115 protein-coding genes and 6 pseudogenes (2 of these 121 cut by a window edge) are annotated in these 109846 nt (G+C 72.0%); 62 read left to right on the plus strand and 59 right to left on the minus strand.

Translation table 11 applies throughout. The features are described 5' to 3' along the window. A protein-coding gene (locus OG753_RS01910) for a hypothetical protein (protein ID WP_405786830.1) crosses the window boundary here: on the plus strand, nucleotides 1-233 show its 3' portion. 3889 nt of this gene lie to the left of the window's left edge; the window shows 233 of its 4122 coding nt (coding positions 3890-4122); the start codon falls outside the window, past its left edge; its stop codon occupies nucleotides 231-233. Between the two features lie 195 nt (nucleotides 234-428). Here the strand turns inward: OG753_RS01910 and OG753_RS01915 are convergent, their stop codons facing one another. The 3 genes from OG753_RS01915 to OG753_RS01925 form a co-directional block, all read right to left on the minus strand. Next, nucleotides 429-1613: an IS701 family transposase gene (locus tag OG753_RS01915; protein WP_405786832.1), complete on the minus strand. Its 1185-nt coding sequence runs from the start codon at nucleotides 1611-1613 to the stop codon at nucleotides 429-431. Between the two features lie 187 nt (nucleotides 1614-1800). Further along, entirely contained in the window at nucleotides 1801-2076 is a 276-nt protein-coding gene (locus OG753_RS01920) for a hypothetical protein (protein WP_405786834.1), read from the minus strand. A 452-nt stretch (nucleotides 2077-2528) separates the two neighbouring features. Then, the gene (locus tag OG753_RS01925; protein ID WP_405786835.1) at nucleotides 2529-5030 is read right to left on the minus strand and encodes a WD40 repeat domain-containing protein; all 2502 of its coding nucleotides are present in this window, start codon (nucleotides 5028-5030) and stop codon (nucleotides 2529-2531) included. Between the two features lie 146 nt (nucleotides 5031-5176). Between OG753_RS01925 and OG753_RS01930 the strand changes: the two are divergent. The 6 genes and pseudogenes from OG753_RS01930 to OG753_RS01955 all read left to right on the plus strand — a co-directional run. After that, nucleotides 5177-5314, plus strand: a pseudogene (locus OG753_RS01930) (hypothetical protein); the annotation flags it as partial. 229 nt (nucleotides 5315-5543) lie between these two features. Further along, complete coding sequence (locus OG753_RS01935) at nucleotides 5544-5936, plus strand: transposase family protein (protein WP_405786836.1); 393 nt, start codon at nucleotides 5544-5546, stop codon at nucleotides 5934-5936. After that, a complete protein-coding gene (locus OG753_RS01940) occupies nucleotides 5933-6181 on the plus strand; it encodes a transposase (protein ID WP_405792981.1) in 249 nt (82 codons plus the stop codon). Before OG753_RS01935 ends, OG753_RS01940 begins: the two co-directional genes overlap by 4 nt. Nucleotides 6182-6643: 462 nt before the next feature. Next, complete coding sequence (locus OG753_RS01945; protein ID WP_405786837.1) at nucleotides 6644-7189, plus strand: YbhB/YbcL family Raf kinase inhibitor-like protein; 546 nt, start codon at nucleotides 6644-6646, stop codon at nucleotides 7187-7189. A 128-nt stretch (nucleotides 7190-7317) separates the two neighbouring features. Continuing rightward, nucleotides 7318-8211, plus strand: coding sequence for an AraC family transcriptional regulator N-terminal domain-containing protein (locus OG753_RS01950; protein WP_405786838.1), 894 nt, complete (start codon nucleotides 7318-7320; stop codon nucleotides 8209-8211). 224 nt (nucleotides 8212-8435) lie between these two features. Then, the gene (locus tag OG753_RS01955) at nucleotides 8436-9074 is read left to right on the plus strand and encodes a DUF7003 family protein (protein WP_327260326.1); all 639 of its coding nucleotides are present in this window, start codon (nucleotides 8436-8438) and stop codon (nucleotides 9072-9074) included. Nucleotides 9075-9131: 57 nt separating this feature from the next. On the opposite strand, the gene OG753_RS01960 is transcribed toward OG753_RS01955, so the two are convergent. From OG753_RS01960 to OG753_RS01970, 3 genes are all read right to left on the minus strand, one after another. Continuing rightward, nucleotides 9132-10487, minus strand: a complete 1356-nt coding sequence (locus tag OG753_RS01960; RefSeq protein ID WP_405786839.1) for a hypothetical protein — start codon at nucleotides 10485-10487, stop codon at nucleotides 9132-9134. A 155-nt stretch (nucleotides 10488-10642) separates the two neighbouring features. Further along, the gene (locus tag OG753_RS01965; RefSeq protein WP_327260328.1) at nucleotides 10643-11029 is read right to left on the minus strand and encodes a VOC family protein; all 387 of its coding nucleotides are present in this window, start codon (nucleotides 11027-11029) and stop codon (nucleotides 10643-10645) included. A 14-nt stretch (nucleotides 11030-11043) separates the two neighbouring features. After that, nucleotides 11044-12264 carry an FUSC family protein gene (locus tag OG753_RS01970; RefSeq protein ID WP_405786841.1) on the minus strand — a complete coding sequence of 407 codons (1221 nt, stop codon included), beginning with the start codon at nucleotides 12262-12264 and terminating at the stop codon, nucleotides 11044-11046. Between the two features lie 161 nt (nucleotides 12265-12425). Between OG753_RS01970 and OG753_RS01975 the strand changes: the two genes are divergently transcribed. Further along, entirely contained in the window at nucleotides 12426-12611 is a 186-nt protein-coding gene (locus OG753_RS01975; RefSeq protein ID WP_327260330.1) for a hypothetical protein, read from the plus strand. 178 nt (nucleotides 12612-12789) lie between these two features. Here the strand turns inward: OG753_RS01975 and OG753_RS01980 are convergent, their stop codons facing one another. Continuing rightward, nucleotides 12790-13155, minus strand: a complete 366-nt coding sequence (locus tag OG753_RS01980; protein WP_327260331.1) for a hypothetical protein — start codon at nucleotides 13153-13155, stop codon at nucleotides 12790-12792. Nucleotides 13156-13328: 173 nt separating this feature from the next. On the opposite strand from OG753_RS01980, the gene OG753_RS01985 reads away from it, so the two are divergent. The 3 genes from OG753_RS01985 to OG753_RS01995 all read left to right on the plus strand — a co-directional run bounded on the left by OG753_RS01985 (nucleotide 13329) and on the right by OG753_RS01995 (nucleotide 15007). Beyond that, complete coding sequence (locus tag OG753_RS01985) at nucleotides 13329-13688, plus strand: PRC-barrel domain containing protein (RefSeq protein ID WP_327260332.1); 360 nt, start codon at nucleotides 13329-13331, stop codon at nucleotides 13686-13688. Between the two features lie 133 nt (nucleotides 13689-13821). Next, nucleotides 13822-14073, plus strand: coding sequence for a hypothetical protein (locus OG753_RS01990; RefSeq protein ID WP_405786842.1), 252 nt, complete (start codon nucleotides 13822-13824; stop codon nucleotides 14071-14073). 46 nt (nucleotides 14074-14119) lie between these two features. After that, nucleotides 14120-15007 (plus strand): oxygenase MpaB family protein, encoded by an 888-nt coding sequence (locus OG753_RS01995; protein ID WP_405786843.1) that lies wholly within the window; start codon nucleotides 14120-14122, stop codon nucleotides 15005-15007. Between the two features lie 13 nt (nucleotides 15008-15020). Here OG753_RS01995 and OG753_RS02000 read toward each other — a convergent pair whose 3' ends face one another. Continuing rightward, on the minus strand, nucleotides 15021-15329 hold the full coding sequence (locus OG753_RS02000) for a hypothetical protein (RefSeq protein ID WP_327260335.1): 309 nt from the start codon (nucleotides 15327-15329) through the stop codon (nucleotides 15021-15023). A 123-nt stretch (nucleotides 15330-15452) separates the two neighbouring features. Continuing rightward, nucleotides 15453-16292 carry a class I SAM-dependent methyltransferase gene (locus tag OG753_RS02005; protein ID WP_327260336.1) on the minus strand — a complete coding sequence of 280 codons (840 nt, stop codon included), beginning with the start codon at nucleotides 16290-16292 and terminating at the stop codon, nucleotides 15453-15455. A gap of 160 nt (nucleotides 16293-16452) precedes the next feature. Between OG753_RS02005 and OG753_RS02010 the strand changes: the two genes are divergently transcribed. The 8 genes from OG753_RS02010 (at nucleotide 16453) to OG753_RS02045 (ending at nucleotide 23996) form a co-directional block, all read left to right on the plus strand. Continuing rightward, complete coding sequence (locus OG753_RS02010; RefSeq protein ID WP_405792498.1) at nucleotides 16453-17181, plus strand: ArsR/SmtB family transcription factor; 729 nt, start codon at nucleotides 16453-16455, stop codon at nucleotides 17179-17181. A 134-nt stretch (nucleotides 17182-17315) separates the two neighbouring features. Further along, entirely contained in the window at nucleotides 17316-18257 is a 942-nt protein-coding gene (locus OG753_RS02015; RefSeq protein ID WP_327260338.1) for a DMT family transporter, read from the plus strand. Between the two features lie 89 nt (nucleotides 18258-18346). Continuing rightward, entirely contained in the window at nucleotides 18347-19276 is a 930-nt protein-coding gene (locus OG753_RS02020) for a 2-dehydropantoate 2-reductase (protein ID WP_327260339.1), read from the plus strand. A gap of 132 nt (nucleotides 19277-19408) precedes the next feature. Beyond that, nucleotides 19409-19921, plus strand: a complete 513-nt coding sequence (locus tag OG753_RS02025; RefSeq protein WP_327260340.1) for a hypothetical protein — start codon at nucleotides 19409-19411, stop codon at nucleotides 19919-19921. A 90-nt stretch (nucleotides 19922-20011) separates the two neighbouring features. After that, nucleotides 20012-20731: a hypothetical protein gene (locus OG753_RS02030; protein WP_405786845.1), complete on the plus strand. Its 720-nt coding sequence runs from the start codon at nucleotides 20012-20014 to the stop codon at nucleotides 20729-20731. A 23-nt stretch (nucleotides 20732-20754) separates the two neighbouring features. Continuing rightward, nucleotides 20755-21258 (plus strand): hypothetical protein, encoded by a 504-nt coding sequence (locus tag OG753_RS02035; protein ID WP_405786846.1) that lies wholly within the window; start codon nucleotides 20755-20757, stop codon nucleotides 21256-21258. Nucleotides 21259-21422: 164 nt separating this feature from the next. Further along, the gene (locus OG753_RS02040; RefSeq protein ID WP_405786847.1) at nucleotides 21423-22655 is read left to right on the plus strand and encodes an FAD-dependent oxidoreductase; all 1233 of its coding nucleotides are present in this window, start codon (nucleotides 21423-21425) and stop codon (nucleotides 22653-22655) included. A 120-nt stretch (nucleotides 22656-22775) separates the two neighbouring features. Further along, complete coding sequence (locus OG753_RS02045; protein ID WP_405786848.1) at nucleotides 22776-23996, plus strand: cytochrome P450; 1221 nt, start codon at nucleotides 22776-22778, stop codon at nucleotides 23994-23996. Nucleotides 23997-24038: 42 nt separating this feature from the next. On the opposite strand, the gene OG753_RS02050 is transcribed toward OG753_RS02045, so the two are convergent. Beyond that, nucleotides 24039-24719, minus strand: coding sequence for a M15 family metallopeptidase (locus tag OG753_RS02050; protein WP_405786849.1), 681 nt, complete (start codon nucleotides 24717-24719; stop codon nucleotides 24039-24041). After that, complete coding sequence (locus OG753_RS02055) at nucleotides 24716-26050, minus strand: PP2C family protein-serine/threonine phosphatase (RefSeq protein WP_405786850.1); 1335 nt, start codon at nucleotides 26048-26050, stop codon at nucleotides 24716-24718. Before OG753_RS02055 ends, OG753_RS02050 begins: the two co-directional genes overlap by 4 nt. A 62-nt stretch (nucleotides 26051-26112) precedes the next feature. Between OG753_RS02055 and OG753_RS02060 the strand changes: the two are divergent. The 6 genes and pseudogenes from OG753_RS02060 to OG753_RS02085 all read left to right on the plus strand — a co-directional run. After that, a pseudogene (locus OG753_RS02060) lies at nucleotides 26113-26310 on the plus strand (cytidine deaminase); the annotation flags it as partial. Between the two features lie 129 nt (nucleotides 26311-26439). Further along, complete coding sequence (hemC, locus tag OG753_RS02065; protein WP_405786852.1) at nucleotides 26440-27372, plus strand: hydroxymethylbilane synthase; 933 nt, start codon at nucleotides 26440-26442, stop codon at nucleotides 27370-27372. A gap of 316 nt (nucleotides 27373-27688) precedes the next feature. After that, nucleotides 27689-28759 carry a helix-turn-helix domain-containing protein gene (locus OG753_RS02070; RefSeq protein WP_405786853.1) on the plus strand — a complete coding sequence of 357 codons (1071 nt, stop codon included), beginning with the start codon at nucleotides 27689-27691 and terminating at the stop codon, nucleotides 28757-28759. Between the two features lie 195 nt (nucleotides 28760-28954). Further along, nucleotides 28955-29326 (plus strand): DUF805 domain-containing protein, encoded by a 372-nt coding sequence (locus OG753_RS02075; protein WP_327260349.1) that lies wholly within the window; start codon nucleotides 28955-28957, stop codon nucleotides 29324-29326. A gap of 98 nt (nucleotides 29327-29424) precedes the next feature. Continuing rightward, the gene (locus OG753_RS02080; protein ID WP_405786857.1) at nucleotides 29425-29880 is read left to right on the plus strand and encodes a hypothetical protein; all 456 of its coding nucleotides are present in this window, start codon (nucleotides 29425-29427) and stop codon (nucleotides 29878-29880) included. Nucleotides 29881-29943: 63 nt separating this feature from the next. Continuing rightward, entirely contained in the window at nucleotides 29944-30453 is a 510-nt protein-coding gene (locus OG753_RS02085) for a hypothetical protein (RefSeq protein WP_405786858.1), read from the plus strand. On the opposite strand, the gene OG753_RS02090 is transcribed toward OG753_RS02085, so the two are convergent. The 5 genes from OG753_RS02090 to OG753_RS02110 all read right to left on the minus strand — a co-directional run bounded on the left by OG753_RS02090 (nucleotide 30419) and on the right by OG753_RS02110 (nucleotide 33570). Then, nucleotides 30419-30673 carry a hypothetical protein gene (locus OG753_RS02090; RefSeq protein WP_405786860.1) on the minus strand — a complete coding sequence of 85 codons (255 nt, stop codon included), beginning with the start codon at nucleotides 30671-30673 and terminating at the stop codon, nucleotides 30419-30421. The two genes, OG753_RS02085 and OG753_RS02090, sit on opposite strands and share 35 nt — an antisense overlap. Before the next feature lie 37 nt (nucleotides 30674-30710). Then, on the minus strand, nucleotides 30711-31628 hold the full coding sequence (locus OG753_RS02095; RefSeq protein WP_405786862.1) for an SDR family oxidoreductase: 918 nt from the start codon (nucleotides 31626-31628) through the stop codon (nucleotides 30711-30713). After that, the gene (locus OG753_RS02100; RefSeq protein ID WP_405786864.1) at nucleotides 31625-32251 is read right to left on the minus strand and encodes a TetR/AcrR family transcriptional regulator; all 627 of its coding nucleotides are present in this window, start codon (nucleotides 32249-32251) and stop codon (nucleotides 31625-31627) included. Before OG753_RS02100 ends, OG753_RS02095 begins: the two co-directional genes overlap by 4 nt. After that, entirely contained in the window at nucleotides 32215-32709 is a 495-nt protein-coding gene (locus tag OG753_RS02105) for an alpha/beta fold hydrolase (RefSeq protein ID WP_405786865.1), read from the minus strand. Before OG753_RS02105 ends, OG753_RS02100 begins: the two co-directional genes overlap by 37 nt. Nucleotides 32710-32781: 72 nt before the next feature. After that, nucleotides 32782-33570: an SDR family NAD(P)-dependent oxidoreductase gene (locus OG753_RS02110; RefSeq protein WP_405792500.1), complete on the minus strand. Its 789-nt coding sequence runs from the start codon at nucleotides 33568-33570 to the stop codon at nucleotides 32782-32784. 190 nt (nucleotides 33571-33760) lie between these two features. On the opposite strand from OG753_RS02110, the gene OG753_RS02115 reads away from it, so the two are divergent. Both OG753_RS02115 and OG753_RS02120 read left to right on the plus strand, forming a co-directional pair. After that, complete coding sequence (locus OG753_RS02115) at nucleotides 33761-34324, plus strand: hypothetical protein (protein ID WP_327260355.1); 564 nt, start codon at nucleotides 33761-33763, stop codon at nucleotides 34322-34324. A gap of 127 nt (nucleotides 34325-34451) precedes the next feature. Then, nucleotides 34452-34769: a hypothetical protein gene (locus OG753_RS02120; protein ID WP_327260356.1), complete on the plus strand. Its 318-nt coding sequence runs from the start codon at nucleotides 34452-34454 to the stop codon at nucleotides 34767-34769. A 93-nt stretch (nucleotides 34770-34862) separates the two neighbouring features. Here the strand turns inward: OG753_RS02120 and OG753_RS02125 are convergent, their stop codons facing one another. From OG753_RS02125 to OG753_RS02150, 6 genes are all read right to left on the minus strand, one after another. Beyond that, the gene (locus OG753_RS02125) at nucleotides 34863-35231 is read right to left on the minus strand and encodes a hypothetical protein (protein ID WP_405786866.1); all 369 of its coding nucleotides are present in this window, start codon (nucleotides 35229-35231) and stop codon (nucleotides 34863-34865) included. 59 nt (nucleotides 35232-35290) lie between these two features. Continuing rightward, nucleotides 35291-36781 carry a rifampin monooxygenase gene (rox, locus tag OG753_RS02130; RefSeq protein WP_405786867.1) on the minus strand — a complete coding sequence of 497 codons (1491 nt, stop codon included), beginning with the start codon at nucleotides 36779-36781 and terminating at the stop codon, nucleotides 35291-35293. 300 nt (nucleotides 36782-37081) lie between these two features. After that, nucleotides 37082-37852, minus strand: coding sequence for a hypothetical protein (locus OG753_RS02135; RefSeq protein WP_405786868.1), 771 nt, complete (start codon nucleotides 37850-37852; stop codon nucleotides 37082-37084). A gap of 157 nt (nucleotides 37853-38009) precedes the next feature. Further along, nucleotides 38010-39581 (minus strand): S8 family peptidase, encoded by a 1572-nt coding sequence (locus OG753_RS02140; protein ID WP_405786869.1) that lies wholly within the window; start codon nucleotides 39579-39581, stop codon nucleotides 38010-38012. 872 nt (nucleotides 39582-40453) lie between these two features. Then, complete coding sequence (locus tag OG753_RS02145; protein WP_405786870.1) at nucleotides 40454-41173, minus strand: RICIN domain-containing protein; 720 nt, start codon at nucleotides 41171-41173, stop codon at nucleotides 40454-40456. After that, nucleotides 41170-41634: a hypothetical protein gene (locus OG753_RS02150; RefSeq protein ID WP_405786871.1), complete on the minus strand. Its 465-nt coding sequence runs from the start codon at nucleotides 41632-41634 to the stop codon at nucleotides 41170-41172. Before OG753_RS02150 ends, OG753_RS02145 begins: the two co-directional genes overlap by 4 nt. Before the next feature lie 156 nt (nucleotides 41635-41790). Here OG753_RS02150 and OG753_RS02155 point away from each other — a divergent pair, with 156 nt between their 5' ends. Continuing rightward, the gene (locus OG753_RS02155) at nucleotides 41791-42639 is read left to right on the plus strand and encodes an aldo/keto reductase (RefSeq protein ID WP_405786872.1); all 849 of its coding nucleotides are present in this window, start codon (nucleotides 41791-41793) and stop codon (nucleotides 42637-42639) included. Here the strand turns inward: OG753_RS02155 and OG753_RS02160 are convergent. Further along, nucleotides 42636-43163, minus strand: coding sequence for a VOC family protein (locus OG753_RS02160; protein ID WP_405786874.1), 528 nt, complete (start codon nucleotides 43161-43163; stop codon nucleotides 42636-42638). The two genes, OG753_RS02155 and OG753_RS02160, sit on opposite strands and share 4 nt — an antisense overlap. A gap of 236 nt (nucleotides 43164-43399) precedes the next feature. Here OG753_RS02160 and OG753_RS02165 point away from each other — a divergent pair, with 236 nt between their 5' ends. Continuing rightward, a complete protein-coding gene (locus OG753_RS02165; protein WP_327260365.1) occupies nucleotides 43400-44125 on the plus strand; it encodes an intradiol ring-cleavage dioxygenase in 726 nt (241 codons plus the stop codon). Nucleotides 44126-44128: 3 nt separating this feature from the next. On the opposite strand, the gene OG753_RS02170 is transcribed toward OG753_RS02165, so the two are convergent. From OG753_RS02170 to OG753_RS02185, 4 genes are all read right to left on the minus strand, one after another. After that, nucleotides 44129-44683 carry a YbaK/EbsC family protein gene (locus OG753_RS02170; RefSeq protein ID WP_405786876.1) on the minus strand — a complete coding sequence of 185 codons (555 nt, stop codon included), beginning with the start codon at nucleotides 44681-44683 and terminating at the stop codon, nucleotides 44129-44131. Nucleotides 44684-44692: 9 nt separating this feature from the next. Continuing rightward, nucleotides 44693-45214: a putative glycolipid-binding domain-containing protein gene (locus OG753_RS02175; protein WP_405786878.1), complete on the minus strand. Its 522-nt coding sequence runs from the start codon at nucleotides 45212-45214 to the stop codon at nucleotides 44693-44695. 32 nt (nucleotides 45215-45246) lie between these two features. Further along, nucleotides 45247-47670 (minus strand): SpoIIE family protein phosphatase, encoded by a 2424-nt coding sequence (locus tag OG753_RS02180; RefSeq protein WP_405786880.1) that lies wholly within the window; start codon nucleotides 47668-47670, stop codon nucleotides 45247-45249. A 112-nt stretch (nucleotides 47671-47782) separates the two neighbouring features. Next, nucleotides 47783-51811: a HAMP domain-containing protein gene (locus OG753_RS02185; RefSeq protein ID WP_327260367.1), complete on the minus strand. Its 4029-nt coding sequence runs from the start codon at nucleotides 51809-51811 to the stop codon at nucleotides 47783-47785. A gap of 326 nt (nucleotides 51812-52137) precedes the next feature. Between OG753_RS02185 and OG753_RS02190 the strand changes: the two genes are divergently transcribed. Next, a complete protein-coding gene (locus OG753_RS02190; RefSeq protein WP_405792502.1) occupies nucleotides 52138-52575 on the plus strand; it encodes an ATP-binding protein in 438 nt (145 codons plus the stop codon). Here OG753_RS02190 and OG753_RS02195 read toward each other — a convergent pair. Next, nucleotides 52570-52917 (minus strand): STAS domain-containing protein, encoded by a 348-nt coding sequence (locus OG753_RS02195; RefSeq protein ID WP_327260369.1) that lies wholly within the window; start codon nucleotides 52915-52917, stop codon nucleotides 52570-52572. The genes OG753_RS02190 and OG753_RS02195 overlap by 6 nt on opposite strands. A 223-nt stretch (nucleotides 52918-53140) precedes the next feature. Here OG753_RS02195 and OG753_RS02200 point away from each other — a divergent pair, with 223 nt between their 5' ends. The 6 genes from OG753_RS02200 (at nucleotide 53141) to OG753_RS02225 (ending at nucleotide 56973) form a co-directional block, all read left to right on the plus strand. Continuing rightward, nucleotides 53141-54064 carry a SigB/SigF/SigG family RNA polymerase sigma factor gene (locus tag OG753_RS02200; protein WP_327260370.1) on the plus strand — a complete coding sequence of 308 codons (924 nt, stop codon included), beginning with the start codon at nucleotides 53141-53143 and terminating at the stop codon, nucleotides 54062-54064. Nucleotides 54065-54073: 9 nt separating this feature from the next. Beyond that, nucleotides 54074-54532, plus strand: coding sequence for an STAS domain-containing protein (locus tag OG753_RS02205; protein ID WP_327260371.1), 459 nt, complete (start codon nucleotides 54074-54076; stop codon nucleotides 54530-54532). Continuing rightward, the gene (locus OG753_RS02210) at nucleotides 54529-55479 is read left to right on the plus strand and encodes an anti-sigma factor RsbA family regulatory protein (protein ID WP_405786883.1); all 951 of its coding nucleotides are present in this window, start codon (nucleotides 54529-54531) and stop codon (nucleotides 55477-55479) included. Before OG753_RS02205 ends, OG753_RS02210 begins: the two co-directional genes overlap by 4 nt. Nucleotides 55480-55681: 202 nt before the next feature. Continuing rightward, nucleotides 55682-56059 (plus strand): ATP-binding protein, encoded by a 378-nt coding sequence (locus tag OG753_RS02215; RefSeq protein ID WP_327260373.1) that lies wholly within the window; start codon nucleotides 55682-55684, stop codon nucleotides 56057-56059. Between the two features lie 73 nt (nucleotides 56060-56132). Then, on the plus strand, nucleotides 56133-56255 hold the full coding sequence (locus OG753_RS02220) for a hypothetical protein (protein ID WP_327260374.1): 123 nt from the start codon (nucleotides 56133-56135) through the stop codon (nucleotides 56253-56255). Between the two features lie 55 nt (nucleotides 56256-56310). Further along, nucleotides 56311-56973 carry a DUF4230 domain-containing protein gene (locus tag OG753_RS02225; RefSeq protein ID WP_405786885.1) on the plus strand — a complete coding sequence of 221 codons (663 nt, stop codon included), beginning with the start codon at nucleotides 56311-56313 and terminating at the stop codon, nucleotides 56971-56973. A 225-nt stretch (nucleotides 56974-57198) separates the two neighbouring features. Here OG753_RS02225 and OG753_RS02230 read toward each other — a convergent pair whose 3' ends face one another. Further along, nucleotides 57199-57690, minus strand: coding sequence for a flavin reductase family protein (locus OG753_RS02230; RefSeq protein ID WP_327260376.1), 492 nt, complete (start codon nucleotides 57688-57690; stop codon nucleotides 57199-57201). Nucleotides 57691-57890: 200 nt separating this feature from the next. Here OG753_RS02230 and OG753_RS02235 point away from each other — a divergent pair, with 200 nt between their 5' ends. Both OG753_RS02235 and OG753_RS02240 read left to right on the plus strand, forming a co-directional pair. After that, complete coding sequence (locus OG753_RS02235; RefSeq protein ID WP_327260377.1) at nucleotides 57891-58340, plus strand: SRPBCC family protein; 450 nt, start codon at nucleotides 57891-57893, stop codon at nucleotides 58338-58340. A gap of 5 nt (nucleotides 58341-58345) precedes the next feature. Further along, a complete protein-coding gene (locus OG753_RS02240; protein ID WP_327260378.1) occupies nucleotides 58346-59170 on the plus strand; it encodes a DUF1206 domain-containing protein in 825 nt (274 codons plus the stop codon). Between the two features lie 37 nt (nucleotides 59171-59207). Here the strand turns inward: OG753_RS02240 and OG753_RS02245 are convergent, their stop codons facing one another. Continuing rightward, nucleotides 59208-59759 (minus strand): VanZ family protein, encoded by a 552-nt coding sequence (locus tag OG753_RS02245; RefSeq protein WP_327260379.1) that lies wholly within the window; start codon nucleotides 59757-59759, stop codon nucleotides 59208-59210. A gap of 146 nt (nucleotides 59760-59905) precedes the next feature. Here OG753_RS02245 and OG753_RS02250 point away from each other — a divergent pair, with 146 nt between their 5' ends. Further along, entirely contained in the window at nucleotides 59906-60805 is a 900-nt protein-coding gene (locus OG753_RS02250) for a YihY/virulence factor BrkB family protein (protein WP_383190993.1), read from the plus strand. 163 nt (nucleotides 60806-60968) lie between these two features. Then, a complete protein-coding gene (locus tag OG753_RS02255) occupies nucleotides 60969-61454 on the plus strand; it encodes a DUF6328 family protein (protein WP_327260380.1) in 486 nt (161 codons plus the stop codon). Between the two features lie 12 nt (nucleotides 61455-61466). Here the strand turns inward: OG753_RS02255 and OG753_RS02260 are convergent, their stop codons facing one another. From OG753_RS02260 to OG753_RS02285, 6 genes and pseudogenes are all read right to left on the minus strand, one after another. Continuing rightward, nucleotides 61467-62591 (minus strand): glutamate--cysteine ligase, encoded by a 1125-nt coding sequence (locus OG753_RS02260; protein ID WP_405786888.1) that lies wholly within the window; start codon nucleotides 62589-62591, stop codon nucleotides 61467-61469. Nucleotides 62592-62808: 217 nt separating this feature from the next. Continuing rightward, a complete protein-coding gene (locus OG753_RS02265) occupies nucleotides 62809-62982 on the minus strand; it encodes a CsbD family protein (protein ID WP_405786889.1) in 174 nt (57 codons plus the stop codon). Between the two features lie 73 nt (nucleotides 62983-63055). Further along, complete coding sequence (locus tag OG753_RS02270) at nucleotides 63056-63211, minus strand: DUF6131 family protein (protein ID WP_229920453.1); 156 nt, start codon at nucleotides 63209-63211, stop codon at nucleotides 63056-63058. A 170-nt stretch (nucleotides 63212-63381) separates the two neighbouring features. Then, nucleotides 63382-63765, minus strand: a complete 384-nt coding sequence (locus tag OG753_RS02275) for a PRC-barrel domain-containing protein (RefSeq protein ID WP_327260383.1) — start codon at nucleotides 63763-63765, stop codon at nucleotides 63382-63384. 98 nt (nucleotides 63766-63863) lie between these two features. Next, nucleotides 63864-64075, minus strand: a pseudogene (locus OG753_RS02280) (iron-containing redox enzyme family protein); the annotation flags it as partial. Further along, the gene (locus OG753_RS02285; protein ID WP_405786890.1) at nucleotides 64071-64496 is read right to left on the minus strand and encodes a hypothetical protein; all 426 of its coding nucleotides are present in this window, start codon (nucleotides 64494-64496) and stop codon (nucleotides 64071-64073) included. The pseudogene OG753_RS02280 and the gene OG753_RS02285, both read right to left, overlap by 5 nt. Before the next feature lie 186 nt (nucleotides 64497-64682). Between OG753_RS02285 and OG753_RS02290 the strand changes: the two genes are divergently transcribed. Further along, entirely contained in the window at nucleotides 64683-65501 is an 819-nt protein-coding gene (locus OG753_RS02290) for a VOC family protein (protein ID WP_327260385.1), read from the plus strand. 275 nt (nucleotides 65502-65776) lie between these two features. Here OG753_RS02290 and OG753_RS02295 read toward each other — a convergent pair whose 3' ends face one another. After that, on the minus strand, nucleotides 65777-66358 hold the full coding sequence (locus OG753_RS02295; RefSeq protein WP_327260386.1) for a dihydrofolate reductase family protein: 582 nt from the start codon (nucleotides 66356-66358) through the stop codon (nucleotides 65777-65779). A gap of 709 nt (nucleotides 66359-67067) precedes the next feature. On the opposite strand from OG753_RS02295, the gene OG753_RS02300 reads away from it, so the two are divergent. The 3 genes from OG753_RS02300 to OG753_RS02310 all read left to right on the plus strand — a co-directional run bounded on the left by OG753_RS02300 (nucleotide 67068) and on the right by OG753_RS02310 (nucleotide 68836). Further along, nucleotides 67068-67955, plus strand: a complete 888-nt coding sequence (locus OG753_RS02300) for a ricin-type beta-trefoil lectin domain protein (protein ID WP_405786891.1) — start codon at nucleotides 67068-67070, stop codon at nucleotides 67953-67955. Nucleotides 67956-68104: 149 nt separating this feature from the next. Continuing rightward, complete coding sequence (locus OG753_RS02305) at nucleotides 68105-68638, plus strand: hypothetical protein (protein ID WP_327260388.1); 534 nt, start codon at nucleotides 68105-68107, stop codon at nucleotides 68636-68638. Nucleotides 68639-68662: 24 nt separating this feature from the next. Beyond that, nucleotides 68663-68836, plus strand: a complete 174-nt coding sequence (locus tag OG753_RS02310) for a DUF1905 domain-containing protein (protein WP_327266631.1) — start codon at nucleotides 68663-68665, stop codon at nucleotides 68834-68836. Between the two features lie 103 nt (nucleotides 68837-68939). Here OG753_RS02310 and OG753_RS02315 read toward each other — a convergent pair. After that, nucleotides 68940-69410: pseudogene (locus tag OG753_RS02315) on the minus strand (DoxX family protein); the annotation flags it as partial. 173 nt (nucleotides 69411-69583) lie between these two features. Here OG753_RS02315 and OG753_RS02320 point away from each other — a divergent pair. Next, entirely contained in the window at nucleotides 69584-70279 is a 696-nt protein-coding gene (locus OG753_RS02320; protein ID WP_405786892.1) for a hypothetical protein, read from the plus strand. Between the two features lie 193 nt (nucleotides 70280-70472). Here OG753_RS02320 and OG753_RS02325 read toward each other — a convergent pair whose 3' ends face one another. Together OG753_RS02325 and OG753_RS02330 are read right to left on the minus strand one after the other, a co-directional pair. Continuing rightward, nucleotides 70473-71021, minus strand: coding sequence for a hypothetical protein (locus tag OG753_RS02325; RefSeq protein ID WP_327260390.1), 549 nt, complete (start codon nucleotides 71019-71021; stop codon nucleotides 70473-70475). Nucleotides 71022-71445: 424 nt separating this feature from the next. Continuing rightward, nucleotides 71446-71574, minus strand: a pseudogene (locus tag OG753_RS02330) (NADP-dependent oxidoreductase); the annotation flags it as partial. A gap of 26 nt (nucleotides 71575-71600) precedes the next feature. Here OG753_RS02330 and OG753_RS02335 point away from each other — a divergent pair. Both OG753_RS02335 and OG753_RS02340 read left to right on the plus strand, forming a co-directional pair. Beyond that, nucleotides 71601-71867 (plus strand): annotated as a pseudogene (locus tag OG753_RS02335) (zinc-binding dehydrogenase); the annotation flags it as partial. A 52-nt stretch (nucleotides 71868-71919) separates the two neighbouring features. Further along, entirely contained in the window at nucleotides 71920-72159 is a 240-nt protein-coding gene (locus OG753_RS02340) for a hypothetical protein (RefSeq protein ID WP_405786893.1), read from the plus strand. Here the strand turns inward: OG753_RS02340 and OG753_RS02345 are convergent. Then, nucleotides 72147-74237 carry a SpoIIE family protein phosphatase gene (locus OG753_RS02345; protein WP_405792504.1) on the minus strand — a complete coding sequence of 697 codons (2091 nt, stop codon included), beginning with the start codon at nucleotides 74235-74237 and terminating at the stop codon, nucleotides 72147-72149. The genes OG753_RS02340 and OG753_RS02345 overlap by 13 nt on opposite strands. A 303-nt stretch (nucleotides 74238-74540) precedes the next feature. Continuing rightward, nucleotides 74541-74942, minus strand: coding sequence for an MmcQ/YjbR family DNA-binding protein (locus OG753_RS02350; RefSeq protein ID WP_327260393.1), 402 nt, complete (start codon nucleotides 74940-74942; stop codon nucleotides 74541-74543). Nucleotides 74943-75016: 74 nt separating this feature from the next. Here OG753_RS02350 and OG753_RS02355 point away from each other — a divergent pair, with 74 nt between their 5' ends. Both OG753_RS02355 and OG753_RS02360 read left to right on the plus strand, forming a co-directional pair. Next, nucleotides 75017-77152: a DUF4139 domain-containing protein gene (locus OG753_RS02355; RefSeq protein ID WP_405786894.1), complete on the plus strand. Its 2136-nt coding sequence runs from the start codon at nucleotides 75017-75019 to the stop codon at nucleotides 77150-77152. A gap of 7 nt (nucleotides 77153-77159) precedes the next feature. Beyond that, nucleotides 77160-78725, plus strand: coding sequence for a mucoidy inhibitor MuiA family protein (locus OG753_RS02360; protein WP_405786895.1), 1566 nt, complete (start codon nucleotides 77160-77162; stop codon nucleotides 78723-78725). A 153-nt stretch (nucleotides 78726-78878) separates the two neighbouring features. On the opposite strand, the gene OG753_RS02365 is transcribed toward OG753_RS02360, so the two are convergent. Both OG753_RS02365 and OG753_RS02370 read right to left on the minus strand, forming a co-directional pair. Further along, nucleotides 78879-80048, minus strand: a complete 1170-nt coding sequence (locus OG753_RS02365) for a nuclear transport factor 2 family protein (protein WP_405786897.1) — start codon at nucleotides 80046-80048, stop codon at nucleotides 78879-78881. Between the two features lie 90 nt (nucleotides 80049-80138). Beyond that, on the minus strand, nucleotides 80139-80366 hold the full coding sequence (locus tag OG753_RS02370) for a hypothetical protein (RefSeq protein ID WP_327260397.1): 228 nt from the start codon (nucleotides 80364-80366) through the stop codon (nucleotides 80139-80141). Between the two features lie 150 nt (nucleotides 80367-80516). Between OG753_RS02370 and OG753_RS02375 the strand changes: the two genes are divergently transcribed. Further along, on the plus strand, nucleotides 80517-81332 hold the full coding sequence (locus OG753_RS02375; RefSeq protein WP_405786898.1) for a hypothetical protein: 816 nt from the start codon (nucleotides 80517-80519) through the stop codon (nucleotides 81330-81332). Between the two features lie 82 nt (nucleotides 81333-81414). Here OG753_RS02375 and OG753_RS02380 read toward each other — a convergent pair whose 3' ends face one another. After that, nucleotides 81415-82296 carry a GyrI-like domain-containing protein gene (locus tag OG753_RS02380; RefSeq protein ID WP_405786899.1) on the minus strand — a complete coding sequence of 294 codons (882 nt, stop codon included), beginning with the start codon at nucleotides 82294-82296 and terminating at the stop codon, nucleotides 81415-81417. A 230-nt stretch (nucleotides 82297-82526) separates the two neighbouring features. Between OG753_RS02380 and OG753_RS02385 the strand changes: the two genes are divergently transcribed. Further along, complete coding sequence (locus tag OG753_RS02385) at nucleotides 82527-83642, plus strand: serine hydrolase domain-containing protein (RefSeq protein WP_405786900.1); 1116 nt, start codon at nucleotides 82527-82529, stop codon at nucleotides 83640-83642. A gap of 39 nt (nucleotides 83643-83681) precedes the next feature. On the opposite strand, the gene OG753_RS02390 is transcribed toward OG753_RS02385, so the two are convergent. Then, the gene (locus OG753_RS02390) at nucleotides 83682-85430 is read right to left on the minus strand and encodes an AMP-binding protein (RefSeq protein ID WP_405792506.1); all 1749 of its coding nucleotides are present in this window, start codon (nucleotides 85428-85430) and stop codon (nucleotides 83682-83684) included. Between the two features lie 118 nt (nucleotides 85431-85548). Then, entirely contained in the window at nucleotides 85549-86211 is a 663-nt protein-coding gene (locus OG753_RS02395) for a TetR/AcrR family transcriptional regulator (RefSeq protein ID WP_327260402.1), read from the minus strand. Nucleotides 86212-86373: 162 nt separating this feature from the next. Between OG753_RS02395 and OG753_RS02400 the strand changes: the two genes are divergently transcribed. Continuing rightward, nucleotides 86374-87411, plus strand: a complete 1038-nt coding sequence (locus OG753_RS02400; RefSeq protein WP_405786901.1) for a medium chain dehydrogenase/reductase family protein — start codon at nucleotides 86374-86376, stop codon at nucleotides 87409-87411. 17 nt (nucleotides 87412-87428) lie between these two features. Here OG753_RS02400 and OG753_RS02405 read toward each other — a convergent pair whose 3' ends face one another. Then, nucleotides 87429-88982 (minus strand): alpha/beta fold hydrolase, encoded by a 1554-nt coding sequence (locus OG753_RS02405; RefSeq protein ID WP_327260404.1) that lies wholly within the window; start codon nucleotides 88980-88982, stop codon nucleotides 87429-87431. Between the two features lie 289 nt (nucleotides 88983-89271). Between OG753_RS02405 and OG753_RS02410 the strand changes: the two genes are divergently transcribed. After that, complete coding sequence (locus tag OG753_RS02410) at nucleotides 89272-90315, plus strand: PI-PLC domain-containing protein (RefSeq protein ID WP_327260405.1); 1044 nt, start codon at nucleotides 89272-89274, stop codon at nucleotides 90313-90315. Nucleotides 90316-90377: 62 nt separating this feature from the next. Here OG753_RS02410 and OG753_RS02415 read toward each other — a convergent pair whose 3' ends face one another. Next, the gene (locus OG753_RS02415) at nucleotides 90378-90659 is read right to left on the minus strand and encodes a WhiB family transcriptional regulator (RefSeq protein WP_327260406.1); all 282 of its coding nucleotides are present in this window, start codon (nucleotides 90657-90659) and stop codon (nucleotides 90378-90380) included. Nucleotides 90660-90711: 52 nt separating this feature from the next. Beyond that, nucleotides 90712-91800: a mechanosensitive ion channel domain-containing protein gene (locus OG753_RS02420; RefSeq protein WP_327260407.1), complete on the minus strand. Its 1089-nt coding sequence runs from the start codon at nucleotides 91798-91800 to the stop codon at nucleotides 90712-90714. A gap of 125 nt (nucleotides 91801-91925) precedes the next feature. On the opposite strand from OG753_RS02420, the gene OG753_RS02425 reads away from it, so the two are divergent. Beyond that, nucleotides 91926-92420: an ATP-binding protein gene (locus OG753_RS02425; protein WP_327260408.1), complete on the plus strand. Its 495-nt coding sequence runs from the start codon at nucleotides 91926-91928 to the stop codon at nucleotides 92418-92420. Between the two features lie 41 nt (nucleotides 92421-92461). Here OG753_RS02425 and OG753_RS02430 read toward each other — a convergent pair whose 3' ends face one another. Further along, nucleotides 92462-93394: a SigB/SigF/SigG family RNA polymerase sigma factor gene (locus OG753_RS02430; RefSeq protein WP_327260409.1), complete on the minus strand. Its 933-nt coding sequence runs from the start codon at nucleotides 93392-93394 to the stop codon at nucleotides 92462-92464. Between the two features lie 171 nt (nucleotides 93395-93565). On the opposite strand from OG753_RS02430, the gene OG753_RS02435 reads away from it, so the two are divergent. Next, nucleotides 93566-93943: a helix-turn-helix domain-containing protein gene (locus tag OG753_RS02435; protein ID WP_327260410.1), complete on the plus strand. Its 378-nt coding sequence runs from the start codon at nucleotides 93566-93568 to the stop codon at nucleotides 93941-93943. Nucleotides 93944-93967: 24 nt separating this feature from the next. Here the strand turns inward: OG753_RS02435 and OG753_RS02440 are convergent, their stop codons facing one another. The 3 genes from OG753_RS02440 to OG753_RS02450 all read right to left on the minus strand — a co-directional run bounded on the left by OG753_RS02440 (nucleotide 93968) and on the right by OG753_RS02450 (nucleotide 96344). Beyond that, the gene (locus OG753_RS02440) at nucleotides 93968-94429 is read right to left on the minus strand and encodes a hypothetical protein (RefSeq protein WP_327260411.1); all 462 of its coding nucleotides are present in this window, start codon (nucleotides 94427-94429) and stop codon (nucleotides 93968-93970) included. Nucleotides 94430-94538: 109 nt separating this feature from the next. Beyond that, complete coding sequence (locus tag OG753_RS02445) at nucleotides 94539-95300, minus strand: DUF2071 domain-containing protein (protein ID WP_327260412.1); 762 nt, start codon at nucleotides 95298-95300, stop codon at nucleotides 94539-94541. Between the two features lie 111 nt (nucleotides 95301-95411). Continuing rightward, nucleotides 95412-96344: a LysR family transcriptional regulator gene (locus tag OG753_RS02450; RefSeq protein ID WP_327260413.1), complete on the minus strand. Its 933-nt coding sequence runs from the start codon at nucleotides 96342-96344 to the stop codon at nucleotides 95412-95414. Nucleotides 96345-96460: 116 nt separating this feature from the next. On the opposite strand from OG753_RS02450, the gene OG753_RS02455 reads away from it, so the two are divergent. Further along, nucleotides 96461-97273, plus strand: a complete 813-nt coding sequence (locus OG753_RS02455; protein WP_327260414.1) for an inositol monophosphatase family protein — start codon at nucleotides 96461-96463, stop codon at nucleotides 97271-97273. A gap of 59 nt (nucleotides 97274-97332) precedes the next feature. Beyond that, nucleotides 97333-97980 carry an NAD(P)-binding domain-containing protein gene (locus tag OG753_RS02460; RefSeq protein WP_327260415.1) on the plus strand — a complete coding sequence of 216 codons (648 nt, stop codon included), beginning with the start codon at nucleotides 97333-97335 and terminating at the stop codon, nucleotides 97978-97980. Between the two features lie 62 nt (nucleotides 97981-98042). Here OG753_RS02460 and OG753_RS02465 read toward each other — a convergent pair whose 3' ends face one another. Together OG753_RS02465 and OG753_RS02470 are read right to left on the minus strand one after the other, a co-directional pair. Next, entirely contained in the window at nucleotides 98043-98981 is a 939-nt protein-coding gene (locus tag OG753_RS02465) for a glycoside hydrolase family 16 protein (protein ID WP_327260416.1), read from the minus strand. Nucleotides 98982-99425: 444 nt separating this feature from the next. Continuing rightward, a complete protein-coding gene (locus tag OG753_RS02470) occupies nucleotides 99426-99797 on the minus strand; it encodes a hypothetical protein (RefSeq protein ID WP_327260417.1) in 372 nt (123 codons plus the stop codon). Between the two features lie 82 nt (nucleotides 99798-99879). On the opposite strand from OG753_RS02470, the gene OG753_RS02475 reads away from it, so the two are divergent. Next, nucleotides 99880-102036: a glycosyltransferase gene (locus tag OG753_RS02475; protein ID WP_327260418.1), complete on the plus strand. Its 2157-nt coding sequence runs from the start codon at nucleotides 99880-99882 to the stop codon at nucleotides 102034-102036. Next, nucleotides 102033-103298 carry an acyltransferase gene (locus tag OG753_RS02480; protein ID WP_405786905.1) on the plus strand — a complete coding sequence of 422 codons (1266 nt, stop codon included), beginning with the start codon at nucleotides 102033-102035 and terminating at the stop codon, nucleotides 103296-103298. The genes OG753_RS02475 and OG753_RS02480 overlap by 4 nt, the downstream gene beginning before the upstream one ends. Nucleotides 103299-103497: 199 nt before the next feature. Here OG753_RS02480 and OG753_RS02485 read toward each other — a convergent pair whose 3' ends face one another. Next, nucleotides 103498-104724 carry a cation:proton antiporter gene (locus tag OG753_RS02485; RefSeq protein ID WP_327260420.1) on the minus strand — a complete coding sequence of 409 codons (1227 nt, stop codon included), beginning with the start codon at nucleotides 104722-104724 and terminating at the stop codon, nucleotides 103498-103500. Nucleotides 104725-105326: 602 nt separating this feature from the next. After that, entirely contained in the window at nucleotides 105327-105812 is a 486-nt protein-coding gene (locus OG753_RS02490; protein ID WP_327260421.1) for a TrkA C-terminal domain-containing protein, read from the minus strand. Between the two features lie 251 nt (nucleotides 105813-106063). On the opposite strand from OG753_RS02490, the gene OG753_RS02495 reads away from it, so the two are divergent. After that, nucleotides 106064-106459, plus strand: coding sequence for a DUF4118 domain-containing protein (locus OG753_RS02495; RefSeq protein ID WP_327260422.1), 396 nt, complete (start codon nucleotides 106064-106066; stop codon nucleotides 106457-106459). 42 nt (nucleotides 106460-106501) lie between these two features. Here the strand turns inward: OG753_RS02495 and OG753_RS02500 are convergent, their stop codons facing one another. After that, a complete protein-coding gene (locus tag OG753_RS02500) occupies nucleotides 106502-107233 on the minus strand; it encodes a class E sortase (RefSeq protein WP_405786906.1) in 732 nt (243 codons plus the stop codon). Nucleotides 107234-107534: 301 nt separating this feature from the next. Between OG753_RS02500 and OG753_RS02505 the strand changes: the two genes are divergently transcribed. Together OG753_RS02505 and OG753_RS02510 are read left to right on the plus strand one after the other, a co-directional pair. After that, nucleotides 107535-107783: a hypothetical protein gene (locus OG753_RS02505; protein WP_327260424.1), complete on the plus strand. Its 249-nt coding sequence runs from the start codon at nucleotides 107535-107537 to the stop codon at nucleotides 107781-107783. Between the two features lie 50 nt (nucleotides 107784-107833). Next, a protein-coding gene (locus tag OG753_RS02510; protein ID WP_405792508.1) for a heavy metal translocating P-type ATPase crosses the window boundary here: on the plus strand, nucleotides 107834-109846 show its 5' portion. Its footprint extends 228 nt past the window's final position; the window shows 2013 of its 2241 coding nt (coding positions 1-2013); its start codon is at nucleotides 107834-107836; its stop codon lies beyond the right edge, outside the window.

Here is a 109846-nt window from a genome sequence, read left to right on the forward strand (position 1 = left end):
TCCAGCTCCAGCTGCACGCTTTCGACCGCCCGGCCGACCGCACCGTCCGCCGCTGGAACTCCTGGTCCATCGATCATCACCGCGCCGTCCGCAAGGAGCTGACCGCCGCGAAGGCCCCGCGCCCCAAACCTGCCGCCCCGGCAGAAGCCCCCGCTGCGGTCCCGGCACCCGCGCACGAGCGGTTCACCCGAGCCTGGGCGGACAGTGCGGGACGGCCAGCAACGAAGGCGTGATGCTGCTGCACGCCTCACGCAAACACGGATCCTAGTACTGCAACGGTGTTTGCTGTGATGGTTTGTTGGCTTCTGGTGGTGTGTGACCGCGTTGTTTGTAGTGGCTGACACGTGCCTGGAACTGTCGTCGCCGTCGCCAGTGTGACCAGTGCAGGACGTGGTCGATGCTCGGGCGGGGCCGGGTGAGGTAGTGGATCAGGCGTCGGAGTTCGGGAAGGGTGAGGGGTATGAGCTGGGAGGATCCGTTTCTGCTTTCCCGGTGTCGATTTCGCGGGCCCGCAGGACGGTGAGGCAGGCATGGGCGGCGATGGCCAGGGTCATGTGGCGGTGCCAGCCGTCGTAGCGGCGGACCTGGTAGTCGTCCAGGCCGCACTCCTGCTTCGCGCTCTGGAAGCATTCCTCGACCGCCCACCGGGCACCGGCGATACGGATCAGCTCGTCGAGTGTGGTATCGGCCGGGTAGTAGGCGATGTAGTAGGAGATCTCGTCCGGTCGTCGGACGCTGCGGCGGGCGATCACCCAGTGCCGGCGGTCCTCGCGATGCCAGGGACGGACCTCGACCCTGGCCCAGTCGTAGACCCGCGAGCCGTGGGCTCCCTCCCCGCAGGAACGGCGCTTCCACTTCTGCCGGGGCAGCCCCGGGAACAGGTCGTGGACGGGCTGGTCGATGGCCCAGCGGGTGACGACGGTGTCGTGCCGGGTGGTGGCCATGACGTGAAAGACATCGGCCCGCTCCAGCTCCGTGCGCCAGCCTTTGGAGAAGCCGTAGGCGGCATCCGCCGTCACCCACCGGAACGGGATCCGGTCCGCGATCGCCCGGCGGACCATGGCCTTGGCCATCACCACCTTCGTCTCGAAGCCGACCGTGTCAACGATGCCGGCGGCCCGGCACCGATCGCGGTCATCGGTCCATGACGTGGGCAGATAGAGGCGGCGGTCGATCAACGTGCGGCCACGGCCGCCGGCATAGGCGAGGAACACCCCGATCTGGGAGTTCTCCGTCCTCCCGGCGGTTCCGGAGTACTGACGCTGGACGCCGGCCGAGCGGACACCCTTCTTCAGAAACCCCGTGTCGTCCACGATCAGCACCGCTCCCGGGTCGCCGAGATGCTCGACGACGTAGTCCCGCCCATCGTCCAGGACCTGATCCGCGTCCCAGTCGATCCGGTTCAGCAGCCGGTGGATCCGGTCCGGACCCGCATACCCGGCCTCCTCCGCAAGCGTCCAGCCGTTCTTCCGCTCCAAAGGAGCGATCAGCCCCCGCATATAGGCAAGAGCCGACTCCCGCGGCTCCGACCTGGCGAAACGGTGTACGAACCGCTCATGCAGAGCTTTCAGTTCACCAGCCCACAACCGGGCATCCCCATGTTCCCCGCCCACGAACCGACCACCAACCGACCTGCCCAATCGTCACGGCAAACACCGGCAGTATTAGCGCCCGTCTGCACGAACCGCAGCGACGAATGTGATCAAGGAACTCGACTTCGTGCACTAGCCGGCGCCCGAACCCGTCCTCGAACGGCGGGCAGCGTTACCCGAGCGTCTCTCCTCTTCCCCCCGTCATGGGTCACGCCATGTTGGACCATGGACTGTTCGTTGGCGTGGTACTCCTCGGAGGGCAGCTGTTGAAGTGGTACTCCTCGGAGGGCAACGAGTCCCATTCGGTATGCGCGCCATCGCGCGGCACCATGAAGAGCGGACGCGATCGGATGACCTCCCCGACCCGTTGCGCGCGCATGACGATCCCGGGATCATCCGGCGCTGCGTAGCCCTCGGGCATGATGCGAAACTTCACGTCCATCGCCTCGGCATAGGCGATTGCGTCGCTCTCCAGCTCCGCCATGTCCCTCCCGACCAGCGGGAGACCGTCGTATGCAACCTGGGGACCCTGCACAGCGTCGGCAGCGATGCAGAACAGCCCCACAGCCTGGCTCACATAGGCCGTGACGGCAGGCGGAGAAGGAGCGGCCTCGCGACGGTGGACTTCGGCCCTCCAAGTCGGCGAGAAGATCGCGTGGTTCCGTCATACGCCACCCCCACCCGCAAAGCCGCCGGACCCGGCACGGCTTCCGCGGCCTGCGCCAGCATCGGCTCCACCGGCGGCCTGAGCATCACAGGGACCTCCCTCACGGCTTGTCGGCCCCTCTTCCAGGGTCCGCCAGACCAGCCGGAGGCGGCCCTGCAGGACGGCCATCGCATCATCCATCCGAGGGGCGCAGCGGGCCCGTCACAGGCGCCCTGCGGGGCTTATGCGGCACGGTAACGGCATGCGTCACCGTCCACCCCGTCCCTGCCTCAGCAATTGCGGTCAAGTACGACCACGTCGTCGCCCATGCCGATGACGAGACCTTGGCCGACGGCGGTCATGCACTGGGCCCGCGTCGGCAGCGCGACCTTCTCCCGGAGCCGGGCCGGCGCGAGATCCCAGACGTGGACCGTACCGCTGCCGTCCAAGGTGATGGCCTCCGTACGGTCGTCCCGCGTAGTGCAGGCCACCGCGAGAACTCCTGACGGGTGTCCCGCAAGGGTGGACCGCAGAGTGCCGTCCGTCAGATCCCACACTTGTACTGCGCTGTCGTTCCCGCCCACGGTCAGCGCGTGGGGACGGCCCTCCAGGACGGTGTCGGCGAGTGCCCGTATCCAGTGGTGCCCTGTGTGGACGGTGGTGGTGACGCGTCGGCCCTTCTCCGTGAGCCTCCACAGCCGCAGTGCGGCGTCATCGCTGCCCGTGAGGAGGTGGGGGCGGCCGTCGATGGTGATGGGCTCCATGGCCCGCACCGCCGACCGGGTGCGGTCGCTGTGGAGCGGGTGCTCCACGTCCTCGTCCAGATCCCACACGCGTATGGTGCGGTCCTGGTCGGAGGTGACCACGTAGGGACGGCCGTTGACGTCCGCCCACGCCACGGTCTCCACCCGGCGGTCGGGTCCGGGAAGGTCCCGAAGCCCGGTACCTGCGGCAAGGTCCCAGACCCGGGTGACGCCGCAGCAGCCTCCGACCGCAGCGTAGGGGCTGTCGTGGACCGTTGTGCAGGCCAGCGCCTCCACACGGTGCCCGTGGGGCAGGGTGCCTCGTTCCGTCCCATCGGCCAGGTCCCAGACCCGTATTGTGGTGTCGCCTCCGGTAACGACGTGCGGACGGCCGTCGATCTCCACGGCGTCCACGGCCTGCACGGTCCCGGTGTGGCCCTTGTGTCCCGCGGGCAGGGCGGCGTCACCCAGGTCCCATACGCGCGGGGGCGCGGAATGGCCGCCGCTCACAGCGTACGGGCGCCCGTCGATCTCCGTGCTGGCCAGCGCGTCCACATAGCCGTGGTGTCCGGTCAGGACGGCGCGCTCCGTGTCCTCGGTCAGATCCCACACGTGCACCGTGCAGTCACCACCGGCGGTCAACACGTGGGGGCGTCCACCAAGTTCGAAGCAGCTCACGGCAGCTATCCACGAGGTGTGCCCGCCCAGCACCGCGCGCTGCGAGCCGTCGGTCAGGCACCAGACCCGTGCCGCGTGCTCCCCGCCGCCCCCGGTGATGGCGTGGGGGATGCCGTCGATCACCGTGCAGGCCACCGAGTAGACGGCCGACGTGTGACCGGTGAGCACGGCCCGCTCGACGCCGTCCTCCAGGTCCCACAGCCTCACCGTGTTGTCATAGCCCCCGGTCACAGCCACGGGCCGGCCAGCAACCTCGGAGAACGCCACCGCTCGTACTTCCTCGGTGTGGCCGGGCATCCGCGCACGTTCCGACCCGTCGACCAGGTCCCACAGCCGGACCAGGCAGTCCTCTCCCGCAGTGACGGCGTGCGGTCGGCCGTCGATCACCGTGCAGCCCACCGCGTATATCCAGCCCTTGTGACCTCCGAGGGCGAACCGCTCGGCCCCGGTATCCAGATCCCACACCCGCAGGCTGCCGGAGCAGGTTCCTGTGACGACATGGGGACGCCCGTCGATCTCGACGCAGTCCAGTGCGTAGACCCCGTCGTCCTCGGTGATGACAAGGCGTTCGGTTCCGTCGACCAGGTCCCACACGCGGACGTTCCCGTCGTAGCAGCCGGTCACCGCGTGGGGACGCCCGTCGATGATGGTGCACGCGGCGGCGTCCACGCCCAATCCCGTCTTGGTGAAGCGCAGCGCTGGATGAACCATCGTGCCGGTCGCCCACCGCGGCCGCCACGGGCGGCCGCGAGAAAGCTCCAGGGCGAGGCCGGTCTCACCGTGGCGAGCGGCGTCAACGGCGAGGATGTCCCGCCTTTCGGGCAGGCTCACGGTGGCATGGACGTGGACGGATGCTCGGTAAATACTCCGCCGCACCGTCCCCTGGGACGAGCCCGGGATGTTGAGCGCGCGGAGCAGCCCCCGCGGGTCCGCGTGCACCAGGTACTCGGCGTCCTCGAGTATCTCGTCCAGGGCACCGGCCGCGGCGGCGTGGGCGGCGAGATGGTCGACGATGTACGGTGCGGCAGCCAGCCAGTCGCGGTGCCCGCTGTCCCCGTCAAGGGGCACCTCGGCCAGCAACGCGCTCGTGACCGCCCGTTGCGTCTGCCGCTCGCCCGACCGGGCTCCCCGGGCACGCAACCGGTAGGCCGCACCCTCCGGTGTCTGAGTCTCGACCAGGAGTTCGCCCGCCCGGTCCCGGAACACGCTCACGTCCTGAGCCGTCCACGGGTGACCCGACAGGGCACGTGCCAGGACCACCCACAGGGCAAGTGGCAGACCCCTGCCTTCGGCGAACGCCAACGGCAGCAACAGCGCGGCTTCGTCGTCGGAATCCTGCGTCTGCCCGACGGCCCTTGTAGCGTTCGCCATCGCCCCACGCTCCTTGCAGCCCGTTCACGACCCCGTCCCTCCCTATTGCGGGTGGACGGGTCACCAACCTGGCCACGGATGCTACAGACAGCAACTGACATTGATACGGCCGCCCCATCGCCGTCACCTGCAGCGCCGACAGCACGGTGCGGGTCGGGGACCTCGCAACCCGCCGGGCCGTCGGCAAACCTCTCACCGGCCACACTGGCATCGTGTACGCGGTGGCGTGCACCTCACTGGACGGACGACCCGTCGCCGTCACCGGCAGCGCAGACAACACGGTGCGGGTCTGGGACCTCACCACCTGCCGGGCCGTCGCAAAAATCCTCACCGACGACCCACAGAGCATCGCGCTCACCACCACCGGAGATCTCGCCATCGGCTTCCACCACGATCTCGCCGTCTACCACCGCCAACCACGCAACGCCACAACACGCGACCGACCAGCCACCACAAGCCCGACGACGGACCCTCTCATCACACCGGCACGGAAGCACCCGGGCGATCGGCGAGGTGCGGCCCCTGCTCGCAGCCCGCGGCTGCACCATCGCGGCCGGCATCCGGCTCCGCACCCTCGCCGAGGTCATCGACCACCTCGGCGCCAGCGGACAGACCGGGATCATCGACGGCACCGAGATCCGGGTCCGCAGGCCCGCTGCCGGCCGCAAGGACCGGGAGAAGTTCATCTCCGGCAAGAACAAGCAGAACGCGGTCAAGGCCACGGTCCTCACCGACGCCAGCGGCAGACTCCTGTTCTGCAGTCCAGCCCAGCCGGCCAGCTGTGCCGACATCACCCACGCCCGGCAGTTAGGCCTGGTCAAGCACCTGACTGGCGGCCCGGCCGTGGAGATCCTTGCCGACGCCGGCTACCAGGGCCTGGCGCCCAGACCGGCGGCCGCGTCGTGACACCACCACACCGCAAGTTCAAGAAGAACCCGCCGGAGTGGTACGAGGAGATCTACGAGCGCCAGCGCAAGGCGCACTCCTCACGCCGTATCCGAGTCGAGCACGGCATCGCACACCTCAAGAACTGGCGGGCACTTGCTCGCCACCACGGCCGCCGTGACCACATGAGCGACACGATCCAAGCCATCGCCGGACTGCTCTCACACCAGCAGACCGCCACTCGCAGGCTCAATGAGCCACAGTGACCACCGGGCCGACCTGCACTCTTCGACGCGTCACCGCCAACCATGCACGAGCTCGTTAGGGACCTGGGTCAGAGATTCGTTGGCATGAGGCGGCGACTCTGTCGAGGATCTCGTCGGCGGCCTTCGTCCGGGCGAAGGGCCGTGGGCGCTCGTTCCAGTCGGCACGCCAGGCTCGGATGTCGCCCGCGGCCGGAACGAGGGGCCGGTCGCCGCTCGCGGTGACGTTGACGGTGAGGGGGTTGAGCGCCTTGTGTCCTGCGGCCGACGCCCGTGGGCCGCTGCTGCCGGCTCTCGGCGTCGTGCACGTGACGTGGCACCAACGCTGCGTGCCGGGTAAAGGTCGCACGTTCTTGCATGATCCTCCCGGCGGCGTCCGCCTCCCGCCGGATTCGTGCTCCGATGGGACGTGCCCCGGGTCCCCGGGGCAACACCCCTGCACAGACACGAAGAAGGACGAAGAAGTTGAGTGATCAGGTGCTACGGCGTCCGCTGCCGCACGACTTCCACCCGCCGGTGCCCGAGCTGTCGGTGAGCAGCACGGACCTGACCGCCGATGGGCCCCTCCCGGATGCCCATGTGTACGCGAAGGGCAACTCCTCGCCGCAGATCGGCTGGTCGGCCGGGCCGGATGGTACCGGCAGCTACGCGGTCACGTGCTATGACCCGGACGCACCGACCGGCAGCGGGTTCTGGCACTGGACGGTCTTCGACATCCCGGCGGATGTCGCCGAGCTGCCGGCGGGGGCCGGAACCGGAGGCTTCGAAGGATTGCCCGCCGGTGCCGTGCAGGTGCGTAACGACTACGGCAGCAGGGACTTCGGCGGGGCAGCACCTCCGGAAGGGGACGGCCCGCACCGGTACGTGTTCACGGTGTACGCCGTCGACCGGGAGAATCTGGGCCCGGATGAGGACGCGACGCCGGCCCTGGTGGGATTCCACCTGAGGTTCCACGCCATCGCCCGCGGCCGGCTGATAGCCCACTACGAGGAGCAGGGGACCGGGGCGTAGCCGCCCGGCGGCCCGCCCCGCCACTCCCTCCGGTCCGGCGCGCGGGAACTCGCCCGATCTCCGCACGTCCTTGCACGATCCTGCTCCAGGCGGGGGATCGTGCCGGCCCGGCATGGTGAGATGGGGGCATGTCCCTCGACGAGCTCCGCGACCTGCTGGGCCGCCATGCGCGGCCCGATCTGAGCACGGCCATCGACGGCGTCCGGATCTGCCGAGCCGAACCGGGCGCCGAGCCGGAGTACGCGATGTCCGGCGTAGTGCTCGCGGTCATCGCGCAGGGGGCCAAGCGGCTCGCGCTCGGAGACAGGGTGTACGAGTACGGCGTCGGCCAGTACCTGGTCGCGTCGGCCGACCTGCCGGTGGTCGGACGCATCGCCCAAGGACCCGAACTCGGTTTCGGCATGACGCTGGAGCCGGCCGTCATCGCGGAGCTGATGTTGCAGGCAGGGCCGGGCGACCTGCCGCCTTCGACCCGGTCGGTCCGGCCCGGGATCACGATCAGCGACGCACCGGCAGAGTTGATCGACGCGATCGTGCGGCTGCTGCGCCTGCTGGATCGGCCGCGCGACCGCCGGGTGCTGGTCCCCTTGGCCAAGCGCGAGATACTTTGGCTGCTGATGACGGGAGAGCAGGGCGAAGCCGTTCGGCAGCTCGGCCTGGCGGACAGTGGCCTGACCCACATCACCCGAGCCGTGGGCTGGATCCGCGACAACTACGCCGAGGCCTTCCGCGTCGAAGACCTGGCCCGGTCCTTCGGGATGAGCGTCTCCGCGTTCCACCGGAACTTCCAGTCGGTCACGGCGATGAGCCCGATCCAGTTCCAGAAGCAGATCCGCCTGCAGGCGGCACGGCTGCTGCTGGCCCGTCGCCCGAACGACGTGACCGGAGTCGCCTCCAGGGTGGGATACGACAGCCCCTCGCAGTTCAGCCGTGAGTACAAACGGCAGTTCGGCGCGCCGCCGCGCGCGGACGCGGCACGCATGCGGGCCCGTACCCAGCACGCTGCGGTTGTGACGGCCTGACCGCGGGGGCGCGGGTGACGCCTGCCGGTCACGAGACCGGCCGGTGAAGCGTCAGGGCCTGCCCTTCCCGGTCACAGCACCAGTGACCTGAGTCAGAGAACCTCTGGCAGATCGCCGCGCGCCCGGTCTGGGCCGGCCTCCCGACCAGCGGGCCACGGCCGCTTGGATCGAACGCCGTATCCAGCAGAGAACTTCCGGCACGGGTCACTAGGGTGGAGCGCGTGATGACGACCTCATCGATCCTCGGACAGTTCGATCACTGCGCGGACAAGGGAGAGTTCCCCGACCTGGACAACGGCTACTCCTACCCGGTCGATGCGCGGATCCACCTGTTCGCGGACACCACGCGCTGGGCCGTGGTCGCCGAACTGCTGGGCTACAACCCCCGCGCCGGCAACCTCACCGACGTCATGTACCGCTTCGGCAACTGCCTGACGCGCGGCGAGCCGGGGTTCGGGGACTTCCTGGACCGGGTCGACAACATGGATGAGATCGATCCCGACGGGGACGAAGCATTCGCCGGAGGGGTACCCGTGGTCGTACGGGGGACCGCGCTGGCGGTCGGCGCCGGGGCCGGAACCCCTCTGCAGGACGTGTTCCGAATGCTCGCACCGGAACACAGAGGGACGCTGCTGGCCGACGAGGCCGAACTACGGGCTGCCGGTGTCCCGGCCGACCTGCCCGTGCTGCTGCGGCTCGACGAATGGCGCCAGCCCGAGGACCTCTGGGACGTCGCGCCCGGCCGCCACGAAACCTTCCGGCTGATCGCCGACGTTCTCGACTCCGGTGATCCGAGCCGCTACCGGCCGTCGGCCCCGCCGAACACCCACTGGTCCCACTGGCCGGATGCGGGAACCCTGTAGGGGCGGCCTCCCGCCCGGTAGGCGTGCCGCCGGGTGGGCGGGAATTCCTCCGGCGGGTCAGGGCCTGGGCTGCGCGTCGAAGGTGCCGGACCAGATGGGTACGAAGGGCTCCGCCTCGCGCTGCTGAAGAAGTGCCACGGCGTCCTCGACCCGGCCGAGTTCGATGAGGTGGCCCGCCAGGGCGGTGTGATGGTAGGGAGCGTGCTGTTCGAGGATGGCGACGGCCTCCGCGGTCCGGCCGGTCGCCGCGAGCAGGTCGGCGATGAGGCCCGCCGCGTACCCGGGGTCCTCCCCCGAGTACACGCCCGCCTGCTCGATCGCTTCGTCGAGCAGACCGCAGTCGGCCATGAGCCGAAGCCGCGCCCTGAAGACGTCCTCTTCCTCCTCGCCGCCGCGGCGCGCCCTGAGGGCGTCGAGGTGGGCCACGCCTTCGCGGGCGCGCCCGTGTTCGGCGTACTGGGTGCACAGCGCGTGGACGATCCGGTCCTCCGCGCCGCCGGGTGCGTCCGCGAGCGTGCGCAGCACCTCGATCGCTTCGTCGCCCCGGCCGTGCCGGGCCAGGAGCAGGGCCAGTTCGACCGTATCGGGGTGCCCGCCGGCCGGTGGGCCGTCCGGCTGCCGGTACACGGCGAGCGCGCCTTCCAGGTCACCGCGCTCCTCCAGCAGCTCGGCGAGGCGCCGGGCGGCGTTCCCGTGGGCCTCGATCGCCGCGTACGCGCGCAGTTCCCCGGTCCGGCCGTGCCTCGCCAGCAGGTCCGCCAGCCGGTCGCGTCCGCCGGAGGAGCTGACCTGCCGGGTACGCAGCAGGGCGATCGCCTCGTCGAGGCGGCCTTGGCGTTCACGGATCACGGCGAGCAGCCCGATCGCCGTGTCGGGGTCGAGTCCGCGACAGCACCACGGCTCGTCGCACCGGTGCCGGGCCGGGATCCGGGCGGCCAGGAGCGCGGCGACGTCCTCGTCCCGGCCCGTTCCCTCGGCGACCTCGACCAGTGCGGTGGCGAGGGCCGGGTCCTCGATTCCGGCGCTGAGCAGCCCGACCGCCTCGTCCCTGCGTCCGTGCCGGGCCAGGAGTCGCGCGAGGAACTCCAGCTTGAACCCTCCGACCCGTGCGTACGGCCGGGCCAGCGCGATCGCCTCCGCTGCCCGCCCCCAGCTCTCCAGCAGTTCCGCCTGGGCCTGCCCGGCCGGCCACCAGCCGGTGGCGACGTACGGTGCGAGCACCTCCAGCGCCTGAGCCTGCCGTCCCCGGTCACCGAGGAGCCGCGCCCACTCCCGCGCGCAGAACCATTCGCCACGGCGGGCCTGGAACTCCACCTCCTGCTCGTGTCCGAGCTCGAGGAGCCGGGACACCAGGAGTGGAGGAATGCAGCCCGACAACGTCCGGGCCCGGCGGTCGAGATCTGCAGCGTCCATGGCAGTGCACCCTAGCCAGCGCCTCCCGACGCGGCCCACGGCCCCCTGGGAGATCCCCCCTTCCGATCCTCGGGTGGCCCGGATCGCTCCCCCTCGGGGGCGGAGCCGGCGTCACGTCATGGCTGCGACTCCGGCGAAGTCCGGCAGTACACCCCTCAAGGCCGGAAGCGCAGGGGGTGGTCCGGCGGGACCTCCACGACCGCGATCCGTACGCCGTCCGGGTCGGCGATCCACATCTCGATCAGGCCCCAGGGCTCTCGCCGGGGAGGCCGCAGTACCTCGGCGTTGCGGCTGCGCAGCTCCTCGTACGCCGCCTCCGCGTCCGCCACCTGGAGCCACAGCCGCAGGCCCGGCGCGAGCGGGGCCTCGGCGCGCCCCGAGACCTCGAGGAAGCCGCCGCCGAGGAAGTAGACCGTGCCGCGCTCGGGGCCGGTGCCGAACTCGCGGTAGACCTCCAGGCCCAGGGTGTCTCCGTAGAAGGCGCGCGAGCGTTCGGGGTCCGTGGGGCACAGCAGGATCCTGCTGCCCAGTACATGCACCATGTCCCCACCTTCGCTCACGCGCCGTCCCGCGGGGACGATTTCCGCGGCATCCAGCGCCTGTGCCACCCGGCCAGTCGTCCCGTGCGCCGCGTGCGGGCGTGCTGGTCGAGTTCATCGAGGAGGCGTTGCGAGCGTTTGTCCACGCCCAGTTCGTCGAGGACCCGGTCGATCTCGGTGAGCAGCGCGCCGCGCAGCTGCCAGTGCGCGGGGTCCTCGCGGGCGGAGGCCAGCAGCAGGACCGCGAGCCGGTCGCGGTGGGCCCGGGCGACGGCGAGCTCCCCCGTCAGGCGGGCTTCCGCCTCTTCCGCGTTGGCACTGACCTGCGCGGTGATCAGCTGGGCGAAGCTCTCCACGGCGATGGCCGTGTGGCGCAGTACCTGCCGCAGTGCGGCCGCGGTCGCGGGGTCGAAGAGGGGACCGTCGGGGCGGGCCTTCGCCAGGTCGGTCAGGGTCCGGCAGGCGACGCGGAGCACGACCGCGCAGATCTCGAGCGTGTCCAGGCCGGTGCGCAGCACCAGCCGGAAGAGCAGTCCCTCCTTGACCCGCGGATTGAGCCGGAGGCTGTCCTCGGCCTGCCGGAGGGCGGCGTCGACCTGGGCGATGTCGTTGTCGAGGCGGCGTGCCTCGTGCAGCCTGGCCGCGGCCTGTTCGACCCTGGTGGGTCCGGAGGGGTCCTCGCCCAGGTGGTCGAGGAGCCGGCTCATGCGCCCGGCGAGGTCGGTGATCGCGGCGCCGGCGGGTCCGACCCACAGGGGTGGCGCCAGCAGCAGGTTGACCAGCAGCCCGACCACCGCGCCGATGATCGTCTCCAGCACCCGGTCCCAGGCGGTGTCCGTGACCTGGGTGACGCCGAGGACGAGCATGGCGCTGATCGCGACTTCGGGGACGAACTCGTCGACGCGCACCAGGTGGCCCACGACCAGCGAGGCCAGGATCAACAGGCCGAGGCTCCACCAGGTCAGACCCACCAGCGCGCTGAAGCCGATCGCGATCAGTACGCCGACGACGACGGAGTTCACCCGGCGGATGCTGGTGGTCAGCGTGGAGTACAGCGTGACCTGGACGACGAGCAGGGCCGTCAGGGGGGCGGTCAACGGGAGCGGCTCGCTGCTCAGGCGGAGGGCGACGACGTAGCTGATCACGGCCGCCGCTGTGGAGCGCAGGGCCTGGACGGCGACCGGCTCGCGGCGGCGGCGTGCGACACGGGTGGCGAGACTGCTGATCATTTCCGGCATGCGGGGCGCCTTCCCGCTGGTGGGCCGGATGACGCATCGCGTGGCCGCTCTGATCCGGACGCCCCAGGATGGGTCGTGTGAGGAGGGTGGCCGGGCCGTTCGCGGGTAGGCGGAGGGTGTCCGGAATCCCTGTCCATGAGATCTGCGAGGGAGCGGCAGCCATGAGCGGTATGGAGAACAAGCGTCAGAAGCCGGGCAAGGGCCGGGAGGAGCAGGTGCAGGAGCACCCCGGCCCGGACCCCGTGCACCCGGAGGCCAGCAAGCGGGTTTCCGGCAAGAGCCCGGAGGAACTGCGGCAGCTGCAGGAACGGAAGATGACCCGTACGGCCGACGACGACGCGGAGTAGTCGCGCCGGGGCCCGCGGCGCCGGGGCAGATGCGGTAGCCAGCCGCAGGGGCCGAAGCGGCGGCAGAGGCTGCGGTTGAGGCAGGGAGCAGCGGCGAGGTGCCGCGGGTCTGGGGGGGCCTCGCCGATCAGGCCGGATCAGGGAGCCCGCGAGCCCGGCGTGATCGGCAGGACACCCCTCAGGGGCCCTCGTCGTAGGTCCCTGCCTCGATCTCCAGGGCGAGTTCCTGCAGGACTCCGATCGAGGAGATGTCCGTCCGCCCGCTGTCGTGCACCATGGCGAGGCTGGTGAAGGCCAGGCTGAAGCCGGAGACCATCGTGTGCAGGGCGGGGCCGAGCGCCTCCGCGACGAGCGCTGCCACCTGCTGCGGCGTCGCGTCGGCCGGCACCCTGATGGACGGCAGCATTTCGTTCAGCAGCAGAGTGGCCACTCCGGCCGTCGGCTCCGGGATCTCGCCGTCGTCCCCGGCCTCGGCGGCCCGGCGGATGTCCTGGGCGTCGGTGAGGATCCCGATCACTCGCTTGAGTACTTCTGCGCGTTCCATCTGCGGAGCGTAGCTCCGTGCTCGTGAGCCCCGCCGGAGTTCACACCGACAGGCCGCCCGACCCGCCTCACCGCGACCCGAATCGGACGTCGTGAACGTGAACGTGTAGCCGCGGCGCCGCGGGGCAGGCGCGCCCTGACGGACACGAACCGATGAAGGGAGCTGTTTCCCGCATGTCAGAGAGCGCCTGGGCCTACCGCATCACCGTTGGCCGCATCGAGGGTGTGGACCTGTCCGGCTTCAAGGTGGAGGCGGTCGACGGCTCCATCGGCAAGGTCGACAAGCACTCCGACGAGGTCGGATCCGCCTATCTGCTCGTCGACACCGGTCCGTGGATCTTCGGCAAGGAAGTCCTCCTCCCTGCGAGTACCGTCACCGGTATCGATGTGGAGGAGGAACGGATCCACGTCGGGCTGACCAAGGAACAGATCAAGGACGCCCCGGAGTTCGTACGGGACGAGCACCTCCAGGACACCGACTACCGGAATCTGCTGGGCGGCTATTACGGCCTCATCCCGCACGGGTGGCGGTGATCCCCCGGCCGGACATCCCGTCGGTCACCAGAAGGGCGCTGGGCCGTGACTGCGGCCCAGCGCCCTTCTGGTGACCCCACAGCGCATAATCGGTGCACATCCGCGCAGTTTTGGTGCAACCATGGTGTACCACGTGAACAACAGGAAGGCTTTCGCCATGGAACAGCTGCCCCCTCACCCCGACAGCGAGCGGTACTCCGTGACCTTGTGCCCCCCGGCCGTCACCATCGTCTCCGAGCTGACGGCCGCGACCGGCGTCAGCAAGTCCGACGTGATCAACCGAGCGGTGCTCCTGCTCGGGTTCATCGAGCGCGAACGCGCCAAGGGCAACGACCTGATGATCCGCGACACGGAAGGCGCCCTGGAACGCATCCACATCATCTGACCGCCGTCGCACGACCGCGGGCCCTGCCGCGGCACATACTGGGCCCATGGCACGGGCGACGACGGCTGTCGAGCGGATCAGGCGGCGAGCGGGCGAGGCGGTCTTCCTGCGCGTCGCCGGGCCGGACGGGCCCAGGAACAGGGCGCGGATCCACACGACGCCCGGTCCCCGCTGGTTCGCACCGGACCGGCCGGTGCGGCAGGTGCACGGGGACGCATCGATGTTCATCGGCGGGCTGGCCGCCCTGCTGCTCCAGTCCCTGCACCCGGTGGCGATGGCCGCCGTGGCGGCGCACTCGGGTTACCGGGGCGACCCGTGGGGGCGGCTGCACCGGACCAGTACGTTCCTCGCGGTGACCACGTTCGCCACGAGCGCCGACGCCGAGGCGGCCGTGGCCCGGGTACGGGAGGTGCACGCGCGGATCCGGGGCCGGACGCCCGACGGCGTACCGTACCGGGCCGACGATCCGGAGCTGCTGACCTGGGTGCACATCGCCGAGGCGGACTGCTTCCTGCGGGCCCACCAGCGCTACGGCCGGAGCCCGTTGGACGCCGCCGGCTGCGATGCGTACCTGGCCGACACGGCGCGCGTGGCCCGCGCCCTGGGTGCGGACGGGCCGCCGGAGAGCGAACGCGATCTGGCCCTGCTGATGGCGCGGTACCGGCCCGGTCTGCGGGTGACGGCGGCTTCCCGGGACACCGCCCGGTTCCTGCTGACCGATCCCCCGCTGCCGGGAGCCGCCCGGTTGCCGTACGCCCTGCTCGCGGCGGCAGCCGTTGACCTGCTGCCGTCCTGGGCCAAGGCGGCCGTGGCCGCCGATGCTCCGGCGGCCGCCCGGATACCGCCCGTGGCCGCCCGCGCCGGCGGCCACGCGGTGACCCGGGCGATCCGCTGGGCGCTGCCCGAGCGTCCCCCACCGCCGCCGACCGGTTGAGGACGGCGCTCTCTCAGTACTCCTCGTCGGGGTAACCCCACCGGATCTCCGGCTTGGCTCCCGCCGCCACCGCACCGACCGTCACCCCGAAGACCCCCTCGAAGTGCGGCTGCCACAGGTAGAAGCGGGAGATGCCGAGCGGGAAGTCGGATTCCCCGGAGACGAAGTACGAACCGTCGTCGTCCACGGCCACCCCGATGGTGACCTGGTTGGCTATGTCCTCCTCGTACATCAGCTCCTGCAGGGCGCGGACGATCGCCCAGGCCTGCGGCTCGTCGGCGACGCCGGTGACGGTGAAGGCAAGATCGATGTTCACTGACATGCCGGAAGGATAGGCGGGGCCACTGACAGGTCCGCTCGCACCCTCAGAGCTCGGCGTCGGCCGTGAGCAACATGATCCCCCGGGTGGATCCGGGCGTGAAATCCCCCATGTCCGGGGCCGGGGCTACGGGCGGGTGGCGGTCACGAGGTAGTAGTCCAGGATCTGCTGCTCCCAGGCGGCCAGGAAGTTCCGCGGCCAGGTCCCGGGGGCCCAGAGGCGGGCGAGCCAGCGGTCCCAGCCCGGCCAGACCTGCGGGCCGATCGAGACGGTGCGGACGTCGGCGAAACCGGCTTCGGTGAGGGCGTCGGCGAGGCGGGACACGGGCCGGGCGATGTCCAGGCCGCTGGCGAACGAGTCGAGCAGCCCCGCGAGCCGCCTCGCGGGCTCGGGCGCACCGCCGACGGTGAAGAAGCTGGTGACCGCCATCCGCCCGCCGGGGCGCAGGACCCGCGCCGCCTCCCTGGCGAACGCGGACAGGTCCGGGAAGTGCTGGGCCGCCTCGACGCTGTAGAGGCAGTCGAACTCGCCGTCGCCGAGCGGCAGGTCCTCCGCGGCACCGAGTACGAAGCGCAGCCGGTTCGGCTGGGCCTCGAGGAGCGTGGAGTTGGCTTTCCGGGCCCGCTGGAGCTGGTGGGGATGGATGTCCACGCCGGTGATGGCCGTGGGCCCGTACTCCTCCAGTGCGAGGGCGCACCCGAGGCCGAGTCCGCAGCCGATCTCGACCGCCCGGCCGCCCTCGGGGGCCGCGGCATCGAGCACGTGCCGGTAGAGGTCCCGCTCGCTGCGGATCCGGTCGGCCTGGGACAGAGGTTGTTCGAGGTCGACCGCCTTCCAATAACCGAAGTTGATGAAGCCTCCGGCGAATACCGGAACGGCGCTGAGATCGGCCGGCCCGTACGTCTCCCACACCTCGGGCCGTACGACGGGAGCGCTCTGCTCCGTGGGGTCACCCGACGACAACACCCCACCACCTCCTCGTGACGGGGGCGTTCTGCCCCGGAGCCCTCAGTGTGGCCGGTGCACCCGGGCCGCGACAGAGGACCCGCCTGCGCACACGTTTTCAGCTCGCACGGATTGTTCGTTGTTTACCGAAATCATGGGGCATCCTGGACGTATGAACGAGATGCATCCCGGGCCGGCGCCCGCGAGCGGACCGGCCCCCGCGGCCCTCCTGGCCGCCTTTGCCGCCGCCCTGGCCGACGAGACGCGGGCCGCGATCTGCATGACGCTGCTGGAGGGGCGCGCCTGGACGGCGGGCGAGCTGGCCAGGATCACCTCGGTGGCGCCGTCCACGATCAGCGGTCATCTGACCAGGCTGCTCGATGCGGGGATCTGCGTGACCGAGCGGCAGGGCCGCCACAGTTATGTGCGGATCGCCGACGGGGCGACCGCCCGCCTGCTCGACGAACTCGCCTCCTACGCGATTCCGGACCGGGACGCGGCGCACGCCGTGCCCGTGGTCGCCGCACCGGACCCGCTGGCCCGCGCCCGTACCTGCTACGACCACTTCGCAGGGCGGCTCGGCATGGCGGTGACCGATGCGATGGAGCGGCGCGGGCTGCTGCGTACGGAGGACGTGTTCGAACTGACGGAGGCCGGCCGGGCCTGGTGCGACGAGGCCGGCATCAGCCTCGCCGGCGAGGGGCGCAGACGACTGGCGAGTTCCTGCCTGGACTGGACCGAGCGACGCCGCCACCTGGGCGGCCTCGCCGGGGCGCGCCTGTGCGCGCGGGCGAAGGACGAGGGTTGGGTGGTGCGCCCGGTGGGAGGCGGGCGGGCACTGGAGGTGACCGGGTCCGGTGAGCGGGCCTTCGCCGACCTGCTGGGCCTCACGCCGGAGTCGTGGAGCTGAGCCGGAGGGGGCCACGGAAACGGGGGAAGCCGGGCGGCGAGGCCCGGGCGGGGCGCCGTGGAGCGGCCCGGGTTCCCACCCGGAGAACAGTTAATTCGGTCGACACCGAAATGTTCGGGTCGTAGGGTGGGCGTATGACGTTCCGCTCGAGTCCGATCCCGCCCGGCGTCCTCACGGTCGGCGCCGTCACCTTCACGGTGTTCGCCTGGGCCTCCGCCTTCGTCTCCATCCGCAGCGCCGGGGCCGCGTACTCACCCGGCGCCCTGGCCCTCGGCCGGCTGCTGGCCGCCTCGCTGGTGCTCGTCGTCCTGCTCCTGGTACGCCGTCAGGGCCTGCCTCCCCGCGAGGCATGGCGCGGAATCGTGGTCTCCGGTGTGGTGTGGTTCTGTGGCTACACGATCGCGCTGAACTGGGGTGAACGTCTGGTCGACGCGGGCACGGCGTCCCTCCTGGTGAACACCGGGCCCATCCTCATGGCACTGCTCGCGGCTCGCCTGCTCGGCGAGGCACTGCCCCCGCGGCTCCTCGTGGGCATGGCGGTCTCCTTCGCGGGAGCGGTGGTCGTGGGCCTGTCCATGTCCTCGGGCGAGGGCGGCTCCACCTCGGTGCTCGGAGTCGGCCTCTGCCTGATCGCCGCCGTCGCCTACGCGACCGGTGTCATCGCCCAGAAGCCCGCGCTCTCCTACGGCACGCCCTTGCAGATCACCGCCTTCGCCTGCCTGACCGGAACGGTTGCCTGCCTGCCCTTCACGGGCCAACTGCTCGCGGAAATCCCCAAGGCACCGGTGTCCGCAACCCTGAACATGCTCTACCTGGGCGTGGTGCCGACCGCCCTGGCCTTCACCACGTGGACCTACGCACTGGCGCGCATGCCGGCCGGCAGGCTCGGCGCGACCACGTACGCCGTCCCGGCCATCGTCGTGCTGCTGAGCTGGGGCCTCCTGGGCGAGGTACCGGCCTGGCTGACCCTCCTCGGCGGGGTGCTGTGCCTGGCCGGTGTGGCGGTCTCCCGGTACGCACCGCGCTCCCCGCGCACTCCCGCCGAGGACAGCCCCCTCGGTGCGGGCCGAACCTGACCTGACCTGACCGTATCGGCCGCGTCGGGCCGCAACTCCCCGCACGTGTGCTTGCGCACCGGCTCTGCTCCCACGAAAGGCATTCCCTCATGAGGATCCTCACGGTCGGCGCCGGAGCCGTCGGCGGCTTCTTCGGCGCCCGGCTCGCCACAGCGGGCCAGGACGTCTCCTTCCTGGTCCGGCCGGCCCGCGCGAAGGCCCTCGCCGCCCGCGGACTGCGCGTATCGGGCCAGGGCGAGGAACTCCGCCTCACGCCGAAGCTGGTGACGGCCGACGCCGCGGGCGGGCCGTACGACCTGGTCCTGCTCTCCGTGAAGGCGACGGCCCTGCGGGCGGCCCTCGCGGACATCGGATCCGCAGTCGGCCCGGAGACCGCCGTCGTCCCCCTGCTCAACGGGGTCGCCCACATCGACACGCTCGTCTCGCGCCTCGGAACCGGGACGGTACTCGGCGGGGTGGCGAAGGTGGTCACCACCTTGAGCGAGGACGGCGACATCCTGCGGATGGCTCCGCCCGCGGTCATCCTGACCGGCGAGCTCGACGGCCGTCCCTCGGCCCGCGTGGACTCGATCCGTACCGTCCTGGCCGGGGCCGGCATCGCCTCGCCCGCGACCGAGGACATCGTCTCCGCAATGTGGCACAAGTGGGTCTTCATCTCCACGCTGGTCTCGCTGACCTGCCTGATGCGCGGCACGGTCGGAGAGGTGAACGCCGTACCGGGCGGCTCCGCCCTCGCGACGGCCCTGGTCGCCGAAGCCGGGGCGGTGGCGGAGGCCGCCGGTCACCCGCTGACCGACGCCGAGCTCGCCTTCACCAGCTCGACCGTCACCGCCCCCGGCTCCCCGCTCACCCCCTCCCTCTACCGCGATCTCGTCGCCGGAGTGCCGACGGAGGCCGACCACGTACTGACCGACCTCACCGAGCGCGCCCGCGCCCTTGGAGTGGCCACTCCCCTGCTGGACCTCGCCGCCCTGCAGCTGCGCGTCCACGAACACCGCCTCACCGCGCAACGACCCTGAGGATCCCGCCCCCAGCCCCTCCCGCGCTCCGGGGGCCGCCCGTACGCACTCACCCGGATGCCCGGTCCATTGGGCATCCGGGCCGCCCGGCCTTTGACTGGGAGGTCCGGACGTCCGGAACACCGTGGAGGCATGATGGCGGCGGTCGCGTGGATGCGTGGTGCGGCAGGTGTGGTGGTTCTGTCGGCGGTGGCGCTCGGCGCCGCGGGCTGTTCGGACGGCGAGGGCACGCCGTCCGGTGCCGTATCGAGCGCTGCTTCGGCGGTGAAGTCCGCCGGCGAAGCCGTCTCGTCGGCCGCCGCCGAGGCCTCGCGCGCCGCCGAATCGGCAGCGGCCGTCGCCAAGGACAAACTGGCCGGGGTGAAGGACGGGGTCGACGCCAAGGACGAGACGTCCTTGGGCCCGGTGACGACCGACGCCGACGGGTACACGACGGTTCCCGTGACGGTGCAGAACACCGACGACGCGACGAAGTCCTTCGCCGTACAGGTCGAGCTGAAGGACGAGGCCGGCAATCTCATCGACACCGTGGTGGTGACGATCACGAACGTGGCCGGCAAGGGCACGGGGCAGGGGACGGCCCGCAGTACGCACAAGCTGTCCGGCACGGTCACGGCCCGGACCGGCACGGCCCTGCGCTACTGACGCCCACCGGTGCGGCCTCATCCGGACACGGATCAGGACTTCGCCGGAGGCGGCCCGGGGATCCGGTGGCCCACGGGCTAACTTCCTCCCATGCACATGCAACGGGCCGACATTCTCAGCAACATCGCCGCGAGCGGAACCGGCACCGACCCGCAGCGACTCTCCGAACTCGCCGCCGAGCTCGACATACCCGCCGCCGACTTACTCGTCGTCGCGGGCCACCCGGTGCCGGCGGAACTCCTTCCCCCGGACCGCGACCCCCGGGTCATGCGGGAATTCGCCTTCCGCGCGAGTCACTGCAACCACCTACAACTGGCCTCGCTGGAGGCCTTCGTCCGCTCGCTGCCGCGCCACGCGGCCACGGCACCCTTCGTCCAGCCGGTCTCCGGGCCTTACCGCCCCGCCGGGACCGGTTTCGGCTCCGTGCTCAACGGACTGATCCGCAATCGCGGCTTCGGGGTCCGCGAACTGCCCTTCATGGGACTGTCCCGCAGTACGTTGAACATGATCGTGACGGCGCCGTGGGAGCCCGATCGGCATCGGCGGCATCAACTCGTCTGCCTGGCCGGTCCGCTGGCATGGACCCTTCCCGATCTGTTCGCACTCGCCGGTGAGCCGTACTCGGAGGAGTTCCGCCCGGGGACGCTCTGCCGCCACGTCGGGCGGGTGTTCACGGCCGCCGTGCACCTGACCACCTCCCAGCTGATCGAGGCCACCGAGGAGGCGGACCGACTGACCGCGCGTGAGGACTACGGCGTGTTCCAGCTGGTCTCGCAGGGCTTCGTCGCGGAGTGCCCGGACCACCTCTGACGGTGCGGGGTGATACTTCTGCGGTGCTGTTGACGTGGATATCCGAAGTGGCCGACGAGCCCTTGACCCTGAATCCCGCTGACCGGCGAGTGGAGGTGGAGACCAACACCTGGCTGCTGAGCATGGGTTCCGCGGACCAAGGGGTGCTGACCGTGCCCGAGGTGGTGTCCGCCTTCCATCGCACTGCCGCCCGCATTCACCGCCGCATCCGCGAAACGGGCCATTCCGCAGTAGCGACCTTCTATGTGTGGCACGACGAACAGGCCGGGCAGCTCCGGTGCTCCACCGCTTCCCTGCCCCCGGAGGCGTTGCCGTTCGGCGGTCTCTACGTGGCGTGCGACGACCTCGACGCGATCGTCGAGGGGTTCCTGGCCGACGGCGAGCCGGGCTTCACCCCCTGGTCGGCGCTGGAGGAGGTGCAGGAGGTACAGGAGGTGCAGGACGCCGAGGACGCGGCGAACCTCGCGGAGCAGGCCGGGACCGCACCGGAGATCCCCTTGCGCGTCTGGGTCAGCAGCGCCGGCTGACCGGCGCCCGCGGCAGCCTCTTCCGGCCGGCGGCGCCGGCGCGCCCCGGGCCCGCGCCTCCCCGGGGCGCGTCGCCGCCGTTACCGCAGTCGGCGCCGCGGGTGCGGTATACGTCCTCTGGGGCTTACCCGACGCGGGCGAAGGGACTGGTTGCCGTGGTTGCCGTGGAACGGACCACCTGCTGTGTGGTGGGCGGAGGGCCCGCCGGAATGGTGCTGGCCCTGCTGCTGGCCAGGGCCGGGGTGGAGGTGACCGTGCTGGAGAAGCACGGCGACTTCCTGCGTGACTTCCGCGGCGACACCGTGCACCCGTCCACCCTGTCGCTGCTCGACGACATCGGGCTGGCGGACCGGTTCGCCCGGCTGCCGCAGCGACGCGTCACCTCGGTACAGCTGCCCATCGGGCCGGACCGGTCCCTCGTCACGGTCGGGAACATCGCGGCGCTGCACGGCAAGTACAACTACATCGCGATGGTGCCGCAGTGGGACCTGCTGGACCTGCTCGCCGACGAGGCCCGCCGGGAGCCCTCCTTCCACCTGCGGATGAACACCGAGGCGACGTCCTTCCTCGTCGAGCGCGGAAGGGTCGCGGGCGTGCGGTACCGCACGGCGGACGGGGCCGTCGGCGAGCTCAGGGCGTCGCTGACCGTGGCCTGCGACGGGCGTGGATCGCTGTCCAGGGCTCTGCCCGAGCTCGGGCTGGAGGACTTCCCGTGCCCGATGGACGCCTGGTGGTTCCGGATTCCGCGCCACGAGGAGGATCCGAGCGGGCTCGTCGGAGGCATCGGTGACAGGCTCTTCGTCGCGCTCATCGACCGTGGCGACTACTGGCAGTGTGCGGCGCTGATCCCCAAGGGGTCCGACGCCGGGCGCCGCGCCGAAGGCCTGGAGCCGTTCATGGCCCAGTTCACGGACGCCGTCCCGTGGCTGGCCGACCGGGCCCGTGCCGTCACTTCCTGGGACGATGTCAAGCTGCTCGACGTACGGCTGGACCGGCTGCGCCGCTGGCACCGCCCGGGGCTGCTGTGCATCGGCGACGCCGCCCATGCCATGTCACCGGTCTTCGGGATCGGCATCAACCTCGCCGTGCAGGACGCGGTGGCCGCGGCCCGCCACCTGGTGGGACCGCTGCGCGACGGCACCGTGGGGCTCCGGGACGTACGTCGCGTCCAGCGCCGCCGCCTGCCCACGACCGTGGCGACCCAGGGTCTCCAGCGCCTGGCCCACGCCCAGGTCATCGAGCCGCTGCTGTCCGGCCGCGTCGCGTTCGGCGATCCCCAGCGGGCCGAGCGGCTCACCGAGCTGATCACCGAATCGCGATGGCTGAACCGGCTGCCCGCCTACTTCCTCGCCTACGGGGCGCTGCGCGAGCGGCCCCCGGGGGAATCACTCCGCTGACCCCGCCCCGCCGGAGCGGGAAGCACGAAACAGTAGATATGGCCGGAAAGCGACCTCTGTGCAGGGTCGGGCGGATAGCCTCGCTCTCCACAGCGAGGACGACGTGCTTCGGGAGGCATGATGAGTGAGCAGCCCACCCCCCTGCCCTACGCCGACCCCACCTTCGTCGCGGACCCGTTCCCCCTCTACAGGCAGTTGCGCGAGGACGGCCCCGTGCGCCGCGTCGTCGTCGCGGGCGGCCTCGACGCGTGGCTCGTCACCCGCTACGAGGACGGGCTCGCGGCGCTGTCCGACTCCCGGCTGAGCAGCGACGTACGGGACGCCTCGGACGGCCGGCTGCTGCGGCAACTGCCAGAAACGGAGCGCGAGTCGATGCTGAGCAACATGCTCCGCAGCGACCCGCCCGACCACACCCGCCTGCGCCGCCTGGTCTCCAAGGCGTTCACCGCGCGCCGCGTGGCGGGGATGCGTCCGCGGATCCAGGAGCTCACCGACCGGCTGCTGGACGCGGTCGTCCCGGCCGGACGGGCGGACCTGGTGGCGGACTTCGCGCTGCCGCTCCCGGTGACGGTGATCAGCGAGCTCCTCGGGGTTCCGGTGGACGACCGGCACGACTTCCAGCACTGGGCCGACCGGATGCTCCGGCGGGGCGCGGAGGCGCCGGATCCCGCCGTGGTGAGCGAGGCCTGGGAGCACATGCGCGCCTACCTCGCGCGGCTCATCCACGCCAAACGGGCGCAGCCCGGCGACGATCTGCTCAGCGGCCTCATCACCGCCCGGGACGAGGAACAGCGGCTGAGCGAGGACGAGTTGGTCGCCATGGTGTTCCTGTTGCTGGTCGCGGGCTACATCACGACGGTCAACCTGATCGGCGGGGGCATCGCCATGCTGCTCGCCCATCCCGGCCAGCTCGAGCTGCTGCGGTCCGACCCCGGACTGCTGCCGGGGGCGATCGAGGAGTTCCTGCGTTACGACGGCCCGGTCAGCCCCGGCATCGCGCGGTTCGCGCGCGAGGACGTCGAGATCGCGGGCGTGGCCGTGCCGCGCGGTGCGACCGTACTGATCGGGTCGGCCCTCGCCGACCGCGACCCGGAGCGGTTCCCCGACCCCGACAGCCTGGACATCACCCGGCAGGACAACGCGCACCTCGCGTTCGGTCACGGCATCCACTACTGCCTGGGGGCTCCGCTGGCCCGGCTGGAGGGGCAGATCGCCATCGGTACGGCCCTGCGCCGGCTCCCCGGGCTCGCCCTGGACGTGCCGCCGGAGAAGATCCCCTGGCGTCCGGGCGGGCTGCGGGGCCCGGAGAGCCTGCCGGTGACCTTCGCCCCCGGCGGCTGAGGCCGGCGGCTGCTGAGGCCGGCGGCGCCCGCCGAGGGCGGTTCAGCCGCCCTCCGCGGAGAAGTGCTGGTAGTCCGGGGGGGTCCAGCGGCCGCCCCAGTACCAGCCGGCCTCCCGGAAGGCCCGGGTCACCACGCCGTCCGGGGTGATCATGCCCGGGTCGACACGGCTCCGGTCGAGGTGGGTGCGTCCGTTCGGGGGATGGCTGGTGCCCTGTACGTCGACGTACGGGTTCTCGACCGGGTTGATGTCGATGGCGTCGCCCCAGGCGTGCCGGGACAGACGGCTCGGGTCGCCGGTGACAGGCCGGCAGTTGAAGGCGGAGGTGTTGTCGTCGGCCATGGCCGCGGCGTCGCTGCCTCCGTACGCGGCCGTCACGCGCATGCGGCGGATCGGGAAGCGGGCGTCGAAGGCCTTGGTGAAGACGCGCAGCACCGGCGCGACCACGTCCTCGTGGACCACGAGCTCGCCCCGGTGCACCCGGCCGTCGAAGCCCCAGTGGTTCATCCGTATGAGCCTCAGCCGCTCCGGTGGCACGGGACAGCCCGGGCGGTAGGTGGTTCCCAGTTTGTCCCGGGGAACGGTCGTGACGTGCGCCGACAGCGTCTTCACCGCGGGCTGCGGCGCGATCTGGAAGTGCGACCCGGACTTCGCTGCCGTGCACGACAACGCGGCCGCGCACAGGGTGCCGGTCAGGGCGACACAGGCGAGACGATGGCTCACCGTTCCACCGTAGGCAGGCCGGGCCCCGCGGGCATGCCGGGCATGTCCGGGTCCGGCCCGGCGGCGGTTTCCAGGTCCGGTCCGGCGGCGGCTTCCGGGTCCGCGGGCGGGCGGGCGCGGGCTCGGGCGGCGAGTACGGCGACGTCGTCCTCCGCGTGGGAGGCGTCGAGGCCCTCCACCACGGCGTCCACCACCGCGTCGACCCCGGCCCCCACCGGTGGGCGCACGCCCGCCAGCCGGGCCAGCGAGACGTCGATGTCCTCGCCCCGCCGCTCCACCAGTCCGTCGGTGAACATCAGCAGGGTCTCCTGCGGGCCGATCGCGCGGGTGACTGCCTCGTAGCCGCCGACCCCGGTGCCCAGCGGCGGGCCGACCGGGACGTCGACCAGCGTGGCCGAGCCGTCGGCCCCGAACACGGCCGGCGGCAGGTGCCCGGCGCTGGCGAACATCGCGACGCCGCGCGCGGGGTCGACGCGTACGAGCAGGCAGGTCGCCGGTCTGCGGGCCGCGTCGCCCGCGGCCAGGGCGTCGAGCTGGCGCAGCACGCGGTGCGGGGCGAGGTCCGTCGAGGCCACGTCCCGCAGGGTGGAGCGGTACGCGTTCATGTCCACCGCCGCGTCGAGCCCGTGGCCCATCACGTCGCCGACCACGAGCAGGGTGCGGCCGTAGTGGAGGCGGACCGTCTCGAACCAGTCGCCTCCCACCACTGCCCGGGGGCCGGCGGGCAGGTAGCGGCTGGCCACCTCGAGGTTGGGGTGCGGCCGTCCCGGTTCCGCCACGAGCGCCCGCTGGAGGTGCGAGACCGTGTCCTCGGTGGCGGCCAGCCGCCGTGCGTGCCCGAGGTGCACCGCCGCCAGCCGGGCCGCGAAGCGGACGGTCGCCGCCTCGTGGTCGCTGAACTCCGTCCGGGCCCGTACGGCGGTCAGCACGCCGTGGAAGCCGTGGCCCCGGTCCGCGTCCTCACGGTCCCGGTCCGGCACGGGGACCGTGAGGACGTGGACCGGAATGCCGTCGGCGACCGTCGCCCGCGCGGAGAGCCCGTGTCCGCGGTCCGTCGCCCGTAGCGAGGACGTCGCGGCGGTTCCCGCCGCCAGCAGCCCGACGGCTCCCGCTGTCGTGACACGGAGGGAACCGCCGTCCTCCGCCAGGAGGTCCACGGCGACCGCGTCGCAGACGTTCCAGAGCAGGAAACCGGCCAGCTCCTCGCAGGTGGTCACCGCGTCCAGGGTCGTACCGATCTGCTCGGCGGCGTCCTCCATCGCCCGGACGCGCGCCGGCAGCCCCTCGTGCCCGCCGAGGGGCCCGGTGGACTTCCCGTCACGCTGCGGCAAACGGACCTCCTCGCCACGGATCGCCGAAGACCACACCGCCTCATCCAGTCGACCATGAACTCATCCGGGCCGCGACGGCCGGATCGCCACCAGGGTAAGCAGCCGGCGCCTGCCCTTCACAGGTGGGACCCCGGCGCCGGTCTGGTCCGCATCGGCGGCGGCCGCCGGCCTGGCGAGGCCATGGGGCGGACACGATCGTCGCCGTGGGTGACCGCGAGCGGGGAGCGGTCCCGCCGTGCGGACGGTGCCGGCAGCTGCTTCGCCGTGACGGCTGCCGCGACGGCGCGTCTCGAACAACCTGCCGATGCATCAACTTCCTTACCCTTCAAAGGTGATGGCCTCGCGCGCCTGATTCTCACCGTCGGCGCCCGGGGGCGTATCGTGCCCGCATGCCCGCTGATCTGATTCGCATCGTCTCCCGCGATTCGCCGATGGCCCTCGCCCAGGTGGAGCGCGTGCGCGCCGAACTCGCCGCGCTCCACCCGGGGATCGAGACCACCGTCCTGCCGGTGAAGACCACCGGCGACAAGTGGATGGGAGACCTCTCACTGGTCGAGGGCAAGGGCGCCTTCACCAAGGAGGTCGACGCCGCGATCCTCGCCGGGGAGGCCGACCTCGCCGTGCACTGCGTCAAGGACATTCCGGCCGACCGTCCGCTGCCCGCCGGGACCGCCTTCGCCGCCTTTCTCGAGCGCGACGACATCCGCGACGCCCTGATCCACCCGGCCGGGCTCAGCCTCGCAGAGCTCCCGCCCGGCACCCGCATCGGGACCTCGTCGGTGCGCCGGGTCGCCCAACTCGCCGCCGCGTATCCGCACCTGGAGTGCGTGCCGATGCGCGGCAACGCCAACCGGCGTCTGGAGAAGCTCGCCGCCGGCGAGGCGGACGCCCTCCTCCTCGCCGTTGCCGGCCTCCACCGCATCGGCCGCGCGGACGTCATCACACAGGTCCTCCCGGTCGACACGCTCATGCCGCCCATCGGTGCCGGGGTCCTCGCGCTCCAGTGCAGGGAGGACGACACCGCGCTCATCGACACCGTCAGCGCCCTCGGCCACCCCGACACGCACCGCGAGACGCTCGCCGAGCGGATGCTCCTCCATGTCCTCCAAGGCCACTGCAACAGCCCGATCGCGGGGTACGCACGGGCTGAACGCGGAGGGGATCTCTCCCTGCGCGCCTGCGTGTTCTCACCGGACGGCAAGGAGGTCCTGAACGCCCACGAGTGGGCGGGCCGCCTCGACCCGGCCACCCTCGGCACGTCCGTCGCCGTCGCCCTCCTCCGGCAGGGTGCCCGGGAGCTCATCGACAGCATTCCGCACTGACCCCACCCACCCATCCGCGGTCCGCGACCGCGCCGGACTCGCGCCTCGGATCGCGCTGCCCAGACCCCCGTCCGAGGCAGTGCGTTCGGCGCGGTCCGGCGCGACCGCCGGTGCGGTGCGTCCGATGGGCTGGCCGACCCCGCACCGCGAGAACGATCACCACGCTAGGGCCGCGCAAACCGCTTGCCCCGGGGCCGCTCACGCCAGCCGGGGGACCGTGCGCGCCACGGGGGGACCCGGCACGCCGAGTTGGGGACATCCGGCGCCAAAATACATGGATGACCTGGTATTTCGGGCTGGTCTATGCTCAACCCCTGTGATCTCGCAAGCACACCGGGGGACCACGTCCTCCGCCCTCACCCGTCTGAGCGTCAACGCGGCGCAGCGGTTCGGCATACCCGCGCACGGATACGCGCACCTGCTGGGCCTGGCGCCCGAGCACCTGAACGACGATCTGTGCCGGACCCCCGCGGCCACGGGCATCCGCATCGCGGAACTGACGACCGTCCACGCCTCCTGGACCGATCTGTCCGCGCTGCTGACAGACCAGTCGGGCATCGGCGCCCTGGGCGTGTGGGACTACCTGGTCACCTCCGCGCCCACTCCGCTCGAGGGAATCCGGGACGCCGCCGCCCATCTCGCCATCGTCGCCGACCCCGGCACGGACACGATGCGGATCACCGAGGACGGCGAGCAGGTCGTCATCAGCCACGTCAACGAGGCCGATCTCACCTACGAGGCCGCCTGCGCCATCCGTGCCTACGCGCTCGGCCTGTACCAACGGCGCCTGAGCGAAGCCGCGCAGCGCCGCCTCGTTCCCCTCCGCGTCACGCTCGCCGCCAAGGCTCCCCGCCGGCACGACGCCCTGCTCGAGCTCTACGGCACCCGCGCCATCGACTTCGAGGCCCCGGCCACCACCGTCACCTTCCTCGCCTCCGACCTGACCGCGCCGACACCGCACACGCAGCCGGGCCTGTCGGCCGTGCTCCGAAGACATGCCGAGCAGAGCCTCGCCGCCGCCATTCCCCTGCACAACTGGCTGGACCTCTTCCGCACGGCACTGGCCTCCTTGTACGACGAGACCGTTCCGACGCTGGCCGCGGTGGCACGCCGCATGGCCGTCAGCACGAGAACCCTCCAGCGCCGGCTCGACGAGCACGACACCACGTGGAGCACAGAGGTGGAGGGCGCACGACGGGACCACATCACACACCTGCTCCACGGCACCGATCTCAGCATCGACGCGATCGCCACGCGCAGCGGCTACGCCGACGCGCGCGCTCTGCGCAGAGCGGTCCAGCGCTGGTACGGCACCACGCCCGCCGCCCTGCGCAGGACGGGCCGGCTGCCGAACGATCCGCCCGTCCCCGGTGCTCCGCCGAGGTGACTCGGTACGGTCGCACGCTTCCCCCGCTCGCGGCGGGCCCACGGAGCCCGGACCTGCCCGGACCTCTTCGTGTCGACCTGCGTCATCACGGCCGCGGAGGGCTCCGCGCGGCGTTTGACGCGGACATGCAGGACCGTCTACGTTCCGACACCTGGCCGGCTCCGCTCGAGACAAGGCCCCCTCTCCACCGATCCCTTGGGGGAACCCGTGCACTACTACACCGATGTCCTCAAGAAGTACGCGGTCTTCAGTGGCCGGGCCACACGACGTGAATACTGGATGTTCACGCTGATCGACACCGTGTTCCTGATCGCCCTGATCCTCCTGGACTCGTACCTCGGCACCACCGTCCCCGAGTCGGTCTACGCCCTCGCCGTTCTTCTGCCCACCATCGGGGTGTCCGTCCGCCGTCTGCACGACACGGGCCGCTCCGGTTGGTGGATCGTCGTCGCTCTCGTCCCGCTCATAGGGGCCTTCTGGCTCCTGTGGGTCATGACGATCCCCAGCTCCACGGACGAGTCCTATGGCCCCTACCCCGGCACCGCCGACCCGCTGCCGGCGCACTGACGCGGCCGCGACGGCTGCCGCGGGGCTCGGGACATCTGCGCCGGCCGACGGCGCCCGCCCGGTGCCGATACCGATGCCGATGCGGCATCATCTGGATCATGACGCACCCCTCCCTGCCGACCACCGAGTCGGCCGTCGCCGCGATACGAGCCATCGCCGAGGAGTACCGGCTGGCCATGAACGTCACCGACGACATCGGCGCCGACCAGACGTCGCGGCGGACCTCCGCGGCCCTGTTCACCGTCCTCGACCCGGACGGATCGCTGCCCCACGAGGCATTCGTCGAGCTGGGCGGGAGCCCGGCCGTCACCGTGCGGCTCTTCCCCGAGGACGATGCGAACATCACCGTGGACGGGGTGGAGTTCCACGACGTCCCCCGGGACGCCGTCCCCGCCTTCCTCAGGTCCGTACACAGCGGGCTGGCCTTCGTGAAGGGGCGCTTCTTCCCGCCGGGCCACTGGCTCTCGGTCCCCCTGCCCGGCGACGAGACGTACCGCGAACTCATCCCGGGCGTCGCGCTCAGTCCCTGGCTCTCCGGCCGCGTCCGCAGCTAGCGCGTGTCCCGCGGCCCCGGGACCGGTTCCTTCCGTGCGCCGCTCCGTGCCACCCTGCTGGGCATGGATGCTTCCGACACGACCGTCATGGCCCACGAAGTGCACCACCGGTGGCGCGCCCGGGAGGCACCCGACGGGGACTTCATCATGTTCTCCGACGGTTCCCTGTCGGTGATGGACCTGCTACGCCTCTCCCCACCCGATCGCCTCGACGACGTACGGGCCGAGCGATGGCAGTGGAACGAGCTGCTGCGGGCGACCGAGTGGAGTGCCTCCAACTGGGTGGAGGTCGCCACCGTGCTCTGCTCGCACGCTCATGCCGGAAGCCGCGCCCTGGCGGGAGAGTCGGCTGATCACGGAAGCATCGGCTGGGTCGCCCTGACCCGGGACGATGACGAGGGCACCCTGGAATGGATCGCCACCTCCAACTGGTCGAACCCGTTCTCCGAGGTCACCTTGGATGAGACCACCGTGACCGCCGTCAGCACCGCGGGCCGTATCTGGACCTTCCCCCGGAACGCACCTCAACAGGTCAGGATCACCGAGGATCCCGCCCACCCGTGGCGTGGCTGACGCCGGTACCGGCCGGTCTGCCGAGGCGGGACGCGATGCGGAACCGCATCTCGCCCGCAGCCCTGCGGACCTCCTCCGGCAGCGCGTCGTGGTCGAGCAGGCCGAGGAGGACCATCAAGGCCCTGGCCTCGTCCCCGCTGATCAGCTTCAACCGCGGCTCCGTCACACCGTCGAGCAGCACGTCCAGTACGTCCAGCACGTCATCCATTACGTCATCCATGCCGTCATCAACACCCGACGCCCCTGCGGGGTCACTCTCAGAGCGGATCCCCGAGGGGGCCGTAATCCTCCTCGAGGTTCCTGGCCCAGTGCGCGGCGAAGTCCGGCCGGCTGCCGTCGGCGTCCGTGAATCCGTATTCCTTGTGGAGATCCCAGGTGGCCAGCGCCCGGCCCGTCCTGGCGATGACGTCCGGGTCGGCCGCCAGGGCCACGACCGCCCGGCCCAGGTAGGCGGGGGTCTCGGAGTGGGCGAAGTTCGGGTCCTCGGCCGCGCCGTCCCGCCAATTGGCCTCGGTGACGCCGAAGTGCTCCAACAGCGCCTCCGAGCGCAGGAACCCCGGTGTGAGGGAGACGGCCGCGACGCCGTGCGGCTTGAGCTCGGCGGCCTGTGCGACGGCGAGGCGGATGACCGCCGATTTCGCCAGGTCGTAGAAGAACGAACCGCGGTAGCGGGCGGTGTTGCCGTCCGTGACCTCCACGACCAGGCCGCGCTTGCGGGCGACCATCAGCGGCAGCGCGTACCGGCTGGTGATCACGTGGGTTTCCACCGCCTGCCGCAGGAGGCGCAGGCCCTGGTCCAGGTCCTGCTCCCACAGCGGGTGTTCCCAGTCGGTGAGCGGGTCGCCGCCCCAGACGGAGTTGACGAGGACGTCGAGCCGGCCGTCCTGCTCGGCCGAGATCCGCGCCACCAGGGCCCGGACCTCCTCCGGGCGGCTGTGGTCGGTGCGGACCGCGATGCCCAGGCCTCCGGCGGCGGTGATCCTCTCGGCCGTCTCCTCGATGGTCTCGGGGCGGTCGAGGTCGGAGCGCCGGGTTCCGCTGCTGCGGCCGGTCACGTAGACCGTCGCGCCGGCGGCTCCGAGCTCGACGGCGATTCCCCGTCCGCCGCCCCGGGTACCGCCCGCGACGAGCGCCACCGCGCCGGCCAGTTGCCGTGTCCTCTGCGTCTTTGTCATGTCGTCTCCAGGTCGTCCGACGGGTTCGGAGGGAAGGCGGTGGCGTGCGGGGCCAGCACGGCGTCGAGTCCGTGGCGGACGCGCTCGACGAGGGTGCCCCGGCGGTCGAGCGCCCAGACGAGACCCGCGCCCGAGGTGACGGCCTGCACGGTTGCCGTGAGCGTCTCGACGTCCGTCGCGGCCTTGAGCTCTCCGGAGGACACGGCTTCCGCCAACAGCGTCCCGATTGCCCGGTGCTGGGCCCGGTGCACGGCCAGGGCCCGCTCGTGGAGCTCCGGGTCCGTCAGGTCCATGCACAGGAACGCCAGATGGTTGGCGAAGGTCTCCGGCGTGACCATCGGAGCCATCCACTGCGCGATCAGCGCGGTCAGGGCCCCCAGCGCCGCGTCCTGTCCCCCGCGCACCCGGCTCGGTAGCGCGTCCACGTCCCGTACGGACTGATCTGCGAGCGCCAGCATCAGGCCCCGCTTGGAGCCGAACCGCTGCACGAGCGTGCCGGGCACCAGACCGACCTGGCGGGCCACCGCCGCCAGCGTGAGCCCGGAAGGACCCACCTGCCCCATCACCTCGGCCGCCGCGCGCAGGATCACCAGGTCTTCCACCCCGCGGGGACGTCCGGCCACAGCCACTCCTCATTAATAAATGCTTGTTCATTTATTAAAGCAGCCGACCCGTCCCGACGTGAAGCCGGTTCCCGGCCGTACGCGGGGCCCTTACGGGTCAGGCTGCGGGCCTGCGCCTGCTGGGTACGCACCACTGCGATGGTGAGCCCATCGTTCGCCAGGTCGCGACGCGCCTTCTCGGGCAGCCCCTTGCCGAGCGGGGCGTACACGTGGCGGAGCAGCCCGAGGCGCGCGAGCAGCAGGTTGACCGCGATGACCACGCGCTCCGCACGGCGGAACAGCGGACGGAAGAGCAGATCGGCGCCCTCGTCGATGGGGTCCACCAGCACCAGGCCGCGGATCCGGTCCCGGCGCCCGGCCGCGACGAGGCGGACGAGCGGACCGCCCGCACTGTGGCCGACCAGCACGAACGGTCCGGGCCCGAAGCGGTCCAGCAGGTCCTCCAGGTCGTCCGCCATGCGGCGCATCGTCCGGGAGCCGGGATCGGCGGGGCTCAGGCCGAGTCCGGACCCGCCTTGCGCGGCGGGCTACTACGGAAGGATGGAGTCCACGTAGCCCCCGTCCACCCGCAGCGCTCCGCCCGTGGTGGCCGAGGCGTACGGCGACGCCAGATAGACCACCATGTGGGCGATCTCCTCCGGTTCGATCAACCGCTGGATCAGCGACTGGGGACGGTGCGCGCGCATGAATGCCCGCTGCGCCTCGTCCCAGGGCAGGTCCCGGTCGACCAGTTCGTAGACGAAGTCCTCGATCCCGCCGGTGTGCGTCGGTCCGGCGATGACCGAGTTCACGGTCACGCCGGTGCCGGCCGCCTCCTTGGCGAAGCCCCGGGACACCGCGAGCAGGGCGGTCTTGGACATGCCGTAGTGGATCATCTCCGCGGGGATGACCACCGCCGAGTCGCTGGCGATGTTCTGGACGCGGCCCCAGGAACGCTCCACCATGCCGGGGAGGTACTGCCGTGTCGTCCGGACCGCGGTGAGCACGTTCGTCTCGAAGTACCGCCGCCATTCCTCGTCCTCGATCTCCAGCGCCGGTGCGGCTCCGAAGATTCCGAGGTTGTTGACGAGGATGTCGACGTGCGGGACCGCGTCGAAGACCGCCCGCGCCCCTTCGTCCGTCGTGATGTCGCCGGGCGCCGCAATGAACTCACCCCCCGCGGCGCCGAGCGGCCCGAGCGCCGCCTCCACCGATTCCCGGCTTCGGCCGTTGACCGCGACCCGGGCGCCCGCGCCCGCCAGCGCGGCCGCGATGGCCGCGCCGATGCCCTGCGTGGAGCCGGTGACCAGTGCTGTCCTGCCGGAGAGGTCGATCAGCACGCCGATACCTGCCTCGTCTGCCGCCGCGCGGCCCGTCGGGTCCGTTGTCCTGGTCACCGGTTCCCCGTGACAGCGGTTTCCTCACCCGGAACCCAGGATGTGGAACGCGTCGGACGGCCGGCGCACCCGGACGGCGCGCTGCCCGCCCGCCTCCGGGGCGCAGCCATCGGCCGGCCCTACGGTGGACGGCATGGCCCCTGACGAGACGCCCCCGGCCGGGTCCCCCGGCGGCGCCGCCCCCGGACCGGCCGCCGAGCAGGCCTTCGATCGCGATCCTCGGTTCGCCGCAGCGCAGCTGAAGGAGCGTCTGTACGCGACCATCACCATGATCTCGGTGGTGATCGGGCTCGCGGGCTCCGATCACACCAGCGCCGGGGGAGCCGCCGCGACCGTACTGACCACCGCGGTGGGCCTCTGGCTGGCCGCGCTGGTCGCGGACCAGCAGGCCCACCGCGTGGTCCACGGCCGCCTGGCCACCGGCCGCGAGCTGCGCCGCATGCTGTCCGTAAGCAGCCCTCTGCTGCTGTCCGCCGCGGGACCGCTGGCCCTGATCGGTGCGGCGGCGCTGGGAGCGATGGCGGTGGACACGGCTCTCCTGGTGTCGGCCGGGGTGAGCGTCGCCGGGCTGTTCACCTGGGGCTGGTACGGCGGCATCCGTATGGGCGGCGGCACCGGCCTGGCGCTCCTGGCGGGCGCCCTGGACGCGGCCATCGGCACCGCGGTCGCGCTGGTGAAGGCGGCAGCCGGACACTGACCCGATCCTGTGGGTGCCCCCGCCGCCGGCCCTCCCGTACGGCCGACCGGGGCGCGGGGACGCGCGAACCCGGGACGCGCCGTAGCGTGGAAGCATCAGATCACTCCGCGGTGAGGGGCGATGCGCCATGACCTGGGCTTCGTGGACGACGACAGGAGTCTTCGCCGGACGTGGCGGAGTACGCACCGAGGAGGCGGGGGTCCTCAATGGAGACCTGACCGTGCACACCACCTGGTCGGCTCCGGAGGCCCATGTGGCCGTGCAGTACAGCGGCGGCTCGGACTGGTTCACCGTGGCCGGCAGTCCGGTGCGCTGCGAGTCCGAGGAGGGCAGCCGCCTCCTGCACCAGGCCGTGGTGGACGCCGTACGCGCCGGTGGGGCTGCCTCGGTCCCTCACGACCTGCCGGCTGAGGCCCACCGGTTCCCGCGCGCCCCGGCACCCTGACTGATCGCTTCGCCTCGGCGAGCCGGACCGCGTCGGCGTCGGCGTCGGTCGGGGAGCGCGGCCGGCCGGCGGTGTCGTGCACGGGGCGTGGGGTCAGGCGAGCTCGATCGTGACGATGCCGTGCACGACGAAAGCCGCCACGGCGCCCACCAGCAGCGTGAGGCGGGCGGCCGAGAGCCACAGCGCGAAGCGCCTCGAGCGATCGGACCGGGCGCGTGGGTGCAGGGTCGCCGTCACGGCCAGGGACGAGATCAGCAGGAGGGCGGTCGCGAAGATGGCGAGGGCCGTGGGTGACGTGGGCCCCGTGGCGGGACCGTAGTCCTCCGTGAGCCCGGGCAGCAGGAGGCCCGCGGCGCACAGCCCGAAGGACACCACGAGGGTGGCCAGGGAGTCGCAGGCGAGGACGACGGCCCGGCCGACGGACGGCCGGCTGACCGGACGCGGCCTCTGGTTCACCACCATGTGTCTCTCCGGGGAACGTCGGGTGGTGCGGGGTGGCCCTCCACCCCGCACCCCGCACTCTACGAACCGTCAGTGCCGGTCGCCGCGGCGGGTTCAGGCGCTGCAGCGGCTGCGCCTGCGCCTGCGCCTGTGGCGGCACCGAACCACTGGGGCAACCGGCCGAGCAGTTCCTGCTGATCGTCACCGGCCCACGCCACGTGGCCGTCCGGCCGCAGCAGGACCGCGGGCACGTCCAGTTCCTCGCTGACGTCGACGACGTGGTCGACGCGGTCCGCCCAGCCCGCCACCGAAAGCCGGCCCGTCTGGTCGAGCAGCAGACCGCGGCCGCCGCGCATCAACGCGTAGAGGCGTCCCTGCTTCAACGCCACGTCCCGCATCCGGCGGCCGAGCAGTTCGTGGCCCTCACCGAAGTCGTATCGGACCGCGATGGCGGTGATCTTCTCGATCAGGTACCGGTTCACCTCCTCGAAGTCCAGCAGCTCGGACATCAGCCGGCGCAGCGCCCGCGGGCCGGGCTCCGTCGACATCAGCTCCATCTGGGCACGGGTGTTGTCCAGCACGTCGGCGGCCACCGGGTGCCGTTCGGCGTGGTAGCTGTCCAGCAGCCCCTCGGGGGCCCAGCCGCGCACGTGGGCGGCCAGTTTCCAGCCGAGGTTGAACGCGTCCTGAATGCCGAGGTTGAGGCCCTGCCCGCCGGTCGGCGGATGGATGTGCGCCGCGTCACCCGCCAGCAGCACCCGGCCGACCCGGTAGCGCTCGGCCAGGCGGGTTGCATCGCCGAAGCGGGACAGCCTGCGCGGTGAGTGCACGCCGAAGTCGGTGCCGGCGAACTTGCGCAGCTGCTGCTTGAAGTCGTCGAGGGTCGGCGGGACCGTGCGGTCCTCGGCCACGCCCTCGGCGGGCACGACGACGCGGTACACCCCGTCCCCGAGGGAGCCCGCACCGAACCGCTTCTGGGTCCTGCGGACCTCGTCCACCACGGCGGCCAGCGTCTGCGGGTCCGCGGTCAGCTCCATCTCTCCCAGGAGCGTCTCGACCCTGGAGGGCTCGCCGGGGAAGGCGACGCCGAGCAGCTTGCGCACCCTGCTGCGGCCTCCGTCGCAGCCGACGAGGTGGCGCGAGCGCAGCCGCGTACCGTCGGCCAGCTCGACGCTCACCCCGTCCTCGTCCTGGCTCACCCCGACCAGTTCGCAGCCGCGCCTGATCTCGGCGCCGAGCCCGGTGGCGTGCTCGGACAGCAGGCGGTCGGTGATGGTCTGCGGGATGCCGAGGACGTACGAATGGGCCGTGTCCAGCCGGTCGGGCCACGAGGTGCCGAGGCCGGCGAAGAAGCCTCCGACCCGGTACTGCCGGCCGTGTTCCAGGAACCGGTCCAGCAGACCTCGCTGGGCCATCACCTCGATGCTGCGCACGTGCAGGCCGAGCGCACGGACGTGCTGCGTCGGTTCCGCTTCCTTCTCCAGCACGAGGACGTGGACACCGTGCAGGCGCAATTCGCCGGCCAGCATCAAGCCGGTCGGTCCACCGCCGGCAATGATCACGTCAATCATCGGAATCCCCCATTCGGCAGCCTGCGTTGTGCCGGCCGGTCCCGGCAGGTGCCGGCTTGGACGGGAGAGTCTGCAGCACACCGGGGGCCTTGCCGCAAGGCCCCCGGTCCGCTATATCTTGAGAGTGGCAAGGGGTGGTTCACCTCCTTGCCTCTTCTTTTTGTCAGCCAGGAGATCCGCTCGCGTCGGGCACGCTCAGTACGTGCCACTGGCGCACGGAGCGGCTGCTGCGCAGATAGAGGTGCCGGCCCCGGCCGACGGGGCGGGCGTATCGGTGCACGGGATCGCCGTTCGGCCAGCTCAACTCGCCCCGCCCCACGATCGTCGCGCCGTCGTCGGTCTGCCGCAGGAGGTGGAGCGCGCGCCGGTGCGTGTGGGCCGCCCCCGGCTCGCAGCCCCGAGCAGGAGCAGACGGTCGTCCCGTACGGCGAGACCGCACGGGTCGGACACGGGCAGCATCCGGAAGCGGAAGGGCTCGCCGGGCCGTATCTCGACGAGCGACCGTCCGGGCCGGTAGGCGGCCCGCACGACCGAGTCAGTGACGTTCATGGCACTGATCCCGGCAAACAGGTGGTGGGGTTCCGGGGGCCGGAAGTCCCACAGCTGGTTTCCCCTGTCGTTCCATCGGATCAGGCCGCCCGCGCTGACGGGGTCCCCGAAGACGCCTTCGTCGGCGTAGCCGGTCCAGAGGTGGGACCGGCCGTCCGCCAGCAGGTCCAGCAGATGGGAACCGAGGGCGAACCGGCGCCGGGGACGGCCGTCCGGTCCGAAGACCTGGCCGTTGCGTTCGCCCGGTCTGCCGGAGCCGGCCACGACGAACCCGTCCCGGGGAAGGGCGTCGATGCGGGCCGGGGCCCCGGTCACCCCGTGCAGGGGCCGCTCCAGGATCCGGCTCCCGTCGCCGATCACGACGAGAGCCTCGTAGGGCACGCCCAGGAGTTCGGGAACGCGGGCGTCGTGGCAGATCAACCAGAGGGCCCTCCCCCACGCGTCGACCGTGGAGGCCAGGACCTTCCGTTCGTCGTACTGCCGAGGCAACAGTGCGTGGGGACGCAGTGCCGCCTTCGTCAAGAACATCACCTCGCGGGCGAAGGAACAGAGCTCCCCATGGTCACACAGTCCGCCGCGTCACCCCTTGCAGAACGGAGCGGGGGCGACCGCCCTGTGGTCGCCCCCGCCTGTTCATCGCGGCTCAGAAGTCACGCGCGTCCCGCACCGTTCCGGACGGTCAGAACTGCAGCGCCCAGGAGTCGATCTTGCCGGTGTCGATGTTCGCGTTGTCGTTGACCCGGAGCTTCCACACTCCGTTGGCGACCTCGGAGGAGGCGTTCACGGTGAAGCTCTTGATGATGTTGTCCGCGCTGCCGCCGGTACGGTTGTGCAGGGTGTAGACGGTGCCGTCGGGCGCGACCAGGTCGACCTTGAGGTCACCGATGTACGTGTGCTTGATGTCGACCGCGACGCTCAGCGCCGCCGGGGCGTTGCCGGTGACACCGCTGACGGTGACGGGCGACTCGACGGTGGAGTTGTCGTTGATCGCGTAGTCCGCGGCGTTCTCGAAGCGCTTGCCGGGCGGAACGGTCCCGCCGTCACCGACGTTGAGCAGCAGGTTCGGGGATCCTGTGCCGGGGCCGGTCACCACGTTCGGGGTCGCTGCCGCCACCAGGGCGTCGCGGACCTGGGCCGGGGTGCTCGAGGTGTTCTGCGAGAGGTACAGCGCCGCCGCGCCGACCACGTGCGGGGTGGCCATCGAGGTGCCGGAGATGGTGTTGGTGGCGGTGTCGCCGGTGCCCCAGGAGGAGGTGATGGAGGATCCCGGCGCGAAGATGTCCAGCACGGTGCCGTAGTTGGAGTAGCTCGCCTTGGCGTCGGTGTTCGTGGTGGCGCCGACCGTGATGGCCTCGGCCACGCGCGCCGGGGACTTCGTCGAGGCGTTCGTGGATTCGTTGCCCGCGGCGACGCCGTAGGTGATGCCGGAGGCTATGGAGTTGCGGACGGCCGTGTCGAGCGCGGAGTCCGCGCCGCCGCCGAGCGACATGTTGGCGACGGCCGGCTTGACGGCGTTGCGGGTCACCCAGTCGATGCCCGCGACGACCTGGGCGGTCGTGCCGGAGCCGTTGTTGTCGAGGACGCGGACGCCGACGATCTTGGCCTTCTTGGCCACGCCGTAGGCGCCGCCCGCGACGGTGCCGGCGACGTGCGTGCCGTGGCCGTGGCCGTCCTGGGCGGTGTTGTCGTTGTCGATGGCGTCGTAGCCGTAGGAGGCGCGGCTGCCGAAGTCCTGGTGGGTGATGCGGACGCCGGTGTCGATGATGTAGGCGGTGACGCCCTCGCCGGCCTTGTCCGGGTAGGTGTAGCTCTGGTTCAGCGGCAGCGCACGCTGGTCGATGCGGTCCAGGCCCCAGGACGGCGGGTTGGGCTGGGTGGCGTCGACGGTGAAGACACGGTTCTGCACGACCGACTTGACCGCCGGGTCGGCGGCGAGCTTCCTGGCCTGCGCCTCGGAGACCTGTACGGAGTAGCCGTTGAGGGCCGCGCTGTAGGTCTTGTCGATCTTCGCGCCGTACCGCTTCGCGACGGCCTTGCCGCTGTCGGCGGTGGACCGGGCTGCGGAGTCTTCGAGGGTCACGATGTAGCTGCCGGAGATGGTCCCGGCGGCGCCGGCGTTCTCGATCACGCCCTGCGCGCCGCTGTCGGCCGCGGAGGCGGGTAACGCGGCGGCCGCGCCGAGCGCGAGGGCCACGACGGCGGTCGCGCTGATGCCGGCGATCTTCCGGCGGGTGTGACGCATCACGGACATGTGGGGGGTCCTCCTCATAGGTGGTGCACTGCGGGGATGAGGCAGAGCCTGATGGCCATGTTCATGACAACGCGTCCAACAGGCTGCCGCCCCCGAAAGGTTGACCCACCCCCCGCTCACCCACAAGAGGTCAACGGACGCGTAACATCCTTGCCATGCCCCGGCCATGAATCAGCAAAGACGCCCCGCACATGACGCGGGCACGGCCGCGGCGGACCCCCTGGCGCCGGTGTGCCCGCCGCCGCGAGGACGGCTCCTGGGTACGACGGGGTTCACGGCGGCCCGAAGGACCTCGATTTCACGCCGGACCCGACTCGGCACCGCATCCGGCCGCCTGGTCGGACTCCTTGCAGTGCTACGGGTCCGTGCCGCGGCTGCCTGGAACGTTCTCGGCGCCCCCGGCGGAGGGGCATGCTCCAACGGGTCCGCCGGTGCGGCGGGTTCACGCCAAGCCGGACCTCCCGGGCCGGCCCTGTCGTTTCGCGGACCGGTAAGCGCAGTCTCCTGCGCAACCACCCCCGAGGCCGGATCCGGAGCGGCTCGTGGCGGGCGGCACCGCAGCGGGGTGACATCCGTGGAGGCACATCGGGCGCGGGCCGGGCCGAGTTGTGAAATTTTCGTGCACGGGCCGGTCCCCGGCCCGGCGCAGGCTCCTGGGGGTGCTGCGGGCACCCGTCCCCCTAGGTCGTCTCTTTCGGATCTTGCTCCCCCAGCTACCGCTGGGAGGTGCCCCCAGGCCCGCGTCGCCCGGCACCGCACCTCGCCGCGTTGTCGGAGCACCGCAGTACGTCCAGTACAACGGCGCTCCTCCGCCTTGCGATGCACGGCACCGGACGACGCGGGCCCGACCGACAAGATCCGAAAGAGACGACCTAAGGCGCGAGGTGCCACCACTGGTCGTCGTACTGCTCGCCGCAGGAGATCTGTGCCGCCGGGCGGGCCGGCTCGCGGCCCTGCACCACCAGGCACTTGGCGTTGACCGCGTTGCGGAGCACGAAGTACTCGGCCCGCTCGCCCGTCCCCCACATCAGTTCCCAGTGCTGGTTGTCCCCGCGCCGGCCGGTGCACGCGTGCTGGCGGGCGGGCGAGTGGTTCTCGTTGCCCGCCACGGCCAGGCATCGGCCGCTGTCTGCGTTGCGCAGGGTGCGGGTGGTGCCGCCGTCCTCCTGCAGTGCGAGCGTCCAGGTCCGGTCGGCGGCCCCGGTGCACGTGTCCTGCACCGGCACCAGGCCGTCCCCGGGCCCGGGCACCCGTAGGCACAGCCCGCTGCCGCGGTTGACCAGCCGCCCGGTGAGCGCCGACGGATCCGGCCCGGCCGTGCCCGGGGTGGTGCCCGGGGGCGTGGCCGAACTCGTGCCCGGCGTCGTGGCCGTGCTCCCGGCGGGCGGGGCGACCGACTCGGTGCCCCGGTCACCGCCCACCCGGACGGCGATCACGGTCGCCACGCACACCAGCGCGACCGCGCAGGCAGACAGGATGCCGACGCGGTGCTCGTGGACGTTGACCTGCAGGTTTCCGCTGCCGCGCTGCACCCCGGCCGCACCGTGGAAGGCGTCCCCACGGCGGTCGTCATCGGGCCCGGACCCGGTCACGGGCGGGAGTCGAACCGGTTCACCTGGACGTTGCCGTCCCCGGACTGGACCGCCGCCGGACCGAGGAAGACGTTCCGCGCGACTCCCCCGGCGGCCGGGCGCACCGCATCCCCGGCCTCGGCGAGCAGGGCCCGGAGTTCCGCCGCGACCGCGGCCCGTTCGGCCGGTTCCAGCTGCTCCAGCAGGTCCTCGGTACGGGTTCGCCAAGCCGCGCCGTGTCTCGCCCGCTCCTCGCCCCCGTCGCCCACCGGGCCGCCGGGGTCCTGTTCCGTTTCTGCCGCCGACAGTTCGGCCGCGGTCCGGTCCAGTCGCTCCAGCTGGACGGTCTCCTGCTGCCGGTCCCCTCGGCCGAGCAGCCGGGCCAGCCGGTTCCGCAGAGCCAGCCAGGCGTCCGTACCGGCCGCCTGTACGACGCCCGATCCGACCGAAGCCGCCAGCGCGACCATCGCCTCGTCCAGCATGGGTCCCCCTTCGCCCTTCGCCCTCCCCCGGGCGCGGCCTCCACGGTAGCCCCGCCCGCCGCAGCCGCGACAGCCGTACGGGCTGCAGAACCGGCCGATTTGGGGAACGGCTACGGAGACCGGGCCGGGTATCGTCGCGCCGACGAGGGGAATCTGATGACTTCACATACGCCTGCCGTGGCCCGGACCCTTTCCATCGGCGGTGAATACCCGGTGCCCCGGCTCGGGTTCGGTGCCATGCGGCTGCCGACCGGCTCGGGAGCCGAGAGGGACGGCGCGATCGCGGTGGCCCGCCGCGCCGTCGAGCTGGGGGTCGGCCTGATCGACACCGCGCACCTCTACGGATGGGGAGCCAACGAAGAGCTCCTCGCCGAGGCCCTCCACCCCTATCCGGACGACCTGCTGATCACCACCAAGGTCGGGGTCGTCCGGAGCGACGGCCCCGAGGGCTGGGCCTACGACGCCCGGCCGGACAGCCTGCGCGAGCAGGTAGAGCACGGACTGCGCCGGCTCCGTACGGAACGGATCGGCCTGCTCCAACTGCACCGGATCGACCCGAAGGTGCCCGTGGCGGAGCAGGTGGGTACGCTCCGTGAACTCCAGCAGGAGGGCAAGATCGGGCACATCGGGTTGTCCGAGGTCAGCGCCTCAGAGCTCGCCGAGGCCCGGCGGACCGCGGAGATCGCGAGCGTGCAGAACCGGTACAACCTGCTGGACCGGGAGTACGAGCCCGTCCTGGAGGCGTGCGAGGCCGCCGGGATCGCCTTCCTTCCGTGGCGCCCCGTCGCCGCCGCCACGCCCGGCCGGGCCGGGGAACTCGATGCCGTCGCCTCCGAACTCGGTGCCACGACTTCCCAGCTCCTGCTCGCCTGGCTGCTCGCCCGCTCCCCGGTCGTGGTGCCGATTCCCGGTACGGCCTCGCTCGCCCACCTCGAGGAGAACGTCGCCGCGGCGGACCTCCGGTTGAGCCCCGCGCAGCGTCGGAGCCTCGACGGCCTGGCTTAGGGGGTGCCGGGGCGCTGCGGGGTGCTGGCGAATCCCGTTGGCCGGCCGCTGAGTTCGGCGTCGAGGGTCTGCTGGGCCGTGCGCATCGATGCGGCGTACTTGGGCTCCGCCATGCGCCGCCAGGCCTCGTCCGGTGCGACCTCCTCGACCCGGCTCGTCACCCACCAGATGTTGCCGAACGGGTCCCTCACCCGGCCCCCGCGGTCTCCCCACGCGCTGTCGACGGCCTCGGTGACCACCCGGGCCCCATGAGCGACGGCAGCGGCCATGGCGGCGTCCGCGTCGGGCACGTAGACCCGCAGCATGGTGGGCATCACCGGCCAGTCGGGCCGCCGGTCGAAGGCCAGTACGACCGTGTCGCCGACGCGGATCTCGCCGTGGCCGATGCTGCCGTCCTCGACCTCCACCCTGGCGATCTCCTCGCCGTCGAAGGCGGCGGTGATGAAGTCGAGCAGGGCGCCGGTGTCGTCGGTGACGACCCACGGTGCGACGCTCGTGTAGCCCTCGGGGGCAAAGCGGTCCATCGGCTTCGTCCTCTCCTGTCGCTCCTGATGACGTGACGTGACATCACCACCGTAGGCAGGAACGACGTCAGGTCCTGTCCTCGTTCGGATGCGGATCCACGACGTGTCGCCGGAGTGCCGTCCGCCCGCCCCGGTGTGTCGGTGGTGGCCGGGACGCCTTCCGTCCGGCACGGTGGGCGCGGTCGGTGGCCGTCGCGTCCCGTGCGGCGGTCGTGAAGCGCGCGGGAGAGGTTCGCATGACCGAGAACGGCAGTTCCCCGACCAGCCGACGCGCCCTGCTGCTGGCCGCCGGATCGGCCGGGGTCGCGGCACTGACGGCGGCCTGTTCCGGCGCGGCAGGGACGCGAGGGGCGGCCGGGCAGCCGTCCGCGCCCTCGTCGCGCGCCGCGTCTGCGCCTGCGTCGCCGTCGCCCGGCGCCAGCGCTCCCGCCTGCGTCCTCGCCGTGAAGGCGGGGGCCGGACCGTACTACCTCGACCTGGACCGGGTCCGCTCGGACATCACGGAGGGCCGCAAGGGCGTGCCGTTCCGGCTGGACCTCACCGTCGTCCGGGTCTCCGCGGGCTGCCGGCCGGTCGCCGACGCTGCCGTCGACATCTGGCACGCCGACGCCGCCGGCGACTACTCCACCGGCGGGGACACCTTCCTGCGCGGCACCCAGGTCACCGACGGCGCCGGCCGCAGTACGTTCCGCACGATCGTGCCCGGCTGGTACGCGGGGCTGGCGCCGCACATCCACTTCAAGGTGCGTCCCGACAGCCGGACCGAGACGACCTCGCAGTTCTTCTTCCCCGAGGACCTCCTGCTGCAGGCGTACGCGCGCCCGCCGTACTCCGAGCGCCGGGTGCCGAAGCACCCCAACGCCCGCGACAGCCGCTACCGTGCCGCCGGAGCCGCGATGACGCTGCCCCTGGTCCCCGACGGTGCCGGCTACCGCGCCGCGTACACCGTGGGAATCGGCTGAGGGTCAGAGCGCGAGGCCCTCGATGACCTCGGCGCCGGGGAGCTCCGCGAACAGTTTGCCGGGGGCGATGAGCTTGCCGCGGCGGCGGCCGCTGCCCACGAGCACGTACGGCATGTCGGCGACCGCCGCGTCCACCAGCAGCGGCCAGCCGTCCGGCAGACCCAGCGGGGTGATGCCCCCGTACTCCATGCCCGTCCGTTCCACGGCCGTCTCCATCGGCGCGAAGGACACCTTGCGCGCGCCCAGGTGCCGGCGGACTGCTCCGTTGACGTCGATCCGGCCGGCCGAGGGCACGAGGCAGGCGGCGAGGGTGACCTCGCCGCCGCGCTTGGCGGCGACCACCACGCAGTTCGCCGACTGGCCGAGCAGCTCCTGCCCGTAGTGCGCGACGAAGGCGCTCGTGTCGGCGATCTCGGGGTCGGTGTCCACATAGAGGATCTGTTCGGCGGGCACGTGCCCGGCCCGGCCTCCAACGGCTCCGGCCACGGGCGGGACGAGATCCGCCAGGCAGTCGGGAGCCGGCACCGCGTTGTCGAAGGGCCCGATGGGAGCGCGCATGCCCGCACGCTAACACGGCCGGCCCAGCGGCCCGGGAGCCGTCCTTGCGCTCGTCAGCGGGTGAGCGCAATGGCCAGTTCCGGGTAGTCGAGGACCATTCCCCGCTCGTCGAACTCGATGTCGCTGCGGAAGTCGCCGGACGAAAAACGGACACGCGCGCCGCGGCGTCCGGCGCGGGCGTCGTGCGGGTCGTGCGCATCTCGTGGGCCGCGCAGGTCGGCACAGCCCCAGGTCGCAGTCGAGCGCGCCGTCGAGGTCGGGACGGTGCGTACCGTCGACGCTCCAGCGGCCCGCGTCGTTGCGCAGGTCCAGGCTCAGGGTCCGGCCGCCGAGGTCCGCGGTGACCCGGAGCCGGGGCGTCACGAAGTCGTCGCCGGTGTCGAGCCCGTACGTCACCCAGTAGGGCTCGGGCACCAGCCCGACGGCCCGCCCGCGTGCGGTGAGCCGGCGTTCCGTGAGCTCGGCCCAGGCGGTCGCGTACCCCTCGCAGGGGAGGACCTCCCAGGTCCGGACGAGGCGTGTGGTGATCACGCACCAGAGACTAGGCCGTCGCCCCGCCCCACTCAGCCGACCTGGATTCCGATCACGCAGGTGTCGTCGTCCGTGTCGGACCGGCTCTCGGTGAGGAGGCGGTCCAGCCGCTGGTCCAGGTCTCCGGCGCAGGCGGCCGCCGCGTTCACGAGGTGGCCGAGGGAGTCCTGCACCGAGGAGTCCCGCCGCTCCACCAGGCCGTCCGTGAACATCAGGAGGGTGTCCTCCGGTTCGAGGCGCACCTCCCGCTCGGCGTAGGTGACTTCGGGGATCGCACCCAGGAGCAGGCCCTCGATGAGCGGGAAGGCCTCGGCCTCGCCGCCGCGGACGAGTACGGGCGGCAGGTGCCCGGCGCGGGCCCAGCGCATCACCCTGGTGGTGGGGTCGAAGAGTCCGCAGACCGCGGTGGCGGTGACGTGCTTGGCGAGGTGGTGGGTCACCGTGTTGAGCCAGGACAGCAGCTGGGCGGGGCCCGCTCCGGTCACGGCGAGTCCGCGCAGGGCGTTGCGCAGGACGACCATGCCGGTGGCGGCCTCGATGCCGTGCCCGGCGACGTCTCCGACGGACAGCATGATCAGCCCGGAGGGCAGGACCACGGTGTCGTACCAGTCGCCGCCGACGAGCGACTCGGTCTCCGCGGGCCGGTAGCGGACGGCGACGCGCAGCCCGGGGGCCTCGATGGCCGGCGGGGTGGGCGGCATGATGGCGTGCTGGAGCTGCAGGGCGAGGCGGTTGCGCTCGGCGGACTCGGCCTCGCTGTGGGCGAGTTGGTCCCGGGTCGCGGCGAGGGCGACCTCGGTCCAGTGCTGTGCGGAGATGTCCTGGTAGGCGCCGCGGACGGCATGCAGGCGCTGGTCGGCGTCGAGGACGGGCTCGGCGACGACGCGGACGTGGCGGGTGATCCCGTCGGACCTCCGCAGGCGGAGGTTGACGGATGCCGGACGGCGGTAGCGCAGTACGGCCCGCAGGAAGCGGCCCAGGGCGGCGGAGTCGTCGGGGTGGGCGTAGTCGGGCAGTTCCCGCAGGTGTACGGGTGGCGCGGTGGCGGGCAGTCCGTGCAGCGCGTACAGCTGCGCGTTCCAGGTGGTCTCGCCGGTGACGAGGTTCTCCTCGAAGCCTCCGATCCGGCCGAGCCGCTGGGCGTGCTGGAGGAGGTCGGCCAGTCGCGCGGTCTCGTCCTCGACGCGCCAGATCAGCAGGACGGCCGCGCCGTGCCGGCTGACGCTGATGTCCGCGACGGAGGTGAGGGGGATCTGGTCGACCAGCGCGGTCAGGCTCATGCGTTCGGCGCGGAAGGGCTCGCCGGTCGCGTGGACGCGCTCGACGATGTCGAACAGCCCTCTCTCGCCGGCCGCCATCGGGTAGGCCTCCAGCAGCAGCGCGCCGTTCACGTCGCCGCGCTGCCGCCCGGCGGGATCGACGAAGCGGCTGCTGGCGTGGCGGATGCGGAAGTCGGTCAGCCGGCCGTCGGTGTCGAGCACGGGGGTGAGGACCACGGCGGGATCGTGGAGGCCCTCGGAGAGGTCGATCAGCTCGGCGACGTCCGGGAGCACCGCTTCGGGGGTGCCGCGCCCGCCCGGCGGTGCGGCGTCCATGGTGCGGGCGCACAGTTCGGCGAGGGCCTCGACCTGGCGCTCGATCTGCGGGGGCTGCGGCGCGAGCGGCTGCGGCCAGCAGATTTCGAGGACGCCGTGGATCCGGCCGCCGGTCCCGGCGGGTACGGCCATCCGCCCGCCGTCGGGCCACTGGAGGTGGCCGATCGAGGGAAGCCCCTCGCGGCTGAGGCGGGCGAGCGCGACCAGGCGGCGCTCGCGCAGTGCGAGGCGGGCGACGGTGGAGACACCCGGGGGTACGTGGCGCCAGCGCGCGGCCTCCCCGGGCGCGAACCCGGCGTGCCCGGCGAGGGCCAGGGAGCCGTCGGGGGCCGCGCTCCACACGGCGACGGCGACCGCACCCAGGGGGCCCAGGGCGTTCGTGAGGAGGGACTCGGCCACCGCCTGGGTGTCCGCGGCCGCGGCCAGTACCCCGCTCTCGGCGGTGCGCAGCCGTACCGCGACGGCGGTGGACCGCTCGGCCGGTTCCGGTGTGCCGGTGCGCCGGGCGAACTCGGCGGCGACCTCGCTGACGTGGTCGCGGGCCGCCTGGTTGACGATGTCGGCGGCGAGTTCGAGCGGGGGCAGCCCGGTCTCGCGGGACAGCTCGTCGAGCTGCCGGGCCGCCGCGGCGGGGGTGCAGTTCAGCTGCCCGATCAGGATGCCCTTGGCCAGTTCGACCAGGGCCCTGCCGTCGGCGGCGGCGTGTGCCTCCCGCACTTCGCGGCGCAGCCGTTCGACGGTGGCGACCAGGCGTCCGAGCGGTGTGGGGGCCTGGTGCGGAATGGCGTTGCGGCATGGCTCCCCGACCACCGCTCCCGGCGTCCGGGCATCGTCGTGCTGCTGTGTGTCGGGGGTACTCACCGTACTGCCGGCTCCTTGGTGGGACGGTCGGGGTGGCCCTGCTGAACGGGCTGCGGGGCTCCCGACCGTACAGGCGGTGCGAGCGGGGCGGCAGGGGCAGGAGGGAGGGCGGTCATCCGGTGAGCCAGTGCCGGACACGGGCGATGAGGTCGTCGGCGTCGACCGGCTTCGTCACGTAGTCGCTGGCCCCCGCTGCGAGACTCTTCTCCCGGTCCCCCGGCATGGCCTTGGCGGTGACGGCGATGATGGGCAGCCCCGAGTAGGCCGGCATCCGCCGGATCTCGGCGGTCGCCGCATAGCCGTCGAGTTCCGGCATCATCACGTCCATCAGGATCAGGTCCACGCCCTCGTTGCGGGTGAGCGTGTCGATGCCCTTGCGTCCGTCCTCCGCGTGGAGGACGCGCACACCGTGCAGTTCGAGCACACCGCTGAGGGCGTACAGGTTGCGCGCGTCGTCGTCGACGACGAGGACGGTGCGTCCGAGCAGGCCGTCGTCGAGCACCGGGGTCACGGTCTGCTGCCCCTCCGCCCCCTCGTGGACGAGCGGAAGGACGTCTCCCGGCTGGTCGGCGGACAGGTGCAGCACGATGCGTTCCCGGAGCTCGTCCAGGCTGGACAGCAGCTCCAGGTGGCGTGACACGGACCGCTCCCGCAATGCCTGTTCCTGTCCCGACTTCCAGCGGGGGTTGTTGTGCGCGAGCACCGGCAGGGAGGACAGGGCCGGGTCTCCGTCGAGTGCGTCGAGGAAGCGCAGGGCTTCGCCGTCGGGCATGTCGAGTTCGAGGACGACGCAGTGGAAGGAGTCCGCCGCCAGGGCGGCGGCGGCATCCCGCGAGCTCGTGGCGTTGACGACCTGGATTCCGCCGTGGTCCCCGCCCGACCGGTGGCGGGGGGCGAAGTCCCGGTCGGCGCTCTCGGCGACGAGGGAGAGGAGGCCGTTGGGCCGTTCCTCGATCACCAGGAGGCGGCGGGCCTGCCGCTGGGGCGGGACGGCGGCCGTGGCCGCGCCCCCGGACGGCTCGGCGGCCGCGGTGGTGGCCGCCGTGTACGGGGCCTGCGCGGGGGCGTCGGGAAGGCGCTCGCCCTCGTAGTCCGCGCGGCTGACCGGCAGGTAGAGGGTGAAGGTGCTGCCCTGCCCCTGGGTGCTCTCCGCGGTGACGGCGCCGCCGAGGAGCTGGGCGATCTCGCGGCTGATGGAGAGTCCGAGGCCGGTGCCGCCGTACTTGCGGCTGGTGGTGCCGTCGGCCTGCTGGAACGCGCCGAAGACGGACTCCAGCTGCTGGTCGGGGATGCCGATGCCGGTGTCCCGTACCCGGAAGGCCAGCATGGGCCCGCGGCCCTGGAGCCCGGCGGGGAGCTCGGGGGCGGTGGCGGGTTCGATGCGGAGTTCGACGCCGCCGCGCTCGGTGAACTTGACGGCGTTGGAGAGCAGGTTGCGCAGGACCTGCCGCAGGCGTGAGTCGTCGGTGAGCAGGTCGGCCGGGGCGTCGGGGGCGGTGGTGACGGTGAAGTCGAGGCTCTTCTGCGTGGTCATCGGGCGGAAGGTGGCGTCGACGTACTCGAGCAGCTGCGGCAGATGCACCCGCTCGGGGTTGAGGTCCATCTTTCCGGCTTCGACCTTCGACAGGTCGAGGATGTCGTTGATCAGCTGGAGGAGGTCCGAGCCCGCCGAGTGGATGATGCCCGCGTACTCGACCTGCTTCGGGCTGAGGTTGCGCGTCGGGTTCTGGGCGAGCAACTGGGCCAGGATGAGCAGGCTGTTGAGCGGGGTGCGCAGCTCGTGGCTCATGTTGGCCAGGAACTCGGACTTGTAGGTGGAGGCCAGCGACAGCTGCTGGGCGCGGGTCTCCAGTTCCTGCCGGGCCTGCTCGATCTCCAGGTTCTTGGCCTCGATGTCCCGGTTCTGGCTGGCGAGGAGGGCGGCCTTCTCCTCCAGTTCCGCGTTGGAGCGCTGGAGTTCCTCCTGCTGGACCTGGAGTTCCTCCGAGCGTGCCTGGAGTTCGCCGGTGAGCCGCTGGGACTCGCCGAGGAGCTCGTCGGTGCGGGCGTTGGCGACGATCGTGTTGACGTTGGCACCGATGGTCTCCATCAGCTGGCCGAGGAAGTCCCGGTGCACGGGTGTGAAGGCGGAGAAGGAGGCGAGCTCGATCACGCCGAGGACCTGGTCCTCCACCACGATCGGCAGGATGATCAGGCTGCCCGGGGTGGTGTGGCCGAGCCCGGAGGAAATGACGTAGCCGCTGGGGACCTGGTCGGTGGCGATGATGCGGTGGCTGCGTGCGGCCTGTCCGACCAGGGATTCGCCGAGGGCGAAGCCGGTGCCCTCGCCCGCTCCGGCGGGACGGCCGTACGAGCCGACCAGGGTGAGTACGGTGCCGTGGGGGCTGTCCTCGGCGAGGTAGAAGGCGCCGTACTGGGCGGCGACGAGCGGCGTCAGTTCGTCCATGACGAGCTCGGCGACGGCGGCGAGGTCCCGGTGGCCCTGCATCAGGCCCGAGATGCGGGCGAGGTTGGACTTGAGCCAGTCCTGCTCCTGGTTGGCCCGCGTGCTCTCGCGCAGCGAACCCACCATCGAGTTGATGTTGTCCTTGAGTTCGGCGACCTCGCCGGAGGCGTCGACGGTGATGGACCGGGTCAGGTCGCCTTCGGCGACGGCGCTGGCGACCTCGGCGATGGCCCGGACCTGGCGGGTCAGGTTGCCGGCCAGCTCGTTGACGTTCTCGGTCAGGCGCTTCCACGTGCCGGAGACGCCCTCGACCTCGGCCTGGCCGCCGAGCCGGCCCTCGCTGCCGACCTCGCGGGCGACGCGGGTGACCTCGGCGGCGAAGGCGGAGAGCTGGTCGACCATCGTGTTGATGGTGGTCTTGAGCTCGAGGATCTCCCCGCGGGCGTCCACGTCGATCTTCTTGGACAGGTCGCCGTTGGCGACGGCCGTCGTGACGAGGGCGATGTTGCGGACCTGGCCGGTGAGGTTGTTCGCCATCGAGTTGACGTTGTCGGTGAGGTCCTTCCAGGTGCCCGCGACATGGGGAACCTGTGCCTGCCCGCCCAGCCTGCCCTCGGTGCCGACCTCGCGGGCCACCCGGGTCACCTCGTCGGCGAACGCGGAGAGCGTGTCCACCATCGTGTTGATGACTCCGGCCAGCGCGGCGACCTCGCCCTTGGCCTCGACCATGATCTTCTGCGAGAGGTCGCCGCGGGCGACGGCGGTGGCGACCTGGGCGATGGAGCGCACCTGCCCCGTCAGGTTGGACGCCATGACGTTGACGTTGTCGGTGAGGTCCTTCCAGGTGCCGGAGACCCCACGGACCGTGGCCTGGCCGCCGAGGTTGCCCTCGGTGCCGACCTCACGGGCCACCCGGGTCACCTCGTCGGCGAAGGCCGAGAGCTGGTCGACCATCGTGTTGATGGTCTCCTTCAGCTCCAGGATCTCCCCGCGCGCGTCCACCCGGATCTTCTGTGTCAGATCCCCCTGGGCCACCGCCGTGGTGACCTCCGCGATCGAACGCACCTGGGCCGTCAGGTTGTCGGCCATGACGTTGACCGACTCCGTCAGGTCCTTCCAGGTTCCGGAGACACCCTTGACGTCCGCCTGGCCGCCGAGTCTGCCCTCGGTGCCGACCTCACGGGCGACGCGGGTGACCTCCCCGGCGAAGGCGGAGAGCTGGTCGACCATCGTGTTGATGGTCTCCTTCAGCTCCAGGATCTCTCCGCGCGCGGTGACGGTGATCTTCTGCGAGAGGTCGCCCTTGGCCACGGCCGTCGCGACCTGCGCGATGGAACGCACCTGGGCGGTGAGGTTTCCGGCCATGAAATTGACCGAATCCGTGAGGTCCAGCCAGGCTCCCCCGACCCCGGGTACGTCCGCCTGACCGCCGAGCGTGCCCTCGGTGCCCACTTCGCGGGCCACCCGCGTCACCTCGGACGTGAACAGGGACAGCTGGTCGGCCATCCCGTTGAAGACCGTGGCGATCTCGCCGAGCAGTCCGTCCGCCGTGTCGGGCAGCCGGGTACGGAAGTCCCCGTCCCGTACGGCCGTCAGGCCGGCCAGCAGTTGGCGCAGTTCCGATTCGCCGATCCTGTCCTCGCCGGGAAGTGCGGGCGAACCGCCCAACGCCTCCGTGCCCGTCCGCTCAGCCATCCGCCAACCTCACTCTAGACATCGACCGTGCCGGTACACGGGACAGGACGCGGCGCGTATGCGCACCGGACGCCCTGGCCCGGCCGGGGGATCCGCCACCGACATACGACCAGTGATGAAGGCTAGCGCCGACCCGGGGCACCTGATCACCCGTTCACCGGGCCGCCGCGAATCAGCTGCTCCCCGCAGGGCGGTGCGAGCCGTGGGTGCTCGCGCGATCGGGGGGTAGACGAACCGGTGACGAACGACACAATTGATGAAATGAGGTGAGGGCGTTGGCGGTCAAGGCCGTGGGCTGGGCACGCTCGTTCCCGGTGTCGAGGGGGGTGCGGGCGGCACGGCAGTGGACCGCCGCGCATCTGGACTCGTTGCCGTGGGAGGACGCATCGGCTGCGGACACGGCTCATTCCGTGCTCCTCAGCGTCTCCGAACTCGTCACGAACGCCCATCTGCACGCGGAGGGCACCGCCCACCTCGTGCTCTCCTGGGACGGTGTCTGCGTCCATGTGAGCGTCGCCGACGGCGATCCTCGCCTGCCCCGCCCGAAGGAGGCCGACGCCGACGGCGATGTCGGCGCCACGTCGGGCCGCGGGCTCGGGATCGTCACCGTCCTCGCCGACTCCTGGGACGTCCACGCGTGCCACGGCGGAAAGGCGATCACGGCCTGCTTCCGCCCCGTCGGCGCACCCGACCCGCATGCGCACCCGAACCCGGACCCGCACACCGGCCCGCCGGCCGGTCCGGGCGGGGCATGCCGTTCATGACCCCCCGGCGGCTTCCTCGACGCTCGGGTGCAGGGAGAGGACCGTGTCGGCGCCCGTCAGGGCGAACAGGCGGCGCAGTTGCTCGCCCGGGGCGGCGACGCGCAGCGTGGTCTGACGGTGCAGCCGCAGCAGCAGATTCAGGAACGACGAGTCGCCGAAGGTGATGGAGCCGGCGTCCAGTACGACCAGTCCGTGCCGGTCCGCGGCCGAGACGAGCGCCGTCTCCAGAGGGGCCAGGGTGTCCTGGTCGAGCTCCCCGTGCGCCGCCACCACCCACCCGGCCCCGGCGGGGTAACTGTCCCCGACGACGCCTTCGTGGTACGCGTCCGCTGCTCCGGTCATGTCCGCCTCCCCGGATCGTCACCTGTCTACGGCTTCGCAAGGGAGTATGCCTGCTCGTTGACGTGACGAGGACGCCAAGCCCCGCCGCACACACGCCCGGAGACCGGACTCGCCTCCCCCTCCGGCGACCGGAGGAAAAGTTTTCCGCGCAGAGCGAATAGGACCCGGAAGTCGGGGCACAAGCGCCCGAGCAGCCGTCAGTCAATCGGGAGGGAACGGCCACATGACTCGCTCGGCCACCGCCGTAAGCCCCATTCGTGCAACAGACGTGCAGATCACGCCCGCTGCGCCCGCCGTCGTGGGAGCCCCCGGGCAGGACGTGGAACTGCCCGAGGTGAAGAACGCCCGGGAGATGCCGCCTGCCGACGCACGCGAGCTCTCGAAGCTCTTCTTCCTGAGCCTGCGCACGCTGGAAGAGGGCACGCACGAGTACCAGTACGCCCGGAACACCCTGATCGAGATGAACCTCTCCCTCGTGCAGTTCGCCGCGCGGCGCTTCCGCGCCCGCGTCCTGGGCGGGGGCCTGGACATGGACGACATCATCCAGGTGGGAACCATCGGTCTCATCAAGGCCATCGACCGCTACGACCCGGAGCGCGAGGTCGAGTTCTCGACCCTCGCCCTGCCGTACATCACCGGTGAGATCAAGCGGTACTTCCGTGACACCACCTGGGCCGTGCACGTGCCGCGCCGTCTGCAGGAACTGCGTACGGAGCTCGCCAAGGCCCAGGAGGCCCTGACCGACGTCCTGGGCCGGTCCCCGACGGTCAAGGAGGTCGCCCAGCACCTCGAACTGACCGAGGAACAGGTCATCGACGGGCTGGTCGCCGCGAACGGCTACACGAGCGGTTCCCTGGACACCGGCGCCGAGAGCGAGGAGCCGTCGGCCACGAGCCGAACGATGCGTCCGCTCGCGGACCGGCTCGGTGACGTCGACCCCGCCATGGAACTCTTCGAGGACTTCCACACCCTCGCACCCCTGCTGGAGCAACTGGACGAACGCGACCGGCTGATCCTGCAGCTGCGCTTCGGCCAGGAGAAGACCCAGGCCGAGATCGGTGCGGAACTGGGCATCTCGCAGATGCAGGTCTCGCGCCTGCTCTCCCGCACGCTGACCCGGCTGCGCGCCGGAATGCTCTCGGCGTAGGCCACGGTCATGCCCTCACCCCACCGGCACGACGGGTCCGTACCGCCCGTCGGCGCGCAGCCGCTCTACGACGACGTGATGTGGGCGGACGCCGTCGTGCGGTGCGCGCACACCGGTACGGGGACCAGTGCGGGCACCGGGGCCGGAACCGGGGCGGTGCCGACGCTGACCGCCCGGCCGTTGCGCGACCGTCCCGGCGCCCTGCTGAGCGGCAGCTGCGACCTCGACTCGCGGCCGATCCTGAGCGCGGCGCTGGGCGTCGTCATCCGGATCCCCGGAGCGGTCGTCCACCTCGACCTCTCCGCCGTGGCCTTCCTCGACGCGGCCGCCGTCGCCGCGCTGGTGCAGGCGAACGCCGCTGTTGCCGGTCAGGGGCGTCGCCTGCTGCTCCACCACCCGCCATACTCGCTCCGCAAGGTAGTGGAGATGTTCCCGGACGAATGTGCCGCGCTGGAGGTCGCAGCATGATCAACCTTCCTGCGTCGACCGATCCCGGGGCCTTCGTCCACCCCGCCCTCCTCTACCGGGGTCACGAGGAGTACCTGGCAGGCGTGGGAGGCTTCGTACGGGACGCCCTCGCGGCCGACGAGCCGGTGATGGTGGCGGTGCCCGGCGGGCACCTGGACGCTCTGCGCGAGAGCATCGGCCCCACCTCGGCCGACGTCACGTGGGTGGACATGACACAACTGGGGCGCAACCCCGGCCGCATCCTGGCCTCCCTGCAGGATTTCGCCGACCGCCGTGCGGACCGGCCGGCCCGGATCGTGGGCGAGCCGATCTGGCCCGGCCGCTCGCAGGCCGAGGCGTTGGAGGCCACCCGGCACGAGGCGCTCATCAACACCGCCTTCGCGGGGCGGCGGGCCACCGTCCTGTGCCCGTACGACACCCTGGGCCTGCCGGCCTCCGTGGTGTCCGACGCCCGGCGGACGCATCCCGTGGTGATGGAGGAGGGCAAGGTCCTCCTCAGCCCGCACTACACCGACGCCGCCTCCGTCTGCGCCGGGTGCGACCACCCCCTGCCCGAGCCCGAGGGCGCCGCGCCCCGGCTCGCGTACACCCACGGGGAGCTGGGCGAGGTGCGGGCCCAGACCGAGGGCTGGGCCCGCGGCACGACGCTGAGCGCGGCCCGGCGGGGCGATCTCGTCCTCGCTGTCAGCGAGGCCGCCGCCAATTCCCTCGCCCACGGGGACGGGAAGGGCTCGCTCCGGCTGTGGAGCACCGCCGACGGCACGGTCGTGGCCGAGATCCGCGACGGCGGCCACCTCGCCGACCCGCTGGCGGGGCGCCGTCGCCCCGCACTGGCGTCGGCCAACGGCGGCCGCGGCCTGTGGATGATCCACCAGCTGTGCGACCTGGTCGAGATCCGCGCCCTCGACAGCGGCCTCACTCTGAGACTGCACATGACCACCTCCTGAGGGAACGGCTGTCCCCTAGAATGTCGCGGGCATGTTCAGGTGCCCGCGGGCCCGGGGGGACCGCTTCGTTCCCGCGAACAAGAACCAGCGTCAACGGTGGGGGTGAGAGAGCACAGTGGAAACCATCGGACCGGAAACCGGCGATCGACGGCCTGCCGGACCTTCCCTCGCGGGACAGCGCCGCCGGCTGGCCCTTTCGGGCGTGCGCGGCCATGTGGCCAAGGGCCGCGACTTCACGCGCCAGGCCCTGCTGGACTGGGGCTGGGACGGGACCGAGACCTCCGAGGACACCTTGCTCCTCGTGTCCGAGCTGCTCACCAACGCGTCGCTGCACGCGGGGGGTTGCGTCGAACTCGTCCTCTCGGCCGGTGAGGTCCTGCGGATCGAGGTCTTCGACGGCACGACGACGCTGCCCCGCCGCCACCCGTCCCCGCAGCGCGGACTGCCGGGCGGCCACGGCCTCTACATCGTGGAGCGTCTTTCCGATCGCTGGGGCACCCGCACCCACGAGAACGGCAAGGCCGTCTGGGCCGAGATCGAGGCGTCGCGGCTGACCTCCGGCAGGTCCACCGGCCGCTGACCCGGCCGGCCCGTCCCGCGCCCGGGTTCCCGTACGGGAGCTTCAGCGCGGCCCTCGGGGGCAGGCGGGCGGTATGACATCGAACGCGCTCACCTCCCCGGCCCTGACCGCAGCGCCCGGTCCCGCCTGGGTCCATCTGATCGTCATCGCCTTCGCCCTTCTCGTCCTGGTCCACACGCTGGCCCGGCACCGGTAGGCCACCGTCCCGGTCCCCGCATGCTGGAACCGCGTGCAGGGGGTATCCGCGGGACATGGAAACCTCTTCGGATCGGCCGGGCGGCGCGCGTCGCCCGTGGTGGGGGCGCATCGCCGTCGGCCTGGCGGTGGTCGTCGTACTGCTCGTGCTCGTGGAGCGCTTCAGCCTGGTGCCGGGGTTCGGCGGACTGTTCGGTGCGCAGACCCGCGACCGCTCCGGCCCCGCGCTGCTCAAGTCACTGCAGGACATGCACCGTTACGAGGCCGCCGTCGGCAACTTCCAGGTGGTCGTGGACCTGGAGAAGGACGCGGCGTTCCTGCCGGATGCGATCCGGGGGACGCGCACCCTGTACGTCGGGGCCGGCACGGTCGGCGGTTACGTGGACATGGGCGGCCTCGGCGAGCGGAGCGTCACGGTGAACGGAGACCGGACCGAGGCCACCGTCCGGCTGCCGCGCCCGGTGCTCGGGACCGCCGCTCTGGATCCGGAACGCTCGTACGCGGTGTCCAAGCAGCGCGGCCTGCTGGACCGGATCGGCGATCTGTTCTCCGACAACCCGGCCGGTGAGCAGGCCGTGCAGAAGCTCGCCGCGCAGCACATCGGCGAGGCGGCCCGCGACAGCGGTCTCGCGGAGCGCGCCGAGAAGAACACGACGGCGATGCTGGAGGGGCTGCTGCACTCCCTCGGCTTCCGCACCGTGCACGTCACGTACCAGTAGGTACGAGGGTGCGGGGCGGCCCCGGCCGGCACGGCGTGGCCCACGTCACCGCGCTCTCTTCCGGTGCTGCTGTTTGAGCCCTCGATTCGCGGCCATACGCGTCAGTGTCGGTGGGTCGCCGTTTCGAGCGGGGCGGCGACCCACCGAGAACGGCGGCCGCGCCGGTGTCCCGTCCCCCCGGGCACCGCGTGCGGCCGCCGTCCGGCTTCCCGGGCACATGGCCGGTCAGGCCGGGTGCCCGGGGTCGATGTCCTTGACGTCGCCGTACCGCAGCAGCACGGGTGCGGGCCGGACCGGTGGGCAGACCTCGGTGGGTGCCAGGAGGAAGCCGACGTGATCGCCCCCGTCGGTCCGTGCCTCGATCCGGCCGACGAACCAGGCGCGGGCTCCGCTCAGCACCGGGCTGCCGTCGGCGCTGGGCCGCCAGTCGACCCGCCCGAATTTGTCCACCTCGTCGCCCGTCTCCCCGCCGAACAGCTCGGCCAGCGGCTGCCCGCCGCGGTCCAGCACGTGCACCGCCAGGTGCGAGGCACCGCGCGCCACACGGTAGGTGTGGTTGCGCACGGAGAGCCACACCATGAAGCGCGGCGGCCGGATCGAGCACTGCGAGGCGAAGCCCACGAGGCAGCCCGACCGCTCGCCCCCGGCCGCCACGGTGACCACGTACACGGGGCCGCCCAGGACTTCGGCGAACGCGTCCAGGTCCGTCTCCGCCACGACCACTCCTTCCGCCCGGCTCTCGTCGCGCCCACCGGGCGCCTGTCACCGTGCTCGTCCCTGTGCTCGTCCCTGCCATCGGCATCGGAGCCCGGCGGCATGAGGCCGCATCGGCGCATGCGGGGCCCTGGGACGGGTAGCCGGGCCGTTGAAGGGTCCTCGCAGGACGCGGGGCCGCAGACGGCACGGAAGGGAGACGCATGTCGCACGTCGAGGAGTACGTCGAGGTCAACGTTCCCGTACGCACGGCCTACAACCAGTGGACGCAGTTCGAGGAGTTCCCGGCCTTCATGGAGGGGGTCGAGCGCATCGACCAGCGCACGGACACGCTCACCCACTGGGTGACGAACGTGAACGGCGTGCAGCGTGAGTTCGACGCGCAGATCACCGAGCAGCTGCCGGACCGCCGCGTCGCGTGGATGACGGTGGAAGGGGAGACGCGCCAGGCGGGGCTGGTGACCTTCCAGCCGATCGACGCGACCACCACCAAGGTCGTGCTGCACATGAACTGGGTGCCCGAGGGGCTGGCCGAGAGCGCCGCCGACAAGCTCGGCTTCGTCAAGCGCCAGGTCGCCGGCGATCTGCGGCGTTTCAAGCTGTTCATCGAGTCCCGTGGAGTCGCTACGGGCGCCTGGCGGGGCGAGGTCTGACCACCATGCGAAGCGCGCAGGCGGAAAAGGGCGTCCGGGCAGCGTCCCGCGGCGGCAGGGCGCGGGAGGTCACGGCGCGCTGCGGGCTGCTGGCACGCGGGGTGCTGTACGTACTGGTCGGGGTGCTGGCCCTGCGCGTCGCCCTCGGTGACTCCGGGGGCAAGGAGGCCGACCGGCAGGGCGCCCTGCAGGAGCTCGCCGGCAGGTCGTTCGGCAGCGTTCTCGTCTGGGCCGTGGCCATCGGGCTCGTGGGAATGATGCTGTGGCGCCTGTCGGAGGCCGTCTTCGGTGCGGCCGGGCCGGACGGGGACAAGGTGACGAAGCGGCTGGCCGCGGCGGGACGGACCGTCTTCTACGCCGTGGTCGCCTTCTCCGTCCTGTCCTTCGCGGCGGGCGGAAACGCTCGCTCCGGAGACCAGCAGTCACGCGATGTGACGGCGCAGGCGATGGACCTGCCCGCCGGGCGGTGGCTGGTGGGCGCGGCCGGCCTGGGCATCGCCGTGGCCGGCGTGGTCATCGCGGTGCAGGCGGCGCGGCGTACCTTCCGCAAGCATCTCGCCATGGGCGGGGTCTCGGAGCGGTGGCGCAAGGCGGTCGACTTCCTGGGGGTGGCCGGCGGCCTGGCCCGGGGCGCCCTCTTCGCGGCGGTCGGCGGCTTCGTCGTGTTCGCCGCGGTGCGCTACGACCCGGCGCAGGCCAAGGGCATCGACGACACCCTGAGGTCGTTCACCCAGACGCCGGCGGGGCCGTGGCTGCTGGTCGTGGTCGCCGTCGGGCTGATCCTCTTCGGGGCGTTCTCCTGGGCGATGGCCCGCTGGCGCGAGGTCTGATCCCGGGGCGGGTGGCGGGCGCACCACCCGCCCGGGGTCAGCGGTTCCACCAGTGCCTGCGGCGCGGGTGCACCGCCCGCCCCAGCCGCAGGCCGATCAGCAGGTAGCCGATGAGCGCCCCGGCCGTGTTGAGGATGACGTCGTCGATGTCGAAGACACGCCCCGTGATGAGGGCGCCCTGGGTGAGCTCCACCAGGGTCATCAGGACGACCGTCACCGCCGCGACCCGCAGCAGCCCCCGGGCCGGGGGCAGCAGGACGGGCAGGAGCACCCCGAACGGCAGCCCCAGCAGCAGGTTCCCGCCCAGCTGGCGCAGTGCCTCGATCGTCGATGTCCCGTCCAGGTAGGCGCTGATCGAATGTCCGGGCCGGACATTGCTGTGCACGAGGTCCGCCGAGGCGGCGGACGGTTCCAGCGTCAGCCGGGCCAGCACCGCACTGAACAGGACGGTCCCGACGAAGGCCAGCAGCATGGCCAGCGCCCGGACGACCGGATGGGCCGGACGGCGTTGCCGCCCGGTGGCCGTCGTGGCCCGTTCCTCGGACTCCTCGGACTCCTCGACGCGCCGTCGCGCGTGGCTCCATGTCATGGGGGCGCGCTTACCCGGCCAACGGCCCGGTACGCGCCCACCGCTGACGGTCCGCCATGAATACTGCGACCGTGTCCGTCCGGCCGGCGGTGGTACTCGGCGACCCGAGGGCGCATGTCACGGGCCTGTCCGGGCACTCGCGCCGTGTGACCGACATTTTCCGCACCGCACCACGCCGAGCCGGTGCGCCCGCCGCCCCCGCGGCGCGCGTCCGCGCCGCGCTGCGGCGTACGGCCGTCCACGTGTGGACCGAGAACCTCACCGACCACGCCGCGGCCCTCACCTATTACGCCGTCCTCGCACTCCTTCCCGCGCTCGTCATCGCGGTCTCCCTCGTGGGGCTGCTGGGCGAGGCGACACGGGACCGGCTGATCGCCGAGATCGCCTCGTACGCACCGCCCCAGTCGGCGCAGGTGCTCAGCGACGCACTCGGTGGCCTGTCGGCGGAGCGGACCTCGATGTGGGCCCTGCTGATCAGCGGTGTGCTCAGCGCCCTGTGGTCGGCGTGCAGCTATCTGGCCGTCTTCCGCCGGGCCCTGCACACGATGTACCGGGTGCCCGACACCCGGCCCCCGCTCCGTGCGGCCCACACGCTGCTGATGACCGCCCTGCTGCTGGTCCTGCTCTTCGTGGGCGCTGTGGGACTGCTCGTGTCGGGGCCGCTGGCCCACTGGGTCGTACGGGCGACGGGCGGGGGCGGCCCGGACGGCATCGTGCTGCTGCGCTGGCCCGTGCAGCTGGTGGTCGTCACCCTCCTGGTGCTGATCGTCTTCCGCACCGGCCCGGCCCGGATCAGGGGCACCCGGCGGGGGCTGCCCGGCGGGGTCCTGGCGGCCCTGCTCTGGCTGGCCGCCTCGGGGCTCTTCACGCTGTACACGGAGCTGGACACGTACGGCCGGCTCTACGGCTCGCTGGCCAGTGTGGTGGTCTTCCTCGTCTGGCTCTGGTTCGCCAACCTGGCCCTGCTCACCGGGGCCCAGTTCAACGCCGAGCGGGCGCGGGAGCCCGCCGCCCGGCCGGTGCCCGGCGCGAGGGCGACCCGGTGACGCGGGCGAAGGGGCGTTTCACGGACGCCCCCCTCCGGGTACCCCTGGCCGGTGACCTCAAGGTCACCGGCTCGGAAGCGCTCCGCGCGTGCGCCGGCCGGTGCACAGTGACGGGACGTCCGGTGCGCACGCACGCACTCCACGTCGGACAGAGGGAGGCAGCATGACCGAGCATGCCCGGGACGGGCGCAGGGAGAGCGTGGAGGAGCGCGCCGACCGCCAGTGGCAGGAGCTCATCCAGGAGATCCGCGTCGCGCAGACGGGCGTACAGATCCTCTTCGGATTCCTGCTGACCGTCGCCTTCACCGCGCACTTCCAAGGACTGCCGCAGACCGACAAGGTGATCTACATCGTCACCGTGATGCTCGGCGCACTGGCGACGGGGGCCCTCATCGGTCCCGTCTCCTTCCACCGCATCGTCTCGGGCCGGCAGATCAAGCCCGAGGCGGTCGCATGGGCCTCGCGCCTGACCTTCATCGGGCTGATCCTGCTCCTGGCCACCTGCACCTCCGCCCTGCTGCTCGTGCTGAGGGTGGCCACCCACAACGCCGTCGTGCCGTGGCTGGTCGCGGGGGTCCTGGCCTGGTACCTGCTGTGCTGGTTCGTGCTCCCGCTCTGGGCGCGCGTGCGCTACACCGCGGCGGACTGAGCCGCTGCGGCCTCACGCGGCGGGCGTGGCCGTGGTGATATCCGCGCAGCCCAGGACGACGCCGGCGAGATCGCCCCGCTCGCTCAGCAGCGCGCGCTGCGTGCGGGCGCCGTTGCCGCGTTCCAGGAGCACGGCGATCTCCGCACACACCCGCTCCTGGTCACCGTGGTCGACGAGCGCCTCGCGGACGTGCTCGTGGAGGGCCCGTACGGCGTCGCCCGGCGCGATCTCCCCCATCGTCCGGGGGTCCAGCAGCGGTCCGTCCAGCCCCGACCGGCCGGCGCGCCAGCCCGCCAGCCGCAGCAGGTCCGTACCGACGCGGGCCGGCGGCTCTCCGGCGCGCCAGGACCGGGCGGCCGTTTCGACCAGCGCGCGGACGAGGGCGGCCAGGAGCACCGTGGTCCGCGCCTCCAGGCACACGTCGGCGACCCGGACCTCCACCGTGGGGTAGACGGCCGACAGGCGGGCGTCGAAGTAGATCATCCCTTCGTCGCGCAGCACACCGGTGCGCACCATTGCGCGGACCTGCTCGTGGTAGCGGTCGGCGGACCCGAAGACGTCCACCGGCCCGGCCGACGGCAACCGGTTCCACACCCGGCTCCGATAGCTTCCGTAGCCGCTGTCCGCGCCCTGCCAGAACGGGGAGTTCGCGCTCATCGCGATCAGGGTCGCGAGCCACGGGCGGATCCTGTCGAGGACGGCCACGCCCTCCTCGTCCGACTCGACCGAGACGTGGACGTGGCATCCGCAGGTCAGCTGCTCCTGAGCGGTGAGGCCGAACTGCTCGGAGATCCACTTGTACCGCTTCCCGGCGCTCAGCGAGGGCCGTACGGGCAGGGGTGAGGTCCCGAGTGCCGCCACGAGGGCTCCGGCGGTCGCGGCATGCCGGGACGCCTCCGCGCGCCACCGGAGGATCTCCTCGTGGAGCTCCCCCATCTCGGTGACCGGCTTGGTGGCGAACTCCACCTGCTCCCTCTGGAGCTCCGGCTCGAAGACGTGCTCCTGCACTCCCCCGCTCCTGGAGCACTCCCCGGAGCAGCGGTGCGCGTCCTCCAGGACCGCGCCCGACACCGCCAGCGGCTCACCGGTGGTGGCGTCCACCAGCAGCAGCTCTTCCTCCACGCCCACGCTTCGCATTGCGCCGCCGCCCATCGCTCCCGGGTTCAGGTCGATACAGGTGGCCGCCTTCGAGGTGAGCGCCCCGATGCCACACGCACCCGCGGAAACCTTGCCGTCCCACGTTCACACGTATCGCGGCTCCGTGCATCCGTCGTCGCGGCCGACCCCGCCGTGCACATGCCGAGGTCCCGCGCCCCTGGGGGGTGCGGGACCTCGGCGGAAACACTGGTGCGCGTCAGCGCTTGAAGACATCCTTGACCTTCTCCTTGGCCTGGCGGGCATCGCCCTCGGCCATTTCGGAGCGGCCCTCCGCGGTCATTCGTTCATTGCCCACCGCGCGGCCTGCCGTCTCCTTGAGCTTTCCCTTGGCCTGCTCGGCCTTGGCCCGGCTCTTCTCCTTACCCGACACAGCTGATCACTCCCCGGGGAATGTACTCGGAAATGGGAACCACGCACGCCTGTGGCGGCGCCGGGCCGACCGGCTACCAATAGTGGCGTCGGCCGCCGACCGCATGCCCGACGGAGCCGAGGATCCACAGCACCGCGCCCACCACGAGAAGGATTATCCCGATGGTCCACAGGATGGAGATCCCGGTCAGAAATCCGACGAGCAGAAGAATAAGACCGACAACAATCATGATGCCCTCGTTCCCACTTCGGAATTCGGCGGACCAGGTGGATCCGCCGTGGCGTCTCAGGTGGCGTGTACCCTCGAAATCCGCCTTAATCAGCGGCGCGCCCCATGATTTTCAACGGAATTCTCAACGGCGGGGCAGGCGTGGGCCGGGCAGCGGGGGCTCCTGCGCCGTCACGCGCGATGGCTGCCGACCGGGCCTTCGCCGGGCAGCCCGCCGGTGCCGTAGTAGGTACCGAGCTCCTGCCGGTAGCCGGGGTCCTGCAGGTGCTTGTCCCGGTGGAACTCGGGGGCGTTCTTGATCTGGTCCTTCGTGGCGTTCACGTGGACCTTCTCCTCCTCCAGGTCGATCCGGGAGACGGTGCCCGCCGGGAGGAGGACCTCCTTGCCGAAGATCCACACACCGATGTCGACGACCAGGTAGGCATCGCCCACGTCGTAGGAGTGCTTGTCGACCTTTCCGATGGTTCCGTCGGTGGCCTCGACCTTGTATCCGGTGAGGTCGGCCCAGGCCAGGTGACCCGATGCCGGCCGGTAGCTCCAGACATGCTCAGACATGCGAAACAGCTCCTCCGGTCGGGGTTGGTCCGCTTCCGTATGTGTTGACGCGGCTGCCCGGCCCCTCGCCGGCCAAACACGCGCCCGTGCGTCCGCTCTCAAGCCTGCGGCAGGGAGGTTCGCAACGCACTGCGCCCCTGCTCCCAGGCCTCGGGAGGTGCGCCGCGAGGCGGTCCTCCAGCAGGACGGTCGCGGCGCAGCCGAAGGCGACGTCCGCCTCGAGGCGCGGCTCGTCGGCGAGGAGGCCCGCGACGACTTCATGGCGCACGATCTGCTCGTGGACGGCGTCGGCCTCCACGTGTTCTTCAGAGTTCCGCGCGCGAGGCGGCCTGGGCTCCCCGTACGGCGACGTTGGCCGCGTCCTCGATCAGGGCCGCGTCTGCGCGGCCGCCGCCCAGCGTCCACCCGCACAGCGCCGACCAGGCCAGGGCGGCCGCGGCGGCCTTGGCGCGCTCGGTGCGGCGGGCCAGGAAGGTGCCGAAGAGCAGCGCGTCACCCGCGTCGACCGCGACCCGGCACAGAACGGCCGTATGCAGCGCAGCGCCCCCGGGGGCCGCCACCATCGCGGCGCCGATGACCGCGTCCCGTACGCCCAGGGCCCGGATCAGCAGGGCGGAGGAGCCGTGGTCCGGCAGGCCGCAGGGCCGTGCCAGCACACGGGGCCGGCAGGCGACCGCCACTCCGTAACCGAGCGTGGCCGCCCCCATGACCCGTGCTGCCGCCGTGCGCATGGCGATCACTCCCTTCTCCGGGCCGCGCCCCGCCGAACGGGGGACCGCGGATCCACGACGCGCCTACCCCCGCCGACGGGGCCGAATCCAGCCGGTCGCCGGGCACAGCCTCGCGGCCCGGCGCCGCCCCCAGGTCTACGGTGGAGGGGTCCGGTCCCCCCAGAACGGCAGATGAGGCTGACAGCTGTGTCGACTTCGAGCCACGAGATCTTCGGTGCCCCGTGCTGGGTGAGCCTGCTGGCCCGGAACCTCGAATCCACACGGCGGTTCTACGCCGGCGTACTCGGCTGGGACTTCCGCGCCACCCACCTCGAAGCCGGCCTCACGGTCGCGTTCCGCGACGGCGCCCCCGTGGCGGGCATCGGCTCACTCGGCGGGAGTCCCGGCGCGCCGGTGGTGTGGACGCCGTACTTCGCCGTCGAGGACGCCGACGTGACCGCCGCCCGGGTCGTCGAACGCGGCGCCACCATGGCGGTCGGTCCGCTGGCCTTCGGCACCGGCCGCATCGCCCTGGCGGCGGATCCCGCCGGGGCCGTCTTCGGGTTCTGGCAGGGTGAGGTCGTGCCCGACTGGTCGGTCGGCCGGGGCAGCGCGCCGGCGTGGCTGGAGCTGCGGACCCGGGACGCCTTCGCGGCGGCCATCTTCTACGGGGAGGTCCTCGAGTGGGCCGGATCGCGTCCCGGCTGCTGCGCGGTCTCCTACGAGCACGCCCACGTCGTCCTGCGTCACGGACACGACACCGTGGCCCGCATCAGCGGTGGCGCGCTCGAGGAGGCGCCGGATCCCGAGGTGCGCCCCCGGTGGCACGTCCACTTCCGCGTGCCGGACCTGGAGGCGGTGGCCGACGCCGCGACCCGGCTGGGCGGCAGGGTCGCCTCTCCCGTGCAGACGTCCCGGATGAACCGCTGGGTCGTCCTCGCCGATCCGGAGGGGGCGCTCTTCACCGTCGTGGCTCCGCAGGACGGGGTTCCGGTACGACTCGCGCAGCCAGGTACGCGCGGTTGACGGCTGACGGCGTCTTCGAGGCCGGCGTGGGTGGGCAGGGTGCAGCGGCGGGTACGGCCGAGCCGCCATACGCCCGCCGCGGCGGTTGAGGGACTGCGCGGGGCCGCTCGGTGCTGCCGCCCCACATCACCCTCGCACGATCAGGAGCTCTGATGGGAGGGCGGCCGATATACGACGGCAACCGGCAACCAGTGAGGGCGCGGACCGGCGTCGGCTGCCCGACCGGGGACAGCGATGCGCTCACGCGGCCTTCGTCGCCTACCCGCTCATAGGGGTCAACGGCGCACCCGATAGCGCAGGTGAAGCACCCGGTCGCCCTGAATCACCACGTCAGGATCCTCCAACAGGTGCTGCGCGTGGACCGACCCGAAGTATCGCTTGCCCGACCCGAACACGACGGGTGCGACGTCCATGCGCACCTCGTCGATCAGGCCCGCGGCGAGCACCTGGCCACCGACGTCGCCGGCGGCGACCTCGACCAGGCGGTCACCCGCAAGCTCCTGGGCCTTGGCCACGGCTGCCTCGATGCCGTCGACGAAGTGAAACGGCGCCTCCGGATCCCAGCCCTCGGGCGCCGGCCGGTGCGTCACGACGACCACGTGGTCGATCCCGCCCGGAGGCTTCCCGTCCCAGCCGTCCGTGATGTCGAAGACGTGGCGGCCGACGACTGTCGCCCCGATCCGATCCCAGTACGGCCGGGTGTAGTCGTAGGACGTCTGCGACACCTTCAGCACACCGCTCTCGTCCAAGGGGACGTCACCGCTGGTCAACCAGTCGAACAGCGGTCCGGGCTGGTCATTCTCGTCCGCGACGAAGCCGTCCACCGACACCGTGCTGTACATGACCACCTGGCCCACGGGGCTCTCCTCTGCTTTGGGGTGCCCCCAAATTAGCGCGCCGTGAGCTGTCGCTCTTGTAAGGAATCACTCGGCCGGATGCGGCGAACTGTCCGGCACGTGGCCCGGATGTCCGCGCAGGAACCGCCGCCGTACTTCGACGTACGAGGTCGGCCGCAAGCCCGGTGAACGTCCGGAACCCGGGGCCGATGTGGGCCTGGTCGAAGCAGCCTGCGCCACCGGCGAGGTCGCCCCGGTCGACCGACCCTGCGGGGTTGATCGCGAACGCGGTGGCGGCGAAGCGGTAGATGCGGGCCAGCCGTTTCGGCCTGACGCCGACGCCGGATTGAGCTGTCGCCGAGGGGCCAACTCGGTTGCCCGCCTGCACCTTTGACGCACCGCCCTATCATTCGTTCGATTCCCGCCCCCTGCCGTCGCAGGGCCGGCGGGAGGCGATTCTTGATGAGAGGGCAGCGAACACTTGCGATGGACAGGCAAGCACCGGAAGTCCATCGTTGCCGCGGCGGTCGCGGTGGCGATCGTGGGGGTCTCCAGCTGACTTCGAACGCCTTCGGCACGGAGGACTCCGCCACGTACAGCAGTGACGGGACCGTCTTCGAGAACTACAGACCGGCTACACGATCAAGTTCTACGACCAGAAGCCCGCGGACTGGCTGGCCCCGTACGTGCAGCCTCCGCCGCCGACCTGAGGCGCATCACCAACCTGCCGGTGACCGTCGATCCGAAGCCGGTCGGCTGGGACTACGTCAGACCAGAGGGCGAAGTGATCATCGGGGTCCTGCACCGCCCGTGCGTCCCGCCGGCCGAGGGCGGCAGCATGGGCAACTCGGGCTGGAAGGTGGTCCGCGACGGGTCGGGCAGCGCGAACCTCAGCTGCGGCTTCACCAGCTCCTCCGTACCCGCCACCGTGACCAGCGGAAACGCCTACATGGACGACGAGTTCTTCACCTCGGCCGGCAAGCCGACGGCCGCCATGGGCGAGACGTACATGCGCAACCACGTCAGCCACGAGCTCGGGCACACACTGGGCCTGACGCACGCCAACCGCAGCCTGGCCAAGAGCGACTGCGTCAAGGGGACGGACTCCGGCCAGTTCCCGGCCATGTGCTCCCCCACGCACGCCTACCAGGACAGGCGCGCGGACACCTACGTCCAGCAGTTCGACGTCCAGGGGCTGCGCCGCCTCGCCGCCGGCGCCGGGGCAGCGCTCTCCCCGCAGGGCAGGGTGAGCGGCATCGGAGCCAAGTGCCTTGACGTGAAGGGCGGAAAGGCGGCCAACGGTACGCAGATCCAGCTCTACGCGTGCAACGGCTCCGCGGCCCAGTCGTGGATCCTCGGCAAGGACGGCACGTTCCGCGCACTCGGCAAGTGCCTGGACAACGCGCGCAATGCCGGCACCCACGGTAACCGGATCACCCTGTACGACTGCAACGGGTCCGCGGCCCGGCGTTGGTCCGTGAACGCCAAGGGGCAGATCGTGCACGTGACTTCGGGCAAGGTCCTTGACGTGACCGGCGGTGCGACCGCCAACGGCACGGCCGTGCAGCTCTACACGGCCAACACGAACAAGCGTCAGATCTGGGTCACACCCAAGTAACCGCAGCGCATGTCGCGTGCGCCGGGCCGTTCGGCACGGCGCACGCGACCCGCGGCGCGTGGTGGACCGAGGGCCGCCCAACCGCTGTTAGGGTGTCATGAGCCCATCAAGTTGGGCTTCTCACATACTGACATTCCAACGGGGTTGACGTGAAGCTTCGCCATGTCCGCGCGGTCGCCGTCTTCGGTATCGCAATCTTCGCACTCACCGGAGCCCGTGGCTCCCACGGCGGCAGCTGCGGCGGCAGCAGTTCCGGCTCGGGCTCCAGCGGGTCCAGCAGTTCCAGCGGGAGCACCACCGGTGGCAGCAACCACGACAGTGACAGCACCAGCGGCAGCACCAGCACTTCGGGCGGAACGTCCGTCACCGGCGGGTCCAGCAACAACAAGGCCGAGCGCGACATCAAGATCGACGCCTGCAAGATGGACCCCTCGGGCAAGAACCTCGTGGCCAAGATCACCGTCACCAACACCGGCTCCGTGGACTACACCTACAACATCACCATGAAGTTCCGCGGGGACGCCGCCTCGGCCGCGAGCTCCGCCCAAGCCAAGGTCACCGGCCTCACCGTCAAGGCGGGTGCGTCGCAGCAGGCCGAGGCCACCACGCCGTACACGGGCAAGGGCAACGGCAGCGAGTACAAGGAATGCGTCGTCGTCAGCGCGTCGAAGAGCGCTCTCTGAGCCGTTCGCCGATCCCGTTCGCCGATACCCAGGCGCCCCCTCTCCGGTCAGACCGGGGCGGGGGCGCCGTCGTGCGTCCTCGTGGCGCTGGGCGACGGCCGCCACGAGCTCCCGGTGGACGCGGAGATCCGCAGGGCCGTCGGCAAGGAGGAGGGCGTCGCGGTGACGGTCCGCCCGCTGGAGCGGGTCACGGACTGACGCGGGCCCGGGCCCGGGCCCGGGGCCGGCCCCGTCGGCCGCCCTCGGGGGAAGCGACGGGGGTCAGACGCGGACCGGTATCGGTGCGCACCGGCGCAGTGGCGCGGCGCCGCCGGTGGAGCAGCGCGTCGAGGGACAGCGCGGGCGCGCCGGCGAGGAGCAGCGGGGTCCAGGCCAGCAGGTAGATCAGGTCCGCGCCGAAGTAGTACGGGGTGGTGGACCAGCTCATCGTCAGCCACAGGCTGAGCGAGATCAGTGCGCCGCCGAGGGCCGCGGTGCGGGTCAGCAGACCGACCAGGGCGCCCAGCCCGACGGCCAGTTCCCCGGCGGCGATCGCCATGGCGAAGCCGACCGGGCGGGTCAGCGCGAAGTCGATCATCCCGGGAACGGCAGCTGCGTCCCGCACCGCCTCCATCTGCTGCCCGATGGAGCCGTCTCCGGTGGCGGACAGGAACGCCGGATCGGTCAGTTTGTCCAGACCCGCGTAGACGAACGTGACGCCGAGGAAGAGGCGCAGCGGCAGGAGTGCGTGCTCGGAGGCTCTCGCGCGGAGGCCTGTGGAAGGCGTGTTCATGCCCCTCACACGAGGGACCTTGCAATCCGGTTCGACCGTGGGAGCCGTTTTTCACGGGGATCCCGACGGCTCCCTTCCGCTCCGGGCCGTCGTGCTGCTGCCGGTCTCGGCCCTGCACCGCGCTCGTCGCCGGCGCCGTGTTCTGGCGGGCGGCGCGCCGGTGGCGCGCAGCGGTGCTGCTCTCGTGCGGGGTGCTGCTCGCCGGGGAGCAGGCCACGATCGTGCGGGCGAACCTCTCCCACGCCGACTGGCGGGACGCGGACTCCGTCACCGTCGGCGCCGTGGTGACGGTCGTGGCGGCGTTCGCGGCCGGGCTTATGGGGATGCTGATGCACGGCCGGCCGGCCTTCCCCGCCGCGCACGGGCAGGCCCCGCGGATGGACATACCGGCCGACGAGCGGCGCATGTGGCTCGCATACACCGAGAACCGGTGGCTGTTCCTGCTCTCGGCCGTCGCCGGGGTGGTCGCGCTGGCTGCTCTGCTCGTCGGGCTCGGCGGCCTGACGGAGCCGATGTGGCTGCTGATCCTGCCGTTCGCGTTCGTCTCGTTGACGGTGCTGGCCTGCTCCTCCGTACGCGTACGGGTCGCCGAGCACGGTCTGGACGTGGCGTTCGGGCCCCTCGGGTGGCCGGTGCGGCGCTGGGACGCGGCGGACATCGAGTGGGCCCGGGCCGAGATCCGGACACCGGCGCAGGTCGGGGGCTGGGGCTACCGGCTGAGCGGGCTCGGCACGACGGTGATGCTGCGGAGCGGCGAATGCCTGGTCGTCCGGGCCGGGGGCAAGGACTTCGCGGTGAGTGTGGACGGCGCCGAACGGGCTGCCGCCCTGCTCAACTCCCTGGCCGGAGCACGCACCGAGCCGACCTGAACCGCTCTCGGCCCCACCGGCCGGCCGGGGTGCGCAGACCGAGGAGGGCACGGGGGTACGGGGGTAGGGGGCACGGGTGCGTCCTCGCGGGAAGGGCGGTGCGTCCGGCGACCGGAGCCGTCCGCACCGCCCGCCTGAGCGCGACGGCCGCCTCGTGGGTGGGGACCGGCCCCCTCCGGAGCCGGTCTCCGGATCAGTGGAACAGCATGGACGCGTCCCCGGCCGGGGTGGTGACCGATCCCGGACACAGGAAGCTGCCCGAGGCCTTGGCGGCCGTGAAGGCCCGGTTGACGTACTTCAGGCTCGTCGCGTCGCGGTCCCACACGATGCCCGTCGCCTTGTACCGGCAGGAGATGAAGCTCTGCCGGCCGGTGATGTCGATCAGATCGGTCCGCGCCGTGCCCGCGGCGTCGTCGAACGTGAAGGCGGGGTTGTTGTTGAGGGAGGCGCTGATGCCGCCGCCGCAGGCCAGATTGCCACCCGGGGCGTTGATCGTGGTGCGGTCGACCGTGAGAGCGTTCGGGGGAAGGGCGCTGGTGCTCGCATTGGTCCAGCTGCAGCTGTTGCCGGCGACCACCATCACGCCGTCGACCTTCTGGTCGGCGGCCGAGGCACCGGATCCCTGCGCGAGGGCAGTGCCGGTACCGGTGAAGGCCGCCGCGACGACGAGCGTCGCGATGCCGGCGAGGCGTGAGATACGGGTGGTGCGGGCGCTGCGGATGTGGGGCGTGACGTGCTTCATGGTTCGCTCCTCCATGCCACGTACTGGTGGGGGTGGGCGAGGCGCTGGGCCTCACAGAGTGTGCGGAGTGCGTGCCGGGAGAGTCCCACAGGCGTCATGAAGTGTCAGGAGCCTGTCAGGGCCATGCCAAGATTTGGCCGGAAATACCACCCGGGTCCCGACCCGGGTGGCCGCCCGGCTCCGACCCGGCTCTGCCCCGGCTCCGACCCGGCTCCGACGTGGGAGCTCCACGGCCGGCCTCGTCCGGCCCCGCGCCTACGGTGACCGCAGCGGCGCAGCGGCCGAGTCCGTGGGGCCGGTGGCGCTGGCGGGCCCGGTGCGTTCGATCAGGGCGACCTGGGCTTGTGGTGGCAGGGCGCGGCCGTGGGCGAAGGCGGCCGCGAAGGCCTCCTCCCCCAGCGCCTCGCGGAGGCGGGCCTCCGCCGCCCACCGCCCCGGCCGCGGCGGAGACGAAGACGACGTCGCCCTCCCTGACCGGCGCGGTACGGGTGAGCGCTGCGTACGCGGTCAGGACCGTGGTGCCCAGCACGCCGAGGCAGTCGGACGGCGAGGCGCATCGCCGGTCGGTTGGCACGGCAGTTGGGCGCGTCGCGGGTCGTCGGCTCGGCCGGCGGCTCCCACAAGACGAAGAAGCTGTTGGACGTGTTCGGCTACGACGCGGCCGTCGACCACCGCCTGGGCGATCTGCCGGGTCAGCTCGCCCAGGCCGCCCCCGAGGGCATCGACGTCTACCTCGACGCCGTCGGCGGCGACCACCTCCGGGCCGCCATCGGAGCGATCCGCCCCGGCGGGCGGATCGCGATGGTCGGTGCGATCAGCGGCTACAACGCCACACGGCCCGCCCCGGGGCCCGACAACCTCTTCCGGGCCGCGGCCCGCGAGGTGACCCTGCGCGGCATTGCTGGTCTCCAGCCACTTCGACCTGTTCCCGGAGTGGATCGGCACGGCGGCCGCCCGGCTCGCCGACGGCACCCTTCGTACGGAGGAGACCGTCACCGACGGGATCGAGCGCGCGGCCGAGGCCCTCCTCGGGGTGCTCAGCGGCGCCGACACCGGCAAGATGCTGGTCCGTCCGGGCGCGGAACACGGAGCGCCGAAGGCAGCGCGGACGGGACCCGAGGCGGGTCAGCGGGCGTGAGGACCCGGCGGATCCGAGGCGGCGTCGGGCCCGTCGGTGCGCAGCAGCAGGAGGGCGATGTCATCGGTGCGGGGAGCGTCGCGGTGGGCGTGCTCGATGAGTTCGTCCGCCAGCTCGGCGAGCGGGCGGCTCCCGGGGGCGTCGGTGACGAGGGCCGCGACCGCCCCGATGGCCTCCTCGATGTCCCGGCCCGGAGCTTCGACGAGCCCGTCGGTGTAGAGGGCGAGGAGGTCGCCGGGGCCGAAGGGGATCTCGACGGCGGTGTACGAGGCCTCGGGGTCGATGCCGAGGAGCAGGCCGGCGGGCAGGTCCAGCATTCCGGCCGTCCCGCCGGGGTGGCGCAGCAGGGGCGGCGGGTGGCCGGCGGAGGCCAGGCGGGCGGTGCGGCCGGCGAGGTCGATGTGGATGTACAGGCAGCTGGTGAACAGTCCCTGTTCCAGGTCGGTCACGAGCCGGTTGGTACGGGAGAGGACCTGTTCCGGGGGTGCGCCGGCGCCGGCGTGGACGGCGGTGCGGACCTGGCCCATGAGAGCGGCGGCGTTCACGTTGTGGCCCTGTACGTCGCCGATGGCCGCCGCGACGGTGGTGTCGTCGATGCGGATGAGGTCGTAGAAGTCGCCGCCGATGTCGAGGCCGTACGCGGCCGGCAGGTAGCGGGCGGCCACTTCGAGGCGGGGGACGCGGGGCAGGGTGTGGGGCAGGAGGCCGGTCTGCAGACTGCGGGCGAGCTGGTGGGTGGCGTCGTAGAGGCGGGCCCGGTCCAGCGCCTGCGCGATGAGACCGGCGATCGAGGTCAGGACGGCGCGCTCACCGGGGGCGAAGGTGCGGGGGTGGCCGTAGGCGAGGACGAGGGAGCCGATGGGCCGCTTGGACGCGATCAGGGGCAGGAAGGCCCAGGCCGCCATGCCCTCCTCGATGGCCGCGTCCGGGTGGGCGGCCAGGAGCTCGCTCACCTCGCCGAAGAACAGGGGGGTGGCGGTGCGCAGGATCTTGGTGATGGCGGTGTCGGCCGAGACGGGGGTTCCGTCCAGGGCCGCCAGGTGTGCGGCGGAGTACCCGCGGTGTCCGACGATCCGCACCCGCCCGTCCTGCTCGGCCAGGAGGGCCAGGGCGTGCGCTCCCAGCGACGGCACGATCTGGTCCGCGGCCTTCTCCACGACGTCCTGCGCGTGGGCGGCCTCGGTGAGGGTGGCGGCCAGCAGCATGAGCGGGTAGAGCGCGGTGGCCCGGCTGGGCGCGGTGTCCTCGGGAGCCGCATCGGGGAAGAACTCCGGCGGGCCGGCCCGGTCACTCCCCGTGGTGATGCGGACACTGATTCCCGTGTTGTCCGGGTAGAGGTCGAAGCACAGCTGCTGCCCGGTGGGGCGTCCTGCGGTGAAACTCCGCGGCAGCCGGCTCATCGCCGCGGCCCGGTAGTGGTTCTCGATGGTGGGGGTGTCCATCCAGGGAAGGGCCTCCCACGGCAGGGCTCCGAGCAGGCTGGATACGGGCGCACCGAGCAGGTCGGCCGCCTCGGGGGTGATGAAGGTGATGGTGCCGTTCAGGTCGAGTGCGCAGTTGCCGCCGGGGAGGCGCCGGACGAAGGCCTTGGTGGCCGCGGCCTCGGCCGGGCCGGGTGTGGGGGGCGGGAGCGGTCGCAGGACGACCGGATGCGGCGCCGGCCGCAGCGGCAGGCCTTCGCCGGCGGCCCGGAGCAGGATGCGCGTGAGCCGGCTGCGGGCCGATTCCAGGGCCCGGCGCTCCCGGTGGTCGAGGTCGGGTCCGTGCGAGCCCGGCCACAGGAACACCAGCCCGGCCCCCGTCGGCTCCGGGGCCCGGTCGCCGGAATCCGCGCTCAGCGGGACCGCGGCGAGCGCGAAGTCGTACGGGAGGACGAGGCCCAGGCGCGGGTAGTGGCGGGCCGTGTCCTCCTGGCCACCGAGCCAGACCAGCCGGCCGTCGCGGACGGCGTCTGCCACCGGGATGGGGTCGTCCAGGCCGACACGGGACCAGGGCGCGGCGAACTCGCGGGAGAGTCCTGAGGTCAGGGCCAGGTGCAGCACGCGGCGGACGGGGTCGGGGTCCGGCAGGTAGAGCATGCCGATGGACGCTCCCGCGTCGGCGCAGCCCCCGACCAGTGTCTCTCTCAGCGCTCGCCGGTCGGCCTTCTGATCGCGCCGCGGAACCTTTCGCACGTCACCATCGTCCCCCCATACCCTCCCCCGCGTCGGTTCCCGCCCGTCCCGGCGAGCCCACGGCAGCCGCTGGGAGCCGACGGACGCCGGTGGGGCCCACGGGGAGCCGACGGAGCGTCTTGTGTCGTCGCGAGCCGCGAGAGCCCTCGAGAGCCGCCAGAGGCCGACGCAAGGCCGCAGGAGGCCGACGCGAGGCCGGCCGCGGCGTCACCCCGGGCCCGCGGGCAGGTCCGGCGACGCGAGCTCGGGGTGGACCTGGAGCAGCCGGGGCGGAGCGGCCTGGCGCCAGGAGTCGACGACGATCGCACGGAGCTCGTCGATGTCGTCGAGCGCCGCCAGGCGCGCCCGCACCCAGGCGAACGACGCCTCGTGGTCCGCGACCCAGAACTTCCCGGGCTCGGCCCGGACCAGCTCGTCGCGCTCCTCCTTCGGGCAGCGGACGGCCAACGAGGTCTCGTCGTCGGGCAGGGTCAGGAACATCTTCCCGGCGACCCGGAAGGTGGGCATGGCCCAGGCTTCCTTCTCGGTCGTCTCCGGGAGGGCGAGGGCGATTTCACGGGCTTCGTCGGACGTGCTCACGCCCCTGACCGTACGACAGGCCACTGACATCCGGCCTCGACACCTCGCGCACGCCGCTCGGGCGTAGGCTTCGACCGGAACGAACTCAGCAGGGGGCGGAGTACATGACGGTGGATCCGGCACAGAGGTGGAACTCGACCCTCGATTCGGTCGTGGTGTACGCGCAGGGCGCCCTCTGCCGCCGTCTGGTCAGGGGCATCGTGCCGCCGGACGGGCGGGTGCGCGTCACGGGCCTGCCCCGCTCGCTGGACCCGGGCTCACTGCGGGCCGCCGTGCTCGGCGCCTCCGGGGTACGCGTCACCGAGGCACGGGTGGAGGTCGAGGCCGGGACGCCCGGCACCGGCTCGCCCGACGCACTGCGACGTGAGGCCCTGCGCCTGCGGGACGCGCACGCGGCGGCGCAGGGCCGCCGGGACCGACAGCTGGGCCTGATCGAGGAGGTCAGGGCCCTGCACCCGGTGCCGCCGGTCCGCAACCCAGAGGACCCGCACCGCCGCACCGCGGTCGATGCCTGGCTGGAGCTCGCCGACTTCGTCGACGGCCGGCTGGCGGCACTGCACGCCCGCCTCGTCGAGCTGGAGGAGGCGCTGCGCGACGCCGAGCACGAACTGGGCATCGCCGTCGACCGGCTCGCCCGCGCCTCCACCGACGCGCCGTCGGCGCACGTGGAGACCACGGTCTCCGCCCTCCTGACGCTGGACGGCGCCGGTGCCGCGGAGGGTGACGGGGAAGTCGAACTGGAGCTGGAGTACGGGGTTCCGGGCGCCGTCTGGGTGCCGGCCTACCGGCTCACGCACCGTCAGGGGGACGGCGACGGCCGCCTGGTGCTGCGTGCCTCGGTCGCCCAGCGCACCGGTGAGGACTGGACCGGCGTGCGGATCGCCCTGGCCACCGCCGACCTGCGGCGCCGCACCGACCTGCCGAAGCTGCGCTCGGTGCGCGTCGGACGCCGTCAGCCCGCCCCCGCGCCGTCCGGCTGGCGCGAGCCACCGGCGGGTCTGGGCGACCTGTTCACCGGGTACGAGGCGGCCGGCCGCCGCCGCCAGGTCCCGACTGCCGTGCCCGCGGGGCTCAGGGTCGGCTCGGCAGCCGGTCCCGTACCGCCACCGCCGCCGCCCGCTCCGGCGCCCGCCCTCGCCCCTCCGTCGATGCCCTCCGCGGCTCCGGCACCGCAGGCCTACGGCGCCCTGCCGGTGCCCGGCGGCACGTACGGCGCGCCCCCGCAGGGGTTCGGCGGCGCGCTGCCCGACTTCGCTCAGCCGGCACCCGCGCCGCCCGCGCCCCCACGGTCCGCCGCCCGGCAGCGGGGCGGCCCGGGGGCCCCCGCGGGGCCCCCGGCCCCCAAGGCGCCCGCCGCCCCCGGCCGGGCCGCGCCCCCTGCGGTACCGGAACCGGCCGCCGGACCGCCGCAGCCGAGCGGCGCCGAGCTCGACTACGCCGGCCTCGTCCTGTCCGGGCCCGAGGAGCCGGGCGGTCGCAGGGGCCGCCTGTTCCCCGGCTCCCCCGTGGACCCGGCGGCGGCCGAACACCGCCGCCGCGCCGAGGCCGTGGGCTCACTGCCCCTGCCCGGGCACGCCGTGCGCCCCCGAGAGTCGGCGGGCTCCTTCGACCACCGTTTCGATGCGGCCGCTCGCGCCGACATTCCGTCGGACGGCACCTGGCACACCGTCACCGTCGGCGAGATCCCGGTCGGTCTGCGCACCGAGTACGTCTGCGTGCCGTCCGTGGAACAGACCGTGTACGCGACGCTGGTGCTCTCGAACGCCACCGGTCAGGCACTGCTGGCCGGCCCGGTGGAGGTCACCGTCGACGACGACTTCCTGCTGACGGCCGCCCTGCCCACGCTCGCACCCGGCGGGGTCCGCCGGGTGGGCCTCGGGCCCGCCGAGGGCATCCGGGTCACCCGTCGTACGAACCTGCGCGAGTCGACCTCGGGTCTGCGCAACAACACCACCGTGCTCGACCACCACGTCCACGTGGAGCTGGCCAACCGGCTCGCGGCGCCCGTCACCGTGGAGGTCCACGAGCGCGTGCCCGTCACCTCCGATCCGGACGTCCGGATCGAGGAACGCGCAGCCTGGACGGCCCCCGAGGTGGGCGAGGGGCCGGAACACCATGTCTCCGGCACCCGCATCTGGCGGGTGGACCTGCCCGCCGGCGCCACCACCGCCCTCGACGGCGGCTACGAGATCCGCATCCCGGCCGGCAAGGCCCTGGTCGGCGGCAACCGCAGGAGCTGACACCACCATGCCCACGGCCCCGAAGCCGATCGCCCTTCCCGTCACCGCCGTCACCTGTCTGGAGGACCGCGCCCACATCGAGCGCGCCCTCGTCCTGGACCTGGAGGCGGGGGTCCAGCGGCTGCGTCTCGGACCGGTCAGCGCGCTGGCGGTCGACCGTACGCTCCACGCCGAGCTGACCGCCGATCACCCGGCCACCGTGCTCGACGCACGGATCGTCCGCAGCTGGGAGCCGCGCGGACCGCGGCCGTCCGCCGACGACGACTCCGTCCTGCGGCACCGTGTGCACACCCTCGAGGAGGAGCAGGTCGCCCTGGGCCGGCGCCGCGACCGGCTGCACGTCCGCCTCGACGTCCTCGGCCGCCTCGCCGCGGATCTGCTGCGGGAGATCGGCGAAGGCGCCGGTTCCGGGGAGGCCGACGGCCCGCGGTGGGGCCGCGAACTGGACCGCGTGGACAGCGAGCGCGACACGTACGGTGAGGAACTGCGCACCGTGAACGCGCGCTTGGCCGCCCTCGCCCTCGAACTCGGCGAGACCCGGCGGGCCATGGACCTCTCCGAGTCGGAACCCGCCGAACTGGTGGGGCACATCGAGCTGACCGTGGACAGCACGGCCTCCGGTCCGGTCCGCCTGCGCCTGAGCCACCTCGTCCCGTGTGCGTTGTGGCGACCCGCCTACCGGGCCGTGCTCGACGGGGACGCGCTGACGCTGGAGACCGACGCGATGGTCTGGCAGCGCACCGGCGAGGACTGGTCCGACGTACGGCTGACCCTGTCGACGGCCCGGTCGGCACTGGCCACCGATCCACCGCGGCTGGGCGAGGACCGCCTCACGCTGGGCGACCGCACCCCGGCGGAGCGCCGTACGGTCGATGTCGAGCTGCGCGAGGAGGAGATCGCGGATCTCGGCCCGACGGCCGCCGTACTGGGCCTGCCGGGGGTGGACGACGGCGGCGAGGCGCGGGTGCTGCACTCCCCCGTACCGGTCTCCGTGCGCGGGGACGGCCGCGCCCACCGGGTGCCGCTGTCCGCCTTCACGACCGCCGCGGACCGCGAGTACGCGTGCTCGCCGGAGCTGTCGCCGCTGGTCACCCAGGTGGTGTCCTTCGACAACCGGTCCGGCCACGCGCTGCTCGCCGGCCCCGTGGACCTGGTCCGCGGCAGCGGATTCGGCGGACGCGGCACGCTGGACTTCGTCGCCCCGGGCGCACGGGTCGAGCTCGCCTTCGGCAGTTGCGACGACCACAGGGTGGTCCGCCACGCCGAGGAGTCCCGCGACACGGCAGGGTTCACCCAGCGGACCGTGGTCACCCGGACGGTGAGGCTTCACCTGTCCCGGTTCTCAGCCCCCGGGGACGAGGGCGACCGGGTGGTCGTCCTCCGGGAGCGGATCCCGGTCTCCGAGGTCTCGGCGGTGGAGGTGCGCCTGCGCACGGAGGCCTGCTCGCCGGCGCCGGCCGCCGTCGACGCCGAGGGCATCGCCCGCTGGGACGTCACGCTCCCCCCGGGCGGCCGCAGGACGGTCACTCTGGTCTACGAGCTGTCGGCGAGCGCCAAGGTCGTCGGACTGTGAGCGGTCGGGACGTGACCGGGCCCCCGGAGACGGTCACCGGCCCCGGGGACCAGGCCACCCGGTAGCGCGCCCGCTGCCTTGAGCGGCGCCGTCGGCCGCGGCCCTGCCGTGGCCCCGGCCCTGCCGTGGCCCCGGCCCTGCCGTCGCGCCGGCTCAGGGGTGGCGGTGGTAGGCCTTGTTGGCTATGCGCCAGGTGCCGTCCACGCGGGTCAGGAGGAAGACGTCGGTGAAGGTGTCCGCTCCGTGCGCGAGCGTCATCGTCGCCGTGGCGACGGTGCCGTGGACGTCGAGGGCGTCGATGCGGCGGGAACGTGCCGCTTCGTCCGGGGCGGCCCGGCCGGTGAAGAGGGCGCAGTACTCCTCCAGCGTCCATGAGACGAAAGCGCCGTCGCGGATCCCCTCGACGTGGGCGGTGGGCAGGAACGCGGCACGGAAGTGGGCGGGGTCGCCGGTGGCGTGCCCACGGACGTAGGCGCGCAGCGGTGCGAGCACGGCGTCCTCCGCGGCGGGGACCGTCGCGGCGAGGGCGATGTCGGCCTCGGGGCCGACGCGGGCGTCGGTGAACGCGGCCGCGCTGCGGAGGGGGCTCGTGGACGCGGCGGCGAGCAGGGCCATGTCCTTGGCCAGCGCGCCGATCGTGAACTCGGCCGGGGCGGCTGCCGCACGGTTCCCGAGGAAGGAGCGCTTACGGGCCACCAGCCGGCCGAGCGTGCCGAGTTCGAGCACGTCGAGCGCCTGCTCCCGGGTCAGGCCGAGGGCGTCGGCCTGCCGCAGCGAGTCCCGCAGGGCGAGAAGACCGCCGGCCAGGCTGTGGTTGGCGATCAGTTTGAGCGCGGCGGCGGTGGAGGCGTTCTCGATACGGCGCACGGTGCCCAGCAGGTCCAGTACCGGCAGGACACGGTCGAGGGTGCCGGGCTCGGCGGCGGCGAGGATCTGCAGGGCACCGGCCCCGGCGGCCGGCACGGAGCCGAGCAGGGGTGCGTGGACGTAGGCCGGACCGAACCGCCGGGCCAGGCTCGCCGCTTCGACGGGGGCGATCGTGCCGGTGTTCACCACGATCGTGCCGGGGCGCAGCGAGGCGCGGACACCGTCGAGAACGTGCCGGCAGGCGGGACCGTCGAACAGCGCCAGGAGCACGAGGTCGGCCTTCGCCACGGCCTCGTTCGGATCGCTGCTCGTCGTGACGGCGCCCGCGGGCCGCCCGGAACGCGTCCAGCCGATGACGTCGAGGTCGTGGCCGGCCAGCCGGGTCGCGATCGCGCCGCCCATGCGCCCCAGGCCGAGGACGGCGATCGTGTGCGGTGTGGAAGTCATGCCGCCCATCCTGCGATCCTGCAAGGCCTGCGACAAGCGCAGGCTTCGCAGGGCAGCCATGCGAAACACGCATGACTGTCCGGCGGGCCGGCTCGCCGATCAGGCGACCTCCTGGCGCTCGGGCGCCTTCCGCGTCTTCACCCCGGCGAGGACGAGCGCCAGCCCCACGGCGACGATGCCGAGGTAAGCGGCGGACGGAAGGTCGACGACCTTGTGGATCCAGCCCCACTCCGCGCCGAAGAAGACCTGCGAAGCGAAGCCGATGAGCCCCTGGGCTCCTATGACGTAGCCGATGCTTTCGACGGTGTATCCGATGGTTGTTCTCACGGATCAACCCTCTCGCGACGCAGCCGCAGGATCGTCCTCCGCAGGACCGAAAACGCAGTAGGCCGAAGGATGCAGCGCGATCCCCGTATGCGCACAGGAGAGTTGCGCCACGACGAAACGATCCGCACGCCGTGCACATATCCTGAGCCGATGTACGAGACCTCAGCGGCCGTGGCGACCGCCTGCTGGCCGCTCGCCTCGTCCGCGGAGACCGACGGGCTGCGGGAACTGGCCGACGACGACGGGCTCACCGGGTTCATGCCGCCGGCGCTGCCCGATGCCGCCTGGGTGCTCCACTCCATGTACGAACACGAACTCGGGCCCTTCGCCATGTCGTACGTCGAGTACCAGCGGGCCTTCCTGAACCGCAAGAGCACCGAACCCGAGATCATCCCGGGCCTCGACCCCGCGGAGGTCTTCACGGATCCCTCGAACACCTTCGCCCCGTCCAGAGGCGAGCACCCTGGACCACGCTGGCACCGCCTGCGCTGGTCAGAGCTCGCCCGGCGGACCGGAGATCCCGTGGCCCCCGAGGGACATCTGCCCTGCTACATGACGTTTCCCTCGCTCCGCGAGCCGGGCGGCTGGCCGCTCGGCATCACCGGTGCGTCCGAGGGCAGCCTGGACCGTGCCGACTGGAACCGGCTGATCGAGATCCTCACCGAGCACAGCCCGCAGGGCGCGGACACCCGCTGCCTCGCCTACTACACCCCGCTGGGCCAAGGGGCCGAGGAGTTCGAGAACCTGCACGTCCGGGCGGGCCGGCTCGGGGACGCCAAGGCCCTGTACGACCACCCCGACGAAGGCGGGTGGACCCCGTCCAACTTCTGGGCCCACGACCGGTCCTGGGTGCTGTGCACGGACTACGACTTGTGGGCCACCAAGCTCGCCGGCCCGACCCCACTCGTCGAAGCCCTCCTCGGCGACGCGGAGATCGAGGCCGTACGCCTGCCCTGGGCCCACTGAGTCGACCGCCGGCCGCGACCGGCCGATCGCGCCCGCGGCCCATGGCTTCGGCCCTGTGGGACCCGCGTTCACGTACCCGCGTTCACGCCCCGGCGCTCGCGCCGGACCGCTCGACCGGGATCCACAGTTGGGAGTCCGTCTCCGTGCCGGGCTCCACGGGCTGCGTCCGCAGGAGTTCCGGACCCGGGCGGCTCGTGTACGGGTTCGAGGGGAACCACTGCGTGAAGACGTCTCGCCACAGCTCCTGGAGGGCGCTCGGGTAGGGCCCGTGGTTGTCGAAGACCGCCCAGGTCCCGGCCGGTACGTCGAGGGCGTCGAGTTCCTCGGCGGTCGCTCCGGCACCGGTCACCACGCCGATCCAGTAGTCCACCTCGGTGCCCTCCTCCCGGCTGTCGGTCAGATGGACCGCTGCTGACAGGATTCCCTCCGGCTCCTGGGCCGGCAGTTCCTTCATCCGGACGATCGCCTGCCGGTCCAGGCTCTCCAGGTGCGCCGCGGCTGCTTCGTTGACCCCCTCGTGCACGAGGGGGACCCGCGCCTTCCTGCCGACGATACGGAACGGCTCCTTCTCCACGATCCGGTACCGCATGGCCGTACGCCCTTCGACGACGACGCGGAAGGACATGCGCGGCTGTGCGGTGAGCACCGCACCCGTACGCCGGGCCTCGCCCGGACCGATGCCGTGCACCGACCTGAATGCCCGGGCGAACGCCTCGCCCGAGCCGTACCCGTACCGCACCGCGACATCGAGCAGCGTCAGCTCCCCGGCCAGCACGTCGGCCCCGGCGAGCGTCATGCGCCGGCGCCGCACGTAGACGGGGAGCGGCATCCCGGCGAGCGTGGAGAACATCCGCCGGAAGTGGTACTCCGACACCGCGGCGATCCGGGCCACCTCCGGGATGTCGACCTCCTGGGTGAGGCAGCCCTCCAGGTGGTCCAGCGCCTGATTCAGCCGCTCCAACACGCCTATCCGCCCTTCCTCTTCCTGCGCCTCCCCTTGCAGGAACGCCCACCGTGCCGACCAGCCACAGGAGCAGCAGCGGCCGGCACCCGAGCCTAAGCCCGGGCCGTTCACCGCGCGCGGCCGTCGGGCCGCCCAGCCGGAGCAGAAACCACCTGGTCGGGCCCCGCCCTACAAAACCCGCGCGGGAATGGTCGGGCAGGAGGCCCCGGCATCGCCCGAGGCTTGCACCCATGACCGATATCAACGGAATGTGCGAGCCGCGGTTCGCGGCGGTCCGTGAGGCACTCGCCGCTTCACTGGCCAAGGACGACGTGGGGGCCTCGGTCGCCGTCTACCTCGACGGCGAGCCGGTGGTCGACATCTGGGGCGGGTACGCCGATGCGGAACGCTCTGTCGGCTGGGAGCGCGACACCCTCACGGGGGTGAACTCCACGACCAAGAACATGGTCGCCCTGTGTGCGCTCGTCCTGGCCGACCGGGGCCAACTCGACCTGTCAGCGCCGGTCGCCGCCTACTGGCCCGAATTCGCCGCGGCCGGTAAGGAGAACGTGCTGGTGCGGCACGTGTTGTCCCACACCGCGGGACTGCCGGACCTGCCCGGGCCGACGTCGGTCGAGGACCTCTACGACTGGGACAGTGTGACGGCCGGGCTCGCCGCGCAGGCACCCCAATGGGAACCGGGGAAGGCCGCCGGATATCACGCGCTCACCTTCGGGTTCCTCATCGGTGAGATCGTCCGCCGGATCACCGGCCAGAGCCTCGGCGAGTTCTTCGCCGAGACCGTGGCCGGGCCGCTGGACGCGGACTTCCACATCGGGCTCTCCGCCGAGCACGATCACCGTGTCGCCCCGCTCATCCCGCCGCCGTCACTGACCGACGAATACGCCGCCGGCGCGCCGGCCGGACCGGACGGCGTGCCCCGGGAGATCACCGGTGCCGTGATCCGGGTCGGGGACACCAACTCGGTGGCCTGGCGCCGCGCTCAGATCCCTGCGGTGAACGGATTCGGCAACGCCCGGTCCGTCGCCCTCGTCCAGTCGGTGCTGGCGAACCGGGGAACGGCCGGCGGCGTGCGGCTGCTGTCGCCCCAGGGGTGCGAGCCCGCCTGGCAGGAGGTGTTCCGCGGTGAGGACCGCATCCTGAGGACGCCGATGTGCTGGACGGTGGGCTTCGGCAGGTTCGGCAGCACCTTCGGCTGGGGCGGCTGGGGCGGCTCGCTGGTCGCGAGCGATCCCGGCTCGCGCATGACCGTGGCCTACGTGATGAACCAGATGATCGACCGCGACCGGCAGGAGGACGACCGCGGCCCGGAGATCCTCATGGCGGCGTACAGCGGACTGCACTGACCACGACCACGCCCGGGGGGGCCGGCCGAGGTGCGCCCGTCAGGCCCCGCCTGCCGTGGCCGCCTCCCCCGCTTCCTCCGCCTTCCCTGCTCCCTTCGTCTCCCCCGCCTCCTTTGCCTCCTCCAGCAGACGGGTCGCCATGGCGCGCATCTCGATCTTGCGGATCTTTCCGGTGACGGTCATCGGGAACTCCTCCACGACGTGGACGTAGCGGGGGATCTTGAAGTGGGCGAGCCGCCCCGCGCAGTACGCGCGGACGGCGTGGGCGGTCAGCGGCTCGGCCCCCTCGCGCATCCGGACCCATGCCATCAGCTCCTCCCCGTACTTCGGGTCGGGCACCCCGATGACCTGGACGTCCATCACGTCGGGGTGGGCGTGGAGGAACTCCTCGATCTCGCGGGGGTAGAGGTTCTCGCCTCCCCGGATCACCATGTCCTTGATCCGCCCGGTGATGCTCAGGTAGCCGTCACCGTCCATCACGGCCAGGTCGCCGGTGTGCATCCAGCCTTCCGGGTTGACGGCCTCGGCGGTCTTCCCGGGCTCGCCCCAGTAGCCGAGCATCACGGAGTAGCCCCGGGTGCACAGTTCTCCCGGGGTGCCGCGGGGGACGGTCCGGCCGGACTGCGGATCGACGACCTTGACCTCGAGGTGCGGGCCGACCCGGCCCACCGTGGAGACCCGGCGCTCGACCGAGTCGTCCACCCGGGTCTGGGTGGACACGGGCGAGGTCTCCGTCATGCCGTAACAGATGGAGACCTCGGTCATCCCCATGCGTTCGATCACCTCGGTCATGACCTCCACCGGGCAGGGAGAACCCGCCATGATGCCGGTGCGCAGGCTCGACAGGTCGTACCCGTCGAAACCGGGGGCGGCGAGCTCGGCGATGAACATGGTGGGAACCCCGTAGAGGGAGGTGCATGCCTCCGCCTCCACCGCGGCCAGCGTCGCCGCCGGCTCGAAGGCAGGTGCGGGGATCACCATCGCCGCGCCGTGGCTGGTGCAGGCGAGGTTGCCCATCACCATGCCGAAACAGTGGTAGAAGGGGACGGGGATGCACACCCGGTCGCGTTCGTCGTATCCGCACAGCTCGCCCACGAAGAAGCCGTTGTTGAGGATGTTGTGGTGCGAGAGGGTGGCCCCCTTGGGGAAGCCCGTGGTGCCCGAGGTGTACTGGATGTTGATCGGATCGTCCGGGCTCAGTGCGGCCTGCACCCGCGCCAGTGCGGCCGGATCGGCCCCGTGCCCGCCTTCCAGCAGTGCGTCCCACCGCGGGCCGTCGAACAGGACGGTGAACTCCAGCCCCGGGCAGCGCGGCCGGACCTCCTCGATCATCGCTGCGTAGTCGGAGCTCTTGAAGCGCTCGGCCGCGATCAGCAGTCGGATACCGGACTGCCCGAGCACGTACTCCAGTTCGTGGGAGCGGTACGCCGGGTTCACGGTGACCAGGATCGCCCCGATCTTCGCGGTGGCGTACTGCACCAGCGTCCACTCGGCGCGGTTGGGCGCCCAGATGCCGACCCGGTCGCCCCGGACGATCCCGAGGTCCAGCAGTCCGAGGGCGAGGGCGTCCACGTCGGCGGCCAGCTCGGCGTACGTCCACCGGCGGCCGGCGGCCACGTCCACGAGGGCGTCCCGGCCGGGGAAGCGCCGCACGGTCCGGTCGAGGTTGTCCCCGATCGTCTCGCGGAGCAGGGGGACTTCGGAACTCCCGGACGCACGACTCGACGCTGTGGACACACGTACCTCCTGCTTTCGCTGCGGCGATGACGGCCAACGCGCGCCGCCCATGATCCCTTCCCGGCGGGCTGCGGCACCAGACATGCGGAGGACGATCCGTGACGGAGCCGGGCCGACGGGGCCCGGCCCGGTCGGCTCCGGGCCGACGGGACCCGGCGCGTACGCCGTTTCACCCGGCGACCAGGGCCTCCACCTCGGCCTCGAAGAGCAGGGCCGGGTCCAGGTCCATGCCGTTGAAGTGGCCCGCCAGTTCCAGGGACAGCGCTCCGTGCATACGGCTCCAGAAGGCCAGGGCCAGCCTCAGGGCCGCCGGCGGGGCGTCCGGGTGGCTCGCGGCCCACTCGCGGTGGGCGGCCAGGTGGTCCTCGAGGGCGCGGGACTGCGCGTCCTGGGCCGGCCCGGCCCCGGCGCAGGCGTCGAGCAGGACGGCCATCAGCTCCGCCGCGATCGCGGTGATGTCCTGCGGCGCGTGATATCCGGGCACCGGGGTCCCGTAGGCGAGGAAGTACCGGTGCGGGTCCTCCAGGGCCCAGCGGCGCAGTACGTGCGCCAGGCCGGCGAGGCCGGGGCGGCCCGCTCCCCCGGCGTCGGCCTCGATGAAGGCGTCGGCGAGGCTGCGGTAGGCGTCGCGGACGAGTTCGGTGATCAGCTCGTCGCGGTTGGCGAAGTACCGGTACAACGCCGGCCCGCTCATGCCCATCTGCTTGGCGATCGCGTTCAGGGACAGCGCGGAGGCGCCGGATCCGGCGATCTGCTGCCAGGCCTTCTCCTTGACCTCCTCGCGCACCTGCTGCCGGTAGCGCTCACGGGGGGTCTTCGTCGTTCCGGTCACGCCGGACCGCCTCTCGCCGCTCAAACATCATTGGTTAGAACCTATCACCATCGACATAGCCACTCACGAACGGACGGGCAGCGCTCTTGACATGACCGAGAGAGCCGTTCACTCTGGTTACAGCTTCTAACAAACACAAGAAGTCCAAACACACCGGAGGTCATGATGACGAACACCGTGGAGCGGGTCGAGATCGTTCTGCCCGGCAAGGTCGAGCCGGAGGGCCTCCAGCTGCACCGCGGTCCGGTCCCGGCGCCGTCGGCCGGGCAGGTGGTCGTCGCGATGGAAGCGACGGGAGTGTCCTTCGCCGAGCAGCAGATGCGGCGCGGCCGGTACTACGACCAGCCGCCGTTCCCCTTCGTCCCCGGATACGACCTGGTCGGCACAGTGCTGGCCGTGGGCGCCGACGTCGGCCCCGCCCTGCTCGGCAAGCGCGTCGCGGCCCTGACCAAGACCGGGGGCTGGGCGAGCCACGTCGCACTCCTTGCCGCCGACGTGGTGGAGGTGCCCGACGGCGTCGGCCCGGTGGACGCGGAGACCGCGGTCGTCAACGGCATCACCGCCTGGCAGATGCTCCACCGCAAGGCCCGGGTGCGCGCCGGTCAGACCGTCCTGGTCCACGGCGCCAACGGTGGCGTCGGCTCGATCCTGGTCCAGCTGGCACTGGCCGCCGGCGCCCGTGTGATCGGCACCGCCTCCACCCGCCACCATGACGGGCTGCGCGCCCTCGGCGTGACCCCCATCGACTACCGCTCCGGCAACGTCGCCGCACGGGTACGGTCCCTCGCGCCCGGCGGCGTGGACGCGGTCTTCGACCACGTCGGCGGCGACGGCATCCTCGATTCCTGGCGCCTGCTCGCCCCCGGCGGCACGCTCGTCTCGTACGGCAGCGCCGCCACCCGCGACGACGAGGGCTCCGGGTCGTGGCCGGTGCTCAAGCTGCTGGGCCGGGTGTGGGTGTGGAACGCGCTGCCCAACGGCCGCCGCGCCTACTTCTTCAACGTGTGGGCCGGGCGCGCCTACGCCAAGGGCCGTTTCCGGGCGCGCCTGCGCTCCGACCTCACCCAGGTGTTCACGGCGCTGCAGCGCGGTGAGATCACCGCCAGGGTCGCGGCTGAGATCCCGCTGGCCCGCGTCGCCGAGGCGATGCGCCTGGCCGAGTCCGGCACGGTCGCCGGGAAGGTCGTCCTCGTCCCGTGACCCGGTCGCCGGGCACGTCAGGAGAAGGGGATCCGGTCCGGTTGGCAGACCGTGCCGGGCGGCGGGAGGGTGCCGTCGACGAAGTAGCGGCTCTCGTAGTTGTTGATGCAGGTGCTGGAGTTGTTGAAGAGCGCGGTGTGGCCGTACCCGTTGTTGGTGAGCAGCCGGGCGTCCGCCAGTTCCCCGGCCATGGCCCGGGCGTCCGAGTGCGGTGTCGAGGGGTCGTAGGTGGTGCCCACCACCAGGACGGGATTCGCCGTGGGCTTGTTCCACGGGCCTTCGTAGCGGTTGGCGGACCGGACGGGCCAGGTGGCGCACGGCTCACCGGACCACGTCCAGTACCGTCCGGCGTCGCCGGCGCGCTGGGCACTGTCCTCGGCCAGACCCTCGTAGACGGCCGGGTCGCGCGGGTTGGGACTGTCGCCGCACCACACGGCCGCCGCCTGCTCCTCACCGAGGTACGGATTCGGGTTCGCGACCGGGGGCGGGGGCGGGTACTGGGGCCGCTTCGGGGTGCGGCCCTGCCAGAGGTCCTGGAGCCGGGCGGCCAGATCGGTCCAGCCCGGGTTGACGATGTAGAGGCCGCTCACCGTGTCGGCGACCGTGACGGCGTACGTCCACGGGCCCACGGGGTGCTCGCGCAGCCGCCGCATCAGCTGGTCGAACTTGTCTCGGGTGGCCTCCGGGCTGCCGGCCGAGAAGGCGCAGCGGGCGGCGCCGGCGGATCCGCACAGGTCGAGGAACTTGGCGATGGTCGCCGCCGCGGTGCGGTCCGAGCCCATGCGCAGGAGGGTTGTGGTCCGCGGTGCGTTCGACGAGGCGTTGTTCGTCCAGGCCAGCGGGTCGATGTTGCTGTCGAGCACCATGGCCCGGACCTTGTCCGGGAACAGATTGGCGTACGTGGCGCCCAGGATGGTCCCGTAGGAGACGCCGAGGTAGTTGAGCTGCGGCTCGCCCACCGCCCGGCGGAGCAGCTCGAGGTCCTGGGCGGTGTCGGTCGTCGACACGTGGCGCAGGAGGTCGGGGTCGCGCTTCTCGCAGCGCCGGCCCAGGTCCTCGTACGCGTCGATCCAGGTGGTGCGCTCCTTTGCACCCACCGGGAAGCCGACCGGTTTGTCCGCGCCCCACCCCCGGGCCTGCTCGGGGGTGTCGAAGCAGTTCACCGCGGTGCTGTTGCCGATGCCTCTGGGGTCCCAGCTGACGATGTCGAACCGTTCCCGCAGCTCCTTCGGGAAGGAGTCGTAGTTCTGCGGCACCTGCACGGTCCCGGGGCCGCCGGGGCCTCCGGGGTTGACGAACAGCGTTCCCACGCGTTGCGCAGGGTCGCCGGCCTTGCGGCGGACCACGGCCAGGTCGATGGTGCGGCCGGCGGGGGCCGCGTGGTCCAGGGGCACCTCGGCGGTGGCGCATTCGTACGGGCTACCGGGTTTGCAGGGGCTCCAGTCCAGCCGGGGAACGGTCTGCGAGGGCGACGGCTCCGCCCGGGCCGCTGCGAGGTCCGGTGCGACGAGCATCGAGGAGCAGACGGCCGCCACGGCGAGGGCTGCCGCACGGCGGCGTCGACCGGGCACCGGTCGACGCCCCGGCCGACGTCCGGATGCGGGTCCGGGTCGGGCTGCGGGTGCGGGTGCGGGTACGGGTCCGGGCATGATCCGCCCTCCTCCGTCGCGTCGGGGGCGTGCTGCGGCCGCCGATGCCGTCACCTCGGCACGAACCGCTCCTCCCTCCACCCAATCGCGTTTCGGCACCGCCCGCGAGCCGGGCCGAACCGGGCCGATCCGGGCCGGACGACAGCCGTACGCGTCCACAGGGGGGCGGATCCACGGCCCGCGCGCTATCCTCCGCGCCATGTTGATTGACATGAGCATGCAGTTACGGGTGCGGTCGCGCGCCCTGGTGTGCCTCCTCGTGCTGGCCCTCCTGGGGACAGTGACCACAGCGGCCGCCGCACCCCGGGTGGCGGCCCCCTCCACGGCCACCACGAACACCGCCGACGCCGCAGCACGAGCCGCCGCCACCGCCCGCTGGGGCGACCGGCGGCTCGACGAGGCCGCCTTCCTGACCACCCACAACGCCTTCACCAACTACGAGGACTCCCGCTGGAGTTCGGTCAACCAGTCCGAGTCCGTACGCGCCCAGCTCGACAACGGCGTCCGCGGCCTGAGCCTGGACACGCACTGGTACGAGCGCAGCACGTGGCTGTGCATCATCAGCTTCGGCAGTGACTGCTACCCCAGCGACGTGTACCTGTGCCACGGCGACTGCAAGACCTTCGCCGGGGCCACCTACGCCCTGCCGCGCCAGACCTTCCACGGCACGATGCAGACCGTGGTGGACTTCCTCGCCACCCACCCGCAGGAGGTCGTGACCGTCTTCCTGGAGGACTACGTCGGCGCCGATCAGCTGCAGCAGTCCCTCAGCCGGGTCAGGGGCCTGCAGGACATGGTGTTCCGGCCCGACGAGTGGGGCACGCGGCAGCACGGCTGGCCGAAGGTGGCCGATCTCGTCACCTCGGGCAAGCGCCTGCTGATCTTCTCCGACCGGTCCGACCGGGAACACCTGGGCGTGATGTACGACCGGTCCTGGACGGTGAGCAACTTCTGGAGCCTGGGCGACCTGGGCAACGACCTCACCTGCGTCAGCCGCTGGGGCGACGTACCGCTGGACCGCCAGGAGCCCGGATTCCGGCGGCTGTTCACGATGAGCCACCACCGCAACGTGCCCACGGTCCTCACCGCGGCACTGGACAACGGCAGCAAGCTGAGGAACCGCATCGCCGATCAGTGCCGGCCCGCGGCCGGGGGCCGCGATCCGAACTTCGTCTCCGTCGACTTCCACCGTCTGTCGGACGGCAGCGGCCACACGCCCGCCTCGATCGTCGCGGAGCTCAACGCCCGCCCCTGAGGGGCCGGAACGCGGGCGGCCTGCCCGTCGGGCGGCCCGTCACCCGGGCGGCCGGGCTCCGGTCAGCCGGCCGCCCGCGCGCCCAGTGACCGGCGCTCCTCCTCGGTCAGGCCGCCCCACACACCGTAGGGCTCCTGGACGCGCAGTGCGTGGTTCAGGCATTGCGCCCGCACCGGGCACAGCGCGCACACCTCCTTGGCCTCCTGCTCCCGCGCGGCGCGGTCCTCGCCGCGCTCCCCCGCCGGGTGGAAGAAGCGGTCCGTACCGAGTGCCCGGCACGCCGCGTCCTCCTGCCACGACCAGAGGTGCTCCGCACGGCCCGGCAGGCGTGCCACCTTCGACATCACTCGACTCCTCTCGTCCACGTTCCGTATGTCCTTGTCGTCCGGTCCCCCCTCACGCGTCTGACCCGGGTCCGCGTTTCGAAACACGGTCGGCCCACGTCGGCGGCTCGGCGGCCGTGGACGTCGAGACCCGCGGCAGGGCGTAGGGGTGCTTCTCCGCCAGCCACGCGACCAGCTGTTCGCGTACCACGCAGCGGGCGGTCCACAGGTCGTCGGGGTCCTTCGCGGTGACGATCGCCCGCACCACGATGGTGGTGGCCGTGGTGTCGGTGACCGCCAGGTCCCAGCCCCGGCCGTCCCACGCCTCACAGCTGTCCAGGACCTCCTTGAGCTTCTCGCGCATCAGCGCCACGGGGGCGGTGTGGTCGCAGTGGAGGAACACCGTGCCGGTCATCTGGATCCCGCCGCGCGACCAGTTCTCGAAGGGCCGTCCCGTGAAGTACGACACGGGCATCGTGATCCGGCGCTCGTCCCAGGTGCGCACGGCAAGGAAGGTCAGCGTGACCTCCTCGACGACACCCCACTCCCCGGCGACGACGACCGTATCGCCGATGCGCACCATGTCGCCGAAGGCGATCTGGAAGCCGGCGAAGAGGTTGCCGAGGGTGGACTGGGCGGCCACGCCCGCGACGATGCCGATGATGCCGGCCGAGGCCAGCAGCGAGGTGCCCACGGCGCGCAGGTCGGGGAAGGTCAGCAGCATCGCGGCGGCGGCCACCACGACGACCACGGCGGTGACGATCCTCATGATGAGCGTCACCTGGGTGCGCACCCGCCGGAGCCGGGAGGGGTCACGTGTGCCGAGCGCGTAGCGCGCGTACGTGGACTCCACCACGGCTGAGGTGACGAGGACGACGCACCACGCGCTCGCCCCGATCAGCACGAGCGTCAGGATCCGGCCGACGGCCGCCTCGTGTTCTTGGAGCGGCGGCCACTCGATCTGCCGGTACGACCCGCGCAGCAGCGCCGTGAACAGCAGGACCCGCACCGACGTACGGCAGCGGCGCAGCATGTCCCACAGCGGGGTCTCGGGATGGCGGGCACCCGCACGTCGCAACAGCAGGTCGGTGAGCCGGCCCACCAGGAAGGTGAGCACGATCGCGCCGCCGGTCACGGCGACCAGTCGCAGAAGGCTGTCCATGACTCCTCAGAGGTATCTCGGGAACGGATATGTGCAAAGGGTGCGGAGCGTCCGTCCCGTCAGGCTGGGTACAAGCGCATCACCACATGGCGGGGCACGGCAGCGGAAGACGAGGTGAGAGCGCGGTGCAGACCATCGGACCGGACATCGGCGAGCGCACATCGGGCGTACGGGGGCCGGCCTTCCCCCAGCGCCGGCGGCTCGCCCTGCGCGACGCCCGACGACAGGTCGGGCGCGGGCGCGCGTTCGCCCGTGAGGCTCTGGCGGACTGGGGATGGGACGGCCGGGACACGGCCGAGGACGCGCTCCTCGTCGTGTCCGAGCTCGTCACCAATGCGAGCCTGCACGCCGGCGGCTGCCACGAGCTCCTGCTCCGCTCGGGGGACGCGTTCCGCGTCGAGGTGTACGACGGCCTCGGCGACCTGCGCCGGCTGGTGAGCGCGTCGCGGCGCGGTGGCCCCGGCGACGTGCGCCCCCCGGGTCTCCCGGGCGGGCACGGTCTGCGCCTCGTGCGCAGGCTCGCCGACCGCTGGGGCGCCGAGGTCGTCGGGCAGGGCAAAGTGGTCTGGGCCGAGTTCGACGCGGAACGCCTGCTGACGGGCCGGCCCGGGCGCGCATGAACCGGCCCGGCCGGACCGGCGGGACGCGCCCGGGCCGGGCGTCAGTCGTGCAGCAGCTCTTCGCGCAGGGTGCCCAGCGTGCGGGTGAGCAGGCGGGAGACCTGCATCTGGGAGAGACCGATCTCGGCGCCGATCTCCGCCTGGGTCATCTCCTGTCCGAAGCGCAGCTCGAGGATCTGGGAGCTTCGTTCGTCCAGGTCGGCGAGGAGCGGCGCCAGGGCATGGCGGTCCTCGACGGCCTCCAGCGCGGGGTCGACATCGCCCAGGGTCTCGCCGAGGCTGCGCGCGGTGCGTGCGGCCGTGGGCCCCTGGGTGGCGCCGGTGGCGTTCTCCTGGGGCACGTCGAGGGACTGGGTGGAGTAGCCGTTGGCGGCGACCAGACCCTGGCGGACCTCGTCCTCGCTGAGCCCCAGCCGCTCGGCGAGTTCCGCGGGGGTCGGCGCGTGGTCCGTCTCGGAGGTCAGCTCCTCCGTGGCCTTCGCGAGCTCCAGACGCAGCTCCTGGAGTCGGCGCGGAACGCGCACGGCCCAGGTGGTGTCGCGGAAGTGCCGCTTGATCTCGCCCGTGATGTAGGGCAGGGCGAGCGTGGTGAGCTGCGTGTTGCGCTCGGGGTCGTACCGGTCGATGGCCTTGATCAGGCCGATGATGCCGACCTGGACGATGTCCTCGTTCTCGGGTCCGCCGGGGCGGTCGCGGAACGGACGGGCGGCGAACTGCACCAGGGAGATGTTCATCTCGATGAGCGTGTTGCGCACGTACTGGTACTCGCGGGTGCCCTCGTCGAGGCTCTGCAGCCGGTCGAAGAAGACGCGGGTCAGCTCCCGGGCGTCGCGGGTCGACAGCTCCCGTGGGCAGGGCACGTCGGGCAGCCCGCCGAGCCCGGAGGCGTCTGCGGTGCCGGCGGTGCCACCGGTGGGGGTGGCCGTCGTGGGGTTCGTCGGGGTCATGGCCTCGGCCGTGGCCGTGAAGGTCATCGTCTTCGCTCCTTGGGCACGTGTGCTTGCGGTGCGTCTCGATAGCTCGGGTCGTGCGGAAGTCTGCCTCCGCTTCCCTGCACCATGTCGGGGCCGCGGACAGACGTCAAGTAATACCGGAAAACTGGTTCGGGAATTGCTTTTCGTGAGTTATCCCTCAAGAATGACGGTGTGGAGAGCGAGCACACGGGTCACCGCCGCAACGGCTGGACCTTCCTGACGAACCACGCCCGGGTTCTGATCGCCATCGCGCGAGACCCGGGCATCCGTCTGCGTGACATCGCGCAGGAGTGCGGTCTGACCGAGCGCACCGTGCAGGCGATCGTCACGGACCTGCAGGCGGACGGGTACCTCACCAGGACGCGGGACGGCCGGCGCAACCGGTACGTGGTCGCGCCCGGCGCGCGCTTCCGCCACCCGGCGGAGGCCGGTCACGAGATCGCCGGCCTGCTCGCCTACCTCGCCGGCCCGCTGACCGCGCCCGCGCCGCCCGCCGGTGAGGTGGCGAACGACACGCCCGGCGGCAGCGAGCCCCACGCGACGGTGTAACGGTGTGACGCCCCGGCGGCGGGGTCAGACTCCGCGCGGGCGCGCCCGGAAGTGCGCGCGGACCCCGGGCAGGAACATGGGGACCGCGGCGGCCGCGGCGAGCAGGGCCGGAAGGGCCGCGAGAGCCGGCCCGACGCCGGGAACCGTCCCGCTCATGCTGTAGTCGTTGACCACGAACAGCAGCCCTCCGGCGCCGGCCACACCGAGGACGGTACGGGCCCAGCCGCGGCCCGCCCGCATCTTCACCGCCACGGCCAGCCAGCCGCCCAGCAGCACGGCCAGGATCCCGCCCGACAGCGCGAGCCGGCCGGCGGCGCCCGGTCCCGACACGGCGGTCAGTTCGTCCAGGCCGGTGGGGTCGATCACGAACGCCCCCAGCGCCCAGTCCACGACATGCGCGGCGACGGCGGCGAGCGTGAGCCACCACGCCGCCTCTATCCCCTGCGGGCGCGCGCCCGGCGCATCCCTGCCCGTGGTTCCGGTCATGGCACGTCCCCTCAGCCTGCGGACGCGGCCGCGTCCGTCCGTCTACGCCCTCTCAGAGGAGATGCGGATCCGTCCGGTTCCCTCCGACTCCCCGGCGGGGCCGGGTTGTTCACAACCGTCCCAGGGACGGCCGGCCGAACCGTACGGGGACGCCCGGCGAGTAGAGCACGCTCACGGGCGGCCCGGCCGGGGCGGGCAGGCCCGCCGCGGAGATCAGGTCCTCGTCGCAGTCGAGGAGTTCGGCGCGGTGCAGCGGCCAGCGCGGGTGCGCGTTCGGGAGGTACAACGGCCGCCCGAGGAACTCCGTGTGCATGCCCCAGCGGGCGGTCAGGAAGTGTTCCAGGGCGGTCGGCTCCGCGATGCGCTCACCGACCCGGACGGCGATCCGGCTGTGCGCACCGCGCGGTCCGGGCCAGCGGCGGCGGCCGGCGTACGTGACGGTGTCGCCGTCGTGACGGACCGTCATCCGGGACCAGACGTACGGGATTCGGAACGCGGCCCGTCCGATGGCCACCGGAATCAGCCGGGAGGCGTCCAGCGAGCGGAAGACCACGGCGCGGCGGCCGTGGGCGTCGACCGAGTAGAGGCGGACATTGGTCTCGGGGAAGGATCCCAGGTAGGGGATGCCGGGGAGGCGGAACCAGCCGACCCTGTGCATGCGGAAGGCCACCAGGCCGACGTAGGTGACCCCGTCCAGGGTGTCCGGCACGGTGCCGGCCGGCAGCAGCGGGGCGACGTGGGCGGGGTCGGCGGCCCAGTGCAGGAACGCCAGGTCGAGCCAGGACTGGGTGAGCAGGGGCCGGTCCGCCGTGTGCGGCGGGTCGGCCGATATCGGCTCCGGGACGGCGGCGTGCGGCGGCGTCTGACGCATTCGGCCAGTATCCCCCGCACCCCGCGCGCCGACGGTCGTCCCAGCGGTTCTCGCCCCGTGGTGCGCGGGGCCGGCGAGGCTCCGGGCGCGTAGGTGCAACGAGTACGGGAGTCAGCCGCTCCGGGTCTGCTGCGAGTCGGGCGGTGGTGCGAACAGGGCCCCGACGATCTCGGTGGCAAGGTCGAGCAGCCAGGTGTGGGCGCGGTCGTCGTCGTGGCGCTGGTGCCACAGCAGGTACAGCGGTATGGCGGGCATCCGGAGTGGCAGTGGCAAGGTGATCAGACCGAGTCGGTCCCGGGCCGCGCGGGTGACCGCGTCGGGAAGGGTGACCACCAGGTCGGCGTCGAGGGCCAGTTGCAGCGCGAGGGCAGCGGTGGGCGCGGCGGCGGCGACGCGGCGTTCGTGGCCGCGTTCGGTCAGGGCTTCGTCCATCGGGTCGCGCAGGCGTCCGCGGCGCGAGACGGTGACGTGGTCGGTGGCGGTGTAGCGCGCGACGCTCAGCGGGCCTTCGGTGAGCGGGTGGCCGGGGCGGACGGCGACGACGAGCCGGTCCTTGCCGACGAGGCGGTGGCGGACGTCGGGGATGGCCGGCAGCGTGGAGCTGGATTCGAGGTCGATCTCACCCCGGCGCAGGTCAAGGGTGTCCGTGCCGGGTTCGGCTTGCAGACGCAGCTGCACGCCGGGCGCCTGACGGTGGATGCCCGCGATGAGGGCAGAACCGCAGGCGGCGGCCAGGGCATCGTGCCAGCGCAGGGTGAACACCCGCTCCAGAGTCGCCAGGTCGAGTTCCTGCTGCGCGGAAAGAAGCTGATGGGCCTCTTGCACGAGGGCGTGGACCTGGGCGCGGATGGCCAGTGCACGGTCGGTGGGGACCATGGTGCGGCCGGTGCGGACCAGGATCTGGTCACCGGTGGCCTTGCGGATGCGGCCGAGGGAGCGGCTCATGGCCGGTGGGGTGACGTGGAGTCGGGCGGCGGCGCCGGCGACGCTGCCCTCTTCCAGCAGCGCGTCAAGCGCGGTGAGCAGGTTCAAATCCAGTTGCATGAGAGTAACTCTACGAGTGAAAAGCATGCACTTGTTGTTAATCGAAGGGCGGCCTACCTTCGAGGAGCGGGCGCAGGACAAGCCGCACCGCATCAACCGGAACCAGGGAGCCCATCATGAGCACACCCATGCCTTTCGACGCCGGCACGACGCTGGTCTCCGACGTGAGCGCCGCGGTCAAGACCGCAGGCCGGACCCTGCTCGACCGCTACACCCCGCACGCCCGAGGCGTGAGCCTGAGCGAGATCGTCGACTGGATCCACGCCAACGACGACGCGGTGCTGGACGTGCTGCGCGCTCCGTTGCTGCGGGCCCGGCCCGGATCCCAGTGGGCCGAGGACGAGCTGGCCGGCGGACCGCTCCCGGCCGGGGAGTGGTGGGTCGTCGATCCCGCCGAGGGCAACATCAACCACGTCCACGGCATGGAGGACTGGGCCGTCGCCGCCACCCTGGTCAGCGACAACCTGCCGGTGCTCACCGTCGTCCACCTGCCACTGACCGGCGACACCTACACGGCCGTCGCCGGTGGCGGTGCCAGGCTCAACGACCGTCCCCTGAAGGTGTCCGCCAAGACCGACCTGGGCGCCGCGCTCACGGGCACCGGTCAGGCCAGTCCCGGCGAGAACGAGCGCACATTCCGGCGGATCGGCGAGTCGGTCACCGCCATGCTCACAGGCGGCCTCGTCGTGCGCGTGTCCGTTCCCGCCACATTGCAGCTCATCCATGTCGCCGCCGGCGGCATGGATGCGTTCTGGCAGTTCTCCGACGTCCGCTCCGGCCTGGTCGCCGGTGCGCTGCTGGTCTCCGAGGCCGGAGGCACCGTCACCGACCTGGCGGGCGAGCCCTGGACCACGGGGAGCCCCGACTTCCTGGCCGCCGCCCCCGGCATCCACGCCGACGTCCTCAAGATCCTCTCGCCGATCGCCTGACCGCGGCAGAGGCCCCCTCTCCCGTACGTCCCCGCCAACACCGCAAGGAGCATCACCTCATGACCCTCATCGGCATCCTGGGCACCGGTCGCGTCGGCCGGAGCCTCGCCCAAAAGCTCGCCACGAGCGGACACCACGTCATCCTCGGCCACCGGAGCACGGAGGAAGATCCCGCAGGGCCGGTCGGCGGCATGGGCCCCCGCATCTCCTTCGCCAACCAGCACACCACCGCCCGCACCGCGGACATCGTGATCAACGCGACGCCGGGCGACAGCGCCCTGGACCGCCTCACCCGCCTGCGCACCGAACTCGCCGGCAAGATCCTCATCGACGTCTCCAACGCGACCCGCGACGCGCACGACGGCCTGCCGGGCGAGCTGTGCTATCCCGGCAGCAGCCTCGCCGAGCAACTCCAGGCCGCCCTGCCCGACACCCGTGTGGTCAAGACCCTCAACACCATGCTGTTCATGGTCATGACCGCCCCCGAAACCCTGGGCACCCCGCCGACCGTCTACGTGTCGGGCGACGACCAGCAGGCGAAGCGGACCGTCACCGGCCTGCTCGGCGACCTGGGCTGGCAGCCCTCGTGGATCGAAGACCTCGGCGACATCACCACCGCCCGCGCCACCGAGGCCATGATCCTGGTGGTGCCCCACATCCTGCGCCGGCACGGCTTCCAGCCCTTCGCCGTCTCCCTCACCCGCTGACCCCACCGGGGCCGGCAAGCACTCCCGTACGGCGGAGCGCGGCGCCGGACCCCGGACCGAGGTCAGGCCTTCGGCACGGTGTTCACGTAGTGGGTGCCCGAGCTGTAGAAGCCGTCCACGGTCTTCTGGACATCTGCCTGCGAAACGGCTTCATCGGCCTTGTAGTAGACCCAGTTGACCTTCATGTCCCACGTGCGCGGACCACCGGTGGCGGGTGTGTCGATGAACCAGTTGCTGAAGTGGATGTCCATCTTCTCTCGCGGGACGTACTTGCCGGAGCTGGTGAACAGCTCCTTGCCGTCGAGGGAGTAGGTGACCTTTCCGTTCAAGGCGGTGACCATCAGGACGTGCCAGCCCTCGGTGCGCTGCTTGAGGGTGTGGCTGACCCGGTCCGGCGGATCGGCCTTGTGCCAGCTGACGTTGTCGAGTCGCGGACCCGCCGTGCCCCAGCCGCCGTTCGGGAGGTACTCGAAGTCGAGCTCGCTGTAGTCCGCCGAGTCGTCCTGCGGGGAGATCGGGAAGAAGGTCTGGACGACGTGGTCGCCGTTGTTGCCCGTCGTGGGCCTGCCGCTGAAGTGGACCCGGGCGGCGAAGGTCCCCGTGAAGAGGTTCTTGCCGGTGCCTTGCACCTCGACCTGCTTGGTGCCCTGCTTGGTGCCGTCGGTGGACGATTGCAGTCGCAGGACCCGGCCACCCTGGGCGGTCGTGTCGGAGGGGAAGCCGGCGCCGGCGGCGGACCAGGAGTCCTTGATTCCGGGGCCGCCCCCGCCGGTCCGCACCTCCCAGCCGTGGGCGGCGAGCGACGGGTCGTCGGGGCCGCTGTAGTGGAAGGTGTCGAACAGGGTTCCCGGCGGACCGGACGGGGTCGGCGAGGCGCTGGGGGCGGGTGCGGCGGCGTCGTCGCCGGGGCCACCGGAACACGCGGCGAGTACGCACAGGAGGGCGGGCAGCGTGAGCGCGGTCCGCACGTGGCGACGAGGGGTGCGGCGGGGCTGGCTCACACGGGCTCCTTGAGGTGCAGAGGCAGTAGCTGGACACGCCCTCTGCAGGGGGAATCCTCACCGGCCGACCCGGTGAGGGCGTCATCCTAAGGCGCGCGTCGACGGGCCACGTGACGGCCGTGGGCAGCTTCCGGAACCGGGGGCACCGCGGTCCCGGCACGACCGCCCCGGCCGGACAGGCACCGATCAGTATTCGGCGAAGGGGTGGGCGTGCCTACTAACCGGTATCACTTCTTCCGTTTCGATCTGGTCACGCCCATTGAATAGACCAGGCCATATGCGCACATCAGGCACAAGTCGATGCGGGCCGGTGCACTAGCGTTCGCCCTGCGATCCCGCGGTCTCCGTACCCTGCAATGAAAGGCCTCGCAAGGTGCGCCGAGCCATGTCCTCCGTCCAGCGCGGATCCGAACACCGGACGCATCCTGGAACATCCGGATCGGGCTACGAGGAACCCGCCCCCGCACCGGTCTTCGTCGACCAGTCCGGTGTGCGTGGCCGTCTGCTACGGGGTTTCGGCTGGCCGGTCTCCGTGGTCGGCGCGATCCTGGCCGTCGCCATGGGCGGCAGCCTGATCGGTATGCAGGCGGACGCCCCTGCGATGGGCATACCCGCGCAGCCGTTGCGCTCACCCGTGCCGTCGCCGACCCAGTCGCCCCCGCCGTCCTCGTCGTCCTCGCCGTCGTCACCTCGGGCGGTCACGCGGTCCGCGACTCCCGGGGCGAAGGCCCCGGCCGCCAAGACCTCGGCCGGCCCGTCGAGTACCGCAGCCGCCCCGTCGAAGGCTGCCGTCACCCGGCCGAAACCCGCGGCCACCGCGCTCCGCGGGGCAAAACCCTCGGACCGACCGGCCACCAAACAACCCTGATCACCGGCACCACCGTCTCCAGGAGCGTCATTGTCCCGCCACCAGCGCCGCCGGCAGTCCCCACTGAGGCCGCGCCGACTGGCCGCGCCGCCGCTGCGCTTCTTCATGCCGCTGTCCCTGCTCGCGTGCCTGCTCGCCCTGCTCGTCCTGCGCGGCCTCGCCACCAACGAGGCGTTCCACGACTCCCGGATCGCGATCTCGGTCGACAAGACGACCGTGCCGGCCAACCTGCTCAAGGGCGGTCCGATCATCGACGCGCGTGGTGCCAAGAACGAGCACCCCGTCAGCTACCACGTCCCCGACCGCACCGCGGTCCTGAGCTTCGACGACGGCCCCTCCCCGGAGTGGACTCCGAAGATCCTCGAGGTGCTCGCGGCCCGCAACATCCGTGCCGACTTCTTCGTCACCGGTGCGATGACCACGCGCAACCCCGATCTGATCCGGCGGATCGTCGCGGGCGGCCACGAACTCGGCGTGCACACCTTCACCCACCCGGACCTCGTGTACCAGTCCCACGCCCGCACCAGCTGGGAGCTGGCGCAGACGCAGCTGGCGCTGGCCGGAGTCGCGGGTGTCCACAGTGCGTTGTTCCGGCCGCCGTACTCCTCCGACGCCTCCGCGATGGACGACTGGAACTACCCGGTGATCAAGTACGTGGGGGCGCGCGGCTACCTCACCGCGTTCATCGACCGCGACACCGACGACTGGAAGCGCCCCGGCGTGAACGAGATCGTCAAGGCGGCGATGCCGGCCAAGCCCGGTGCGGGCGCGCTGATCCTGCTGCACGACGCGGGTGGCGACCGTACCCAGACCGTCGCCGCGCTCGTGCAGATCATCGACAAGCTGCAGGCCCAGGGCTACCGCTTCACCACCATCTCCGAGGCGCTCGGCGCCTCCAGCGCGACCGTGCCGGTGCACGGGTTCCAGCTGTGGGCGGGCAAGGGGTTCATCTGGGCCACCCAGTTCGCCGTGCTCACCCTGCCGGTACTGGTCGGGCTGCTGGCCCTCGTAGGCTTCCTCAACTTCGGACGGTTCGCGCTGATGCTCGTCCTCGCGCCGATCCACGCCCGCCGCTCCAAACGGCGGGACGCCTGGGGGCCACCCGTCACCCAGCCGGTCACCGTGCTCGTCCCCGCCTACAACGAACGCGAGTGCATAGCCAACACCCTCCACTCACTCGCCGCCAGTGACCATCCGATCGAGGTCATCGTCATCGACGACGGCTCCACGGACGGCACCGCGGACATCGTCGAGGAGATGAACCTGCCGTTCGTCCGGCTGATCCGCCAGGTCAACGGCGGCAAGTCCAGCGCGCTCAACACCGGCATCGCGGCCGCCTCGTACGACATCGTCGTGATGATGGACGGGGACACCGTCTTCGAGCCGTCCACCGTGCGCGAGCTGATCCAGCCCTTCGGCGACCCGGCGATCGGCGCGGTCGCGGGCAACGCGAAGGTCGGCAACCGCGACAGCCTGATCGGTGCCTGGCAGCACATCGAGTACGTCCTCGGCCACAACCTCGACCGCCGGATGTACGACATGCTGGGCGTCATCCCGACCATCCCCGGTGCCGTCGGCGCGTTCCGCAAGGAGGCCCTGCGGCGGGTCGGCGGGATGAGCGACGACACCCTCGCCGAGGACACCGACATCACCATCGCGGTGCTCTGCGACGGCTGGCGGATCGTCTACGCCGAGCACGCCCGCGCCTGGACCGAGGCACCCGCCAGCCTCCAGCAGCTCTGGTCCCAGCGGTACCGCTGGAGCTACGGCAGCATGCAGGCGATGTGGAAGCACCGCAGCTCCGTGACCTCCCGCGGTCCGGCCGGGCGCTTCGGCCGGATCGGGCTTCCGCTCGTCGTGCTCTTCGGAGTGGTCGCCCCGCTGCTGGCGCCGCTGGTCGACCTGTTCCTGCTGTACGGCGTGCTGTTCGGGGACGCCCCGATCACCCTCACCAGCTGGGGCGGCTTCATCCTGCTCCAGGGGGCACTGTCCTGGTACGCCTTCCGGCTCGACCGCGAGAAGCCCTGGCACCTGATCAGCCTGCCGATCCAGCAATTGGTCTACCGGCAGCTGATGTACATCGTCCTACTGCAGTCCGCGATCACAGCGATGACCGGTGGCCGGCTGCGGTGGCAGAAGCTCCGTCGCACGGGCGAGGTCGCCGTACCGGTGGAGGCCCGGCCGTGACCGCATCCTTCGACCTCGGTCGCACCCGGGACACCATGCAGTTGCGGGTCCCTGCCGCGTTGCGCGCCGAGCCGGCCCGGGAACCGACGCCGGAGGCGGAAGCGCCGGCGTCGGCCGAGCGCAAGGGCGGCCGGGACCGCTATCTCGACCTGCTGCGCGCGCTGGCGCTGGGCCGCGTGGTGCTCTACCACACCTTCGGATGGTTCTGGCTGCCGCTCGTCTTCCCGTCGATGGGCGTGATGTTCGCCCTGGCGGGCTCGCTGATGGCCCGCTCGCTCAGCCGTCCCGCTCTCGGTGTGATCCGCGGCCGACTGCGCCGGCTGCTGCCGCCGATGTGGCTGTTCGGGGCCGTCCTGATCGCCCTCCAGATCCTCGACGGCTGGGGCCCCCGGTCCGAGGGGCACCCCACCTGGTGGTGGGCCAAGCTGGCCTTCTGGATCCTGCCGCTGAGCACCCCGCCGTACGCCGAGGCGCTGAGCGGCTTCCAGCACGTGGAATCCAGCTGGGCCACGCAGATCATCGTCCCGCTCTGGTACCTCCGGGCCTACCTCTGGTACGTCCTGCTCTCGCCGCTGCTGCTCCGGGCACTGCGACGCTTCCCGGTGGCGACGCTGTCCGCTCCGCTGGCGATGGTCATCGTCATGAACGCGTTCTTCGTCGACCAGGAGTTCGTCTACAGCCGGGTCTGGGAGACCGCCAACGACTTCGCCACCTTCGGGGCCTGCTGGATCCTCGGCATGGCCCACCAGGAGGGCCTGCTCAAGAAGATCCCGCAGTACGTGCTGCCGTCCGTCGCGCCGCTGATCATGGTGGCGGCCCTCTGGTACCTGCAGACCCGTCCGGTCGATCCCACCGTGGCGACCGACATCGAGTCCTGGCCGATCGCCCAGGCCCTGTGGTCCTTCGGCTTCGTCGCGATCCTGCTCCACGTCAGCCCGTCCTGGGAGCGGTGGCCCAGACCGCTGGAACGCTGGAACGGCCTGGTCGGCCTGCTCAACGCGCGAGCCGTCAGCGTCTACCTCTGGCACCAGGTCGCGCTGGTGGTCGCCGTCCCGCTGATCGACCCCCTCTGGAGCGTCCCCTTCGTCTACGACAACCTCCAGTGGCTGCTGGCCAGCCAGTGGTTCACGCTGCTGGTGGCGATCCTGCTGCTCGGGCTGCTCGTGCTGACGTTCGGCTGGGTCGAGGACGTGGCCGCCAAACGCCGGCCCCGCCTCTTCCCGTACCCGCGCCGCCGGGGCCGGCGGCGGGCCACCGAGTGACGCGAGCCTCCCGCGGGCGGGCGCCGATGGAGGCCGTCTGCAGCGTGTAGCGGTGCAGGGGCTCGTCGAAGCCCATGCGCTGCGCCACGTCGAAGGCGTCGCCGCCGCCGTGGCGGAGGTCGTCGAGGAATTCGGCGGTCGTTTCGTGCACGGTGTGCGTACCCTCCTGCGGCGGATGCGGGGAGGCGGATACCCGGGCTCAGGCGTCGGCGGTGACGCTCGGGGCGCGTTCTCCGGCGGGAACGGTGGCGGGAGCGGCCGGTACGGGAGACTTCGCGCGGCGCGTGAGGAGGCCGGCCAATGGCTCGGTGTAACGGGCGGTGAGCGGGCCGACGATGACGAGGATCAGGACGTAGGCGGTGGCCAGGGGGCCGATCCGGGGCTCGGCACCGACGGCGAGCCCGGCGATGACGATGGAGAACTCGCCCCGGGCGACGAGGGTCCCGCCGGCACGCCAGCGGCCCCTGCCGTGAATTCTGGCGCGGCGTGCCGCGTACCAGCCGGTGGCGATCTTCGTGAGCGCGGTGGCGACGGCGAGGAGCAGGGCGGGAAGCAGGACCGGCGGGATGTCGGCGGGGTCGGTGGACAGGCCGAAGAAGACGAAGAAGACGGCGGCGAACAGGTCCCGCAGCGGGGTCAGGAGGGTGGCCGCACCTTCGGCGACCTCTCCGGACAGCGCAATGCCGACCAGGAAGGCGCCCACGGCGGCGGAGACCTGGAGCTCCTGGGCGATTCCGGCGACGAGGAGCGTGAGGCCGAGTACGACGAGGAGCAGCATCTCGGCGTTGTCGGAGGACACGGCGCGGCTGATCAGCCGTCCGTGGCGCAGTGCCACGTACAGGACGGCGCCCACGGTGCCCAGGGAGATCAGCAGGGTGACGGCGCCGCCGGCCAGGCTCACTCCGGCGAGCAGGGCGGTGAGGATGGGCAGGTAGACGGCCATGGCGAGGTCTTCCATGACCAGGATGCCGAGGACGACGGGCGTTTCGCGGTTGCCGAGGCGGCCGAGGTCGCCGAGGACCTTGGCGATGACTCCCGAGGAGGAGATCCAGGTGACGCCGGCGAGGGCGACCGCGGCGACGGGACCCCATCCCAGCAGCAGTGCGGCGGCGGCGCCGGGTGCGGCGTTGAGGACGAAGTCGACGGCTCCGGAGGGGTACTGGGTCTTGAGGTTGGTGACGAGTTCGGAAGCGCTGTATTCCAGGCCGAGCAGGAGCAGGAGCAGGATGACTCCGATCTCGGCGCCGGTCGCGACGAACTCCTCGCTCGCCTGGAGCGGGAGGATCCCGCCGTGGCCGAAGGCGAGTCCGGCGAGCAGGTAGAGCGGTATGGGCGAGAACCCCACTCTGCCGGCGAGGCGGCCGAGCAGGCCCAGGGCCAGGATGATGGCTCCGAGTTCGATGAGCATGGCGGTCGTGTGGTGCACGGGCGTCGGTCCTCCGGTCGGTTCGGTGACGGCGTCAGTGCCTTGTCGGGGTACGGGACATCGGGTGCGGTGCCCGGTGGGCTCCGCGGGGTGGCAGGCGTGCGCGGCCGGTCGGCCGGTCGGCCGGTCGCAGGCATGACCGGGCTGGTCTCGGTGTGCGGGTGAGCGTGAGGAAGGTGCGCCGTTCGTGGCCCGGGCTCCGGATGCGGCTCACTGCTGTGGCCGCGCGAAGGCGGAGAAGGCGGAGAAGGCGGAGAAGCGGGAGCGGTCGGCCGGGGCCGTGGGGGAAGGGGCCGCGCAGCGCGCGGTACGGCGGCGTCAGACGCGAGGAGCGGTGCGGCCGGTATCGGGCACGCTGTCGCGGGCGGTGTTGTCGATACGGGCCGGGGGCAGCCGCAGGGGGTGCGCGTCTCGACCCATGTCATGTCCCCCCACTCGCACCGCCGTCCGGATCCGGACGAGACGATGACCCCCAAGATTGAGCACCCACCCGCTCAATAGAGCGCGACGGCTCGTAAGGAAGTTTAGCGCACGACAAATGGCGCCCACGATGCGAAACATTGCAAACACGAACAAAGGGACCGCACCGGAGTGTGGGCTTCTCACTCCCTGCCGAGGATCTCCGCCGCGGCCTCGACGCCCTCACGGGTCCCTATCACGATGAGCATGTCCCCGCCCGCAAGTCGGAAATCCGGTGTCGGCGACGGGATCGCCTGGGCACGACGCAGCACGGCGACGACGGACGCGCCCGTCTCGGTGCGGATTCTGCTCTCCCCCAACACCCGCCCGTTCCAACGGCAATGCGCGGACAGTTCGATCCGCTCCGCGACCAGCCCGAGGTCCGTGGTCGAGAGCAGACTGGGACTGTGGTGGGACGGCATCAGCGCGTCGACCAGCGCCTCCGCCTCCCCCGCGGTCAACTTCGCCGACAGCGCGCACTCGTCAGGATCGTCACCGCCGTAGGCGTTCAGGGTCCGCGTCCCGTCGCGGTGGGCCACCACCGAGATGCGGCGGTGCTCACGGGTGGTCAGGTCGTAGCGGACGCCGATGCCCGGTAGCGGAGTGCTGCTCAGACGTGGAACAGGCACGCGGAACCCCCGGTGTGTGCGGAAACCGATGGAGGGGAGCGACGTGGTCTCCGCCTCCGGCAGCCACTCTATCGATGCAACGTTCGAGCGAGCGGGGGGCCAACGGTGCACTGCGCCCGCCCCAGTTGGGGCGGCGCCTCGCGGACGGGTTCACGTCGCAGGCGGGGCGAATCGGCGGTGGGGGCTCTCTCCCGGTGGTGCATCATCTCGGAGGGCCCCAACGGCGGGGCACCGCGTGAAGGAGGCGTCGCATGGTCGAGTGGAAGCGGATCAGTTCAGGCATGCGCCCCGTGCCGAGTCCCGCCGCGACGGGCTCGGTCTGGGCCGCGGCGGCCGTCGCGGCCGTCGCCCTGGTCGCCGTACTCAACCTCCTCGACGGACCCGGCGACCCCGCCGTGGACCTCATGGCGCTCTCCCTCGCCGTGGCCCTGGTGAGCACCGGGGCCCGTCTCACGGCCGCCCCGGGAACCGCCCTGCTCTGCTGGCTGGTCCTCAACGCCTTCGCGAGTGCACCGATCGGTGAGCTCACCTGGGAAGCCCCCTTCGACCTCCTGCGCCTCGCCTGCCTCCTTGCCGCGGCGAGCACGGGAACGGCCGTCGCCCGCCTCACCCATGCTCGCGCCGCGCACCGACGGCTCAGGCCGTAGCCGTCGGTGCACGGCGGGGCGGAGCCGTGGGTCAGCCGCGCGTCAGCCGGCGGACGGGGCTCCGGAGGTCTTGCGCAGCACGCCTATCTTGTCGATGCGGTGCTCGGGGTTGCCCTGGGCGTCGCTCCAGAAGTTGCCCTCGGCGTGGTCCTCCGGCGTGGCACACGTCGAGATCGTGATCATCGCCCGCGTGGGGGCCGCGCCGGGTTCCCCCGGCACCGCGGCGCGCTGCTCGCTCAGCGAGCGCTCCGAACGGAAGGACGTCTTGCGGGTCGCGGTGATCTCGTAGGTGTACACCACGTCACCGACGGTCACGAGGACCGTATCGCCCTTGTTCACGCCCGGCAGGCTGCCCAGCGGGCCGCCGGCCGACAGGCGGTGCGCCGTGACCAGGAAGTTGCCCACCTGGCCGGGGCCGACTCCGCCCCGCTCACCGTAGGGACTCGCCGCCACACCGCGGTCCTGGATGCGCGTCCCGGCCACGTCGTCGGTGGTGCCCTCGTACGGCATCACGCGCAGCCCGGAGATCCCCACGGAAGGTATGGACAGCGTCGAGGCCACGTGCGCGGGGGCGGGGGCGGCCGGGGTGGCAGTGGCCACCGGCGACGGTTCCCGCGCGGGCTGGTGGGCGGCGGATGCCGCGGCTGCCGTCGGCGCCGCGTGCGGTGGCGCTGCCGGGCCGGCGGCGGCCGAGGGCCCGCACGCCGTCAGCAGGACGGTCACGGCACCGGCGATTGCGGCGGGTACGGCTCGGGAGGGGGACGGCAGGGACATGGGCATTTTCCGTGTCGGTCGATCGGCCGGGGCCCTGGCAGGTGGGTGGCCCGGTTCGCCCGGCCAGAGTGACATACGGAGCAAGAGGTCCATAAGGGTCCGCCCCTGTGACCTCCGCCCCGGGCCGCCGCGCGCCCGGCCCGACGGATTTCGAAATCGCGGGAACCTCCTTCCGTATCTCTGCGACTACCTCGCCGGAGGGGGTGCCGTCCCGGCTCCGGTACCGCGGCGCGCAGGTTCCGGGCCGCCGGTGGCCGGCACCTCGTCCGTCTGGCACCGAGTACAAGAATCCGGAGTGACGATGGCGGACCGGCTTGAGTACCCGACCCTGGCGATCACCGCCCTGAAGCGGTGGGCGCCACCGCCCGCTCTCACCGGCTTCCTGGCGCTCCTCATAGCGATGTTCGCGCTCTCGTACGCGGTGGGGTCCGCCGCCGACCCGGTCGCTCCCGGTATGCGCTCCACCGAGTTCGACGGCCCGGGCTTCGTCGGGGACCCTGCCCGGCCGCACGGGCACACCGCCGGTACGGGCACGGGCGGCACGCGGTGACGGCGGAGCGGACGGAGCTGCGCGCGAGCACCGACCTGGTCGTCGGCGGTATGACGTGCGCGGCCTGTGTGAACCGCGTCGAGAAGCGGCTGGCCAGGATCGAGGGCGTGAGCGCCACGGTCAATCTGGCCACCGGGCGGGCCAGGGTGAGCCATCCGTCGGACGTGACGGCGCAGGATCTCGTCACGGCGATCGAGCGGGCGGGCTACAGCGCCGAACTGCCCGCACCGCCCCGGCCCGCGCACGAACCGAGCCCGCCGGCGGGCACCGGCCGTCCCCCCGGCCGCGAGGAGGTCCGGCGGCTGCTGATCACCGCCCTGCTGTCCGTTCCGGTTCTGGTGCTGTCGATGGTGCCCGCGCTGCAGTTCCGCAACTGGCAGTGGCTGTGCTTCGCCCTGGCCGCGCCGGTCGCCGTCTGGGGCGCGTGGCCGTTCCACACCCGGGCCGTACGCGGGCTGCGGCACGCGGCGGCCACGATGGACACGCTGGTGTCGCTGGGGGTGGTCGCCTCCTTCCTCTGGTCGGCGTACGCGCTGTTCCTCGACGGGGCGGGCGATCCGGGGATGCGGATGCCCTTCAGCCTGCTGCCCTCGGCGGGCGGGGAGGTGTCCCACATCTACCTGGAGGCGGCCGTCGGCGTGCCGCTCTTCGTCCTGACCGGGCGTTTCCTCGAGTCCAGGGCACGCCGCGGCACGGGCGAGGCGCTGCGCTCACTCGCCGGGCTGGCCGCCAAGGACGTGACCGTGCGGGAGGACGGCCGCGAGCGTCTCCTGCCGATCGAGGAATTGCGGGTGGGGCAGGAGTTCATCGTCCGGCCGGGCGAGCGGGTCGCGACGGACGGGGTGGTGACCTCCGGCGGATCGGCCGTCGACCTGTCCCTGGTCACCGGCGAGAGCGACCCCGTCGAGGTCGGCCCCGGGCAGGCGGTGGTCGGCGGTGCGGTCAACGCGGGCGGCCTGCTGGTGGTGCGGGCCACCGCGGTCGGCTCGCAGACCCAGCTCGCGCGGATCACCCGCATGGTCACCGAGGCGCAGGCCGGCAAGGCCCGGGCCCAGCGCCTGGCGGACACGGTGGCGGGCGTCTTCGTCCCGGTGGTGCTGGCCCTGGCCGTCACCGTTCTCGGCTTCTGGCTCGGTGCCGGGGCCGCTCCGCAGGCGGCCGTCACGGCCTGTGTGGCCGTCCTGGTCGTGGCCTGTCCCTGCGCGCTGGGGCTGGCGACTCCCACCGCCCTGCTGGCGGCCACGGGCCGGGGCGCGCAGCTGGGTCTGCTGGTGAGCGGCCCCCGGGCACTGGAGACCCTGCGCCATGTCGACACCGTGGTCCTGGACAAGACCGGCACGCTGACGACCGGCCGGATGACCGTCTCGCGCGTGACGGCCGTGCCCGACGGGATCGGGAGCGAGCGGGCCCTGTGGCTGGCCGCCTCGGTGGAACAGGGCTCCGAGCACCCGCTGGGCCGCGCCGTGGTCGCGTACTACCGGACGGAACCGCGCCGTCGGTCACCGGCCGCGGTGACCGGCTTCCGGGCGACCGCGGGGGTCGGTGTGACCGGGGTGGTGGAGGGGCACCGGGTGGAGGTGCGCGCCGCCGGCGCGGACCTGCACCCCGCGCTGGACGGAGCGCTGGCCGAGGCGGAGGCGGCCGCGCACACGCCGGTCCTGGTCCGGGTGGACGGCGCCGACCAGGCCCTGATCTCCGTCGGGGACGTCCTGCGCCCCGGCAGCTACCGGGCCGTCGACCGGCTGCGGCGCCTGGGGGTGGAGCCGGTGCTGGCCACCGGCGACCGCAGGGCCACCGCGGTCCGCGTCGCCTCCGCCCTCGGCATCAGGGACGTGCACGCGCACTGTTCACCCGAGGACAAGGCGCAACTCGTGCGGGTGTTGCGCGACGAGGGTCGCCGGGTCGCGGTGATCGGCGACGGGGTGAACGACGCCGGGGCGCTGGCGGGGGCCGACCTCGGCATCGCCATGGGCAGTGGAACGGACGTGGCCATCGGCGCGGCCGACGTCACGCTCGTACGCGGCGACATCGAGGCCGTCGCCGACGCCGTCCAGCTGGCCCGG

This window comes from Streptomyces sp. NBC_00029, from assembly GCF_045160505.1.
Lineage (GTDB): Bacteria > Actinomycetota > Actinomycetes > Streptomycetales > Streptomycetaceae > Streptomyces.

Bases quoted from the DNA above. Each gene is read 5' to 3' on its own strand.
- OG753_RS02155 (WP_405786872.1), top strand. From the start codon at position 41,791: ATGACTTCACATACGCCTGCCGTGGCCCGGACCCTTTCCATCGGCGGT.
- OG753_RS01970 (WP_405786841.1), bottom strand. From the start codon at position 12,264: ATGCCGGAAATGATCAGCAGTCTCGCCACCCGTGTCGCACGCCGCCGC.
- OG753_RS02275 (WP_327260383.1), bottom strand. From the start codon at position 63,765: ATGTCTGAGCATGTCTGGAGCTACCGGCCGGCATCGGGTCACCTGGCC.
- OG753_RS02410 (WP_327260405.1), top strand. From the start codon at position 89,272: ATGAGCATGCAGTTACGGGTGCGGTCGCGCGCCCTGGTGTGCCTCCTC.
- OG753_RS02440 (WP_327260411.1), bottom strand. From the start codon at position 94,429: ATGACCGGAACCACGGGCAGGGATGCGCCGGGCGCGCGCCCGCAGGGG.
- OG753_RS02045 (WP_405786848.1), top strand. From the start codon at position 22,776: ATGAGTGAGCAGCCCACCCCCCTGCCCTACGCCGACCCCACCTTCGTC.
- OG753_RS02415 (WP_327260406.1), bottom strand. From the start codon at position 90,659: ATGTCGAAGGTGGCACGCCTGCCGGGCCGTGCGGAGCACCTCTGGTCG.
- OG753_RS02400 (WP_405786901.1), top strand. From the start codon at position 86,374: ATGATGACGAACACCGTGGAGCGGGTCGAGATCGTTCTGCCCGGCAAG.
- OG753_RS02500 (WP_405786906.1), bottom strand. From the start codon at position 107,233: ATGTCCCTGCCGTCCCCCTCCCGAGCCGTACCCGCCGCAATCGCCGGT.
- OG753_RS02225 (WP_405786885.1), top strand. From the start codon at position 56,311: ATGGAAACCTCTTCGGATCGGCCGGGCGGCGCGCGTCGCCCGTGGTGG.
- OG753_RS02170 (WP_405786876.1), bottom strand. From the start codon at position 44,683: ATGCGCGCTCCCATCGGGCCCTTCGACAACGCGGTGCCGGCTCCCGAC.
- OG753_RS02390 (WP_405792506.1), bottom strand. From the start codon at position 85,430: ATGGGCGGCGCGCGTTGGCCGTCATCGCCGCAGCGAAAGCAGGAGGTA.
- OG753_RS01975 (WP_327260330.1), top strand. From the start codon at position 12,426: ATGAGCGGTATGGAGAACAAGCGTCAGAAGCCGGGCAAGGGCCGGGAG.
- hemC (WP_405786852.1), top strand. From the start codon at position 26,440: ATGCCCGCTGATCTGATTCGCATCGTCTCCCGCGATTCGCCGATGGCC.
- OG753_RS02000 (WP_327260335.1), bottom strand. From the start codon at position 15,329: ATGTCAGTGAACATCGATCTTGCCTTCACCGTCACCGGCGTCGCCGAC.
- OG753_RS01965 (WP_327260328.1), bottom strand. From the start codon at position 11,029: ATGGTGCATGTACTGGGCAGCAGGATCCTGCTGTGCCCCACGGACCCC.
- OG753_RS02015 (WP_327260338.1), top strand. From the start codon at position 17,316: ATGACGTTCCGCTCGAGTCCGATCCCGCCCGGCGTCCTCACGGTCGGC.
- OG753_RS01980 (WP_327260331.1), bottom strand. From the start codon at position 13,155: ATGGAACGCGCAGAAGTACTCAAGCGAGTGATCGGGATCCTCACCGAC.
- OG753_RS02345 (WP_405792504.1), bottom strand. From the start codon at position 74,237: ATGCTCTACCTGCCGGACCCCGACCCCGTCCGCCGCGTGCTGCACCTG.
- OG753_RS02360 (WP_405786895.1), top strand. From the start codon at position 77,160: ATGCCCACGGCCCCGAAGCCGATCGCCCTTCCCGTCACCGCCGTCACC.
- OG753_RS02270 (WP_229920453.1), bottom strand. From the start codon at position 63,211: ATGATTGTTGTCGGTCTTATTCTTCTGCTCGTCGGATTTCTGACCGGG.
- OG753_RS02210 (WP_405786883.1), top strand. From the start codon at position 54,529: ATGATCAACCTTCCTGCGTCGACCGATCCCGGGGCCTTCGTCCACCCC.
- OG753_RS02120 (WP_327260356.1), top strand. From the start codon at position 34,452: ATGACCTGGGCTTCGTGGACGACGACAGGAGTCTTCGCCGGACGTGGC.
- OG753_RS02115 (WP_327260355.1), top strand. From the start codon at position 33,761: ATGGCCCCTGACGAGACGCCCCCGGCCGGGTCCCCCGGCGGCGCCGCC.
- OG753_RS02010 (WP_405792498.1), top strand. From the start codon at position 16,453: ATGCATCCCGGGCCGGCGCCCGCGAGCGGACCGGCCCCCGCGGCCCTC.
- OG753_RS02245 (WP_327260379.1), bottom strand. From the start codon at position 59,759: ATGACATGGAGCCACGCGCGACGGCGCGTCGAGGAGTCCGAGGAGTCC.
- OG753_RS02200 (WP_327260370.1), top strand. From the start codon at position 53,141: ATGACTCGCTCGGCCACCGCCGTAAGCCCCATTCGTGCAACAGACGTG.
- OG753_RS02495 (WP_327260422.1), top strand. From the start codon at position 106,064: ATGGTCGAGTGGAAGCGGATCAGTTCAGGCATGCGCCCCGTGCCGAGT.
- OG753_RS02165 (WP_327260365.1), top strand. From the start codon at position 43,400: ATGACCGAGAACGGCAGTTCCCCGACCAGCCGACGCGCCCTGCTGCTG.
- OG753_RS02420 (WP_327260407.1), bottom strand. From the start codon at position 91,800: ATGGACAGCCTTCTGCGACTGGTCGCCGTGACCGGCGGCGCGATCGTG.
- OG753_RS02140 (WP_405786869.1), bottom strand. From the start codon at position 39,581: ATGTCCGTGATGCGTCACACCCGCCGGAAGATCGCCGGCATCAGCGCG.
- OG753_RS01995 (WP_405786843.1), top strand. From the start codon at position 14,120: ATGGCACGGGCGACGACGGCTGTCGAGCGGATCAGGCGGCGAGCGGGC.
- OG753_RS02030 (WP_405786845.1), top strand. From the start codon at position 20,012: ATGCACATGCAACGGGCCGACATTCTCAGCAACATCGCCGCGAGCGGA.
- OG753_RS01925 (WP_405786835.1), bottom strand. From the start codon at position 5,030: ATGGCGAACGCTACAAGGGCCGTCGGGCAGACGCAGGATTCCGACGAC.
- OG753_RS02025 (WP_327260340.1), top strand. From the start codon at position 19,409: ATGATGGCGGCGGTCGCGTGGATGCGTGGTGCGGCAGGTGTGGTGGTT.
- OG753_RS02150 (WP_405786871.1), bottom strand. From the start codon at position 41,634: ATGCTGGACGAGGCGATGGTCGCGCTGGCGGCTTCGGTCGGATCGGGC.
- OG753_RS01950 (WP_405786838.1), top strand. From the start codon at position 7,318: ATGTCCCTCGACGAGCTCCGCGACCTGCTGGGCCGCCATGCGCGGCCC.
- OG753_RS02205 (WP_327260371.1), top strand. From the start codon at position 54,074: ATGCCCTCACCCCACCGGCACGACGGGTCCGTACCGCCCGTCGGCGCG.
- OG753_RS02095 (WP_405786862.1), bottom strand. From the start codon at position 31,628: ATGACAAAGACGCAGAGGACACGGCAACTGGCCGGCGCGGTGGCGCTC.
- OG753_RS02090 (WP_405786860.1), bottom strand. From the start codon at position 30,673: ATGGATGACGTAATGGATGACGTGCTGGACGTACTGGACGTGCTGCTC.
- OG753_RS01955 (WP_327260326.1), top strand. From the start codon at position 8,436: ATGACGACCTCATCGATCCTCGGACAGTTCGATCACTGCGCGGACAAG.
- OG753_RS02260 (WP_405786888.1), bottom strand. From the start codon at position 62,591: ATGCGAAGCGTGGGCGTGGAGGAAGAGCTGCTGCTGGTGGACGCCACC.
- OG753_RS02505 (WP_327260424.1), top strand. From the start codon at position 107,535: ATGGCGGACCGGCTTGAGTACCCGACCCTGGCGATCACCGCCCTGAAG.
- OG753_RS02125 (WP_405786866.1), bottom strand. From the start codon at position 35,231: ATGGTGGTGAACCAGAGGCCGCGTCCGGTCAGCCGGCCGTCCGTCGGC.
- OG753_RS02375 (WP_405786898.1), top strand. From the start codon at position 80,517: ATGTACGAGACCTCAGCGGCCGTGGCGACCGCCTGCTGGCCGCTCGCC.
- OG753_RS02105 (WP_405786865.1), bottom strand. From the start codon at position 32,709: ATGGCGGACGACCTGGAGGACCTGCTGGACCGCTTCGGGCCCGGACCG.
- OG753_RS02445 (WP_327260412.1), bottom strand. From the start codon at position 95,300: ATGCGTCAGACGCCGCCGCACGCCGCCGTCCCGGAGCCGATATCGGCC.
- OG753_RS02455 (WP_327260414.1), top strand. From the start codon at position 96,461: ATGAGCACACCCATGCCTTTCGACGCCGGCACGACGCTGGTCTCCGAC.
- OG753_RS02385 (WP_405786900.1), top strand. From the start codon at position 82,527: ATGACCGATATCAACGGAATGTGCGAGCCGCGGTTCGCGGCGGTCCGT.
- OG753_RS02080 (WP_405786857.1), top strand. From the start codon at position 29,425: ATGACGCACCCCTCCCTGCCGACCACCGAGTCGGCCGTCGCCGCGATA.
- OG753_RS02085 (WP_405786858.1), top strand. From the start codon at position 29,944: ATGGATGCTTCCGACACGACCGTCATGGCCCACGAAGTGCACCACCGG.
- OG753_RS02325 (WP_327260390.1), bottom strand. From the start codon at position 71,021: ATGAAGCACGTCACGCCCCACATCCGCAGCGCCCGCACCACCCGTATC.
- OG753_RS02235 (WP_327260377.1), top strand. From the start codon at position 57,891: ATGTCGCACGTCGAGGAGTACGTCGAGGTCAACGTTCCCGTACGCACG.
- OG753_RS02185 (WP_327260367.1), bottom strand. From the start codon at position 51,811: ATGGCTGAGCGGACGGGCACGGAGGCGTTGGGCGGTTCGCCCGCACTT.
- OG753_RS02255 (WP_327260380.1), top strand. From the start codon at position 60,969: ATGACCGAGCATGCCCGGGACGGGCGCAGGGAGAGCGTGGAGGAGCGC.
- OG753_RS02020 (WP_327260339.1), top strand. From the start codon at position 18,347: ATGAGGATCCTCACGGTCGGCGCCGGAGCCGTCGGCGGCTTCTTCGGC.
- OG753_RS01985 (WP_327260332.1), top strand. From the start codon at position 13,329: ATGTCAGAGAGCGCCTGGGCCTACCGCATCACCGTTGGCCGCATCGAG.
- OG753_RS02460 (WP_327260415.1), top strand. From the start codon at position 97,333: ATGACCCTCATCGGCATCCTGGGCACCGGTCGCGTCGGCCGGAGCCTC.
- rox (WP_405786867.1), bottom strand. From the start codon at position 36,781: ATGATTGACGTGATCATTGCCGGCGGTGGACCGACCGGCTTGATGCTG.
- OG753_RS02195 (WP_327260369.1), bottom strand. From the start codon at position 52,917: ATGACCGGAGCAGCGGACGCGTACCACGAAGGCGTCGTCGGGGACAGT.
- OG753_RS02285 (WP_405786890.1), bottom strand. From the start codon at position 64,496: ATGCGCACGGCGGCAGCACGGGTCATGGGGGCGGCCACGCTCGGTTAC.
- OG753_RS02365 (WP_405786897.1), bottom strand. From the start codon at position 80,048: ATGGGCGGCATGACTTCCACACCGCACACGATCGCCGTCCTCGGCCTG.
- OG753_RS02430 (WP_327260409.1), bottom strand. From the start codon at position 93,394: ATGACCTTCACGGCCACGGCCGAGGCCATGACCCCGACGAACCCCACG.
- OG753_RS02240 (WP_327260378.1), top strand. From the start codon at position 58,346: ATGCGAAGCGCGCAGGCGGAAAAGGGCGTCCGGGCAGCGTCCCGCGGC.
- OG753_RS01920 (WP_405786834.1), bottom strand. From the start codon at position 2,076: ATGGCGGAGCTGGAGAGCGACGCAATCGCCTATGCCGAGGCGATGGAC.
- OG753_RS02355 (WP_405786894.1), top strand. From the start codon at position 75,017: ATGACGGTGGATCCGGCACAGAGGTGGAACTCGACCCTCGATTCGGTC.
- OG753_RS02450 (WP_327260413.1), bottom strand. From the start codon at position 96,344: ATGCAACTGGATTTGAACCTGCTCACCGCGCTTGACGCGCTGCTGGAA.
- OG753_RS02220 (WP_327260374.1), top strand. From the start codon at position 56,133: ATGACATCGAACGCGCTCACCTCCCCGGCCCTGACCGCAGCGCCCGGT.
- OG753_RS02350 (WP_327260393.1), bottom strand. From the start codon at position 74,942: ATGTCAGTGGCCTGTCGTACGGTCAGGGGCGTGAGCACGTCCGACGAA.
- OG753_RS01960 (WP_405786839.1), bottom strand. From the start codon at position 10,487: ATGGACGCTGCAGATCTCGACCGCCGGGCCCGGACGTTGTCGGGCTGC.
- OG753_RS02160 (WP_405786874.1), bottom strand. From the start codon at position 43,163: ATGGACCGCTTTGCCCCCGAGGGCTACACGAGCGTCGCACCGTGGGTC.